Source organism: Bradyrhizobium daqingense (assembly GCF_021044685.1).
Lineage (GTDB): Bacteria > Pseudomonadota > Alphaproteobacteria > Rhizobiales > Xanthobacteraceae > Bradyrhizobium > Bradyrhizobium daqingense.
Genome location: NZ_CP088014.1, coordinates 4,954,790 through 5,065,826, shown reverse-complemented (window position 1 = coordinate 5,065,826; position 111,037 = coordinate 4,954,790). Strand labels below are relative to the sequence as shown.

Here is a 111,037-nt window from a genome sequence, read left to right as displayed (position 1 = left end):
GGCCGCGCCAATTCGGTCAACGTGCAGAAGGTGCTGTGGTGCCTCACCGAGCTCGGGCTCGCTTACGAGCGCATCGATGCCGGCATGCAATACGGCAAGACCCGCGAGGCCGAGTATCTCGCGATGAATCCCAATGCGCGGATCCCGACGCTGGTCGAGGGCGACTTCGTGCTGTGGGAGTCCAACTCGATCATGCGCTATCTCTGCCTCGCGCATGGAAGCGGCACGCCGATCTATCCGGAGACGCCGAAGCAGCGCGCCAGCGTCGACCGCTGGCTCGACTGGACGCTGTCGGCGGTGCAGCCGGTCGATCGTCCGGTGTTCTGGGGCATCGTGCGCACCGCGCCCGCCGAGCGCGACATGCTTCAGGTGCAGCGCGATGCCGATGCCGCCGCCGAGGTCTGGGCCATCGCCGACCGCCTGCTCTCCTCGCGCCGCTTCATCGATGGCGATGCGTTCACGCTTGCCGACATCGCGATCGGCTCCTATGCGCGGCGCTGGCTCGGCGTCGAAGGCATCAGCCGGCCGGCGCAGCCGCACCTCACGCGCTGGCTCGCCGAGCTCGGCAAACGGCCAGGATTTGCAGAGTTCGTCGCACCGCCGATGTCGTGACCGGCCATCAGGGGGACCACTCGGCGGCCTCTTTCGACGATGCCATCATACCCCTGTTTTGCCCGACGCCTCAAGTTTTGCTTCGCCGAATCCTAAGCAGGTAAATCCTCAGCATTTGCCGTGACTTGGCTACTGTGCATGGGGTTGTTTTCGCGGTCTTGTTCTGGTTGGCAGGATCTTTTCGGAAATCCGCTTGCACGAAGCTCGGCCCTGCGGATCCGCCTCCCGCCTAGCGCCAGCCGCGCTCGACCAGCAGCACCACCATGATCAGCACCAGCGTCACCGCGGCCGTGGCGAGCCGGGCAGGCCAGCTCAGGCTGCGGCCAATCCACCACAGCAGCGCGCAGTACATCAGCACGGGAACGAGGATGTCGAGCCGCAAGAGGTCCTGCGTCATGATCCCTCAACGCCGGATGGCGGTGTCGATGCTGATCGAGCCGCCGACCTTCACGCAGGTCCCGGTGCCCTCGACCATGACGAAGCGTGCGCCATAGGAGGCACAGGACCCTGCCCCGGCCTTGCCGACCGTCCCCTTCAGCGGCAGCGCCTTTCCGATCTCCTTGCCTGTCTGCGGCCGTTCGGCCGGCGGCAGCCGCAGGCTCTCGGCCGCGGTCGCGGACGTCGTTAGTATCGAGAGCAGGATCAGGAGCGGCATACGCATCGCCGCCTTGTAACCCGGACGCGCCTCACGCGCCATCCGCGCCGCTGCGGCGCGACGTCAGAGGAACTTGATGCCGGCGGACTTGCCGCGGCGCCAGACCACCTGGCAGCTCCGCCCGGTGCGCGCATCGCGGGCGAAGGCCAGGCGGATCACGCCGGGAAGCTGGCTCGCATCCTCGTCCATGGTGATCTTGGCGCCCGAATCCGAGATGTCCTGGACCAGGCAATGCCGCGCCGCGAATCCGCCGTCGAGCGTGATCCAGGCGTGCTGCGACAGCAGCTTGCGCGCTGCGCGCTTCTTTGGCGGTGGCATTGGAAAATCTCCTCCCCCAGCGCTACTCAGGGAACCCTAACAAACCGTTGAATTCGCCGCCCGATCGTCCCCGGGGCCGGCGCTATCCACCGGAGCCAAAAGACCGTTCCCGAACGGCTTGCCGGGAAGCGCAAAGGCCACTATACGTTCGCCCGCTGCAAGCCGCCGGGCCCTGTTCGGCCGGCCAGCGGCCGTGCCGCGGAGAGCGGTTTGGCCCTGCGTTTGCTCCCTTCGTCTATCGGTTAGGACGCCACCCTTTCACGGTGGAGAGAGCGGTTCGATTCCGCTAGGGAGCGCCAGCCGTTCGAAACAGTTCCCCGCCGATGACCCCGAGCACCAGCCTTGCGCCACCTTGCGACAGGTGGATCGTATCGGTGGCAATCACCTCCCGCTCCGGCGTACGCACCAAACATTCTTGCCTGATGTCGCAGAGAACCTTGCGCAGCGAGACGTAGCCGATCCCGGCCGATCTAGCGAAGCCGGCCATCAGCTCGTCCTCTGCGGGACCGGAGACGCCGGAGCCGAGTCGGTCCGGGAGTTCATGCGAGAAGCGGTAGTGGTTGATGATCGCGTGCGGCAGCGTGCGCTTCCAGACCGGCGGCGGCCCGACGATCACCACGCGCAAGACGCCGGCGTTTCGCAGCGCGGTGACGGTGCCGCCGAGTTTCTTCAGGTCGTTGTCGAAGCCCCACATCGCATGCAGCACGACGATATCGGGCCGGGCCGCTGCGATCAGGCCAAAGGCCTTGCCGTTGCTGGCGGTGCAGCCGGCGTTCGGCCCGGCATCGAGAATCGGCGCACAGCCGGGCGCGGTGAAGCGGCCGACACGGAACGAGGCGTGTTCTGCGGCTTGCGCGAGCGCCGGATAGAGCGCTGCCGAATTCGAATCGCCCCACAGCACCAGCAGTGGCCCGTCGCCGGGCCCGATGCAGCCCGCGTCGAAACCGCTGCCGGGCGCTTCGAGAAAGCAGCGATCCCGGAAGGCGGGATTGTCGTCCGTGCTCACGCTCGCGACCGCCTGCAGCTCTTGCGGGAAGCGCCACGGGACGCCCGCCGAGAGGACGATGGCCGCGCCGATCACGCCGACCGAGCAGAGCGCAATCGACAGGGACTGCACCAAATTGCCACGATTGCGCATCGGCAATTCGATGAAGCGGAAGGTCAGGATCGACAGCACGGTTGCAGTGAGGATCGCGCCCCAGATCTCGAGGAAATTCGGCACCCCGTGCCTGATGATCCCGAGATAGGTCAGGAGCGGCCAGTGCCAGAGATAGAGCGGATAGCTGATCAGACCGAGCAGCACGGCGGGCCGGCTCGACAGCAGCAGACGGTTCGTCACGGCGTTCGGCGATACGATCACGAGCGCGGCGCCGACGACCGGTAGGAGAGCCAGCAACCCCGGAAAAGGCATCGCGCGATCGAACAGCAGCGCGGACGCTGCGATGGCGCCAAGGCCGATTCCGCCGAGCAGATGGCCGCCGCTCTTCCTGACCAGATTGGCCTCCGCCAGCAGCCCGCCGATCAACAGCTCCCAGGCCCGCGGCACCGGCGCATAGAAGGCCCAGTCCGGGTACCTCACCACCAGCACCGCACTGGCGGCGAGCGACAGCACGATCGCGCCGAGAATGTACAGCCGGCGGCGGGGCGAGCGCGTCATGAGGCCGAGCGCCAACGGCCAGAAAATGTAGAACTGCTCCTCGACGCCCAGCGACCAGAGATGCAGCAGCGGATTTTCCGCGGCCAGCGGCGCGAAATAGCCGAGCTGCCCGAGCTGGAACAGGTTGGAGGCGAACAGCACGCTGGCGACGACGTTCTCGCCCAGCAGGCGAAACTGCGGCGGCAGCAGGATGACCCAGCCGATCGCAGCGGTGACCAGCAAGACCACGATCAGGGCCGGAAAGATGCGCCTGATCCGGCGGGCATAGAATGTCGAGATCGGCATCCCGCCAGGGCTCAGCAGGATGCGGGTGATCAGGAAGCCGGAGATGACGAAGAAGACGTCGACGCCGACGAACCCGCCGGGAAGCATCCAGGGGTGCGCGTGATACAAGACCACCAGCAGGATCGAGACGGCCCGGAGTCCATCGATGTCCGGCCGGTAATTCTCGGAGGGCGTCATTGGACGTGACGTAGCGGCATTCGCCCTGCGACACAATCGGATGCAAACTAGCAACGCCTCGAAATGTTGAGGTCAGGACCGGCCGATTTCGCTGGGCCGCATGAACCTCCCCGCCCCCGGGCGCCGACCAATGCTCGATCGGAACCGGTGCAGGTCGATGGAGCAGCGCGAGACCATTTCGGAAGAGCAGTCCGGCGTTGCCTTGCCGACGCTACCGCCATGGATGCGCCCGGCGGCGCCCTACGCGCCGGACCGGCGTGCGAGGATGCTGGAGCATATGGCGCGCACCAGAACGCAGCCCCAAGCCATCGCGGCACAGCCGCCGGCCCAGTCGTCACGCGCTGCCGTCATGGCCATTCTCGGTGACGCCTTCGGCTACGCTGTCCTGTTCGCCATCATCGCGCTGCTCTTCCAGTCCCGCGTTCCCCTCTATGTCGGCGCGTTTGTTTTCTTGGCCGACGGCCCTCGCATCGAAAGCGCGCTCGGCGCAATCGGCATCAGGTTCGAGCCCGATACGATCGGACCCGATATCATCAAGAGCTCCGTGTTCTGGTTCGGCTGGATCGCGCTGCTCGTGTCGATCAGAGACGCCGTCCCTGCCTGGCTCGCCATGGATGCCCCCGATCTTGTCATGGTCGGCCATCGGCGGCATCGCCGTCGCGCTCGGCATTTTCGATGCACTTGCAGCCTTGGCGCTCCGGCGCACAAGACCGTGGTTCGGATTGACGATCAGCCCGGACGGCCTGATCTGGACGACGGTCAAGTTCGCCATCGTCGTCGGCGTCCTGGCGCTGCTGGTGCTGCTCGGGGCGGCCTGAAAGCAGCGGTCCGGCTCGCGATGACGACGTTGTGACCCCGCGCCACGGGTTGTTTCGTCACACCTCGTCCGCACATTTACCGGAAATTTACCCCTGCTCATCGGCGACGGTATCATTTGCTTAGAGTTTCACCGCTACCGTGGAATTACGGAATCACCCGAAACCTCCGATTGGCGTTCATGTCTGTTGCAGAGTTCCTCAGGCAGCGTGCAGTGGAGGTAACCGTGAGCGGCAGCTACTCGCTGCCGCGCTGGTACGATTGTGAGGGCAAGCTCCGCAACTTCGCCTGCCGCACCAAGCGCGTCTCGCCCTTCCGCATGATCGTGGACGTGCCCGTCGTCGGCACGGTCGGCGAGCGCCTCACCTCTTACTTCCAGGATTTCGGCGAATTCCAATGCACGATCAGCGCGACGCTGAAATCGGGCTTCCTGATGGAGCTGGACATGACGCGGGCGCGGCGCGCCTGGATGTCGGAAAAGCTGACCTGGCTCGAGAAGAAGCAGAAGGACGCTAGCGTCCAGGAATTGCGGCATGACGCGCGCTTCGTACCGCAGGTCTCGCACACATTCCTGACGCTCGCCGACGGCAGCACCCACCCGTGCTTCATCATCGACGTCTCCACGGCCGGCGTTGCGATCTCCTGCGAATACGATCCGCCGGTCGGAACCCCGCTTGCGGTCGGCGCCTGCGTCGGTCGCGTGATCCGCAAGTTCGACCATGGTTTCGCGGTCAAGTTCGCCGAAAAGCAGTCGCGGGACGATCTCGTCCGCCTGGTCGTCCGGCCGCCCATGCTTCAGTCGGCCTGACCCTTCCGCATCGCTGCCCTATAGCGGCCCCATTGCCGGGTCAGCTTTTGCCCCTGCAGACTTGCGATCGGGGGACCGAATGGCAGTCGACAAGACCACAGTTGATAAGATCACCTGGGACAGGGTCGGCCGGGTCACCGAGCCCGGACGCTACATCTACACCTTCGGTTGGCTCACCATTACCGCCGACGACCTCGAGATCTGGAAGCAATATCCGCAGGCCGCGTTCACGCTCCTGCAGGATCCCGAACCGCACGAGGCCGTCGGCGAGGAATTCCATCTCGGAGCCTTCGATATCGCCCCCGGCGGACCATCGCCGTTCACCACCCACTGAGCGCACGGCCGCAGGGAACGTGTGGCATGGGCTGTGCTTTATCACCGCCATGATGCACATCCCCGCCGTCGACCAAGCCGTACTGCTCCTGCTCATAGTGCTGTGCCTGGGGACGTGTCTCGTACGCGTCTTCTGGCAGATCGAGCAGGCGCGGACCCGCCGGACCGCATCCACTCGCACACGGTCCACAATGAAGCGTGATTAGGCCGTTCGAGATGGCTGCTGGCCGTCCGGACCGTAAGTCCCGGTTTCTGGCCCCATCTGAGCCAGCCGACTGCACCGGGACTGAAGAATCTCCGTACATTCTATTGATGCGGCTTATGAAACGCGCTTCCAACGAAGCGGGGGATGACTCTTGCCATCGAAGGCGAATTGGTGATGGCATGCAATTGATTGCGCTCTTGTTCTACATTTGGCAGCCCTGATGAATGCCAGCTGTTGCGCTCATTAAGCGAGGCGACAGCATCCGCATGACACATGGTCGCATCGGTAGACGTAGATTAGCGGATCAAGGGAACCTATTTTCGGCGCCGATGTACCTGATTGAAGCGTTACCCACCGTCATCGGAACTGCCGCCATCGCCCCGGCGCTGCTGATATTGTGGCTCGTCATCGCTGCCGAGGAGCGCCCTGGCCCGCCCGCGCAGGTTTGGACCGCCTTCCTGCTTGGAGCTGCCAGCATTTCGCTCTTGGGCATCGCCCGCGCCCCCTTCGCCAAGATGGTTGCAGCGCCCGACGACCCCTGGGCGGCGCTCGCCATGCATTCGGTCTTCGGCGTCGCCCTGCCGGAGGAAGCCGTCAAGGTGATCGCCATCGTCCTGATCTCCTCGACCAAGCGGCGGACCTTTGCCAATCCGATGGACACCGTGGTCTATGGCGCGGCCGTCGGCCTCGGCTTCGCCGCCTACGAAAACCTCGCTTACCTCGTGCATCATGCCGACATGTGGCGCTCGCTAGCGGCCCTGCGCAGCGTGCTGACGGTGCCGTTCCACGGCGCGCTCGGCATCATCGCCGGCGCCTACCTCACCATTGCCCGGGCCGGCACCGCGCTGGGCGCCAACCGCCACAATCGCGATTGGGCCCGCCTGTCCAGCCGCCTGCTGATCTTCGCGGGCCCGCTCGCCCTACATTCGGCGTTCGACTTCCCGCTGCTGACGCTTCAGCGCATGCCGGATCTCGACCCGACGCTCCGGATGTGGCTGGGCGCGGCGAGCCTGTTGATCGGCTTCAGCTCGATCGCCTTCGCCATTCGCCTCGTCCGGCGCGTCGCGCGCCATCACGCGCCCCGGACCGACGTCGCCCGCGAGCGACTCAGTCAGTTGCGCAGGATGTGGGCGCTGCTGCTCGCCGGCGGCGGCGTCAGCTTTCTCGGCCTCGCCTTCGTGCTGACCTCGATCCATCACTGGCTGATCAATCCCGAGCGCAACCTCACGCTGGCGCTGATCCCGATCGGCTTCGTCTCTATCCTGCTCGGCCTTGCGCTTCTTATTGTCACGACGGCGATCTATATTCTGGGCCGCAACCGCATCCGCACCAGTGCCGAAGGTTTTTCGTCGGCGCCCGGCAGCAGTTGATCCTCCGCATGGCAAGCGCGCCATGGGCCGACCAGATTGGACGTAGTCTTCTCGATCCGGAGCCAGACCATGACATCGCCCGAGGAATTTTCCCGCCTGCAATCCAAGATGAGCCAGGCGGTCAAGGCGCATTGGAAGGCCTTTCTGTTCGAAGGCATCCTGCTCGCCGTCCTCGGCATTGCCGCGCTGATCCTGCCGCCGCTCGCCAGTCTTGCAACGGCGATCTTCCTCGGCTGGATGTTCCTGATCAGCGGCATCGGCGGACTGATCGTGACCTATTGGGCGCGCAGCACGCCGGGCTTCTGGTGGTCGCTGATCTCCGCTGCGCTCGCGGTGCTCGCCGGCGGAATTCTGCTGGCCCGACCGATACAGGCGGTCCTGACGCTGACCATCGTGCTCGCCGCCTATTTCCTTGCCGAAGGCATCGCCACCATCATGTACGCGCTGGAGCATCGCCGCCAGCTGAGCAGCCGGTGGTCGTGGCTTCTGATCTCGGGCCTCGTCGATATCGCGATCTCGTTCCTGGTGATCGCGGGCCTGCCGAGCTCCGCGGAATGGGCAATCGGCGTCCTCGTCGGTATCAACCTGCTGTTCGGCGGCGCGACCCTGATCGGCATGGCTTTGGCGGCGCGCAAAAGCAACACCTGAGACCGCTCGTCGCCTCTCAAGCGGTTTGGGGGGTGACAAGGCGTCAACGGCACGCTATATGCGCTACCATGATCACCGTCGCCACCAGCTATTTTTGGTACTTTAGCTACGACAGCTTGCTGGCGGCAGGAGGATCGCGCTCAATCTGAAAATTGAAGCAGACGTCCAAACAAGCCGCCAGACCTGGCGGCTTTTTTGTTGCCGGCAGGTTCGAAACAAACAGGAGCCCGCCGTGCTGAGCACGACAGACGATCTTCGTATCCGCGAACTGAAAGAGCTGAGCACGCCGGAAGAGGTGATGCGCGAAGTCCCGCGTACGCTTACCGCGACACGCGTGGTGATGGCGGCGCGCAACGCCATCCACGCCATCCTCACCGGCCAGGACGACCGCCTGCTGGTCGTGGTGGGCCCGTGCTCGGTGCACGATCCCAAGGCCGCGCTCGACTACGCCGAGCGCCTGGCAAAACTGCGCGAGGACCTGGCCGACCAGCTCGAGATCGTGATGCGGGTCTATTTCGAGAAGCCGCGTACCACGGTCGGCTGGAAGGGCCTGATCAACGATCCCCATCTCGACGGCAGCTTCGACATCAACAAGGGCTTGCGGCTCGCGCGCAATGTGCTCTCGGCCGTGAACAATCTCGGCCTGCCGGCCGGCACCGAATTCCTTGATATGACCACGCCGCAATACATCGCGGACCTCGTGTCATGGGCCGCGATCGGCGCGCGCACGACCGAGAGCCAGATCCATCGCGAGCTGGCGTCGGGCCTGTCCTGCCCGGTCGGCTTCAAGAACGGCACCGACGGCAATGTGCGGATCGCGGCGGACGCCGTGAAGTCGGCCTCGCATCCGCATCATTTCATGGCGGTGACCAAGCTTGGCCGTTCGGCGATTGCCTCCACCGCTGGCAACGAGGACTGCCACATCATCCTGCGCGGCGGCAGCAAGCCGAACTACGACGCAGCGAGCGTTGCGGCGGCGTGCAACGAGCTGACCAAGTCTGGCGTCGCGCCGCTCGTGATGGTCGATGCAAGCCATGCCAATTCGAGCAAGAAGCCGGAGAACCAGCCGAAGGTGATGACCGACATTTCCGGTCAGATCGCCGGAGGCGAGAGCCGCATCATGGGCGTGATGATCGAGAGCAATCTCATCGCCGGCAGGCAGGACGTGGTGCCGGGCAAGCTTCTCACCTATGGGCAGAGCATCACCGACGGCTGCATCGACTGGGCAACGACGGCGACAACGCTCGAGCAGCTCGCCGACGCGGTCGAGATCCGCCGCAACAGCCAGCGCGCAGGGCTGCACGAGCGATCGGCCTAGCTGAAGTCATTGCGGGCGGGGCGACGCTGTCGCGCCCGTCCGCATTGTCACCGCCTAGCAGCCGCGGCAGATGCTCTTGATCTTGCGATCGAGCTCGGCATCTTCCTTGTTCGCAGGCGTGTTCGGATTGCTCAAATTCTTCTCGCTCGGCACGTCGGCCGCACGCGGCTGGCGGTGACCGACGGGCGCCGGCCACGCCGTTCCGGAGCTCGCGCCGCCGGACGTCGATCCCTTGGAGCCGCCGGTCTGCGCAATCGCCGCGCCGCCGAGCAAGATCACGAGCGATGCAGCCACCATGATCTTTTTCATGTCCGCTTCTCCATTCTCAAACTGGCGTCCGCTCCAGCACCGCTCAGGTTTCGGGCGGATAGAGATGAACGTCGCCGCAATAGTCCACGATACGATAGCGCGTTTCGGCTCCCGCTTCACGCGTATCGGCTGCGGTATTTTGTGTCACTGACACATAATTCGGCCCGACCGGCGACTTGCCGGCGCCGCCGGGAATATCGATGACATAGTCGGGCTGACACAGCCCCGATACCCGCCCGCGCAACTGCTGCATCAAATCCTGTCCTTCGGCCAGCGTCGTTCGCAAATGCGCGGTGCCCGGCGCGAGATCGCCGTGATGGAGGTAATAAGGCTTGATCCGGCATTCGACGAAAGCTCGCATCAAATCCGACAGAGCGGCGACATTGTCATTGACGCCGCGCAAGAGCACGGACTGGCTCACCATGGGAATGCCGGCGTCGACGAGCCGCGCGCAGGCGGCACGCGCTGCTCCGGTCAGCTCCCGCGCGTGGTTGGCGTGCAGTGCGACCCAGGTGGTGGCGCCCTCGACCTTGAGCGCGGCGACCATCTCGTCGCTCACGCGGGCGGGATCGGCCACGGGAACGCGGGTGTGAAGACGAATGATCTTGACGTGATCGATTGCCGCCAAATCCGCCATGATCTCGCTCATGCGCCGGGGCGAGAGCATCAGCGGATCGCCGCCGGTGAGGATCACTTCCCATATTTCGTCGTGGGCGCGGATGTAGTCGATCGCCGCGCGATAGGCGCTGTCCGAGAGCGCGTTGTCCTTGCCGGGCCCGACCATCTCGCGGCGGAAGCAGAAACGGCAATAGACCGCGCAGACGTGAACGAGCTTGAACAGCACGCGATCGGGATAGCGATGCACGATACCTGGAACCGGCGAGTGCGGATGATCGCCGATCGGATCGGCATTTTCGCCCGGCTGCATGTCGAGCTCGGCCGCGGTCGGAACGAACTGCCGCGCGATGGGATCCTCGGGATCGGTCGCATCGATCAGCTCGATGAGATCAGGTGTGATCGCCACCGCATAGCGCGCGGCAACGCGTTCGAGCGCGGGCAGCGCAGCGGCGGGCGCCAGGCCTTCCGCCACGAGCTCGGCCGGCTCGCGCAATGTCCGTGCAAGATTGGTCTTCGTCATCTCTCACCTGCAGGCGGCGTCCACACCACCTGATCAATTCGCGCTGCGCCGCTCGCCAGCATCACCAGGCGGTCGAAGCCGAGCGCGACACCGCTCGCCTCCGGCATGGCGGCAACGGCGGCCAGAAAATCCTCGTCGAGTGGATAGGCCTCGCCGTAGCGGCGCTGCTTTTCCGCCATCGATTCCGTGAAGCGCTTGCGCTGCTCCTCGGCATCGGTGAGCTCGCCAAAGCCGTTGGCAAGCTCGACGCCACAGGCATAGACCTCGAACCGTTCCGCAACCCGCGCATCGTCCGCCTTGACCCGCGCCAGCGCCGCCTCTGGCGATGGATATTCGAACAGGATGGTCAAACGCCCCTGCCCCAGATGCGGCTCGACATGCTCGACCAGGACCTTGCTGAAGATGTCCGACCAGGTGTCGTCCTCGGCCACACGGACCTTCCCTCCGGCCGCTTGGGCAAGCGCGGCACGGTTACCCTCGCCGCCCGAGATTGTCGACAAGAGATCGATGCCGGCGAACCGCTCGAAGGCGCCCCCGACCGTGACAAGCTCGGGCTCGGCAAAGGGGTCGGCGGTCCGGCCTCGGAACGAGAAAGTTCCGATTCCGGTCGCCTGCGCAGCCTGGACGATCACCGCAACGGTGTCGTTCATGATGGCGTCATAGGGAGCGCCGGCCCGGTACCATTCCAGCATGGTGAATTCGGGCAGATGCAGGTCGCCCCGCTCACGGTCCCGAAACACCCGGGCGAACTCGAAAATCCGCGCCTCACCCGCCGCCAGCAGCTTCTTGCAGGCGAATTCGGGCGAGGTTCGCAAATATCGGCTGGCGCGGCTGCCGTCCGGCCGCATGATGTCGGTCCTGGGGGCATGCAGATGGGTCTCATTGCCCGGGGAGATCTGGAGGATTGAGGTTTCGACCTCGACGAAGCCCCGTTCGACGAAAAAGCCCCGCAAGGCCGCGGTAATGGCCCCCCTCGCCTGGAGGAAGGGCCGCCGATCGAGGTGCCGCTCGGGCGACCAGAACGGCGACATCGGCTTGTCCCCAACCATTACCCGACCGCCCCTTGGGACAGCAAAATGCTGGCATCCAACGGCAAAATCAGTATGTTGCGGCCCGAAACGGGCGCCGAGGTCCGATTTGAGGCCCCAAGTCCCCCATCGATTTGACCACGTCCTGGCCGGTGCCGGGCCAAGCAAGCAGGAAATACAGCTTTGAGAGTCATCGCCAGTTCTATTCGCAAGGGCAACGTGATCGAGCAAGACGGCAAGCTTTATGTCGTCGTGAGCGCCGAGAACATCCATCCCGGCAAGGGCACCCCGGTCAGCCAGATCGAAATGCGCCGAATCTCGGACGGGGTAAAGATCTCCGAGCGCTACAAGACCACCGACCAGGTCGAAAAGGCCACGATCGAAGAGCGCAACTACACCTTCCTGTATGAAGATGGCGACGGCTACCACTTCATGAACCCCGAGACCTATGACCAGGTCCAGGTTCCCAAGGACGTCGTCGGCGACGCGGCCGCGTATCTTCAGCCGGACATGACGGTCAAACTGTCGATGCACGACACCAACCCGGTGTCGATCGCACTGCCGCAGCGCGTGACGCTGGAAGTGGTCGAGACCGAGCCCGTGACCAAGGGCCAGACCGCCTCCTCCTCCTACAAGCCCGCGGTGCTCTCCAACGGCGTGCGCACCACGGTGCCGCCGCACATCTCGGTCGGCACCCGCATCGTGGTGATGACCGAAGACGGTTCCTACTCCGAGCGCGCCAAGGACTGACGGGGAACAGAGCGATCGCAACAGGTGCCGCCGGGGGGCGAGACAGTGGTTGGGAAACATTTCCGCTTCGTCTCGCATCTTCTGGCGTTGCTTTCGTTCATCGCTACACCGCTTGCTGCGGATGAATTTCGCAGCCCATCGCTTACGGCCCTGCGCGTCGATTGGCGCGCAGCGCTCGACCAGCTCCGCACTGAGATCAATAGCCGTCCCCGGATCGCAGGCGACTTCATCTTTGTGCCCCGCCGTTCGGTATCGCGTTACGATCCGCGCGCAATGCCTGCGCTGGTGCAGCTCAACGCAGTCTCCTCGCAATTCTTCAGCGGCATCGCACGCAGCCCCGTGCCCGTGCTGCTGCCGTTCGACGCCGCCGCGTATCTCGAGGCGCAACGCAATGGCGCACCAGCGCCCCCCGCGCTGTCGCGCTACCAAGCCGACTTTAATCCCGTCGACATGTTCGATGCCGGCCCGGCCGGTTACAGCGCGACTTTCTCGCTCGAGCCTGGTGCCGGCGACGGCATGCCGAGCCGCGTATTCACAAGGCCCGTCGAGGTGCAGATCACGGGCTCGGCGCTCGTCTATGACATCGCCGATCCCTTGGGCGGCAAGGGCGAGCCGGTCAAGCCTCTCGCAACAACCTATCCGGACCTGCGCAAGTTCATCCGCGAAGGCTATGTGCGCTATGCCTTCACCCGTTTCGGCGTGGTCTATGTGGTGTCGGTCCAGTGCCTCGATAGCGTCGCAAAGCCGCGGCGGCTCGCCTGCAAAGAAGCCTATCCGGTGGTTGAGCGCTTCCTGAAGGCGCTACGCGTCGCCGGCGGGCAACGGATGCGGCCGCTGATGGATATCGCCTCCAACGTCATCGATCGCCCCACGGCGCGTTCGCCGGATTTCAGCTATCGCCCGAGCGGCGACATCATCCCGAACACCGGCTATCGCAAGCAGGGCGGCCATCCCGACGCGATGGCCTATGCGCAGATCCGCTTTCCGCTCGAGAAGGCGCCGGCCTTCGTGCGCTCGCAATCCTACGGCAAGCGCGACAAGAGCGACGGCCCGACGTCATATCCCTGGCGCGACAATTTCTGCGAATCCCGCAGCTTCGAGGTGTGGCAGTGCGCCGGCGGCTACGGCCACCAGGGCGAGGACATCCGTGCCGCCGCTTGCCCGCCGCCCGGCGAGGGCCGCGAGCCCTGCGATCCCAAACAGCGCGGCGTCGTTGCCGTGCGCGACGCAATCGTGATCCGCGCGACCAAGGACCAAGCCGCGACACTACAAGTCAACAGCCGCACCGAGCACATCCGTTTCCGCTACATGCACATGAACCCGCACGCGATGAACGCCGATGGCCTCGTCAACGGCCGCCTCGTCACCGAAGGCGAGAAGATCGGCGTCGTCTCGAATTATCTCGACCGTCCCGCCGGAACGTCGCTGCACCTGCATTTCGACGTGCAGGTGTTCACCCGCGACGGCTGGATCTGGGTCAACCCCTACGTCACGCTGGTCTCGTCCTATGAGCGTCTGATCCGCGCCCGCGGCCGTGAGGTCGGTCCGGAGATTGCCGTCACGGCGCAGCCTGTGGCACACGCGCTGCCGGACGACGTTATCAAGCCGGACCTGCGCGAAGGATCGAGCGGCGAGGACAATTGACGGCGTGCTCGTTCCAGTGCCGGGCAGCAATGTGTCGTCGCGCACACCGCCGGCTTCGAACGAAAAAGGAATAAGGTTGATGAGTGTCGGACTGATCGGTCTTCTCGACGACATCGCGGCGATTGCAAAGGTGGCGGCAGCCTCGCTCGACGATGTGGCAAGCCAAGCGGCGAAGGCGGGTGCAAAGGCGGCTGGCGTCGTCATCGATGACGCAGCCGTCACTCCGAACTACGTCATCGGATTTGCCTCCAAACGCGAACTGCCGATCGTCGGCAAGATTGCGCTCGGATCGCTCCGCAATAAATTGCTGGTCCTGCTTCCGGCTGCCCTGTTGCTTGGTTATTTCCTGCCTGCCGCAGTCACGCCGCTGCTGATGCTGGGCGGAGCCTTTCTCTGCTACGAGGGTGCCGAGAAGGTGCTCGAAGCGGTGCTGCCGCATCATGCGCATCAGCACGAAGCGCAGCTGCAACCGATTGCGTTGAATGCCCGCTCCGTCGAGGACGAGAAGGTCGCGAGCGCGATCAAGACGGATTTCATCCTGTCGGCGGAGATCATGGCGATCACGCTGGCGGCCTTGCCGCCGGGCAGCATCTGGACCCAGGCTTTCGTCCTGGCCCTGGTCGGCCTCTGCATCACTGTCGGGGTCTACGGCGTGGTGGCCCTGATCGTGAAGGCGGACGATATGGGCTTGGCCCTTGCGCGCTATGACGGAACTTCGGTCATTGGCGGTGCGATACGCGCGCTCGGACGCGCGGTTGTCCGCGGCATGCCCATCTTCCTGGCGGTGCTGAGCACGATCGGCACTGCCGCCATGATCTGGGTCGGCGGCGGCATCATCCTGCACGGCATCGAAAAATACGGCCCGCCCGCGATCGGCCACACGGTCCATGCTGCAACCGAGGCTGCCGCACAGCTCCTTCCCTCAGTTGGCGGCATCATCGAATGGTCGGTCGAGGCGGCCATCTCGGGCGTGCTTGGGCTGCTTGTCGGCGCGATCGCCATTCCGGTGGTCGAATACGGTCTCTCACCGGCATGGAAACTGTTGCGGCGATCGCAGCCGACCTGACCAGCGATCGCGAACGAGTGCAACCTACTCCAGGAACGTCGTGAGCTGCGCGCCCTCATCGGCGACGAAAACGGCGATCAATTCCGCCGGCTCCGTCATGCTGGCATTGGCGGAAACCAGATGCGTCGAGCCGGGCGGCTCGAAGAACGACTGGCCGACGCCGAACGTCTCGACCGGGCCGCCGCCGAGCTGCGAGCGGATCTCGCCCTTGGTGATGTAGGCCGTCACCGAGCCTGCATGACGATGCGGCCGCGAAAACCCGCCCGGACCGTAGGACACGCGCACGATGGTGACGCGCTTGCCTGGCACGTTCGGCAGCGCGTAGGAGCCGATCGGCTCGACCTTGTCGAGCGGCGAGCCCTCCGCAGCCGTGGCGCACAGCGGCGCCAGTACACCTGACACAGTGTCTAACGTGACAGGCAGCACCTTGCCGATCACGAACGCGCAGGCGAGCCCTCCGATGGCTGCCATTGCAAATGCGCGCGAGGGCACCGGGCGCTGGCTTGCGGCCAAATTCATTGCTGTCATGCTGACCTCCCCTTCGTGCGATTACAATGCCGCAGCATTCGCCGTGACCGGCCGCTGGGCCGGTGTCCAGCGATAGGCCGCACCAAACCTGTTCCAGACGTTGATCGATGCGATCGCCGAGGTCAGGTAGGTCAGCTCGCTCTCGGAGAACTCGCGGCTTGCTTCCGAATAGACCTCGTCGCTGACACCATCTGGTAGCAGCGTCAAAGCTTCCGCCCAGGCCAGCGCAGCGCGCTCGCGCGCCGAGAAGATCGGCGCCTCGCGCCAGACCGCGACCAGATGGAGCTTGTCGACGGGGACGCCGATCCGTTCCGACAGCAGGACGTGGTGCTGCACGCAGAAGGCACAGCCGTTGATCTGCGAGGCGCGCAGCTTGACGAGCTCGATGAGCTGCTTGTCGAGACCGGCCTTGGTTGCAAGCTGACCGAGCGCCAGCACCACATCGAAAACGTCCGGCGCGATCTTCTTGAAATCCTCGTATTCGCTGCGGGCGTGGGACATTGCGGCTCACCTCGTCTTATTGTAAGTGTGCTTACACCTTATAAGAGCTCTTACATGTCACGCAAGACCGCAGCCGTCACGAGATCGAAAATTCCCCACCACGCCCCCGACGCCGGCCCTGTGCACGTACCCGCCGCCGGCGAAGGCAAGCGTGGCGAGCAAGGCTATCTCGGCTATCTGCTGCGCCAGGCGCATGCCGCCGTCCGGCTGAAGATGGAGCGCACCCTCACCGATCTCGCGGTGACGTCGCCGCAATTCGCGGTGCTGACCATGCTCAATGCCTATCCGGGTCTGTCGGGAGCCGATGTCGCGCGCCTTACCTTCCTCACGCCCCAGACCGTCGGCGTCATCATTCGCAATCTCGCGCGTGACGGTGCCATCACGATGACGCCTCATCCAGTCCACGGCCGCATCCAGCAATGGACGTTGACGCCGCGTGGCGCCACGCTTTTGAAGGCGTGCCGACAGCGCGTGCTCGAATTGGAGAAGCGCCTGGCCCGGGGCCTGGATGACAAGACGGAGGCTGCGATCCGGCGCTGGCTCACCGGTATCGCGACCGAGTTATAGGAAGATTAGGCGCACGGCCGCTCACACTGATGTGTGCTACCCGCCCCTCAGCAATTCCTTGACCTCGCCGTCCGGCCAGGCTTCACCTGCGGCGATCACCCGCACGCGGGTTCCATCCGCGGCATTGACCAGCAGATGCGAACTCACCTGGTCGCGGCTCGGCTCCAGGTGCAGATCGGTTTCAGGTTTCCAGCTCAGCGTGGTCGCGAGATCGCCGGGAAAGATCTGCCATTGCGATCCGTCGTCGAGCTCGACGACATGACTTTCCGCATGCGCGTGTATCTTCATTCGACCCCGATTCGATTTGTCCAGCGCTCGACAGGAAGGCCCCGGCATCGCGCCGGGGCCTTGGTCCGTCAGTCGTTGTCGTGATGAATCACGGTCTTCTCGCGATTGCCGAATTCATCTTCCTTCTTGATCACCGTGGTCCGGTCGGCGGGCTCGCGCTCCTTGATCACAGTAGTGCGGTCACGATCGCGATCTCGCTCGCGATACTCATGGGATTGACCAACCGTCACGCCGGCGCCGACCGGGCCGACGTGAACGCCGACTTCGTCAGCGAATGCAGGCGTCGCGATGGCGGTGACCATGGCGGCGGCAAACAGATACTTCCTCATCTCGTCCTCCTCGTGTGATGCGAGGGGAATGCTAGACTGCGACAGTTTGTTCCGATCAAAATGGCGGGCGCGGGCGTGCAGGTTACAACGCTTCCTGTTCCAGGAACCGGCACACACGCGCCATGTTTCAGGCTAGAATGTGCCCATGAAACATTTTGATTCCTCATTGCGTCCGACGCGCCGCGCCCTGCTCCAGTCGACGCTCGGCACAGCTGCCTTGCTCACACTTCCGACACGCGCCTTCGCCGCGCCTCCAGGCTTCGACGAATGGCGCGAATCTTTCCGCGCGCGCGCGATGGCGAAGGGCATTTCTGCCGCGACCTGGCAACGCGCGATGGCGCGGGTCGAGCCTGATATGAGCGTGTTCAAGCAGATGCGCAATCAGCCGGAGTTCAACGAACAGGTGTGGCAGTACATCAACCGCCGCGTTTCCGACTGGCGCATCATCAACGGCAAGATCGCGCTGAAGAACAACGAGGCGCTGCTCGCGCGCGTCGAACGCGATTTCGGCGTCGAGCGCGGCACGCTGCTGGCGCTGTGGGGCGTCGAGTCCGCCTATGGCGATCCGCTGGTGCAGCAGAACCACATGCGGCCGGTATTTCCCTCGCTCGCTGCGCTCGCCTGGAACGAGCCGCGCCGCAAGACCTATTGGGAGACCGAGCTGATCAACGCACTCCGCATCGTCGACAAGGGCTGGAGCACGCCGGAGCAGATGCAGGGGTCCTGGGCCGGTGCCATGGGGCATTCGCAATGGATGCCGGAAGTCTGGCTCAATGTCGGCATCGACTATGACGGCGATGGCAAGGTCTCGCCCTTCGGCAAACCCGACGATGCGCTGGGCTCGACCGCCAAGTATCTCGTCAATCGCGGCAAGTGGCATCGCGGCGAGCATTGGGGCTACGAGGTGCGCGCGCCCGGCAACATGAGTGGCAGCCGCACCTATGCCGCCTGGGCCTCGGCCGGCGTCACCCGCGCCGACGGCCAGCCATTCCCGCAGCCGAACGCATCCGCGCAACTATGGACGCCGGTTGCGGGCGGACCGACCTTCCTGCTGGGACCGAATTTCTATTCGGTGAAGAGCTACAACCCGTCGATGAACTATGCGCTGGCGATCTGCCATCTCGGCGACCGCTGCCTTGGCGCGCCGCCCTTCATCCAGCCCTTCCCGGGCTCCGAGCGCGCGCTGACGCTCGCCGAGGTGCAGGAGATGCAGACCCGCCTCACCAAGGCCGGCTTCGACACCGGCGGCACCGACGGCCGCGTCGGCAACGACACGATGAAGGCGGTGAAGGATTTCCAGCAGCGCGTCGGGATTGCGCCGGCCGATGGCTACGGCGGGCTGAAGGTGCTGGCGAAGCTGCGGCAGGGTTCGTAGTCGTCCGTTAAGAAGCCGGATTGATCGAGGCTGGCCGGGCGAGCGTGCGCCATAGCTGGGCCAGGAACAGGCACAAGAGATATCTCAGCCAGGCGAGGATGCGGCGGAAGTTGTGTCCGACGGCTGAGAGGACGACGTTGGCGGCATCGCCGGCGCGGCCTTTGAGGTAGCAGCGCCCGAGGTGGCCTTCCGCCTTCAGGTGTCCGATGATGGGCTCGATGGCGGAGCGGCGGCGCAGCTCGCGCTTGATGACACCGAAAACGCCGCGCTTCTGGCCGGAGATGAAGACGCGACGGGGATTTTGTGCGTCGTGGCCGCGGTATCCCTTGTCGACATAGGCCCGCTCGATCGGACAGCCGGTGAGTGTCTCGGTGCGGTCAATGACGTCCCGCAAGGTGTGACCGTCGTAGGGGTTGTCGGGCAGTGCGCTGGCGTGCAGCACGAACAGGCCACCGGGAGCCCGGCGGTTGTTGGTGACGATGGAGGCCTTCACGCCGAACTCGTAAGGCGCGCTGGCCTTGCCCTTGCCGATGCACTCCACTTCCGGGGCATGGAAGGAATAGAGCTTCCAGCCGCGCTGGCGCTGCTGCTGCGAGCGGATCTGCGTGGCCCGGCCGAGCGGGAGGGCGAACGCCTGCTCCAGTGCTGGCTGGCCTTCGATCTTGCGGCGGATGTCGCGGATGATCCGGCCCAGCCGGCTACGCAGGATACGCAACTGCCGCTGATGCCGCCTGAACTGTTTGGCATGGGCGTAGCGGCCGGCCATCATCGCGGCGGCCTTGGCGATGCGAGCATAGGATTGCCGCAGCCTGACGCCGTGCCTGATCGCCAGGCGGTTGAGCCCCTTGATGGCCGCATGCAGCAGCTTGGCATCGGTCGGAAAGGTGATGGCCTTCGGCTGCACCGTGGTGTCGACCGTAACCCGCTTGAGGTCCTGGCTGCGTAATGCACCGGCCTCGTGCGCTACCCGCAAGCTCTCGGCCAGCAGCAACTCCAGCTTGTCGCCAAGCCGCTTGCGCCAATGGCTCAGGTCCGAGCGCTCGTGCGGGAACGTGTGCTGAAAGAACTCTTCCCCGGTGAAGAACTGGAAGTATGGGTCATGGACCCAGCGCTCGCACACCTCCTCATCGGACAGCCCGTAAATGTGCTTGAGCAACAGCAGACCGATCATGAAGCGCGTCTCGATCCCGGGCCTGCCGTTCTCGCTGTAGAGCGGCGCGATCTCGCCGTCGATCCAGTCCCAATCGACCTTGCCGGCGAGCAGAACCAGCTCGTGCTTCATATTGATGATCTGGTCGAGCCGAGCCCGGAACAGATCGTTCGATCCCGTCGTCTTGTGCTTCTTCGGCCGCATCGTTCCCTCCGATGCAGACAAGGAATCATGCTTCCCGCTTCGAGGGAATCCACGAAAACCAAATCGCAAGGTTCTGACGCCCAAAGCATCAAAACCTTGCAATCTGGAAATGCCCCTTAGCCCAAATCGAGATTCCCGATCAGTGGCTTAGTCCTTCTTCACGGACGACTTCGTAGGGCTTGCTTTGGCCCGTAGCCCGGATGGAGCAGCGTAATCCGGGGCGTCAATCGCGATCCAATCCCGGATTGCGCTGCTACGACGGCCGTCGCAAGACTAGTGCCGGTACTGCGGCTCTTCCGCATCCAGCTGCCTGCGGATCGCGGCCAGATGCAGCCGCGCGGATTCGGAATCGCCTTCGCGCATCTGCCGGTAGGTTTCGGCCGCAACAGCGGGATCGACAGGCAGGACCTTCCGCCCCGTCGACATCGCGAGCACCTGCACCTCGGCGGCGCGCTCGAGATAATAGAGATCGTCCCAGGCTTCCGCGATGGTCGGCGCCAACACCATCACGCCGTGATGCTTCATGAAGACGATGTCGGCATCGCCGACGGCGGACGCAATGCGCGCGCCTTCGCGGTTGTCGAGTGCGAGGCCGTTATAGTCGCGGTCGACGGCCGTGCGGCCGTAGAATTTCAGCGCGGTCTGGCCGGCCCAGATCAGTGGCTCGCCCTCCGTCATCGACAGCGCCGTGGCGTAGGGCATATGGGTGTGAAAAGCGACCTTGGCCCGCGGCAGGCGCTTGTGCATCTCGGCATGGATGTAGAAGGCGGTCGCTTCGGGCACGCCCTCGCCGTCGAGCACGTTGCCGTGGAAATCGCAGATCAAGAGCTTCGAGGCGGTCAGCTCGCGGAACGCGTAGCCGTAGGGGTTGACCAGGAAGAGATCGTCATGCCCGGGTACCACGGCCGAAAAGTGATTGCAGATGCCTTCCTCGAAACCGTTGCGCGCGGCCATGCGGAAACAGGCGGCAAGATCCTCGCGCGCGGTACGGATCGCGTCTGTGGCGAGATCCGGCCGGTTCGAACGATGCGGCGCGGGCGAGGACGCGTGAAGGCTGTGCGCCATGGCGAAGGACCTCTGTCGGAAGGAAGCTGCCCGTGTTGTACAGGGCTGGCGCCTGCGCGTCAGCCCCTGTGGTCGCCACCCTGCCCTGCGCAGCTCATGCGCGCCGCGGCACGCCCCCGGCGTTCATGCCGCCGTCGATGACGAGCTCGCTGCCGGTGACGTAACGCGAGGCATCGGAGGCCAGATACAGCACGCCGGAGGCGATCTCCGCAGCCTGGCCAGCGCGGCCGAGCGGCGTGGCGATCTTGGCACGCTCCTCGGGATCGATCGGCGCGTTCTGGCCCGCACCGGTCGCGCCGGTCGGAATCTTGCCCCAGATCGGCGTGTCGATGATGCCGGGATGCACGGAGTTGACGCGGATGCCGTCGCCGGCGGCCGCGCATTCCATCGCGATCGATTTGGCGAACAGCCGCACGCCACCCTTGGTCGCCGAGTAGGCGGACAGCCCGGGGGCGCCGCGCAAGCCCGCCAGCGAGGACATCATCACGATCGAGCCGCCGCCGGTCTTGCGCATCAGGGGCAGGCAATGCTTGACCGAGAGGAACACGCCGTCGAGGTTGATCGCATTCTGCTTGCGCCAATCACCCAGCGTCATATCGACGATCGAGGGCACGGCGATACCAATGCCGGCGTTGGAGACCATGATGTCGAGTCGGCCGTAGCGCTTGGCGATCTCGGCGACGATCTCGATCCAGCGCTCCTCGCTGGTGACGTCCTGCTTCAGGAAGATCGCCTTGCCGCCGGCCTTGGTAATGCGCTGGGCCAATTCTGGGCCGCGCAACTCGTCGATGTCGGTGGCAATGACGGTAGCGCCCTCGCGCGCGAACAGCTCGACGATGGCCTCGCCAATGCCCGAAGCGCCGCCCGTCACCAATGCGACCTTGCCCTCAACCTGCCCTGCCATGTTCACTCCCCTTCTTATTGTTTGAACCCGCCGCTATCTAATCACGGATGGCCCCTGGTCCGGTAACGCGATGTCGACGACACGGAATTGCACGCGCTCGACGCCCTGGTAGCGATCGACCGACAATGATCCCGCGACGTGCAATTGCTGACCACGATTGGCCAGCAGCGCATTGCCGAGCTTCTGCCCGACGGAGCGGAACGCGATGCCGTTGACGATGGCGCCATCGCCCGACTTGAACCGCAGGCGCAGATGCGCCTGCCCGACCTCGTCAGCATGGACGAGCTGATGCGCCGGCAAGGCCAGCACCGGCTCGGGATTGCCGCTCCCGAACGGACCGGCGCGGTTGAGGGTGGCCGCAAGCTCTGGCGTCACCGCGCGTGCAGAAACCGCGCCGTCGACATAGAGCTCGTTGACGTGGCGGGCTTCAGCAACGTCGCGCGCCAGAGCCTGCTCGATATAGGCACGGAATTCGGCAAGCTTCTCTTTCCGCAACGTCACGCCCGCGGCCATCGCATGGCCGCCGCCCTTGAGCAGAATGCCGTCAGCGACCGCCTGGCGTACGGCCTTGCCGAGATCGACGCCGGCGATCGAGCGGCCCGATCCGGTGCCGATGCCGCCGGGCTCCAGTGCGATGGCAAAAGCCGGCCGCGAAAACTTCTCCTTCAAGCGGGAGGCAACGAGGCCGACCACGCCGGGATGCCATCCCTCTGACGCCGTCACGATCACGCCGAGCTTGTCCTCCAGCCCGATCGAGGCGAGCGCCTCGGCTTCGGCTTGCGCTTCCGCCGCCTGCTCGATGACGCGGCGCTCGTTGTTGAGGCGGTCGAGCTCGGCGGCGATCCGCGCTGCCTCGACGCTGTCGCCTTCGAGCAGCAGCCGCACGCCGAGATCGGCCCGGCCGATACGGCCGCCGGCATTGACGCGCGGCCCCAGCATGAAGCCGAGATGCCAGGCCTCCGGCGGGCCGTTGAGCCGCGCCACGTCCATCAGTGCGGTATGCCCGACATGGTCGCGTCGCCGCATCGCGATCAGCCCTTTTGCGACGAATGCGCGGTTGAGACCGATCAGCGGGGCGACGTCGGCGACGGTGCCGAGCGCGACGTGATGCAGCATGCCGAGCAGATCGGGCTCGGGCATCTCGCTGCTCCAGAAACCGCGCTGGCGCAGCTCGCGGTTGACGGCAACCAGCGTCACGAGCACGAGACCGACCGCCGCAAGATGGCCGAGGCCCGAGAGATCGTCGGGCCGGTTCGGATTGACCAGCGCATCGACCTCGGGGAGATCGAGGCCGCATTGGTGATGGTCGATCACGACCACGGACATGCCGAGGCGCTTGGCCTCGGCCAGTGGCTCGATGCTGGTGGTGCCGCAATCGACGGTGATCAGCAGCGTGGCGCCCTTTGCAGCCAGCGCGCGCACCGCTTCCGTGTTGGGGCCGTAGCCCTCGAAGATGCGATCGGGAATGTGGATCAGGGGATCGAGCCCGCAATGGCGCAGGTGCCAGGCGAGCAGCGCAGCCGAGGTCGCGCCGTCGACGTCGTAATCGCCGAAGATCGCAACCTTCTCGCCCCGGGTCGCGGCATCGGCGATCCGCTGGGCGGCAGCTTCCATCTCCGTCACCGTGAACGGGTCCGGCAACAGCTTCCGGATGGTCGGATCAAGGAAGTCCGGCACGGTGTCGATGTCGACGCCGCGGCCCGCCAGCACCCGCGCCAGCAGCTCCGGCAATTGGTGCCGCTGCACGATGGCGAGCGCCTTCGCCGCCCCGCGGGCATCGAGCCGGTCGCGCCACAGCTTGTCGGTGAGCGAGCGCGTCACCCCCAGGAACGCCTGGGGCGCTTCGACGGGCAAGGCAGTGGCGGGCGGCGTCATGAATGGTGATTGGCTGGAGGAACCCGGAAGCGCGGCGGCAAGTCGGCCGACGGAGCGATTGACCCGGAATCCCCAGAGATAAGCAATGTCTCCGCTGCATAAAGTGGTGGATTGCCGCTTTGCTGCGCCGAGTGACTATCATTTAGGCACTCCGCAAAACAGCAAATTAAGCGGGCGTTAGGCGGAATCTTCGAAAAAGATTCTTATTCGATCTGTAATTTGTTGTTCCGGGTTCGTTGCAGATCAGACCTCATTGCCAAGGGAAATCCCCGATGTCTGCTGCGCTGGGTCTGAAAGCTAAGCCGATCGCTACCGAACCCGCCGACGATGATTCCGACATCTCCGCGCTGATCAACCGCCTTACTGCGGAGGTCAATCAGATCGCAGTCGACAAGACCAAGGCGATCCAGCAGATCACCAACCAGATGAAGATGTTGGCGCTGAATGCGCTGATCGAGAGCTCGCGCGCCGGCGCGCAGGGCGCGGGCTTCGCGGTGGTGGCGCAGGAGGTCCGCGGCGTCGGCCAGCAGGTCGAGACCATCGCACGCGAGCTCGAGACTCAGCTGACGAAGCGCACCGGCGATCTCGTCGCCTCGATCGACCGCATGAGCCAGCGCTCGCGTGGCGAGCGCATGGTCGATCTGTCGCTCAACGCCATCGAACTGATCGACCGCAACCTCTATGAGCGCACCTGCGACGTGCGCTGGTGGGCGACCGATTCCGCCGTGGTCGATTGTGCGGCTTCGCCCACCGCGGCGGCCGTCAACCATGCCTCGCAGCGCCTCGGCGTGATTTTGGGGGCCTACACCGTCTATCTCGACCTCTGGCTCTGCGACCTCGACGGCAACGTCATCGCCAACGGCCGGGGCGACCGCTTCCGCGTCGTCGGCCAGAACGTCGCGCACACCAAATGGTTTCGCGAGGCGCATTCCTTGCGCTCCGGCGACGACTATGTCGCCGGTGACGTCGAGAACCAGCCCCTGCTCGGCAACGCACAGGTCGCGACCTATTGCGCCAGCGTCCGTGCCGGCGGCCAGGCCAACGGCGCGCCGATCGGCGTGCTCGCGATCCATTTCGACTGGGAGCCGCAGGCCCGCGCCATCGTGCAGGGCGTGCGCGTCGGCGACGGCGACAAGGCCCGCGTCCTGCTGGTCGATTCGAATTTTCGTGTCATCGCGGCATCCGACGGCCAGGGCATTCTCAGCGAGCGCATTTCGCTGTCGCTGAACGGGCAGCGCTCCGGCTTCTATCACGAGCGCAATGGTTCGCTGATCGCCTTCCATGCCACGCCAGGCTACGAGACCTATCGCGGGCTCGGATGGTATGGCGTGATCGTCTGCGGGGCGTGACGCGACATCGCCTCCTTACGCAAGATAGCCACACACTCCGTCCCACAGTAACTTCAGCGCGGTGACAACGAGTAACCCATAGCAGGCCCGATAGATTTGCTGCTGGTCAAGCCGTCCGTGCAGCCGCCATCCGAGCCAGACGCCCGAGGGAATGGCCAGGAGGCATATCGCCATCACAATCCAGACGTTGCCTGCCGGTCGCACCAGCAGCAGCCATGGCAGCGCCTTGGTCGCATTGCCGACCGTGAAGAACAGGCTCGTCGTTCCCGCATAGACTTCCTTGCTGAGGCCGAGCGGCAACAGATACATCGCTAGCGGCGGTCCGCCTGAATGAGCGACCATGGTCGTGACACCCGAGGCAAGGCCCGCAGCGATCGCCTTGGGCTTTGAGCGCGGACGGATGATCACCTTCGGATCGCTCACAAGCCACAGACCGACGAAGATCAGGGTGACGAGCGCCATCACAATCGCGACGGCACGATGGTCGAGCACCCGGAACAGGACATAGCCAAGCCCGATTCCGACCAGGAGCCCAGGCAGCAGCAGCGCCAGATCCGGCTTCGACCATGTCGACGGCTTCCAATAGCGGAGCGCGAACAGGTCCATTGCGATGAACAATGGCGCGAGCAGGCCCCCGGCGGTGACCGGGTCCATCACGAAAGACAGCAGCGGAATCCCCACGATGGAAAATCCGCCGCCGAAGGCGCCCTTCATGAAGCAGATCAAGAACACGCCCAAGAAGGCGATGAGGACTGTCGTGACCGTCAAATCCATGGTTCGTCTCCACGACCATCACGCCGGTCGCAGCGCAAGACTCGATTCCTGTCACATAGATCCGAGAGCTGCAGCGGTTCACTCGAAACATTGACCTCGGTGCAATTTAGCTCCCCGGCAAGCCTCAGCCGCACAGGGATGATGCCCCCACTGTGATCCGCACAGCCCGGCATGCAAGCCCCTGCGCGATGCTGCTCGTCTGCGCGTCGGCCGGCCCGGTCATCGGCTTCGACCCGAGCACCTCGACCGTTGCGGTGGCTCCAGCCACGAGTTCGTTGCGCTCTGGACCGTCGAGCGCGACACGAACCGGAATACGCTGCGCCAGCCGCACCCAGTTGAATGTCGGATTGACGTTGGCAAGCAGCGTCGCGCCGGAGCTGCGGTCGCGATCTTCAATGCCGGCGGCAATGCCCTCCACTCGTCCTCGCAACATATGGTCGCTGCCGAGCAGCCGCACGTTGACGGCATCGTCGAGGTGAATGCGCGGCAGTTTGGTTTCCTCGAAATAGCCCTCAACGCGAAGCGTGTCTGAATCGAGCAATGCCATCACGCCTCTGCCTGCCGCGAGATAGGTGCCGGGACGCAGCTCCATGTTGGTGACGGCACCGTTGACTGAGGCCCGCACCTCGCTGCGCTCGAGATTGAGTCTGGCGAGGCTGAGGTCCGCGACGGCCCCGTCGTAGGCGGCCTGCGCCGAGCCCTGAGTCGCGACGACCTGATCAATCCTCTGCTTAGAGACCGTTACATCCGGCGTGAGCGCGCTGTAGCGCTTGAGATCGGCATTGGCCTCGTCAAGCGCAGCGCGCTTGCCGAGCACCGCCGCCTCGGCCTGCTTCTGCGCAATGTCATACCGGGCGCGATCGATCCGGAACAGCACATCCCCACGGCGGACCTGCTGGTTGTCCCTGACGAGCACCTCGGTAACGAAGCCCGAGACATCGGGGGCAACGGGGACGACGTCGGCCCGCACGTGGCCGTCCCGCGTCCACGGTTCCTGCATATAATAGTCCCACAACTTGTAGCCGGACCAAAGTGCGACGAGAACCATGGCGGCGGTGAGCGAGAACCGACGCAACCAATTGAGAGCAGCTTTCATGATACAAGCTCCTTCGAAACGAGCACGAACCCAGCCACCAGAGAGACGTAGAGCGAAAAGTCGAACAGCGCGGCATGCCAGACGTGGCGATACAGGCCGGCCCACGCCAATGCCTTGCTGATGATGCGCGCCAGCACATAGGCCACGACGCACCACAGCAGCAGGCTCGGAACGATCACACCAAACAGATCCAGTTCGTACTTCATGCGGCAACCCTCCCTTGCCCCGGCTCATCTGGCCGATACGGCGCGGCTCCGGGAAACAGCCCGGTGCGGATACCGGCGAGGCTGTAAAGCGTCTCGTTCCAGCCTTCACTCACTCGCTCCCGCAACGCCGATGTAATCGTGTTGTCGAGCTGCGCGAGCAGCTGATCTGGAAGACGTGCTCCGATGTGAACCCGGCAAGCCATGGCAAGGCGCACCAGCAACTCGTTGACCGCAGCGGCCGCTGGACGCCCCAGGCTCGCCTTGCGCAGCTCGTTGACGCTCAGGGCGGCTCGCAATTGGCGAAGATTGGCGATGTCCCTTCGGGCCGCGGCAGGGACCACGGCAATGCGGGAGGCAAGAAGAGCGAGGCGATGCTGCATGAGGCTCGCAATCGCAACACGATCCAGCGGCCTCCTGCTCTCGGCGATTTCGGCAAGCGTCGACCAATTGCTGCGGAGCAACCGATTTGCGATCCATTCCGCACCGAATGGGCGCACAATGCTCAAGACGACACCGGTCAGCCCGACGCCAACCATCAGCGCCACATTCGCGTTGGCAAAAGAAGCGAAGTCGGCGGCATAAGAGGATTCCAACGCTAATTGCACCGCAGTGAAGGTAACCAGCAGCGAACCTATGCCTGCCGTAGCGCGCCGTGCCGCCATCCAGCCGAACAGCACAAAAGTTGGCATCAACGCGGCGACCACCAGTTCGAGTGTTGTGATCCGCGGCAGGAGGCCAAATGTGTAGATCCCGTTGACCGCAATCACGACGAGGAATGCCCGATAAAGCTTCCGGAAGGTCGGAAGAGGCTCATCGACGCCCGCGAAAAGCGAGCCGACCACGGCTGCATAAATTGGCGCGGAGGCGCCGTCGGTCCAGCCCGTGGCGATCCAGACCGCGCAGCAGGCGAGGACCGACAATGCCGTTGCCGCGGCAGTCCACAGCGCCAGCCCGTGATCGCGGTGAAGCATAGCCGGGCTCATGGCGTCCGCCGTGAAGGCAAGCAGAAGCGCGTCCGGATCGCGCCCCTCGGCGATCGCCGCGCTCAACACCCGGCAATCCTGCGCGACGTCAATGAGCTGGCGAATGTGAATCACAAAGCCGGCGGTCATGATTTCGGTCCAGCCGGCGGCCGCGTCAATCGGCGGCTGGACGCCGTCCAGCATAAACCGCAAGGCATCGGCTTCCCGATCATCGTCGCCTTCGGCGGCGAGCCAGCGTGCGGCTTTCGCACTGATTTCGGCGATGTGCCGGGTCAATGCCTGGTGAGCGTCGAGGTCATGTCTCTGGTCCTCAATCGATGCAAGCAGCGGGAGCAGCGCCAGCATGTGTTGTCGCAGGCGCTGAAGGCCCCGCGTGATGGTGGTTGATGTGTTGGTCTCGTAATCGAGATGCCGGCAAAGCTGGTCGATTTCGCTGGCGACGGCGGCCAGCCGGATGCGCTCGTCATCTCGCTTATCGTCGCTGCCCCGCCCGGTCAGGACATCCGCCCCGAGCTGACGCGCTTCGCCAAGCCAGGCGTCCGCCTGTTTCGCAATCGCGGAGGCGACGCTCCGCGGCAGCACCAGCATCGAGACGGTGCTCGCGCAGACAATGCCGAGCATGATCTCCTGGACGCGGGCCGACACCAGATCGAAGGTGAGTTCTGGGGTGGAGAGCACGGGAAAGCCCAAGAGCGCCACAGTGTAGCCCGCCAGCATGAACATGTAGCTTCGCGGCGTTCCGTCGATCAGCGACAGGTAGAGGCAGAACCCAACCCAGAGCGCGATGGCGAGGCTGAGGAGCTCAGGGGCATTCACGAGATTGGGGATCAGCGCGATTGTGCCTGCCGCACCGATCAGTGTTCCCAGCATGCGGTAGGCCGCTTTCGACCAAGTCGCCCCGCTGAGCCGGTTCGACGTGATGTAGACAGTGGCCATCGCCCAATAGGGTCGCGGCATCCCAAGCCACAGCGCGATCGAAAATGCCAGCATGGCCGCCGCAAACGTCCTGATCGAAAAGACGAGTGCGGCATGCCGATCCAAGAATGACGAAGGATGGCTCATGGCAATCAGTTCCGGATTATTAAGACGCTGCCCGACGCCCGCATAGTCACGTTGACAGTGGTGTGCGGTCTGCCCCGCGCCAACCGAGACATTGCATTCGGTGCAATTCGGTCGGGCTTTTTGACTAAACAGCAACCCTTTCGAACTCATCGGAAACCGGATTCCGGCTCTCGATCGCCTGAACGGAGTTCTCAAACGCTCTTTCCAGCACGCTTCGGCCCATGGTCCCGAGCACAAGGCTGAGGATCCAGCCCTTCAGGTTCTTGCCTTCGCGCACGACGACGACATCGATATCGGTCGCCCCGTCGCGCCTCCGCCGGAACGTGTAGGTATGGCCCGACGCGCCTCCCCACACATTGGAATCCGTCGTCGTCAGCACGACGCGGTTGGGGTTGGACCAGTCGTAGTGCAGTCGCTCCCAGACGCCGCGCGAGCCTTCCGTCACGTCGGCACGCGTCGGGCCAAGATGGTGCAATTGGAGATATTCGTCGGCGCTGTTGCCAAACACATTAGAGCGGCCGGGCCTAAAGTCGGTGAGCCCGGCAATATACTGCTGGGGAGTCAAGGCGGTGGTTCGATGCAGATGGATCGTGGACATCGTTGGCTCCCGGAATTCAGTTGACGACTGGTTTCGCGGTGTGGATGAGCAAGTTGTCGCCGGTCCGACTGATTTCCAGCGCCGTTGCCTCCATCGGGGTGGAAAGAACCACGCGCTGACCGGGCGCCAGAACCGAAACAAAGCGGACCGGCACCCCTGCTTCGCCCTGCGCGAGGGTGGTGACGACTCGGAATCCAGCGGGCTCGACGGTGTAATAGGCGACGCCTGAGATATCGCCGAGACGAATGCTCCGCCCCTCGATCGGCTTCAGGCCGCCGGCGTGAGCGGCTCCCAAAGTCATGATGGTGCAGGCGGTTGCGAGCAGTGTGCTGCGGATCGACATAGGATGCTCCGTTGGCTTGGACAGCGAGCGCGGTGCCCGCCGACTCTCTTGCCGCAGGACATGGGCAGGCTATGATCATTGATCAAACAGATGGGGTCGATGATGCATATCGATGCTGTCAATCTTGGTCGTATCGACCTGAATCTCCTCGTACATCTCGGTGCGCTGCTCAGTGAGCGGAGCGTCACGCGAGCCGCCGCCCGCGTCGGCATCGGCCAATCCGCGATGAGCCACAATCTGGCGCGCTTGCGAGAGCTGTTCGGCGATGAGTTGCTGACGCGTGGGGCTGAAGGCATGCGTCTCACGCCGCGCGCGGTGACGTTGCTCGAGCCGGTCCAATCCATGCTGGCTCAGATCGAAGCGCTGGTGCTGCGCGAGCAAGCCTTCGATCCGGCGACGGCGGTGCGAACGTTCAGGTTCGGATTGCCGGACAGCATGGAGGTCCTGATCATGCCGGCCCTCCTGGCGCGCATGCGCAATGTCGCGCCCGGCATTCACCTGCGGCTCTACAATTTCGACGCCTCGCGCCTGCTCGATGAGCTCGATGCCGACGAGATGGACCTCGCAATCGGCTACGACGCCTTCCAGCACGGGCAGCTCCACCACAAGCGTCGCAAGTTGTTCACCGAGAGCTATCAGTGCATGTTCAATGCCGAGAAGACCGGCATTACGCCTCCGATCTCGCTCGACGACTATGTGCGGCTGCCCCATGTGCTGACCAGCCTGAGGCCCGCGCGCAACCCGCGCGGCATTGTCGATGATGCGCTGGAGAAGCTTGGATTGCGCCGTTCCGTCGCCCTGACCACGCCGCGCTTCCTCACAGTGCCGTCACTGGTCGCGCAGGCGCCCGTCATCGTCACGATACAGTCGCGGCTTGCTCGCCGCTTCGCCGCCGAGCTGGGACTGAGCCTCAGCCCCCTCCCCGTAGAGCTACGTGAGGTCACGGTGTCTTTGCTCTGGCACGCATCCTACGATCACGATCCGGCTCACACCTGGTTGCGCGAACAGGTGGCGCAGCTGACCTCCGAACTGTGAGCGGGCGCGGTCAGCAGCTCCGGATTGAGATTTGACGAGAAGATTTGCGCTGCAACGCCGGCTCTTGAGCAGATTTGTGCAAGTCTGGCCCGTTCTGGGCAAGAGCTCCGACCATATCTGGCCTAGGATGCCCCTCGCGTCACGCCCTCCGACGTGAGAGCGTCAGGCCGGTCATCCTGATCATCTCGCGCTCGGCAATACCAAGGAGACCTGCCATGAAGATCGTCGTGATTGGTGGAACCGGGCTGATCGGATCCAAGCTCGTGGCGAAGCTCAAGCAGCAGGGCCACGAGGCCGTGGCGGCCTCGCCAAGATCAGGCGTGAACGCGGTGACTGGCGAAGGCCTCGCAGCGGTCCTGACCGGCGCGGAGGTGGTCGTTGACGTCGCCAATGCGCCGTCCTGGGAGCCGGCCGCCGTGTTCGATTTCTTCCAGCGTTCGAGCAAGAATCTCGTCACGGCAGAGGCCGCTGCGGCCGTGAAGCATCATGTGGCGCTCTCGATCGTCGGCACCGACCGCTCGCCAGACAACGGCTATTTCCGTGCCAAACTTGCCCAGGAGGCCGTCATCAAGTCCGCCTCAATCCCCTATTCGATCGTGCGCGCCACTCAGTTCTTCGAATTCCTCGGCGCCATCGCCGAGACCGGAGCGCGCGAGGGGAAGATTGTCGTTCCCTCCGCATTGTTTCAGCCGATCGCGGCGGACGACGTCGTCGAGCGCCTCGCGGAGGTCGCAACGGGGCAGCCGATCAACGGCACGATCGACATCGCCGGCCCCGAGAAGGCTCCCTTCAACGAATTCATCGCGCGGCGCCTGAAGGCGTCCGGCGACGCACGGCCTGTGATCGGAGACCCGCAGGCACCCTATTACGGCGCTCTCATCGACGACCAATCGCTGAATCCGCTCGGCGAGGCGCGGCTCGGGGCCACGCCACTCGCAAAATGGCTCGCGACAGCCTGAAGGTCTCCCATTCCGTGTTCAGCCTCGCGGAAAAAGAACTCCCGTGCGCACGTTGATCGTCGCGAAGTAACGCCGAACGAGCCGGCCTGCCGTCAGGCCGCCCTGCGCGCGGCCATCTCCGCAGCCAGCAGCAGCGCGGCGCGGCTGGCACCGATCGATGCGATGCCCTGCCCCGCGATGTCGTAGGCCGTGCCGTGCGCGGGCGTGCAGATCGGAAATGGGAAGCCGCCGAGCAAGGTCACGCCGCGATCGAAGCCCATCAGCTTCATAGCGATCTGGCCCTGGTCGTGATACATCGTCAGCACCGCATCGAAGGCGCCGGCCTTGGCACGCAGGAACACGGTGTCGGCGGGGAATGGTCCCTCCGCGGCGATGCCCTCGCGCTGGCCGGCCGCGACCACGGGCGCGATGATGTCGATCTCCTCGCGGCCGAAATTGCCGCCGTCGCCGGCGTGCGGATTGAGTCCCGCGACCGCGATGCGGGGGCGCGCGAAACCGGCATTGCGCATGCAGGCATCGGTCAGCTTGAGCGCACGGTGGATGCGTTCGGCGGACAGCTTTGCGGCGACGTCCCTGAGCGGGATATGCGAGGTCACCCGCGCGTTCCAGAGCCGGTCCAGCACGTTGAACTCGCTCGCCGCGGTCTTGAGACCGACAATTTCGGCCGAAAACGCGATCTCGTCGTCGTACTCGGCGCGGGCAAGCCGCATCGCCTGCTTGTTGAACGGCGTGAAGCAGACGGCATGGACGTGCCCGTCGCGGCCGAGCTCGAGCGCATGCCTGTAGTTTGCCAGTGCGAACTTGCCGCCGGCGAGCGTCGCGGTCTTCGGCTCGACTTCTTTCAGATCGAGATGGCCGAGGTCGAGGAACAACGCGTCGCCCTGACTTGCGCGGAGGTCGGTCCCCTGCTCCACCATCGTCAAGTCCGGCTTGACGCCGGCGACGCGCGCGCCCTCGTCGAAGATGCGGCGGTCACCGATGACGACCAGCCGACAACTCGCGCGGATGTCGTCTTGCACTGCGAGCTTCGCCGCCAGCTCCGGACTGATGCCGGCAGGATCTCCCATCGCCAATGCGATGAGCGGCTTTGCGGTCATAGGATCACCTTTTCATGGGCTGGCGTGTCAGTCGCGGTGGATGCGGGCTTGCGCCAGAGCCGCGCGAGCTGCAGCACGAGCGGAAGCAGCAACAGCGCGATGCCGGCCACGATCAGGCAGGACACCAGCTTGTTGGCAAAGAAGATCCCCAGTGAGCCCTTCGAGATCAGCATCGACTGCCGGAACGCGTCTTCGGCCTTGTCACCGATGACGATCGCGAGGACGAGCGGCGCCAGCGGATAGAACAGCTTCTTGAAGAGATAGCCCACGACGCCGAAGCCGAGCATCATGACCACGTCGAGATAGGAGTTGGAGACCGAATAGGCGCCGACGACGCAGATGATCACGATCAGCGGCGCGATCACCACGAAGGGAATTCGCATCAGGGCGGCGAAGACCGGCACGGTGAGCAGCACCAGCACCACGGCGACGATGTTGCCGACATACATCGAGGCGATCAGGCCCCAGACGAAATCCTTTTGGTCGACGAACAGCATCGGTCCGGGATTGAGACCCCAGATCATCAGCCCGCCCATCATGACCGCAGCGGTGGCCGATCCGGGAATGCCGAGCGACAGCATCGGCAACAGCGCGCTGGTGCCGGCGGCATGATCGGCCGTCTCCGGCGAGACGATGCCCTCGACCTCGCCGGTGCCGAAATATCGGCCGCGGCGCGAGAAGCGGCGCGCGATGCCGTAGCTCATGAAGGAGGCCGCGGTCGGGCCTCCCGGCGTGATCCCCATCCAGCATCCAATCGCGGCACTGCGCAGCAAAGCCACGCCGTGCCGGGGCAGCTGCCCGACGGCGCGGAACACCTCGCGCCAATCGATCTTCGAGGAAACCGCGCGGGCATGAAACTCCTCTTCGACCGCAACCAGCAGCTCGCCGATGCCGAACAGGCCCATGACGGCGACGACGAAGCTCACGCCCTTCACCAGCTCATCGACGCCCATGGTGAGGCGGACGCTGCCGGACACCGTGTCGATGCCGATCGCAGCGATCGCAAAGCCGATGGCCAGCGCCACGATGGTCTTGATCGGCGCCGAACCGCCCATGCCGACGAAGCTGGCAAAGGCGAGGAAATAGACTGCAAAGTACTCTGCCGGTCCAAAGGCGAGCGCGACCTGGGCCACCCAGGACGCAAGGAAAGTGATCAGGATGACGCCGATCAGCGCCCCGATCGCCGCCGAGCCGAACGCGGTCGCGAGCGCCGTGGTCGGCCGGCCGTCGCGCGCCATCGGATAACCGTCGAATGTGGTAGCGACCGACGACGGCTCGCCGGGAATGTTGAACAGGATCGAGGTGACGGAGCCGCCGAATAGCGCACCCCAATACATGCTGGAGAGCAGGATGATCGCCGACACCGGCTGCATGCCGAAGGTCAGCGGCAGGAGCAGCGACACCCCGTTCGGCGCGCCCAGCCCCGGCAGCACGCCGACGAGAATGCCGAGCAGCACGCCAACCACCATCAGGGCCAGATGCGGCATGGTGACCGCGATGGTGACGCCGTGCAGGAGCTCCGAGAGATTATCCATCGGCCTCTCCGTCAGAACCCGAACGCGGCGTCGAGAGCGCCGTGCGGCAAGCTGACCTGGAACATGCGCTCGAACACGACGTAGAGCGCAAGCGCCGTCGCGCCCGCCATGGCCAGCGCGCGGGGGACCGATTGATGCCGCGGGATGACGAGCACTGCAAAGACGTAGAGCGCTGATGCCACGTACATCCCGACCAGCGGGATCGCCGCCACGAAGAGCGCAGCCGGCACGAACAGACCCGCAAGCCGGCGCAGCTCGATCGACGTGATGGCGATCGGGACGTTGGCCAATGTCGCCGCCGGCATCGCGCCGCGCACCAGATTGTAGAGGCTCCCGACCACGACGATGATCCCGGTCAGAAACGGAAACGTGCCGGCTTCCACGCCCGCGCTCGACCAGCCGATACCGTTGTCGAGGCTGGAGACGATGACGGCCGCACCGAAGCTGCCGGTGAGCACGGCGGTGGCGAGTTCGAGGGCGCGACGGGAGATCATGGAAGGCTCCAGCGAAACAGTCCTCGTCCTGAGGAGCGCGCTTTGGCGCGCGTCTCGAAGGACGGTTCCAGGCGACATCGCATCCGCGGCCATCCTTCGAGACGCCCGCCTCCGGCGGGCTCCTCAGGATGAGGACCAGGGCTGCAGTCGGCTGCGCGATCGAAGGCCATTCTCGGCCTCACTTGACAAGCCAGCCCTGCTCACCCGCGACCTGCCTGATGTGCTCGAGGTCCTCCTTGATGAACTTGTCGAGCTCGGCGCCGGTCAGGAAGGTGTCGACCTGGGAGGTCCTCTCGATGTAGTCCTTCCACTCGGGCGTGGCCTGCACCTTCTTCATCAGGTCGACATAAAACGCGGCTTGATCCGGCGTGACCTTGCCGGGCAGCCACACGGTACGCGGCTGCTCATATTGCTTGATGTCGAGGCCCTGCTCGACGCAGGTCGGAACGTCGCTCCAGCCTTCGCTTGCGGTGACCTTCGGGCCTTGCGGCAGACGCTTCGGACTGAAGACACAGAGCGGGCGCTGCGTGCCGCCGCGCCATTGCCCGAGGCTCTCGCTGGGATTGTTGACGTGGGAATCGAGGTGTCCGCCTGCAAGCTGGACGGCAGTCTCCGCGCCGCTCTTGAACGGGATATAGGTCAGCTTGATCTTGCCGGCCTTCTCGATCATGCGCGTCAGGACCTCATCGGTGTCCTTCGACTGCGCGCCGCCCATCTTGAACTCGCCTGCGGCGGCAGCTTTCAGATAGTCGCCCGCCGTCTTGTAGGGCGCGTCCTGCTTGACCCACAGCAAAAACTCGTCCTGCGCCATCGCCGCGATCGGAGTGAGATCGGTGTAGTTGAAGGCGACCTTGGAGACGAGCGGCTGCTGCCAGGCGTTCGAAGTGCCGAAGATCACCTTGTAGGGATCGCCGGCGGAAGCCTTGCCATAAACGTAACCTTCCGCGCCGCTGCCGCCGCCCTTGTTGACGACGACGATGGGCTGCTCGGTCAGCTTGTGCTTGGTGATGATGTTCTGCACCGCGCGGGCGAGGTTGTCGGTGCCGCCGCCGGGCCCCGCCGTGGCCACGAACTCGATCGGCTTTTGCGGCTGCCAGGCGCAAAGCGCCGGAACCGTGCCGGCGAGCACGGTTGCGGCTGCGGAAAGCAGAAGTGTTGACGTCCGACCCATGATTTCCTCCAGCTGATTTTGTCTTTTATCGTTGTCGTGTCGAAATCCATTCAGGCGACGCGTTCCTCGCCCCTGCCTGATGCCCGCACGATCGCGCCTTCTTTCTCGAGCGCTTCAATTCGCGATGGCTCGAACCCGTGCTCGGCCAGCACCTCGTCGGTGTGCTCACCATAAACCGGAGCGCCCGATCGCACTTTGCCCGGGGTCTCCGAAAACTTGATGGGAAGGCCGATCGTCTTGACGGGACCGAGCGTGGAGTGCTCGACCTCGACCACCATCTCGCGCGCCAGCGTCTGGGGATCGCCGAGGGCCTCCAGCATGTCGTGCACGGGTCCGCACGGCACGCCCTTCTCATCCAATGCCGCGAGCCAGTGCGCGCGGGATTTGGTGCGGAAGCGTTCGCTCAGGATCACTTCGAGCTCCTTCAAATTCGCCATGCGATCGGCCCCCGTGACGAACCGCGGATCGGCGGCGAGCTCGCTGGCGCCGAGCGCTTCCAGCATCAACAGCCAGTGCTTCTTGTTGGCGCCACCGACGACGAGCCAGCCGTCCGAAGCCTCGAAGGCCTGGTACGGCGCGTTGAGGGGATGCGCCGACCCCATCGCGCGGGGCGCGGTGCCGGCCGCGAGCGCGATGGTCGACTGCCAATAGGTCTGCACCAGTGCGGCCTCATAGAGCGAGGTCTCGACCCACTGCCCTTCGCCGGTCTTGAGGCGATGGGTATAGGCGGCGAGGATGCCCATGCTGGCGAGCAGGCCGGCGGTGATGTCGGACAGCGGGGGACCGCATTTGACGGGCGGACCGTCGGGACGTTCGCCGGTGAAGCTCATGATACCGCTCATGGCCTGCGCGACCAGATCGAAGCCACGGCGATGCTTGTAGGGGCCGGTGCGACCAAAGCCGGACAGCGAGCAGTAGATCAGCGCCGGGAATTCGGCGTGCAGCGCCTCGTAGCCGAAACCAAGACGTTCCATCGCGCCGGGCGCAAAGTTCTCGACCAGCACGTCAGCGCTCGCGATCAGGCGCCGCAGCACCTCTTTGCCGCCGTCGGTCTTCAGATCGAGCACGATGCCGCGCTTGTTGCGGTTCATCATCAGGAAGGAGGCCGCTTCATCGCCGATCTTCGGCGGCACCGAATGGCGGGTGTCGTCGCCGTTCGGCCATTTCTCGATCTTGATGACGTCGGCGCCCATGTCGGCGAGCATCAGAGTGCAGGTCGGCCCGGCCATGACATGGGTGAGATCGATGACCTTGAGGCCGGCGAGCGGTCCGGAACGGCGGGAGGTGGATTGCGAACTTTGCATCGGCCCGTCCTATTGGCCGCGCCATTGCGGCGCGCGCTTGTTGAGGAAAGCATCGAGCCCTTCGCGAAAATCCTGGCTCGTGTAGCACATCAGGATGAGGTCTTCGCCCTCGTCGCCCGTGAGCCGTCGTTGCAGGCGGGCAACCGCCTGCTTGGTCGCATTCAGAGTCAGCGGCGCGTGGCCCGCGAGCAGCCGGGCGACCTCGTCGGCCCGCTTGTCCAGCGCGGCGATGTCCTCGACGACCTCGCCGAGCAGCCCGACGCTCGCCGCTTCCGTGGCATCGACGAGACGCGCGGTGAAGATCAGATCCTTCACACGCGCAGCGCCAATGAGCGCCGTGAGACGGCCGACATTGGACATCGACAGGCAATTGCCGAGCGTCCTGGCGATGGGAAAGCCAATCTTCGCAGTGCGCGTGCCGATGCGGAGATCGCAGGCCGCGGCGATGCCGGCCCCGCCTCCGGTGCAGAACCCGTTGATCGCCGCGATCGTCGGCACCCGGCACTGCTCCAGCGTGGTCAGCACCCGATCGATGCGGTTCTCGTAGTCGATCGCGTCCTGTGGCGTCCTAAATTCGCGGAACTGGTTGATGTCGGTGCCCGAGGCGAACGCCTTGTCGCCTGCCCCGCGCAGCACCAGCACCTTGATCGACTGGTCGCGGTTAGCCGCCTCGCAGATCGCGGCAAGCCGTTCGTACATGGCGAAGGTGAAGGCGTTGCGCGCCTGCGGGCGGTTGAAGGTGATCCGTCCGATGCCATCAGTGCATTCAAAAACGAGGTCTTCTGCCTCGACTTGAAGGTCCATTTCCTCGCGCCTTTCTGTTTTTTACATTTTTGAATGCAAATTGTCGGATTTTCAAGCTGGAACTTGCAATTTTTCCGTCCAGAGCGCATTTTTGAATGCAAATTGAGTTCAGACCCATGCTTCATGAAGAAGTCGTCGGGCGCATCCGCGCCATCCTGCTCGACGGCGAGATCCCGCCGGGCGCGCGAATTCCCGAGCGCGAGCTGTGCGAACGGCTCGAGATCTCGCGCACGCCGCTGCGCGAGGCGCTGAAGGTGCTGGCTGCCGAAGGCCTCGTGCAGCTGCTGCCGCACCGTGGCTCGCGCGCGGCGAAGCTGACCGACAAGGACATGCGTGACCTGTTCGAGGTCTGCCAGGGCTTGGAGGCCCTGGCCGGCGAGCTCGCCTGCGAGCGCATCACCGATGCCGAGATCGATGCGATCGCCGCCGCGCATGGGGAGATGGTGCAGCATTATCACGACGGCGATCTGATTCAGTACTATCGCGGCAACCGCGCCATTCACGAAGCCATCGTCAACGCCGCCGGAAACCCTGTGCTCGCAGCGTTGTACACATCCGTCACTGCGCGCATCCGGCGCGCGCGTTATGTCACGCCGATGACGACGCAGCGCTGGGCGCTCGCCGTCAGGGAGCACGAAGCAATCCTCAATGCGCTCCAGCGCCGCGACGGCGCCGGCCTCTCCCACATCCTGCGCGCACATCTGCGCCATAAGCGCGAAGAGGTCTTGCAGGCAGGCTTTGCCGAGACGGAAGGCAATGACCTCACGCTGAGAATTGCGTAAAGCGCAATTCCGCGGTCGCACATCTGCGAACCAATTCTACTTGCTAGCTAGTCGTAACCAGCGCAGCATGGAATCTGCCGACCTCCGGCCACATGGCCGACGGCCGGCCGCGATGCGCGAACCAGCGCAAGATAAAAGACAAAAGCGAGGAAACGCATGACAATCGATGTCTCTCGTCGGTCCCTGCTCGCACTCGGGGCGGGCCTTGGTGCCAGCGCCATGCTCGGCAGCAGCGCAATGGCTCGGGCTCCCAAGCTCGGCACGCAGACGCCCTATTGGCACCGCTTCATTCTCGGCGATGCCGAGGTAACCGTCGTCTCCGACGGACCGCTGCCGCTTGGCGATCCCTCCGGAACGTTCACCGGCGTTCCCAAGGAAGAGGTCAAGAAAATGCTGGCGGACAATTTCCTGTCGCCGGACAACGTCGTGCTCGAACAGAATTCTCCGATCGTGAACACCGGCGACAAGCTCATCCTGTTCGATACCGGCATGGGCAGCTCGAAGATGTTCGGCGCCAGCACCGGGCGGCAACAGAAGAGCATGACGGAGGCCGGCATCAAGCCGGAGCAGATCGACGCCGTGGTCTGCTCGCATGCCCATATCGACCATATCGGCGGCATCGTGGACGAAGGCGGCAAGCCGCTGTTTCCGAACGCACAGGTCTACATCTCCCAGACCGATTTCGACTTCTGGACCGACGAAGGCAAGCTCGGCAGCGCCGCGAAGGACTTCGTCGTGCACGCCCGCAAGAACCTGCTGCCGGTCCGCGACCGCATCGTGTTCTTCAAGGACGGCCAGGAGTTCCTGCCGGGCGTGCAGGCGATCGCCGCGCCCGGCCACACCGTCGGTCACACCATCTTCACGGTCTCGTCGGCGGGCAAATCCTTCGCCTTCCTCGGCGACCTCTCGCACCATTCGGTGCTGCTGCTGGAGCGGCCACGGATGGAGTTCTCCTACGACACCGATCCGAAGCAGGCGGCCGAGTCGCGCGTCAAGCTCCTGACCATGCTCGCGGCGAACAAGACCCCAGTGATGTCCTATCACTTCGCCTGGCCGGGCTACGGCCACATCGCCAAGACGGGCGAAGGCTTCCGCTACTATCCTGAACCGATGCAGATGACGTTGTAGTTTCGAAACCAGGTCCGGGCGCCACGCGCTGCCCGGACCTGGTTGATGGCCGTCATTCCGCAGGCTCCGCAACCGCGAATGGCTTCGAGCCGGCCGCGTCGGGACGGACGCCGGGGAAGATCCGCCGGACCAGCACGAACAGCGCGGGGACGAATAAGACGCCGAGGACGGTCGCCGCGATCATGCCGCCGGCAACGCCGATGCCGACGGCATTCTGGCTGGCAGAGCCCGCGCCGGTCGCGACCGCCAGCGGCAGCACGCCGAGAATGAAGGCAAGCGACGTCATCAGGATCGGACGCAGGCGCTGCCGCGCCGCGTGCAGCGTGGCCTCGACGAGGCTGCGGCCCGATGCGATCTGCTCCAGCGCGAACTCGACGATCAGGATCGCGTTCTTGGCGGAGAGGCCGATCGTGGTGAGCAGGCCGACCTGGAAATAGACGTCGTTGGCCTGGCCGAACAGCGTCGCAGCGAGCAGCGCACCGAGCACGCCGATCGGCACCGTCAGCATCACCGCGAACGGAACCGACCAGCTCTCGTAGAGCGCCGCGAGGCTGAGGAAGACGATCAGCAGCGAGATCGAATAGAGGTACAGCGTCTGGCTGCCGGTGAGCCGCTCCTGGAACGACAATCCGGTCCATTCGTGGCCGTAACCCTTCGGCAGCCTCGCCATCTGCTCCTCCACCGCCTGCATGGCGACGCCCGAGCTGATGCCCGGCGCCGCCTGGCCCTGAAGCTCGACGGCGGCAACGCCGTTGTAGCGCTCCAGACGCGGCGAGCCGAAGCTCCAGCGATTGGTGGCGAGCGCCGAGAACGGCACCATCGAGCCCGTGGTGTTGCGGACGTACCAGCGGCCGATGTCGCTGGTGTCCATCCGGAACGGCGCATCGCTCTGCACATAGACCTGCTTGACGCGGCCGCGGTCGATGAAGTCGTTGACATAGGCGCCGCCCCAGGCCGCCGACAGCGTGGTGTTGAGATCGCTGAGGTTGACGCCGAGCGCCGTGGCCTTGGCCTGGTCGACGTCGAGATTGAATTGCGGCGTATCGTCCTGGCCGTTCGGTCGCGCCTGCGCCACGCGCCTGTCGGCTGCGAGCTGGCCGAGCAGCTGGTTGCGCGCCTTGATCAGCGCCTCGTGACCGTTGCCGCCGGTGTCCTGGAGATAAAGATCGAAGCCGCCGGCATTGCCGAATCCGGGAATCGACGGAGGCAGCACCGGGAACACCATGGCGTCGCGGATCTTCGTGAACGCACCCATGGCGCGGCCGGCCACGGCCTGCGCGGACGTTCCCCCATGCTTGCGCTCGTCGAACGGTTTCAGGCTGACGAAGGCGAGGCCGACGTTCTGCCCCTGCCCTGCGAAGCTGAAGCCGTTGACTGCGAACACGCCTTCAACCGCGTCCTTCTCGTTGTCCAGGTACTGATGCTCGACCTGCTTGATGACGTCGAGCGTGCGCGCCGAGGTGGCGCCGACTGGAAGCTGGATCAGGGTCATGATCGTGCCCTGGTCCTCCTCGGGCAGGAACGAGCTCGGCAGCCGCTGGAACAGGACGACCATGCCGGCGACGATCGCCACGAAGGCGATCATCATTCCCCCGACGCGCCTGATCGCGCCGCCGGCGGTGCGCTGATAACCATCGGCCATGCGGTCGAAGCCGCGGTTGAACAGGCCGAAGAAGCCGCGCCGCGCGCCGTAGTGTTGCGGCGGCTTCAGGATCGTGACGCACAGCGCCGGCGTCAGCACCAGCGCCACCAGCACGGACAGCAGCATCGCCGTGACGATGGTCAGGGCGAACTGGCGGTAGATGATGCCGACCGAGCCGTTGAAGAACGCCATGGGGATGAACACGGCCGAGAGCACGACGCCGATCCCGACCAGCGCGCCGGTGATCTCGCGCATGGACTTCTCGGTCGCCTCGCGTGGGGACAGCTTCTCCTCGGCCATCACGCGCTCGACGTTCTCGACCACTACGATGGCGTCGTCGACCAACAGGCCGATCGCCAGCACCATCGCGAACATCGTCAGCGTGTTGATGGAATAGCCCGCCAGCGAGAGCACGCCGAACGTGCCGAGCAGCACCACGGGCACGGCGATGGTCGGAATGATGGTGGCGCGCCAGCTCTGCAGGAACACGAACATCACCACGAAGACGAGCACGATCGCCTCGAACAGCGTGTGCACCACCTTCTCGATCGATAGCTTGACGAAGGGCGTGGTGTCGTAGGGGTAGACGACGCGAAGCCCCTCCGGCATGCTGGCACCGAGCTGGGCAACGCGCGCCTTCACCGCATCCGAGGTCGCGACCGCGTTGGCGCCGGTTGCGAGGCTGATGCCCATGCCGGCGGCAGGCTTGCCGTTGTAGCGCGCCGCCGAATCGTAGGACTTCGAGCCGAGTTCGACGCGTGCGACGTCGCCGATGCGGACCACCTGGCCGGACGACGCCGTGCGCAGGATGATGTCCTTGAACTGCTCGGCGGTCTGGAGACGGCTCTGGGAGGTGATGGTGGCATTGAGCTGCTGACCGCGGATCGACGCAAGACCGCCGAGCTGACCGGCCGTGACCTGCGTGTTCTGGGTCTGGACCGCCGCGATCACGTCGCCGGGCATCAGATTGTACTTGGCGAGCTTGTCGGGATCGAGCCAGATGCGCATGGCGAATTCGGCGCCGAACAACGTGACCTGGCCGACGCCGGCGACGCGGCTGATGGGATCGTTGATCGAGGACGCCACGTAATCGGCGATGTCGCTGGCGGCGAGCCGGCCATCCTCGGAGACGAAGCCGAGCACCATCAGGAAGCTCGCCGAAGACTTCACCACCTTGATGCCCTGCTGCTGCACGACCTGCGGCAGCAAGGGGGTTGCGAGCTGGAGCTTGTTCTGCACCTGCACCTGGGCAATGTCGGCATCGGCCTCGTTGGTGAAGGTCAGCGAGATCTGCACCTGGCCGGTCGAGGTGCTCGACGACGACATGTACTGGAGATAGTCGAGACCGGTCATGTTCTGCTCGATGACCTTGGTCACCGAGTTTTCCGCGGTCTCGGCGTTGGCGCCGGGATAGGTCGCGGTGATCGTGACCACGGTCGGCGCGATCTGCGGATATTGCGCGATCGGCAGGCGCATGATCGCCAACACGCCGCCCAGCATGATCAGGGTGGCGATGACCCAGGCGAAGATCGGCCGCTTGATGAAGAAATGCGACATGACGCCTACTGCTCCGTGGTGGCGGCCGCGGGCCGCGCATCGGCCTGACGCGTCGGGTTCGTCGTGAGGCCGGTTGCCGGATCGACCGCGACTTCGACGGTCTTGACGGCCGCGCCGGGACGCGCCTTCTGCGTGCCATCGACGACGAGGCGATCGCCGGCCTTGGCGCCCGATCGCACCAGCCAGTTGCCGTCGATGTCCTCGCCCAGATCCAGCGTCCGCTGCTCCGCCTTGCCGTCCTTGTCGACGAACATCGCCACCGCCTGCCCCAGCGGATTGCGCGAGACCGCGCGCTGCGGCACCAGGATCGCGTTGGGATCGACGCCGGCGACGACGCGTGCACGCACATACATCCCGGGCAGCAGCGCGCGCTCGGGATTGGCGAAGACCGCGCGCGAGGAGACCGAGCCGGTGCTCTCGTTGACGCTGGCATCGGTGAAACCGTACTTGCCCTTGTGGCCGTAGGCCTTGCCGCTTTCCATCAGCAGTTCGACCTGCACGCCCTCGGCCGGGCGTTTGAGCTTTCCGCTCGCGATCTGATTGCGCAGGCGCTCCATCTCGGAGGTCGACTGGTCGAGATCGACATAAACAGGATCGAGCTGCTGGATCGTCGTCATCGCGGTGGCCTGGCTCGCCGTGACGAGCGCGCCGGGCGTGATGGTCGACTTGCCGATCCGGCCCGAGATCGATGCGGTGACCTTGGTGCGATCCAGCGAGATCGCAGCCGTGTCGCGGTTGGCCTGGGCCGCCTTCAAATCGGCCTCGCCCTGCTTGTAGGCGGCGACCGCATCGTCGACGTCCTGCTGGCTAGCGGCGTTGGTCTGGAGCAGCTGGGTCTTGCGCGCGGCCTTCAGGCGCACGCTGACCAGCGTCGCCTCGGACCGCTGCACCGCGGCCTCTGCGCTTGCCAGCGCCGCGTTGTATTGCACCGGATCGATCTCATAGAGCAGATCGCCTTCCTTGACCTCGGCACCTTCCACGAAGTCGCGCTTGAGCAGGATGCCGGTGACCTGCGGCCGCACCTCCGAGGTCTGGTAGGCGACGACCCGGCCCGGCAGGATCGTCGAAACCTTCGTCTCCTGCGGCTTCAGGGTCACGACGCCGACCTCCGGCACCATCTGTGGCGGTCCGGCCTGCTGGCTCTGGTCCCCGCAAGCTGCAAGCAGCAGGGCAATCAACGGAACGGCCGGGGCGAACGGAGGACGCATGATGACGATCCATGGGTGAATGGCGGGCCCTCGAAAGGGGGCGCGCGGAAACATTTGGAAACTCTTCGGTTTCCATCCGGAAACTTGGTGGTTTCCTTCTCCGAAGTCAAGTGCTAGGCTGCGGGCGAAAATGCGTTCAAGCAGTCGTGAAGCAGCTCCAGGCGGAAGTTCCCATGGCGAAAGAATCCGGCAGTCAAAGGCGCATCGCCCCGCCTTCCGAGCGCTCCAGGCCTGCCATCGAGCTTCCCGCCCCGGACGCGCGCATGACGCAATTGCTGGCGGCGGCGAAGGACACCTTCACCAGCAAAGGCTTCGCCGCGACGACCATGGACGACATCGCCGGCGCCGCCGGCATGTCGAAGAAGACGCTCTACAAATTGTTCGAGAGCAAGACCGATCTGTTCCGTGCCATGCTGCTGGGCAGCCTGCCCAAAGACCAGTTCACGGACACGCCTTCGGACGGATCACCGGTGACCCGGCTTCGCAACATGCTTCGGGAGGCTGCAGACGTGGCGCTGTCGCCGGGTGAGATCGCGCTGCAACGGTTGATCATCGGTGAACGCCAGGCCTCGCCGGCGCTGGGGCGCATGTTTGCCGAGGTCATCATGGAGAGCGGCACCGAGCATATCGTCGGCTTGCTCGAGAAGGTTCGCCTGGAGCCGCGTTTCGAAGGCGTGCCGCTCCGCCTCGTCGCCGAAATGCTGTTCGGCATGGTGTTCGGCCACGATCATTTCAGGCTGCTGACCGATACCGGCTTCAAGCTCAATCGCCGCGCATTGGACCGGCGGATCGACTTTGCGATTAAGACGTTCTGCCTGCCGGACAATTGAGCTGAACCTATGACCCCTCACCAGGTCCATCGCTGAAAACCTCGATCAGGCGAAAACGCTCGCACATCAGCATCATGTCCTCGCTATATCGCCCAAGCCTGCCGAAATAGGATTGATGGGCGCATCGCCAATGGGCCAGGCTGCGGTCGCCTTCTCCCTCGTCATACGCGAAGGCGGCGTCGACCTCATTGAAGCGCCGATACGTCACCCCTGTGGTTTCGATGACGCAGCGCGGCTCTGCCCCCCCGTCGAGCACGACCCAGCGTTCACCGGGCGTGGAGATGTTCGGCTCGTCTTCGGTGCTGCACGTCGCGGTCTTGATGCCCCTGATGACGAGCTCAACCAGTTCGTCCGCAAGCGCAGGGCTGTCGCCGAACGCGAAGCTTCGCAGATGTCGATAGCGCTCGGGCACCGGCTTGCTCATCGCTTCCATCCCTCGCGAAGTGCGGCCTAGCAGCCGAGCTTGTCGGCGATACCACCAAAATCCTTCGCGACGATGTCCCAATTGCCGGTCGCTTCGAAATCGATCTTCTGAAGCGGCCCGTACTCGGTCGGTCGCGCCACGAACGCGGTCTTGAGCCCGTTCTTCTGCGCGGCGGCAAGATCGCCATTGTGAGCCGCGACCATCATCACCTCTTGCGGCCTCAGGCAGAGCAGGCGCGCGGCGCCGAGATAGGTCTCCGGATCGGGCTTGTAGTGCTCGAACAGCTCGGCCGACATGATCAGGTCCCACGGCAGGCCGGCGAACTTGGCCATGTTGGTGAGCAGCGCGACGTTGCCGTTCGAGAGCGGCGAGATCACGAATTTCGATTTCAGCCGCGTGAGGCCGGCGACGCTGTCGGGCCAGGGATGCAGGCGGTGCCAGCCCTTGGTGAGATAATCGAGATCGGCCTCGGTGAGGCCCTTGATCGCGAATTGATCGACCAGCTTTTCCAGCGAGCGGCGATGCAGGTCGTCGAGCATGACATAGCCGCGCTCGGGATGTTCGCGCACGTCGTCCATCGAGGCCATGTACATCCCGCGCCAGCCGTCGACGAGCGCGGTCCAATCAGCGGTGATGCCGCGCTGCTTGCTCCACCACATGAAGTCGGTGATGAGACTCGTGCGCCAGTCCACGACCGTGCCGAACACGTCGAAAACCAGGGCTTTCAAGGCGGAGAGATCGGATGTTGGTGTCATGTTTCGCTCCGCGGATTTTCCTGCGCCCGGTTGGCTCCGGTTGAGATCGAGGGCTTTAAAGCATGATCCTTTCCATGCAACAATATCTCTAGTTCGTCCGCGACGAGCAATGTCACCGCCTCAACCAGTCAGGGTGCGCACGCATCTGCCATGACAACCATTCCTGTCGCATACATTTTGCTCGAGGATGCCCGCCTCCCGGACGAAGACGCGTTGATCCGGGCATTGCGCGCTCGTCATCGCGACTTGCGTTGGAGCCGCAGCACCCTCGCGCGAAGCGACAGCGCTGACAGCGCGATGTTCATCCACGCAGGCGATCAGCTCATGACGATCCTGCTGATGTCGGCGCCGATACCTTTCGATCAGCAACTGTGGGAACGGGCCTCTTGGCTGTGGCCGGAGGCGTTTCGCGCCGCCGGCCGCCATCGTGCGCACCTGATCGTCGCGCCGATGGGCTCTGCCGAAAGCAAAACTGAACGGAAGCCGCTGGGATTTGTCGAGAATGCGCAACTTGCCACGGCCATTGTGGGTGCTGTGGTCGCGGCAATGCCCGGCGTCGTCGCTGTGGTCTGGCAGGGAAACGTTGCCCGCTCGCCCGAGATGTGGATAGATCAGTCGCGCAGCGCGTTCGCCTCATATCCAGATCAACCGTTCGCCTTGTGGATGGAGATCGTTCCCTACCTTTCGGGCAAGACCATAGGGGCGCTCACGATCGGGTTGTCTGCGTTTGCGGGGCGAGAGATCGAGTTCGAAGTGGATGGGCTCGATCAACGGACCGCCACCGGCCGGGTTGCCCAGCTTTCATCCTACTTTATCGCCCGCGGCCTGGACGACGGACCCAAGAGCGGCGCGGTGTTCGAGGCCGACTCCGAAATTGATCACCGCGTCGCGGTGCTTCACCGCAACTCCCGTTTCAAGATCGGGCCGGTCATCTCGTTCTCATCGCTTGATGATCGATCCGGGAGAACCAAGACCTTTCCAATCATTCCCGTAGCCATCGCCCGGGATCATCCGTTGCTGGTCATGCTGAGCAAGGTCGGGCTTTTCGATCCGGGCCAAGCCGAAAACCAAATCAGGCTCAGGCCCGATCACTATCAATCGGAGGTCCGACTCGAGAGCTTTGATAAAGGCCTCTCGCGGGCCTTGTCCGGCATGATCGCAACCGACGACTATGCCGAGGCCGAGACGAACGCGCGCCGTGCACTCACGAATGGAGATATCCCACCCGCGGAGGCCATTCTCCAGCCTTGGGCCGATGAAGTCCGCCAGCTTCAGCTGGCCATCAGGCTCGGCCTGACGTTGTGCGACATGTCCATGTTCTTGCCTGCACCGCTCCACAGCCCATAACAGACGGACGATGCATCAAGTCCGCGGCGCGCGACCGACCGAAGCAGTCGATCGCGCGGATGATCACGACCTCAGTCCAGATGGAACTTGGCCAGCTCGCGGTGCTCCGCCTTGATGTAGCGCACCGTACCGGTCACCGAACGCATCACGACCGTCTCGGTCTCGATCACGCCGTCCTTGCGGAACTTGACGCCCGACAGCAGCGAGCCGGTGGTGACGCCGGTAGCGGCAAACAGGCAGTCGCCGCGCGCCATGTCCTCGATCCCGTAGATCATCTTGGGGTCGTTGACGCCCATCTTGGCGGCACGCTCGACCTTCTCGGCTGAATCGAGGATGAGGCGGCACTGCATCTGGCCGCCGATGCATCGCAGCGCCACGGCGGCGAGCACGCCTTCGGGTGCACCGCCGGTGCCGAGATACATGTCGACGCCGGTGTTGTCGGGGTCGGCGCAGTGGATGACGCCCGCGACGTCGCCGTCGGTGATCAGGCGCACGGCGGCGCCGGTCGAGCGCACGCTCTCGATGATGCTGGCGTGGCGCGGACGGTCGAGCACCAGCACAGTGATGCCCTCCGGCTTGACGCCCTTGGCCTTGGCGAGGCGGCGGACATTATCGGCCGGCGAGGCATCGAGATCGACCACGCCCTTGTCGTAGCCGGGGCCGATCGCGAGCTTTTGCATGTAGACGTCAGGCGCGTGCAGCAGCGTGCCGCCGTCGGCCATCGCCATCGTGGCGATCGAGCCCGGCATGTTCTTGGCGCACAGCGTGGTGCCCTCGAGCGGGTCGACCGCGATGTCGACCTCGGGGCCGGCCTTGAGGCCGACCTGCTCGCCGATATAGAGCATCGGTGCTTCGTCGCGCTCGCCCTCGCCGATCACGATGGTGCCCTGGATCGGCAGCTTGTTGAGCTCGCGCCGCATGGCGTCCACGGCGGCCTGGTCAGCGGCCTTCTCGTTGCCGTGACCGCGCAGCCGCGCCGACGACACCGCCGCCCGCTCCGTCACCCGCACGATCTCCAGCGTCAGAATGCGCTCGAGCAAGGCGTGCGGGGGGACTTCAATATGGGTCGACATCGGGGCTTACTCCTTCGAAACGTTTGGGACGGAAATCTCCGTCCGCATCAACTCACAACGCCCATGGTTCGTTCGAACGAACGACCGCCTTATGGCTTGAGCATGACCTTTCCGGAAAACCGCTCAACACTTTTCCGCGGTCATGCTCTAGTTCTTCTCGATCCGGATCACCTGCGGCCGTCCGCTGATCACCTTGTCCTTCTGCACGGCCGCGAGCGCACGGCGCACGGCGTCTTCGTGAGTGGCGTAGGTGATCAGGATGACGGGCACCGGGACCGCCTTACCATTGTCAGGCGCAGCACCGCCATTGGGATGACGCTGTACGATCGACTCGATAGAAATCTTCTGCTCGGCGAGCCGCGTTGCGATCGCGGCTGCCGTGCCGGGGAAGTCGCGCGCGAGCAGGCGAATATAGTATCCGCCCTCATGCCGCTCCATCGGCGCCTTCTGGGTGTCGCGCAGTTGCGAGATCGGCCGGCCGAACGGATTGGCACGGATGCCGCGCGCGACGTCTGCGATATCAGCGACCACCGCGGATGCGGTCGCCGCTCCTCCCGCACCGGGGCCGACCAGCGTGATCGGCGGAATCCCCTCGCCGTCGATCGTGACCGCATTGGTGACACCCATCACCTGCGCGATCGAGGAGGATTTCGGCACCATGGTCGGGTGCACGCGCTGCTCGATGCCCTTGGCGGTGCGAACCGCAACGCCGAGCAACTTGAGCCTGTAACCGAGATCGTCGGCGGCGCGCAGATCTTCCGGGGCGATGGATGAGATGCCTTCCACATACACCGCGCTTTGAGCAACTTTCGTGCCGAAAGCGAGGCTGGCGAGAATGGCGAGTTTCTGCGCGGTGTCGTGGCCGTCGACGTCGAAGGACGGATTGGCCTCGGCATAGCCGAGCCGCTGCGCATCCTTCAGGCATTCGGCGAAGGACAGCCCCTCCTGCTCCATCCGGGTCAGAATGTAATTGCAGGTGCCGTTGAGGATGCCGTAAACGCGATTGATGCCGGTTCCGGCAAGACCCTCGCGCAACGTCTTGATGACGGGGATCGCGGCCCCGACAGCTGCCTCGAAATTCAGCGCGCCGCCGTTCTTCTCAGCTGCCTTGGCGAGCTTGAGGCCGTGCTTGGCGAGCAGCGCCTTGTTGGCGGTGACGACCGACTTGCCGGCGCCCAGCGCGGCCTCCACCGCCGACAGCGCGGGATCACCGGCGCCGCCCATCAGCTCGACGAAGCAATCGACCTCTGGATGGGTGGCAAGCGAGATGGGATCCTTCGCCCAGTCGACGCCGCGTAGGTCGACGCCGCGCTTCTTCGCCTTCGAGCGTGCCGTGACGGCGACGACGCGGATGCCCCGGCCGCTGCGGCCCGCGAGCACGCGCGCCTGCGTTTCGATCAAACGGACGACTTCGGCACCCACGGTGCCGAGCCCCGCTATGCCCACTTTCAGGGGTGCGACCATGATGCTTTTCGAAAACCCGTCGAAGAGAATTAGCGCCGATTGGCGAGCGGAACGACGTTGTGCAACGTTTCGATGCCGCTTTCAAGGAAGCGGCGCACGCCGCGCGCGGCCTGCCTGATCCGTTGCTCGTTTTCCACCATGGCGATCCGGACATATCCTTCACCATGCTCGCCAAAGCCGACGCCCGGCGAGACCGCGACGCCGGACTTCTCCACCATCAGGGTCGCAAACTGCATGCTGCCGACGCTGCGGAAGGCCTCCGGCAGCGGCACCCAGGCGAACATCGAGGCTTCCGGCGGCGGGATCTCCCAGCCGGCACGACCGAACGATTCCACCAGCGCGTCGCGGCGCTTGCGGTAGGTGTCGCGCATCTCCTTGATGCAATCATCCGGGCCGTTCAGCGCCGCGGTCGCGGCGACCTGGACCGGAGTGAAGGCACCGTAGTCGAGATAGGATTTGACGCGGGCGAGGGCCGCGATCACACGCTCATTGCCGACCGCGAAGCCCATGCGCCAGCCCGCCATCGAATAGGTCTTCGACATCGAGGTGAACTCGACGGCGACGTCCATCGCGCCCGGCACCTGGAGCACCGAGGGCGGCGGGTTGCTCTCGTCGAAATAGACCTCGGCATAGGCGAGATCGGACAGGATCAGGATCTCGTGCTTCTTCGCGAACGCGACCAGGTCCTTGTAGAAGTCGAGGCTCGCGACATAGGCGGTCGGGTTCGAGGGATAGCAGACGACGAGCGCCAGCGGCTTGGGGATCGAATGAACAATCGCCCGCTCCGCCGCCTCGAAGAATTGCGGCGTCGGCTCGGAGGGCACGGAGCGGATCACGCCGCCCGCCATCAGGAAGCCAAAGGCGTGAATCGGATAGCTCGGGTTCGGACAGAGAATGACATCGCCCGGCGCAGTGATGGCCTGCGCCACATTGGCAAAGCCCTCCTTGGAGCCGAGCGTCGCCACGACCTCGGTGTCGGGGTTCAGCTTCACACCGAAGCGACGGGCATAATAGGCGGCCTGGGCCCTGCGCAGCCCCGGGATGCCCCGGGAGGCCGAGTAGCGATCGGTGCGCGGCTTGCCGAGTGTCTCCTTCAGCTTGTCGAGCACATGCGGCGGGGCCGGCAGGTCCGGATTGCCCATGCCGAGGTCGATGATGTCGGCGCCGGCATTCCGCGCGGCCGCCTTGGCCCGGTTGACCTGTTCGAACACGTAAGGCGGCAGGCGGCGGATGCGGTAAAAATCTTCCATGGCTCTCTGGGCTCCGGGCAACCGGTCAGGACAGAATCGACAGGCCACGACGGCCGTCGGTAAAGGCACCCGTCCCGTCGTGAAAATTACTCAAAATCAAATGCTTAGAGCAACATTCAACGGCAAGGACTGAAGTCGTTCGCCCTGACGCTCGGCTGAACTGAGGTCTTTTAGCACGGCAAGACGGGGGCGCCAGCGATTACCTTGCACCGTCACACGTACTCGCGCTCTCTCGACCTACGCTCACTCGCCTTACGCTCATTTGGCGTCCTTGGCGGCGACGGCCTGGCGATCGCGCGCAGCGGCGAGCTCGGCCTCGATCTTGGCCCGCTGGTCCGGCGGGATAACCGCCTGATCGCGATCCGGCGGCAGATCATGCACGGGCAGGTAGCTGCCCGGCTCCCTGGGATGCGCCTGCGCATCCGCAGGCATCATGTCTGCAAGCTGGCTCGAGCAGCCGCCCAGAACAAGCGCCGTGATCAACAGCGCGCCGCGGATCGGCAGCGCCTTTTGCAGGTCCCATAACGCCAACACTTGGGAAATCCCCTACTCGTCCCAAAGCACGGCCCCGGGCAACCTTACCCAAGACCGCGCTCGAGCTCAAACCATTGCTGCCCAAATGGCGTGAGCGACAAAATAGCCCGGCACCACCAAGCCGAGCGGTGCGGCCCGATTGTGACGGAACCAGGAATTTTTGTCGCACTGCAACACATCTTCGAGAGTGTTTAACGCCAAACATGCGAGCTTCGCGGTGACGAATACGGAATGAATCGTTACTGTTCTGCGCATGAGTACTGTCACAACCGACACGCCCAAATCCGGCAGCAAGTTCGAGACGAAGTTCGATGCCGAAGCCTTCGCGATGAATGTCGCGCGGGCGATGGAGAGCGGAGGCAAGGCGCTAGCCGCCTACCTCAAGCCGCGCGAGAGCGGCGAGGTGCAGGATCGCCCGCCGGCCGAGCTTGCCGAGGTCGTCAAGACCTTCACCTCGGTCGCCGAATACTGGCTGTCGGACACGTCCCGCTCCTCCGATCTGCAGACCAAGCTCGCCAAGGACTATCTCGACCTCTGGGGCTCGGCGGTGCGCCGCATGGCCGGCCAGGACGTGGAGCCCGCGATCGCGCCCTCGCCGCGCGACAAGCGCTTTGCCGATCCGGAATGGAAGTCGAACCAGTTCTTCGATTTCGTGATGCAGCTCTATTTGCTCACGACCAAATGGGCGCAGGAGCTGGTGCGCGACGCCGAAGGCCTCGATCCGCACACGCGCCGCAAGGCCGAGTTCTACGTGCAGCAGGTCACCAATGCGCTCTCGCCGTCGAACTTCGTGCTGACCAATCCAGAGGTGCTGCGCGAGACGATGGCGTCCAGCGGCGAGAACCTCGCGCGCGGCCTGACAATGCTGGCCGAGGACATCGCGGCCGGCAAAGGCATGCTGAAGATCCGCCAGTCCAATCCGGATAATCTCGTCGTCGGCGTCAACATGGCGACGACACCGGGCAAGGTGATCTATCAGAACGAGATGATGCAGCTGATCCAGTATTCGCCGACCACGGAGACGGTGCTGCGCACCCCGCTCCTGATCCTGCCGCCCTGGATCAACAAGTTCTACATTCTCGATCTCAAGCCGGAGAAATCCTACATCAAGTGGTGCGTCGACCAGGGCATCACCGTGTTCGTGATCTCATGGGTCAATCCCGACAAGCGGCTCGGCAACAAGAGCTGGGAAGACTACATGAAGCAGGGCCCGCTCACGGCGATGGACGTGATCGAGAAGATCACCGGCGAGATGAAGGTGCACACCGCTGGCTATTGCGTCGGCGGCACGATGCTCGCGACCACGCTGGCGTGGCTCGCCGAGAAGCGCCGCCAGCGCGTGGCGTCTGCGACGTTCTTCGCGGCGCAGGTCGACTTCACCCATGCCGGCGATCTCCTGGTGTTCGTCGACGAGGACCAGATCGCAGCGCTTGAGCAGGACATGAAGACGGCCGGCGTGCTCGAAGGCTCGAAGATGGCGATGGCCTTCAACATGCTGCGCTCCAACGATCTGATCTGGTCCTATGTCGTCAGCAACTATCTGAAGGGCCAGCAGCCGAGCGCCTTCGACCTGTTGCACTGGAATTCCGATGCGACGCGGATGACCCACGCGAACCATTCCTATTACCTGCGCAACTGCTATCTGGAGAACCGGCTGTCCACGGGCACGATGGTGCTGGACAACACGCTGCTCGATCTCTCCCAGGTGAAGGTGCCCGTCTACAATCTCGCCACCCGCGAGGACCACATCGCGCCGGCGGAATCGGTGCTGTACGGCTCGCAATTCTTCGGCGGTCCGGTGAAATACGTGCTGTCGGGTTCGGGCCACATCGCCGGCGTCGTCAATCCGCCGGCCTCCAACAAGTATCAGTACTGGACCAACGACAACATCAAGGACGCCAACGTCGCGCAGTGGATGAAGGGCGCCGTGGAGCACAAGGGCTCGTGGTGGCCGGACTGGCGCCAATGGCTGAGCGAGCTCGACCCTGAAGAGGTTCCCGCGCGCGCCGTCGGCAGCGACGCCTTTCCGCCGATCGAGGACGCGCCGGGCAGCTATGTCAGGGTTCGCGCATAGCGCACTCTCGTGCGCTCTTGTATAGACTCGCTCTCAACGCAGCTGCGACGACAGAGGGGACCGGACTATGACGCGCGAATTGTTCTGGCTGACACTGACGGTGATCCTGACCGGAATCCTCTGGATTCCCTACATCATCAACCGCTGCCAGGTTCGCGGCCTCACCGGCGCCATGGCCAACCCCTCGCGTGGCGACAAGCCGCAGGCGGAGTGGGCCAACCGCTTGATGTTCGCGCACGACAATGCGGTCGAGAATCTCGTGATCTTCGCGCCGCTGGTGCTGATCCTGAATGCGATCGACTATTCCACGAAATGGACCGTGCTCGCCTGCGCCGTCTATTTCTGGTCCCGCGTCGCGCACCTGATCGTCTACGCGATCGGCATCCCGGTGTTCCGCACCCTCGCCTTCACCGTCGGCTTCCTCGCCCAGGCCGTGCTGGCGCTGGCGATCTTCAGGGTGTTTTGATTTCGTGTCCCGGACGCGCAAAGCGCGAGCCGGGACCCAGAAAGCCGCATACGATGCAGCAGCCTTGGGCCCCGGCTCTGCAGCGCATCACTGAAGAAGTGCTGCGCTGCGTCCGGGGCACAAACCTGCCCTACTCCTCCGGCAGGCCCAGCATCAGCCGCATGTTCTGCACGGCCGCACCCGAGGCGCCCTTGCCGAGATTGTCGAGGCGCGCGACCAGCAGGGCCTGGTGATATTTGTCGCTGGCGAAGACGTAGAGCTCGAGCATGTTGGTCTCGTTCAGCGCCTCCGGCTCAAGCCGGCCGGCCTTGGCCGCCTCGTTCTGGAGCGACATCACCTTGACGTATTTCGAGCCGGCGTAGCGCTTTGCGAGCGCGGATTGGAGATCGGCTCCGCCGGGCTTGCCCGGCAGCGTGTCGAGCTGGAGCGGCACCGAGACCAGCATGCCCTGCCGGTAGTTGCCGACCGAGGGAATGAAGATCGGCCGCCGCGTCAGGTTCGAATAGAGCTGCATCTCCGGCAGATGCTTGTGCTCGAAGCCGAGGCCGTAGAGCTCGAAGGACGGCGCGCTGCCGTCTTCGAAGCTCGCGATCATCGACTTGCCGCCACCTGAATAGCCGCTCACCGCGTTGACGGTGACGGGATGGTCAGGCGGCAACAGGCCGGCATCGACGATCGGCCGCAGCAGCGCGATCGCGCCGGTCGGATAGCATCCGGGATTGGAGACCTTCTTCGCGGCCTTGATCTTGCCGGCCTGGTCGGCCGTCAGCTCGGGAAAGCCGTAGGCCCAGTCGGGTGCGACCCGGTAGGCGGTGGAGGCGTCCAGCACCTTCGGCCCCCCAGCGCCCATGCTGTCGACCAGCGCCACGGTTTCCTTGGCGGCATCGTCGGGCAGGCAGAGGATGACGAGATCCACCTCCTCCATCACCGCCTTCTTGGCCGCGGGATCCTTGCGCTTGTCATCGGCGATCGTCTTCACGACGACGTCGTTCTGCAGCTTCAGCCGCTCGTTGATGCCGAGCCCGGTCGTGCCGGAGCCGCCGTCGACGAAGACGGTCGCGGGCTTCTTGGCCGCGCTGGTGGTCGGGGCTTTGGTGGTGTCAGCGAGGCTCATGATGCGCTCCCTTCGAGCATGTTCGTGTCGTCTGCGAAAACCTGCGGCCTTGCCTGCCGCATCAATTGTGAGATCTGCTTGGCGTCGGCATCACCGCCGCCAAGCGCGTTCGCGATCGCTGCATAGTCCGCATCCGACTTGTGCTGGTTCAGCTTGAAGCTGCCTTCGATCTCCTCGACCGTCATCACAAGTCCCACGATCCCCTTCTTCATCGCTTCCAGCCGGCCTGCCGTCATCTTGGCCGATGTCCACGGCTTTTTCGGCAAGAGCCAGTTCTCGAACTTGTCGCTGAGCGTGTCGATCTGCACCGCCAGCTCATCGTCCGACAAGAGCCGCACCGGGCCGCTGAGATGCACGGACTGGTAGAGCCAGGTCGGAACTTGGTCCGGCGAGACGTACCAGTCGGGCGATACATAGGCATCGGGGCCATTGACCGCGAGCAGCCAGGACGCATCGCCGCCCGCCAGCTTTAGCAGCGGATTGTGACGGGCGACATGAAAGGCGGCCTGCGGCGTGCCGTCAGCGGCGTAGGTCAGGTAGAACGGCAGCGGGGACGCGACCGGCTTGTGGCCGTCGAAGGCACACATGGTGCCGAAGCCGCGCTCTTCGGCGAATTTCAGGCTCGCGGCGCGGTCCTGCTTGAAAAAGGGTGGCGTGTACATCGTGGTCTCCTGCTGGGCCTCCTCGGGGGCCGCCGGATCAGATCGCGCTGACAGGAGAGAGAATGCCGCGGATCGGATCCAGCGGCAAAGACGATGATCTCAAACGCGATCGACCGCCCAAACCGCTGAGATGCGGCGGCGGCGACGGGCGAACAGGATGGTCGCGGCGTTGATCATGGCGCGCGGCTATAAGGCGGGAGGGTTCCGGGGTCAAGTGCAAATCGGTCCGGCAGAACGGCAGGTTGCCGCACCGCGCGACGGCAGTGCCGCCTGCTTGACGGCAGAGTGCCGCACGGATGTCATCGGGCTGCCGCGGAATTTCCACTAATAATGGGGGTTTCAGAGAAAGACCGACGCGCCACAACCCGCCGGTCCAAGCCTGTCATAACCAGCCCCAGGACATCGCCATGACCGAGATTACCCGTCGCGCAACGCTAGCCGGTGCCGCCGCCTCGGCGCTCCTGCCTTTCGCCAAGACTTCGCCCGCGCACGCTGCCGCGCCCCTGGCCGACAAGCAGAATGCAAGCTTTTATCGCTACAATGTCGGTACCCATCAGGTCACGGTGGTCTGCGACGGCGTTGCCACCGTCAATTTGACCGACAATTACGCAGCGGGCGCCAGCAAGGACGACATCAACAAGGTCTTCGCCGAACACCACCTGCCGACCGACAAGGTCACCCATACGTTCAACCCCGTGGTCGTCAACACCGGACCGAAGCTCGTCGTCATCGACACAGGTCTCGGGCCAGATCAGTTCACGCAGAGCAAGGGCAAGGTCGGCCAGTTCCACAATAACCTTACGGCGGCCGGGATCGACCGCGCGGCGGTCGACACCGTCGTCATCTCCCACTTCCACGGCGACCACATCAACGGCCTGCTGGCTACCGAGAACAAGCCCGCCTTCCCCAACGCCGAGATCATGGTGCCGGCGGTGGAATGGAAGTTCTGGATGGACGACGGCGAGATGAGCAAGGGGATGGGCAACCCGATCCTCGAAAACAATTTCAAGAACATCCGCCGCGTGTTCGACGCGCTGGGCCGCAAGGTCACGCAATACGAATCCGGCAAGGAGGTCGCGCCCGGCATCACGTCGGTCGCGAGCCCCGGCCACACGCCCGGCCACAATTCCTTCATCGTCGCCTCCGGCAACGAGAAGGTGCTGGTGCAGGTCGACATCACCGCCGGTGCGGCTTTCCTGTTCGTCAAGCATCCCGAATGGAACATCGCCTCCGATGTCGACAAGCCGTTGGCACAGCAGACGCGGCGCAAGCTCTACGACATGGCCATTGCCGAGAAGATGCCGATCCAGGCCTTCCACGCCGCCTTCCCGGGTCTCGTTCGCGTTGAGAAGGAAAAGGACGGCTCGGGATATCGCTGGATTCCCTCGATCTGGAACGCCTCGCTTTAGACGCGTTTGCCGCGCTGACCGGGCGGCCCTGCCGCCCGGTCACACCAGGCGCCAGATCCATTCCATCAGCTTCGCGATCACGTCGCCGAACAGCAGCAGTGCGGCCGACCACACCAGCGCCGAGACGAAATTGGCGACCTGGAAGCTCCAATAGGGCATCTCGAAGATGCCGGCCGCAAGTGGCACCGAGGCGCGCAAGGGGCCGAAGAAGCGGCCGATGAAGATGCTGGGCACGCCCCACTTCCGCACGAATCCCTCGCCCTTCGGCAGCAGGTCCGGATAGCGCGAGAGCGGCCACATCTGGGCGACCCGTTCCTTGTAGCGGAAGCCGAACCAGTAGGAGACCCAATCGCCCAGCGCCGCGCCGAGGCCGCCGGCAATCCAGACCGGATAGAAGCTGATGCCGCTCGCCCCGATCAGCGCGCCGATGCCCACCAGCGCGCCCCAGGCCGGCACCAGCAGCGAGATGAAGGCCAGCGACTCCCCGAAGGCGAGCACGAACACGATCGGCGCCGCCCAAGCCTGGTGAACGCGCACGAATTCGGCCAGGGCGTGCGCGTACTGCTCCATTCCAGATTAGCCTTCCGCCCTGTCTCAAGGTGCTGCTCGATGAAAAGGACTGGTAAGCCAAGGGCTTGTGTGACATCAAGTCACAAAGCTCGGCCGCGTGTGGCTGGGACGTCAAATTGCCGGGAATTGGCGGGCCTGCGGCGTAAAATCGCCGGGATTGGCTCTCAACCACGCCGCTCGCCGGCGCCTGCGATAACCTTTCCAAGCCAGAAGTGGCATAGTCGCCCTGACCGATTCGCCGCTAAGGCGGCCCTTGAAACGTATCAAGATAAATGTCCAAGCAGTTGAAAACCAAAGCGAAAGACGACCTGTTCGGCGCCGACGAGCCGAAGTCCCGCGCGCCTGCCGCCAAGCCGGCCGCGCGTGGAAGCGGCGGGGAAGCCGACTACACGGCCGCCGACATCGAGGTGCTCGAAGGCCTGGAACCGGTGCGCCGCCGCCCCGGCATGTATATCGGCGGCACCGACGAGAAGGCGCTGCATCATCTCTTCGCCGAGGTCATCGACAACTCCATGGACGAGGCGCTGGCCGGGCACGCGACCTTCATCGGCGTCGAGCTCAGCGCGGACGGATTCCTCACCGTAACCGACAACGGCCGCGGCATCCCGATCGATCCGCATCCGAAATTCCCGAAGAAGTCGGCACTCGAAGTCATCATGTGCACGCTGCATTCGGGCGGCAAGTTCGACAGCAAGGTCTATGAGACCTCGGGCGGTCTGCACGGCGTCGGCATCTCCGTGGTGAACGCCCTCTCCTCGCGTCTCGAGGTCGAGGTCGCGCGCGGCCAGAAGCTGCATCGGATGATCTTCGAGCGCGGCCATCCCAAGGGCAAGCTCGAGGATCTCGGCAAGGTCAACAACCGCCGCGGCACGCGCGTGCGCTTCAAGCCCGACACCGACATCTTCGGCGCCAAGGCGGCGTTCAAGCCGCAGCGCTTGTTCAAGATGACGCGCTCGAAGGCGTATCTGTTCGGCGGCGTCGAGATCCGCTGGAATTGCGCACCCGAGCTGCTCAAGGGCGTCGAGGACGTGCCGGCGGAGGCGACGTTCCACTTTCCCGGCGGTCTCAAGGACTATCTCGCCGCAGCGATCCACGCCGACACCCTGGTGCACCCGGACATCTTCTCGGGCAAGTCGGGGCGCAACGGCGCGCACGGCGCCTGCGAATGGGCGGTGGCATGGACCGCGGATGCCGACGGCTTCCTGTCGTCTTACACCAACACCGTGCCGACACCCGACGGCGGCACGCATGAATCCGGCTTGCGCAGCGCGTTGCTGCGTGGCCTGAAGGATCACGCCGAGCGCGTCGGCCAGGGCAAGCGCGCAGCTTCCGTGACCTCCGAGGACGTGATGGTCGGCGCGGCCGTGATGCTCTCGGTGTTCGTGCGCGAGCCAGAATTTCAGGGCCAGACCAAGGATCGTCTCGCGACCGCAGAAGCCCAACGCATCGTCGAGCAGGCGATGAAGGATCCGTTCGACCATTGGCTGTCGGGCAATCCGAACATGGCCAACCGGCTGCTCGATTTCGTGATCGACCGCGCCGAGGAGCGGCTGCGCCGCCGCCAGGAAAAAGAGACCGCGCGGAAAACCGCGGGCAAGAAGTTGCGCCTGCCCGGCAAGCTCGCTGATTGCACCGATGCCGGCACGGAAGGCTCCGAACTCTTCATCGTCGAGGGCGACTCGGCCGGCGGCAGCGCCAAGCAGGCGCGCGACCGCAAGACCCAGGCCGTGCTGCCGCTGCGCGGCAAGATTCTCAACGTCGCCTCCGCCGGCAAGGACAAGCTGACTGCGAATGCCCAGCTCTCCGATCTCGTACAGGCGATCGGCTGCGGCACGCTTGCGCATTATCGCGAGGAGGATCTGCGCTATCAGCGCATCATCATCATGACCGACGCCGACGTCGACGGCGCCCACATCGCCTCGCTCCTGATCACCTTCTTCTACCGGCAGATGCCGCGGCTGATCGACGAGGGCCACCTCTTCCTCGCGGTGCCCCCGCTCTACAAGCTCACGCACGGCACCAAATCAGTCTACGCGCGCGACGACAAGCACAAGGAAGAGCTGATCAAGAGCGCGTTCAATGCCAACGCCAAGGTCGAGGTGAACCGCTTCAAAGGCCTCGGCGAGATGATGCCGGCACAGCTCAAGGAAACCACCATGGATCCGAGCAAGCGGACGCTGCTCAAGGTGGTGCTGCTTGCGGACGACCGCGATACGACGGCGGATTCGGTGGAGCGCCTGATGGGCACCAAGGCCGAGGCTCGGTTCGCCTTCATCTCGGACAAGGCCGAATTTGCCAGCGAGGAGCTGCTGGACGTCTGAGCTGCCAGACCTTTGATGCGTTGCGCGCAGCCGCGCGTCATCAAGAGCCTCGGCCTTACCGCCGGGGCTCCTTACATTTGCGGGCACGACGCGACCTGGCGGTGATCCTGCCAATGCTTCGGCCCGCACGTCATGATTCCCGCCGTACGCGGCGACTCGGCCAGCGACTCACGGAGGCCAGGGAGGGTCACGGCTGAGGCAGGCTTGCCTTCATTTCGGACAAAGCCGAATTTGCTAACGAGAGGTTACCAAAATTAGCGCTCGCGATATAGCAAATAACATATTGATATATCTTAATTATTTGAGATTTCCGCGGGCACCGACCCCAATCCCCGCATACCGGCGTTTTCCGGCGACTGTGCCTGCCCTGCAACAGCATTTCGGCGAGAACCGTCTATAGTCCGGGCATCAGATCAAACGAACTTCAGTGCGCTCGCGCTGCTACGACAGACCAAGGTTGGGGATTTTGACATGAAGAAGACTTTGCTCGCTCTGACCGCCGTTGCGGCGATGACCGGTTCGGCCTCGGCCGCTGACCTTGGCGCTCGCCCCTACGTGAAGGCCCCGGCCCCCGCGCCGGTCGCCAACTGGACCGGCTTCTACATCTTCGGCGGTGGCGGCGGCGGCCTCTCGAATGCCGACCAGAGCATCGTGGATACGGCCACCGGCACGCCGCTGACGATCACGCAGCGCCAGGGTGGCTCCGGCTGGTTCGGCACTGTCGGCGCCGGTTACGACTGGCAGTTCAGCGGCACCTGGGTTGCCGGTGTGTTCGGCGACGCTCAGTTCGGCAGCATCCGTTCCACCATCCAGGATCCGACCATCGACATCACGGGCAACCAGAAGCTTGAAACCTCGTGGGCTGCTGGTATCCGCCTCGGCTGGCTCGCCGCCCCGAACGTCCTCACCTACGTCAACGGCGGTTACTCCGGCGCCCACTTCGGCCGCACCAACTTCACCGACCTGGCTGGCGTCCCCGTTGGTCTGCATCTCAATGGTTATGATCGTCACGGCTGGTTCATCGGCGGCGGCGTCGAGAACAGCCTGAACTTCTTCGGCATCAGCTCGCCTGGCTGGTTCATGAAGACCGAGTACCGTTCGGCCTTCTACAATGCCAAGTCTGAGCCCATTCGCTTCGATATCGGCGACCTCCCGACCATCAACAGCGTCCGCGCCAACAGCTGGAACCAGACGATCTCGACCTCGCTGGTCTACCGCTTCAACTGGACCGGCCCGGTCGTCGCGAAGTACTGATCTGATCTCACGATCAAGCGTCAAAGCCCCGGCATCGCCGGGGCTTTTTCGTTTTGAGGAGAGCGGTAGCTCCCGACACGCGCTCCCTGTCCGCCGGCAGTCCAAGCCGATGCCGCCATTGTGCCTGAACCGCAGCTACGGTTACTGTGCTGCCGAGTTTTCGCGGGTCCGCGGCAGTCGTTGATGCCGCTCGCGACAGAAGCCGACCGATGGGAGGAATGCATGCGCAGATTTCTGCTTGTAGCAGGCCTGCTTGCGACTGCCGTCGGGCTGCTCTGGATCGGACAGGGCACGGGCACTGTGCCCTGGCCGCGATCGAGCTTCATGGTCAACCAGCTGCAATGGGCCGGCTATGGCGCAGCCATGGCCGGCTTCGGGCTGGTGCTGATCTGGCAAAGCAACCAATAGAAGAATCCAGGGAATAGAAGCATGACATCCAGCCGGTTCGATCTTCGCGGCAAAGTCGCGATCGTCACGGGAGGCAATGGCGGCATTGGGCTCGGCATGGCCCGCGGCCTTGCCGACGCGGGGGCCGACATCGCCGTGGTCGGACGCAACGAGAGCAAGTCCGCCGCCGCCATCGCCGATCTCGAGCAGCGCGGTGTGAAGGCCGTCGCCATCACCACCGACGTCACCGACAAGGCCGCCGTCGCAGCCATGATCGACCGCGTCGTGAGGGATCTCGGCCGCATCGACATCCTCATCAACAATGCCGGCATGAGCATCCGCAAGCCCCCGCACGAGCTCGAGCTCGACGAGTGGAACAAGGTGATCGACACCAACCTCACCAGCGCCTTCGTGTGCTCCAAGCTGGCCTATCCGGCGCTGAAGGCGTCGGGCAACGGCAAGGTGATCAATATCGGCTCGATGATGTCGATCTTCGGCGCGAGCTTCGCGACAGCCTATGCGGCGAGCAAGGGCGGCATCGTGCAGTACACGCGCGCCTGCGCCAACGCGTGGGCGCCCGACAACATCCAGGTCAACGCCATCCTGCCGGGCTGGATCGACACCGACCTCACCCGCGGCGCGCGGCAGCAGGTCTCAGGGCTGCACGAGCGCGTGCTGGCGCGTACGCCTGCGGGACGCTGGGGCGACATCGACGACTTCGCCGGCGTCGCCGTGTTCCTCGCCTCGCCCGCCTCGAACTTCGTCACGGGCACCGCGATCCCCGTCGATGGCGGCTTCTCGGTGATGGCCTGAGGCCGGATCTGCACCACGAGACTGCGCGCGAGAAAAAGCCCCGGTGGAAGCCGGGGCTTTGAATTTGGCAGTAATCGTTTTTTTTAGATGTTGGTCGTTCGTTGATCGCTCAGTAGCGACCGATAGTCGGCGCGTCGAACTTGTAGCTTGCGCGCACGACGGCCCACTGGATGTCGCGCGGCTTGGTATCGAAGGTGTAGTTGCCCGAGGTGCCGCCAAGCTGATAGGTCTGGCTGGCGAAGGCCGCGTAATTGTATTCGAGGCCGACGATCCAGTTGCGGGTGATGCCGTATTCCCAGCCGGCGCCGACGGTCCAGCCGTTGTGCCAATGGGTCTGACCGCCCGAACCCGTCGACGGGTTCGCGACGTTGTCGATCACCGAGAGACGATTGTTCACGCCGGCATAGCCACCCTTGAAGTAGAACAGGTTGTTCTGCACCGCGAAGCCCGCACGGCCGACGATGGTCGCGAGCACGTTGGCGCGCCAGCTGAACTGGTCGTCGAGGCCGGTGCCGAACACGGTGTTCGTGAAGGAGCCCTTGTTGTCGAGGCCGGAGATCGTGCCTTCCACGCCGAACACGTAGTTGTTGGCCTGCCAGTTATAGCCGATCTGGGCGCCGCCCATGACACCCGAATTGCGCTGACGGAAGCCCTCGCCCGGCGAAAGGTCGCCGAACGGCGCGCCGATGCCGTTGTTGATGAACTGCTCGTTGGTCCATGCGCCACCGATATGGCCGCCGACGTAGAAACCGGTCCAGTTGAACAGCGGCTCGACATAGGCAGGCGCCTTCGTGTAGCGCGCGCCGAGATCGGCGGCGGAAGCTGCGCCGGTCGAAACCAGAGCGGTCGTGCAGGCGAAGGCGGCAATCAATTTGTTACGCATGGTACACCCCGTGTCCTCAGATGGGCGCACGGTCACAGACGGCCCTTACTAAAATTGAAATCAACACGGTTAACGTGGCGGATCGGCACGCGGCGCTTTCTGAATCCGTTTGCGCTGTTGCACGCACGCAACGCAACGCGCGTGATTTTACGCGGCGTTATCCCCGTCGATGTCCTTGGCTACGAAGACGACGCCGCCTTTGAATGCACGTGCTCGGGCCGCACGCCGAGTGCGAGCAGGCGCGCCGGAATACCCTGGAGCCACGGCAGCGCGGTGATGAGGCGCACGATCAGCGGCACCTTCAACGGCCGGTCGCCGCCCTGCAAGGCGCCGCTGATGATGTTATTCTGCACGACGACCTGCATGCGCTGCGTCATCTTCACCGGAAACTCGCGCCGGCGCCTGACGGCGTCGAGCTCGTCCTCCGAGGGGCAGCCGCGCTGCAGCTTGTCCGCCAGCAGGTTTGCGGTCGCGACCGCGTCCTGCACGGCGAGATTGACGCCGACGCCGCCGATCGGCGACATCGCGTGCGCGGCGTCGCCAATGCACAGCAGGCCCGGCCGCGTCCAGCGCGTCAGCCGATTGATCGCGACGGTGAGCAGCTTGATGTCGTCAAAGCTCTTCACCTCCGCGATGCCGGATCGAAGGACCGGTGCCATGCGCACGACATCGTCGAGCAGCGCCGATAGTCCCCTCGCCTTCACCGCATCCTGCTGTCCCTTGGCGATGACATAGGCGCATTGCCAGTAATCGCCGCGGTCGAAGGTGATCATCATCTTGCCGGGCTCGACCCGCGCGAATACATTCTCGGTCTCGTCAGGCCTGCGGCCGGCCCGGAACCAGAGCACATCCATCGGCGCGCCGATCTCCTCGACCTTGAGCCCGGCGCGCTCGCGCACCGTGGAATGCCGACCGTCACAGGCAATGGTGAGATCAGCCTCGATGTCGATGATGCCGTCAGGCGTCTTCGCACGCACGCCGGCGATTGTCTCACCGCGGCGGATCAGATCGACCGCCTCGGTGCTCATCATCACCTCGAGCGAGGCAAAGCGCCGGCCGGCCTCGCGCAGATAATTCAGGAAGTCCCACTGCGGCATGAAGGCGATGAAGGGGTATTTGGTATGGAGCCGGCGGAGATCCGCGATACGCACCGGCGTGCCGCCGAACAGGCCGTCCATCTTCTGCAGGCGCTGATGCGGCAGCTTCAGGAAGCCGTCGATCAGGCCGAGCTCGTCCATCACCTCAAGCGTAGAGGGATGCACGGTGTCGCCGCGGAAGTCGCGAAAGAAGTCCGCATGCTTCTCCAGCACCACGACCTCGACGCCGGCGCGTCCCAGGAGATAGCCGAGCATCATGCCGGCCGGCCCACCGCCGACGATGCAGCAGCGGACTTTCATGGTCCGCGCAGGTTGTTGGTCGGATGGCATTGTAGACGCGATCCGCGCTGTGAGTATCGATCGATTGATGCCCGCCGATACTAGCGCGATTCAGGTCGAAGGCAGTCTCAATTCGCAGTGCCGGTTGGGATCAGCAAACCGGCGCCAAACGGAAGGCCCGCATCACACGGGCCTTCCGTGACAATCGCATTCGGCTATTTCTGATCCTCGTTGCTGGTTCCCGAGCCCGGACTGCCGATCGGCACCCCATTGGCAGCACGCCCGACGCCCATGTTTCGCTCGGCTTGCGCAGCTGAGGGCGACTTGCCGGCGGCGGTTGGCGCTTGAACGTTCGGATTGTTCGGCCCGGTATTGGTGTTCACGTTGGCGCCTGTCGTCGTGCCATGGACCCCCATGCCCGAGGGAGCCGACGGCCCGGAATTGACGCTGCTGGACGACGTGCCCATTCCGGCCCCCGATGAGGCCGCAGATCCCCCGCTGGCGCCGCCGGTCCCCGTTCCTGCACCCGCCGCAGCACCTGCACCCGCACCGCTACCACTACCGCCTCCGGCGCCGCCGCCACCACCGCCGCCCCCTTGGGCGAAGGCAGCCGTCGAAAGAGCCGCACAAGCGATCGTCACGAGGATGGATTTGCGAAGCATGGATCGTCTCCCTGGTTTGGTGGACAATCCAAGTCAGGAGGAGTTGTTCCTTTGCCACTCCTCACGCTGCAGACGGCGACGACCCCCTCAATTATTGCTCCGGTTCGCGCTGCGGAAGCTCTTGATCTCGGAGACGCTGCCGTCGCGATAGGTCAGCTCTACCGAGACGGTCTGCGTGCTCGACGCGAGCTTCATGTAGAGCGGCATGCCGGCGCTGACTGCGCTGGGGTCGCGCATGTCGCAGGGCGGCATCTTCAGCACCTGGTTGGGAACGGCGCTGTCGATGCCGATGCGCACTTCGCGGATGGCGCAGCGGTAGGACACGAGATGGGTGTAATAGACCAACAGGCCGTTGAATTCGCGGAACGACAGCCAGCTCGTCGAGGTCATGTCGAGGATCTTGCGCTGGTCGCGGATCAGCGCGGCCTCGGGATCGAACCTGATCGGGAACGGCCCCTGCAAATCACCGGACTGGTCGACATAGCGGACCTCGATGGTGCCGGCTGACGCGTCCGGCGGCAATTCGATCGACGGGTTCGGCATCCGCTTGCGCGTGCGCGGATCGAGCGTGTCGATGAAACCGGTTTCGCGGAAATCGCCCTTGCCGGCCATGCGCCAGGAAATGCCTAGCGTCGGATCGGCGAAGGAGAACACCACGCTCCAGCCGCCATTGTGCCGCGAGAAGCTGGCGATCGGCGCGTTGGTCGCTTCCTCCTTCGGCAGCTGCGGCACCGACACCGGCGGCAGCGCCGCAAGCTTCGTGGGCGGCGGATCGTCGGAACGCGCGACGGCATCCTTGACAAGGCCGCTGAGGAACACGTCGTCGACCATCTGGTCGAAATAGACCGGCACCTGCCTGTGCCTCACGGTGTCGGCGAGCTCGCTGACGGCACGGCGGGTGCGCTGTGCCACCTGCACGAGGTTCTCGCCGGGCTTGAGCAGCTCCTTGGCGAAGGTGCGCGTGAACACCGAATTGGGATTGGCATCGTCGTTGGACAGGCGATCGAGCGCGGTCTGCCGGGGCCCCGCGGAGAACACCGAGAACACGCCTTCCGGCAGTTGCGTCATCGGCGCAAGCCCGCCAGCGCCGGCAACCGCACGGGTGCCCTTGCGCTCGAACGGATTGTTGCGGCAGGCGTCGAACACCAGGATCGAGGTCCGCGCCTTCTTGTTCTGGAGCCGCTCGACGATGCGGTCAGCCAGGATCGAGGCATCGCGCACCAGCTCTTCCTGTCCTTCGGTCGCCGCCGGTACGTCGGTCGGCAGCAGATAGTTCTGGCCCGCGATCTCGAAGCCGTGACCGGCATAGAAGAAAAACGCGGTGTCGCCGGGCTCGATCGCCTTGTCGAAAGCGAGCAGCGTCTCGGAGAATTGCTGCCGGCTCTGGTTCTCGGCGACCATCACCGAGAAGCCGAGCTGCTTCAGCGTATCGCCCATGGTGCGGGCGTCGTTGACCGCCTTGAGCAGCTTCGGCACGTTCCTGTAGTCGTTGTTGCCGACGACGAGTGCGACGCGCTTTGCGGCTTGTGCGGGCAGCGCTATTCCGCTCAGGCCCGCCGCAAGGCCAAGGGCGGCCAGAATTCTGAAAAGCCGACGCGTCATCGTCATGTTTCCCGTTGTGGAGCGGCCCATGCTGGTTCCCTTCGAACGGTCGTTCATGGAACCCCCTGCCGCTGTGTGATAGTCGGGCCAAGCGTAACGACGGTTCAAGGGCCCCGTGCCGCCGATTCCATCATTGGCCTATGGCAGATTCGGGCGGAATCTGCTTTTTCTTGGGCATTCCGTTGAAAGGGGCTGCCGTGTATCGCTGGTGCACCGACGAGGTCGAGCCGCACGACCGCTTCGACTATTGGCGCGAGGTGCGCGCCAAGGGCCTGTTCGGCGTCACCGCCGAGCTCGAGCGCGAACGCCGCGCCGATTTCTACGGCGAGTTCTCGCTGCGCCAGCTTGGCGGAGCCGGCCTCGTCGAGCTGAAGGCCTCGGCCTACACGGTCGAGCGCAGCGCATCCGACATCGCCTACGCGCCGGGCGATGCCATCTGCGTCTACCAGCAGCTCGGCAGCGGCGGCTGGTTCGGCGGGATGCGCGCAAGCGATTTTTCGATCGCCAATGGCAGCTTCGCCACCAGCCATACGGACCTGCCCTATCGCACCGTGCCGCTCGGCGCCGGCGGCTTCCACCTGCGGATCCTGAAGATTCCGGTGAGCAGCATCCCGGGGCAGGACAAGCGCATGCGCGAGCTCGCCCCGCGGACCTTCGACGATCCCGGCCTGGCGCCGCTGCTCGGCGCCTGCTTTGCCGATCTCGGCGAGGCTGCCGGGAGCGATGAAGGCGCCGCCGGGAACGCTTCGCAGGCCTCCCTTGTCGAGGCTCTGGCTCATCTGGCGCTGATCGAACGCGGTGTCCTGCGGCCCGGCAGCCGGCGCGGACAGGCCGCACTGCGGACTGCCCGCCTCTCGCAGGCCCGGCGCCTGATCGCGCGTCATCTGCAAGACCCCAATCTCGCACCGAACATGGTCGCCGATCTGCTCGGCGTGTCGGTGCGCCATCTGCACGTGCTGTTCGAGACCGCGGAGAAGAGCTTCTCGCAGAGCGTGACAGACGAGCGCCTGAAACAGAGCCGCCGCCTGATGCGCGAGGCGCCGGACCGGCTGATCGCGGACATCGCGACCTCCTGCGGCTTCGAGAGCCTGGCGACCTACTACCGGGTCTTCAACGCCGCCTATGGCATGGCCCCCGGCGATTTCCGGGCCCAGGCCCCGGAGGGGCATTAGTCCCGCTTGGCCGGCCTCCGGTCGAACCCGGAGGTGAGGCGAAAACCCCAGCCGCGCCCGTGATTTGGGCAAAAACCTCAGGTTTTTTAGGGTCTTCCCGCGCCCGCTCCATTGACTTTGGCCGATTCCCGCCTATGTTCCGGGGCGACGCGGCTCAGATCGAAGAGCGATTCTTGAGCCTTGCGCTTTGTTCGCGTGAGTCAGCACCCCCAGCTTCCTAGAGAGCGCGCCGTTTCGGGGTGGAACGCGACAGCCTTAATTACCCTCGATTCCGAACGGCGGTTTCGACCAGAGGCTCAATGTCCTTTTCAGATCTCGGACTGTCCGAAAAAGTCCTCGCCGCAGTGGCGGCCACCGGTTACACCACCCCCACCCCCATCCAGGAACAGGCGATCCCCCACGTCCTCGCACGCAAGGACGTGCTCGGCATCGCCCAGACTGGCACCGGCAAGACCGCGGCCTTCGTGCTGCCGATGCTCACCATCCTCGAAAAGGGCAGAGCCCGCGCGCGCATGCCGCGCACGCTGATCCTCGAGCCGACCCGCGAGCTCGCGGCCCAGGTCAAGGAAAACTTCGACCGCTACGGCGCCGGCCAGAAACTCAACGTCGCTCTCCTGATCGGCGGCGTCTCCTTCGGCGACCAGGACGCCAAGCTGATGCGCGGCGTCGACGTGCTGATCGCAACGCCGGGCCGCTTGCTCGACCACACCGAGCGCGGCGGCCTCCTGCTCACCGGCGTCGAGTTGCTCGTCATCGACGAAGCCGACCGCATGCTGGACATGGGCTTCATCCCCGACATCGAGCGCATCTGCAAGCTCGTTCCGTTCACGCGGCAGACCCTGTTCTTCACCGCGACCATGCCGCCGGAGATCCGGCGCATTACCGAGACCTTCCTGCACAATCCGCAGAAGGTCGAAGTCTCCCGCCCCGCCACCACCGCCGTGACCGTCACGCAGGCCCAGGTGCCCGCCGGACGCGAGGCGCATGAGAAGCGCGAGCTGCTTCGCCGGCTGCTGCGTGAGGCCAAGGACCTCAAGAACGCGATCATCTTCTGCAATCGCAAGCGCGAAGTCGCCATTGTTCACAAGTCGCTCCAGAAGCACGGCTTCAGCGTCGGTGCACTGCATGGCGACATGGACCAGCCGGCCCGCATGGCGGCGCTGGATCAGTTCCGCAAGGGCGAGCTGCCGTTGCTGGTCGCCTCCGACGTCGCGGCGCGCGGCCTCGACATTCCCGAGGTCAGCCACGTCTTCAATTTCGACGTCCCCCATCACGCCGACGACTACGTGCACCGCATCGGCCGTACCGGCCGCGCCGGCCGCACCGGCACCGCGATCTCGATCGTGACGCCGCTCGACCAGAAGTCGATGGCGGCGATCGAGAAGCTGATCGGACAAAGCATTCCGCGCGCCGAGGGCGATTACGAGATCAACGCCGAGACTGCCGACGGGGACGAGCGTCCCCGCGAGCAGCGCGGCCGTGAGCGTTCGCGCGGCGGACGCGGCAAAACGCAGCGCGGCGAGCGACGCGGTCACGACCGCGAGCGGAGCCACGAGCCGCGCGAAGCAAGGCATTCGCCAGAGGCGAGGCAACTCGCTGAGCCGAGACAAGCTCAGGAATCGAAGCGCCCGTCCGAGCCGCGTCGCGGCGCCCGCCAGCAGGCCAATGCCTCGCATGTGCCGTCGATCGGCCGCCCCGAGCCGCGCCGGCAACGTGAGGCCGATGCCGAGCCGGGCGATCATTCGCACCTGCCCGCATTCCTGCTGCGGCCGGTCCGCTCCCCCGCCGGGGCTTGATGCGCGAGGCGCGCCGGGTTTCGGTTGAGCAAACCCGCAGCGCAACTTTTTAGAAGTAATCGAAAACGTATATTTACGGGGTCTTCACGATCGTCCGTTAGCCTACGAACATAATTTAAGCATTGCTGCGGTCGAGGGCGCGCCGACCGCTGTGGGGTATGTTCCGTGGTCAAGGTTCTCGACGAGCACGAACGCACGATGGCGTTCGCCGAGGTAGCGCTCGGACAAATCCGATCGCTTCGGCAAACGGCAATTCCCCGCAATTACGAGATCTGGTACGTCTACGCGACGGGCTACAATGCCCCGCTCAACAAGATCATCAACGAGACGCTGGCGCGCAACGGCAGGCTGACCGAGGCCGATCTCGAGCAGATCTACGAGACCTATCTCTCCCATATCAAGACCACCGACCGCATCGACAAGGTCGGCGCGCGCGTCATCGGCGAGATCGACGACGTGATGAAGGTTCTCGGCGATGCGCTCGGGATCAGCGGCTCCTACGACGCCAGCCTGTCGGGCGCGACCGCGAAGCTGTCGTCGGCCAAGAGCCGCGACCAGGTCAAGGCGATCGTGGAAACGCTGTTGCGTTCGACCAGCGAGATGCGCGAGGCCAACAAGGCCTTGGAAGACCGCCTCACGCTGTCCAAGAACGAGATCAGCAATCTGCAGCAGAGCCTGGAGGCGATCCGCGCCGAGAGCCTGACCGATCCCCTCACCGGCCTCGGCAACCGCAAATATTTCGACCGCATGATCGGCATGGCCGTGCAGAACGCGCTCGCCTCCGGCGAGCCGCTGTCGCTGCTGCTGTTCGACATCGATCATTTCAAGTCGTTCAACGATTCCTACGGCCACCTCACCGGCGACCAGGTGCTGCGGCTCGTCGGCCTCTCCCTGAAGCAGACCATCAAGGGCCAGGACATCACCGCGCGCTATGGCGGCGAGGAGTTCGCCGTCGTGCTGCCCAACACCGCGCTGCGCCAGGCGCTCACGGTCGCCGATCACATCCGCCGCGCCGTGATGGCGAAGGAGTTGAAGAAGAAATCCACCGGCGAAATCCTCGGCCGGGTCACCATCTCTGTCGGCGTCTCCATGCTCAAGCCGGGCGACGACCCCGACGCGCTGATCGAGCGTGCAGACGCCTGCCTCTACGCCGCCAAGCGCAACGGCCGCAACCGTGTGATCTGCGAAGTCGATCCGGAATTCGCGGTCGAGACACATAATCGGGTGGCGTAAGGTTTTCACGAACTGCTGTAGGGTGGGCAAAGGCGCGCAGCGCCGTGCCCACCAGCACTCTCTGCGACTGAACTATGCCTATTGGTGGGCACGCTTCGCTTTGCCCACCCTACCGCACCCGTCTCTTGGTTACTTTCTTGGTCACGACCTTTTTCGCCAACGTCTTCTTCACCGGCTTCTTCGCCTTCGGCCCCTTCTTCACCTTGGCGCGCTGCGCGGCGGCGAGCGCGGCTCTGGCCCATCGTGCCAACTCCTCGGAATCGTCGAACAGTCGCGCGGGCAGTTGCCAGTAGGAGTTCACCGTGACGGTTTTGGCGCGGGTCGAGTACTGGAACGGCTTGGAGCCTTCCGCTTCAAAATCCGGAATGGTCGCCTCGTCGGCGCGGAAGAACAGGCCGGCGCGCAAGGACAGCGCGAAATTGACGCCGTCGGCGGAGATGCCGTAGCCGGAGAACATCTTACGGATGGTAACGGGGCCAAAATCGGCGAACAGGTCGATCAGGAATTCGCGGTCCATGAAGAGCGTCCCTGGCGAGAAGGCCAGCTTTCATAGCACCGGCGTCATTGCGAGCGAAGCGAAGCAATCCAGGCTGCCTCGGCAGAGGCGGTCGGGATTGCTTCGTCGCAAGGGCTCCTCGCGATGACGGAGAGAGAACTACACCTCGTCCTTCGCCGGCCGCAGCTCGACCGACTCGCCGCAGCCGCAGGCGGAGATCTGGTTGGGGTTGTTGAAGACGAACTGGGCCTGCATCTTGTCGGCCTTGTAGTCCATCTCGGTGCCGAGCAGGAACAGCACGGCCTTGGGATCGACCAGGATCTTGACGCCCTTGTCCTCGACGACCTCGTCGGTCGGGCGGACATCATGGGCGTATTCGACCGTGTAGGACTGGCCGGCGCAGCCGCCGTTCTTCACACCGACGCGCAGGCCCACGATCTCGGAATCGGCGCGCTGGGTCAGCTCGGTGATGCGCTGAGCAGCAGCATCCGTCAGCCGCATCACCTGCGGGCGGGGCCGCCGCGGCTTCGGGGTGGATGCTGGTGTCGCCTGGGTCATCTTATCTATCTGGTCCGTTGCGAGGCGAATTCAATGCCGGGGATACGCGTCACCACATGTTGAGCACGAGGCGGGCCTCGTCGCTCATACGCTCGGGCGACCACGGCGGCTCCCAGACGACCTTGACGTCGACCACGCCGACACCGGGAACGCTGGCAACCGCGTTCTCGACCATGGTCGGCAGCTCGCCGGCGGCCGGGCAGTTCGGCGTCGTCAGCGTCATCTGGACGTCGACGGAGCGGTCGTCCTTGATCTCTACCTTGTAGATCAGGCCGAGCTCGTAGATGTCAGCCGGAATTTCCGGGTCGAACACGGTCTTGAGGCCGGCGATGATTTCGGTGGTCAGACGCTCGGTCTCCTCCGGCGGCAGCGCCGATTGAGTCTCCATCGGATTGGCTTTGATTTCGGCCGTGTCACTCATGCGAACAAATCCCGCGCCTTCAGAAGCGCCTGTGCCAGATGATCGACTTCTTCCCGCGTATTATACATACCGAACGAGGCCCGGCACGTCGCGGTCACGTTGAACCGCTCTAAAAGCGGCATCACGCAATGGGTGCCCGCGCGCACCGCGATGCCCTGGCGGTCGATCACGGTGGCGACGTCATGGGCGTGCGCGCCCTTGAGCTCGAAGGAGATCACCGGCCCCTTGCCCCGCGCCGTGCCGATCAGCCGCAGCGAGTTGATCTCGCGGAGCCGATCCTGCGCATAGGTGGTGAGGTCGTGCTCGTAGGCGGCGATGCGCTCCTTGCCGATCGAATTGACGTAATCGATGGCAGCGCCCAGCCCGACCGCCTCGACGATCGCGGGCGTGCCTGCCTCGAACTTGTGCGGAGGATCGCCGTAACTGATGAAATCGCGCGAGACCTCGCGGATCATCTCGCCGCCGCCGTTGAAAGGGCGCATCGCGACGAGGTGGTCGTATTTGGCCCAGAGCACGCCGATGCCGGTCGGCCCGTACACCTTGTGGCCGGTGAAGACGTAGAAATCGCAGCCCAGGTCCTGGACGTCGACGGGCAGATGCACCGCGCCCTGGCTGCCGTCGACCAGCACCGGAATGCCGCGGGCATGGGCGATTTTGACGACCTCCTTGATCGGCACGATGGTGCCGAGCGCGTTCGACATCTGCGTGATCGCGACCAGCTTGGTCTTGGCGGTCAGCAGCTTCTCGAACTCGTCGATGAGGAAATTGCCCTCGTCATCGACCGGCGCCCATTTGATCACCGCTCCCTGACGCTCCCTGAGGAAATGCCAGGGGACGATGTTGGAGTGGTGCTCCATGATCGAGATGACGATCTCGTCGCCCTCTTTGACGTTCGGCCCACCCCACGAAGACGCGACCAGATTGATGGCCTCCGTCGCGTTGCGGGTGAAGATCACTTCTTCGGTGCGGGCCGCATTGATGAACTGCGCCACCTTGGTGCGGCCGCCCTCATAGGCTTCGGTCGCGGCATTGGCGAGGTAATGCAGGCCGCGATGCACGTTGGCGTATTCGCTAGTGTACGCCTGCGTCATGCGGTCGAGCACGGCGCTCGGCTTCTGTGCCGATGCAGCGTTGTCGAGATAGACCAGGTTCTTGCCGTAGACCTGCATCGCCAGCGCGGGAAAATCCTGGCGCACGCGCGCGACGTCATAGGCGCCGTTCTTGACTGCAGGATGTGTGCTCATTGGCGCCGCTCCAGCCAGCGCTCGGCGATGCCGATCACGTGCTCGCGCAAGCCGTCATCGGCGATCTGCTCGATCGCCTCGCCGACGAAGGCCTGGATCAGCAGCGCCTGGGCTTGTTTCTCCGGCAGGCCGCGCGCCTTCAGATAGAACAAGAGGCTATCGTCCAGCGCGCCGGCGGTGGCGCCGTGGCCGCAGGAGACGTCGTCGGCGAATATCTCCAGCTCCGGCTTGTTGTCGGCCTCGGCTTCGTCCGAGAGCAGCAGCGCCCGGGTCATCATCTTGCCATCGGTCTTCTGCGCGTCGGGACGGACGATGATGCGGCCTTGGAACACCGAATGGGCGCGGTCGTCGATCACGGCGCGGAACGTCTCGCGGCTGACGCAGTTCGGCACGGCGTGGTCGACCACCAGCGTGGTGTCGCCATGCTCGGTCTTCTGCAGCAGGTTGACGCCGTTGGCCGAGAGCTCGCTGCCCTCGCCCGCGAGCGTGATGAAGCCCTGCAGGCGGCTGACCGCGGCACCGGTCGTCATGTTGAAGAAATTGAGCTTCACGCTGGCGCCGACGGTGACGAAGTGCGACGAGATGTTCACTGCGTCGGGCGCATCGTCCATCAAGCGGATATGCGCAACATCGGCGTTGTCGCCGACCGTCATGAGCACGGCGTCGTTGACCTGGTAGGCCGCAGCGCCGGCAGCAACGAAGCTCTCGACGATGGTGGCGCGAGCGCCCTTCCCGACCGCGACCTGCGAACGGGTGAAAGCCGATGCCGAGGCGGCGGTCGCGATGTGGATGATCTGGATCGGCGCGGACAGCTGCACACCATCAGCGATCGACAGCACGACGCCGTCGGTTGCCATCGCAGCATTCAGCGCAATCACGGCATCGGTTGCCATGGTCTTCAGCAGGCCTGCGTCCTTCTGCAGCGTTTCACGCAGGCTCTTGAAGCCTGCCTCGGCGGCCAGCGCCTTCACGTCGGACAGGTCGGCCGCGAACACGCCGTCGACCAGCACCAGCTTGCGGGCGCCCGCAATCCCATGCGCCTTCACCGCCTCCGCGGCGCGCTTCAGCGCCGCCGCATCGGGCGCGGCTGCCAGCGGCAGCACCTCGCCGACCAGCGCGCGCAAATCGGTGTATTTCCATTCCTCGATCCGGCGGTGCGGCAGGCCGAGACGCTCATACGTCTCGAATGCCTCGCGACGAGTCGCGATCACTTCGGGCGAACCCGGCAGCCGGCCTTCGGCACTGGCGAAGCGATCGCTCACCGCGCGGCCGTTCCCGGTCTTTGCCACAGCAACGTTCATTGCAACCAATCCTTACGCGGCCTCGAATTGCGCGTAGCCGGACGCTTCCAGCTCCAGCGCCAATTCCTTGCCGCCGCTCTTCACGACGCGGCCCCTCGACATCACATGCACGACGTCGGGCACGATATAGTTCAGCAGCCGCTGATAATGGGTGATGACGACCATCGCGCGGCCCGGCGAGCGCAGCGCGTTGACGCCGTCGGCCGCGATACGCAGCGCGTCGATGTCGAGGCCGGAATCCATCTCGTCTAGGATGCACAGGCTGGGCTCGAACAGCGCCATCTGCAGCACCTCGTTGCGCTTCTTCTCGCCGCCGGAAAAGCCGACATTGACGCCGCGCTTGAGCATGTCCTGCGGGATGTTCAGCGACTTCGAGACCTCGCGGACCTTCCTGAGGAAGTCCGGCGTCGAATATTCATCCTCGCCGCGCGCCTTGCGCTGCGCGTTCAGCGCGGTGCGCAGGAAGTTCATGGTGGCGACGCCGGGAATCTCGACCGGATATTGGAACGCCAGGAACACGCCTTTGGCGGCGCGCTCGTCCGGGCTCATCTCCAGCAGGTCCTCGCCCTTGAACAGGATCTGGCCGTCGGTGACCTCATAGCCGGGCTTGCCGGCGATGACGTGCGAGAGCGTCGACTTGCCGGAGCCATTCGGCCCCATGATCGCGTGCACCTCGCCTTCGTTCACGGTCAAGGTCAGCCCGTGGAGGATTTCACGCTCCTCGACACGAACCTTGAGGTCTTTCACTTCAAGCAAAGCAGTCATCATTCTTCCTTTTGATCGGGCGGCAGCCAAGACGGCCGCGGCGGGATCCTTATTTCGGAGAAGATCAGGCCAAGGCCGAGCAGTTCGCTCGCTTGGCCGATCCCCCACAGAGCTGCCCCGAGAGTACCGACGACGCCCCCCACGACCGCGCTGATATATCCAATCGAAAGTCCCGATATGTGCTCGAGCAGTACGGCCAGTCCCCATCCGGTTCCAGCGCCACACGGCAGTAGAACCAAGATGAACAGTCCAACCAGCACGCGCCTCGGGACATTTTCGAACATCGAGCTAGCCTACGCTGCCCTCCAGCGAGATCGAGATCAGCTTCTGCGCTTCCACCGCGAACTCCATCGGCAGTTGCTGCAGCACGTCCTTAACGAAGCCGTTGACGACGAGGCCGACGGCCTCTTCCTGGCTGAGGCCACGCTGGATGCAGTAGAACAGCACGTCCTCGGAGATCTTCGAGGTCGTCGCCTCGTGCTCGAAGGTCGCCGACGAGTTCTTGGCCTCGATGTACGGCACGGTGTGCGCGCCGCATTTGTCGCCGATCAGTAGCGAGTCGCAGGCGGTGAAGTTGCGTGCGCCCGTCGCTTTCCGGTGCGCGGTGACCAGACCACGATACGTGTTCTGCGACTTGCCGGCCGCGATGCCCTTCGAGATGATCCGGCTCGACGTGTTCTTGCCGAGGTGGATCATCTTGGTGCCCGAGTCGACCTGCTGGAAACCGTTCGAGATCGCGATCGAGTAGAACTCGCCGCGGGAGTTGTCGCCGCGCAGGATGCAGCTCGGATATTTCCAGGTGATCGCCGATCCCGTCTCGACCTGGGTCCAGGAGATCTTGGAGTTGGCGCCGCGGCAATCGCCACGCTTGGTGACGAAATTGTAGATGCCGCCCTTTCCTTCCGAATTGCCGGGATACCAGTTCTGCACCGTCGAATATTTGATCTCGGCATCATCGAGCGCGACGAGCTCGACCACGGCCGCATGCAGCTGGTTCTCGTCGCGCTGCGGCGCGGTGCAGCCTTCGAGATAGGAGACGTACGAGCCCTTGTCGGCGATGATCAGCGTGCGCTCGAACTGGCCGGTGTTGCGCTCGTTGATGCGGAAATAGGTCGACAGCTCCATCGGGCAGCGCACGCACGGCGGCACGTAGACGAACGAGCCGTCGGAGAACACCGCCGAGTTCAGCGTCGCATAGAAATTGTCCGAGGTCGGGACCACCGAGCCGAGATATTTCTGCACCAGCTCGGGATGCTCGCGGATCGCCTCCGAGATCGGCATGAAGATCACGCCGGCCTTCTTCAGCTCGGCCTTGAAGGTGGTCGCAACCGAGACCGAATCGAAGACCGCATCGACCGCGATCTTGCGGCGGGCCGGATCTTCCTCGCCCACCTTGGGCTCGACGCCTTCGAGCATGGCGACTTCGCGCAGGGGGATGCCGAGCTTCTCGTAGGTCTTGAGGATCTCCGGATCGATCTCGTCGAGCGAGGAGACCGTCTTCTTCGGCTTCGGCGCCGCGTAATAATAGAGGTCCTGGAAGTCGATCTTGGGATAGTCGACGCGCGCCCAGGTCGGCTCGGTCATGGTCAGCCAGCGCCGATAGGCCTCGAGCCGCCACTGGAGCATCCAGGCGGGTTCGTTCTTTTTCTGCGAGATGAACTTTACGATCTCTTCCGACAGCCCCTTGGGAGCCTTCTCGGTGTCGATCAGGGTCTCAAACCCATAACGATACTGGTCGACGTCGATGCGCTTCACGCGCTCGACCGTCTCTTGTACGGCTGGCATTCCATCCTCCGCTCGCGGTTTCAAGGACCGCGGTGGATCAAACTCGGACGAGTATTACGATGTTTTTGCGCGGAAAGCACGGGCTTAGAACCGTTCAAGCCCTGTTTCATCGCTTAGTGCTTAAGTAGGCTATTACCGAGCTTTCGCCAAGCCTCTAACGCCGTATTGATGTCATCTGGTCCCGTGGACCAGCCCAGACTGAGACGCACCGCTCCCTGGGCCACGGCGGGGTCGTAGCCCATCGCCGAGAGCACGTGGGACGGCTGGACTTTTCCCGAGGAACAGGCCGAACCTGACGATACGGCGACCCCAGCAAGGTCGAAGCCGATCACCGCCGTCTCGGCCTTCAGACCCGGCGCGGTGAAAAGGACGGTATTAGGCAACCGCTCCACGTCCTCTGCAAAGATCGTTGCTCCCGCCACGGCACGAAGGCCATTTTCCAAGTGATCTCTGAGGGTTGCCATCCGCTTCATATCTTCCGGAAGAGTCTGAAGCGCCACTTTGACCGCCGCGCCAAAGCCGGCGATTCCTGCAACATTTTCGGTCCCCGCCCGCCGGTTGAGCTCCTGCCCGCCGCCTCGCAGAACGGGTTCCAAGCCGGCGACTCCTTCCGCTACCGCCAGCGCACCAACGCCCTTGGGACCGCCGATCTTGTGCGCAGAAAAGGTCGTAAGGTCTGCGCCTATAGCATTGATGCTGAACGGAATTTTTCCGAGTGCCTGGATCGCATCGACATGCAGGAGGCCACCGGCCTCATGAACGATCCGCGCGGCCTCCCCGACCGGCTGGAGCGCCCCCGTCTCGTTATTGGCCGCCATGATCGACACCAGCGCCGGTGGGCCGCCGTGGAGTTCAGCCCTCAGACGTTCAAGATCGACCACACCGGAAGGCGTGACGGGAATCAGCGTGATCCTGTCTGCGGGGAACCGTCCACCCGCCAGCACCGAGGCATGCTCGACCGCGGAGACCAGGAGTCGCTCGACCGGCCCTCCGGACGGACGGCGCAGCCCAGGCGCCAGCGCCAGCGCATTGGCTTCGGTTCCGGCGGAAGTGAAGACGACGTTCCGCGGCAGCGCGCCAACCGCCGTGGCCAGCGCGGTCCGGGCATCCTCGACCAGCCTCCGCGCCTGGCGCCCCTCGGCATGGACCGAGGACGGATTACCGACCAGATCGAACGCCGCAACCATCGCCGCCCGCGCTTCAGCGCGCAGCGGCGTGGTCGCATTCCAGTCGAGATAGACGCGGCTCGGCATGCGCCCTCTTAGCACCTTTTATCGTCCGGCCAATCGGGCGGCGGGCGCTCGTCAGGCCGGCTGATGCTGCTCCGTCCTCGCAAGCCTTCGCGGCACCGTCCGCAATCCGAACATAGGCCGCAGCCAAGAAATCCGTCGAACCGCTTCGTAGGTCGCCACACATGTGAGTGCGGTCCCCAAGATGACAATGCACGCCTCGATTCCAGCCGGCAGGCCGCTGTCGCGCAATTGATGCGCGATCACGATGATCGCGGTCTGATGCACGATGTAATACGGGAAGATCGCGTCGGTCAGGTAGCGCCGCGCGGGGCTGTCGGCGGTGAGATGGAGTAGCGCAAAGCCCAGCACGGCGGCGATCGCGAGCCATTGATAGCAACCATAGGCCGAGGCCGCGGCCCACTTCAGCGCGGGCGACGGCGCGAAAAGGCCGGCGCGAACCAGGATGAAGGCAGAGAAGCAGGCGGCTGCGGCCAGCAGGGCCACCCAGCGCCGGCGCTTGAGTTCGCGCCAGATCCCGTGCTGCCTGGCCAGCAGGAAACCGATGAGGAAAGCCGTCGCGTGGTCCGCGTGGTTGTACCAGTCGCCGAACAGCGCGTGCGTCGACGGAAAAGCCGGAAACAGCACCAGGCGCCAGGCCGCAAACAGCAGACACGGCACGATCAGAAGCCATGGCCCGGCGAGCATTCCAGCCAGCTTCCGTCCGAACCAGTCGGCCCCGGCCGGCCAAAGCGCGAGCAGGCCGATCAAAGCCATCGTGTAGACCCACAGATAGACCACGAACCAGAGATGGTTCCAGGTCGGCAGCACGATGCACGGGTTCGGGCAGAACTGCGCGCCGAAGGCGAAGTAGTGCTTTACGTAGAAATCGAAGAAGCCGGCGGGATAGCCGAGGCTTTCGACGATCTGGAGATAGGACTGCGGCGGCACGATCACGAGCATGCCGAAGATCAGCGGGATCAAGAGCCGTGCGGACCGGGCCCCGGCGAGCGAGGCCAGGCTGGACTTGCCGAGCATGAAGCGCGTGGCAACCCCCGACACCAGGAACAGCAGCGAAAGGCGCCAGGGGTTGAGGAACAGCATCACAGGTTCCAGCCAGGTCAGCCGATGCTCGCTCTTGATGTGAAATCCCCAGGACACGTAGAGCATGCCGACGTGGTAGAAGATCAGCAACCCGAAGGCTAAAATCCGCACCCAGTCGAGGTCGATACGCCTGTCCGAGCTCTGGAATTGCTGTGGTGTTGTCATGGTTTTCTGCTCCTTGACGGGACGACGAACGCGGTTTCGGGGCCATGGCTGACACCGAAAATGCTCCGCCTGCGGCGCGCGTCGAGCCGGTTTGGGATCAGACTGGGACGCGAGGGGACGAGCCGCCGTCCGCTGGGACGAGTCGTGGATCTGTTGGGATCGGCGGCAGCGACTGGATGATGTTCGCTGCGATTGCGGCCGTCGCGCTCGCGATCGGAATCGTCAATGCGTTTTCCGGCGCTCAGGACGCGGCCTGGCGCGGCGGCAGCTACGACATCGGGCGGCGGCTGTTTTGGGAGATGTCGAGCATCGCCGTCATCCTGCTGTTGCTGCCGATCCTGGTCTTGGCCGTCCGCCGCATGCGCCGGACACCCGGCCTCGCCTTGCAGGCGGCAATCGCGGCGATCGCCCTGCTCGGCTTCTCCACCCTTCACATCACCGGCATGGTCTGGGTGCGCAAGCTCGTGCTCTGGCTCGCCGGCGGCGCCTACGACTTCCGTTTCTCGCTCGCGACCGTGCTGTACGAATTCCGGAAAGACGCCGTGGCCGTTGTCCTGATCGCCGCCACGATCTGGCTGCTCGAAAGCCGGCGTGAGCTGAAGCGCGCCGCAGCCGCTCGGTCGGCGCCGCCGACCCCGCCCCAGCCGTCGTCACTCGATCTGATCTGGCTGCGCGACGGCACGAGCCGCATTCGCGTGGTCCCGCGCGAGATCCTTTGGGTCGCGTCCGCCGGCAACTACATCGAATACAGCCTCGCCGACGGCACCCGGCATCTGATCCGAGGCACGCTGGCGGCGGCGGAAAGCGAGCTGGCGCGCTTTTCCATCGTTCGCGTCCACCGGACCAAGCTTGCCAATCTCAATCGGGTGCGCGGCGTCGACCTCAAGCCATCAGGAGATTTCGAGCTCGCCTTCGATAACGGCCAGGCGCTCGGCGGCAGCCGGCGTTACCGGCCGACGGTCGCCTCGCTCGGAAGCCGAAATTCCCCAGCGGGAATCGCTACGGTCGATCAACCAGCCATGCCTAAACCGTCGTGATTCCAATCGGTTGAGCGCTATCTTCCGACGCAGCGGCCGGCTCTCGCCGTTCTCCGGTCGATTCAGGCAAGTCCTGGTCTTAGAGGCACGGCAGAGATGACACTGCATTGACCGGCTAAGCTCTTGAGCTGATTGAGAGATGTCGAAGAAGCTTGCTTTTCGACCCTGGCCTCGTGTTAGAAGCGCGCGTCAGTTCACCTGCGCCACTCGCGCATCATCCGAGGGCGCGCCTCGCCACCCTTCATCCGTGCTCTTGTCGGCGGCGACGCTGGGAGAGCCACAATCGGACGATTGTGCAGCGATCACCTCAAGGGACTCAATCAGAGATCATCGATGCCTGAAGTCATTTTCACCGGCCCTGCTGGCCGTCTCGAAGGCCGCTACCATCCGGCCAAGCAGAAGAACGCGCCGATCGCGATGATCCTGCATCCGCATCCGCAGTTCCATGGCACGATGAACCATCAGATCGTGTACCAGTGCTACTACGCCTTCGCGCATCGCGGCTTCTCCGTGCTGCGCTTCAATTTCCGGGGTGTCGGCCGCAGCCAGGGCTCGTTCGACCACGGCACCGGCGAATTGTCGGATGCGGCGGCCGCGCTCGACTGGGCCCAGACCATCAATCCCGAGGCGCGCGCCTGCTGGGTCGCCGGGTTCTCCTTCGGCGCCTGGATCGGCATGCAGCTCCTGATGCGCCGCCCCGAGGTCGAGGGCTTCATCTCGATCGCGCCGCCGGCCAATCTCTACGACTTCTCCTTCCTCGCGCCCTGCCCGTCCTCCGGCCTGATCGTCCACGGCGAGAAGGACGCGGTGGTGCCGCCAAAGGACGTCAACACCCTGGTCGAGAAGCTGAAGACGCAGAAGGGCATCGTGATCGACCAGCAGGTCATCCCCGGCGCAAACCACTTCTTCGACGCCAAGCTCGAGCCGCTAATGGAGACCATCACGGCGTATCTCGACATGCGCCTCGCCAACGTGCGTTGAGGCTGCCGCTCAAGCCAGCTTGAGCGCGACGATCCCCATCAAGACGAGCGCGATGCCGGCAAGCTTCATCGCGCTCAAGCTCTCGCCGAACAGCACCACGCCCATGATGAAGGTGCCGGCCGCGCCGATCCCGGTCCATACCGAATAGGCGACGCCGACCTCGAGCACCTTCAAGGCGCGCCCCAGCAGGAAGACGAAAGCGGCGAGCAACACCAGCGAAACGATGCTCCAGCCGACGCGCGTGTAACCTTCCGCATATTTCATCGCGATGGCCCAGCCGACATCGAGCAGGCCTGCGATCACCAGCATGAGCCAAGCCACGGACTGCGACATCGACGGCCTCAGGCCGCGAGCTTCAAGAGATGCGCGTCGTGGCGGACGAGGAAGGCACGCAGCAATTGCGGATAGTCCTCGCCGACCGCGGTACGAACGCTCGCACGCTTCGCTAAAGCCGCGCGCCACGCACGCACCTTTGGCAGATCGCTGAAGATCCCGAGCTCGGTCAGCTCGTCGAACAGATCGAAGTAGCGGAAGACCGGCGCGAACACCGCGTCGACGAGGCTGAAGGTTTCGCCGGCAAAATAAGGCCCTGCGCCAAGCGCTGCTTCCACGCGCGCGAATTTCTCGGCGACCGCCTGACGCTTGCTCTCGAACGTTGCCGCATCCGTCGTGGTCTCCAAACCCCAGAGTTCGCCGAGGATGGCCGAGCCAAACTCCATCCAGGCGCGATGCTCGGCGCGCTTCAACGCATCTGCCGGATGCAGCTTGGCGCCGACTTGGGTTTCCTCGATGTATTCGCAGATGACGTTGCTCTCGAACAACGCGACCTCGCCGCGGTCGGTCGTCACCACCAGCACCGGTACCTTGCCGAGCGGCGACAGCTTCAAGAACCAGTCGGGCTTGTCGGCGAGATCGATATCGATCCGCTCGAACGGCACGCCCTTCTCCTTCAGCGCGATCACGGCGCGCTGCACATAGGGGCAAAGCTTGTGGCTGATCAGTTTGAGGGTGGCAGTCATGGCGGCGATCCCGGCGGGTTGATGCGATTGCATCTGAATAGATGCATTTGCATCCATTCGTCAAGATCAATGCATCTGCATTAACCGCCTGTGATCCTCACGGCCGCGCGATCATCCCGCCGGTCATCGGCATCGGCACCCCCGTCGTCGCCGGATAGGACAGCGGCAAGCCCTTCAAGCCGCGCGCTGCGAGGAAGCCGAAAGCCTGCGCCTCGATGGCGTCGGAAGCCCAGCCCAACGTCTCGGCAGCCTCGACGGTGGCGGAGCCCACGCGCTCGCGCAGCATCCGCAGCATGGTGAGGTTGCGGGCGCCGCCGCCGCAGACGATCCAGCTGCGCGGCCGCCGCGGCAACAGCGGAATGATGCGGGCGATCGCAGCGGCGGTGAAGGCGGTGAGCGTCGCGGCGCCGTCGGCTGGCTGGACGTCGCCGAGCTTCAAGCCAGCAAAATCGTTGCGGTCGAGCGACTTCGGCGGAGGGCTTGCAAAGAACGGCAGCTCCAGCGCCCGCGCGATCCAGGCCTCGTCCACCTTGCCAAGCGCCGCGAACTTTCCTTCCGCATCGAACGCTTGGTTCATGGTGCGGTACATGAAATCGTCGAGCAGCGCGTTGCCGGGCCCGGTATCGCAGGCGATCAGCGTGTCGAGGCCGTCGATATAGGTGATGTTGGAGACGCCGCCGATATTGACCACGGCGATGGGCCCTTCGCGCTCCAGCGACTGGGCCAGCGCGCGATGATAGACCGGCACTAGTGGCGCGCCCTGCCCGCCGGCTTCGACGTCGGCCGCGCGGAAATCATACATGACCGGGATGTGGATCGCCTTGGCCAGTGCCGGCCCATCGCCGATCTGCACCGTCAGCCGCTTCTCGGGGCGGTGCAGCACGGTCTGGCCGTGGAAGCCGACGATGTCGATGTCCTCCGGCCTCATGCGGTTCTGGGCGACGAAAGCGGCGACCGCCTCGGCATGGGCCTGCGTCACCGCGCGCTCGGCCTCGGCCAGAACGCCCGGTCGGACGTCGCGTTGCGGCAGGTGCACGGCTTCGCTCAGGGCTTGGCGCAGCAGGTTGCGCTCGGCCGGGCCATAGGGCCGGTAGCCGGACGGTCCGAACGCCTTCACCTGCTTTCCGTCGGTTTCGATGAGCGCGACATCCACCCCGTCCAGCGAGGTGCCGCTCATCAAACCGAGTGCCGTCAACATCATGGACCAGCGTCCTCGAAAGTCCCCCTCCGGCATGCCGATCTTGTGCCAGAGGGACACATCTTATAATGCCACAGCGCCAAGTGGCGGGCGGCCAGCGGGTTCCCACGCAAGACCCTTAAATTGCCCCCAAAACAGTAAACCAAGAATTGTCAGGCTCGCCGACAGATGACTGCATTTAAATCGGATTTCCTCAATACCCTGCAGGAACGTGGTTTCATCCACCAGTGCTCCGATTTCGAGGGGCTGGACGCGCTCGCCGCCAAGGGCGAAGCGACCGCCTATGTCGGCTACGATTGCACCGCCCGCTCGCTGCACATCGGCAATTACCTGACCATGATGATGCTGTACTGGCTCCAGCAGTCCGGCAACAAGCCGATCACGCTGATGGGCGGCGGCACCACCATGGTGGGTGATCCCTCCGGTAAGGACGAGACGCGTGCGATGCGCACCGTCGCCGAGATCGAGGCCAACAAGGACTCGATCCGCGGCGTGTTCGCGAAGGTGCTGCGCTACGGCGATGGCAAGAGCGACGCCGTCATGCTCGACAATGCGGAATGGCTGACCAAGCTGAACTGGATCGAGATGCTGCGCGACGTCGGCCGGCATTTCTCGGTCAATCGCATGCTGACCATGGACTCCGTGCGGCTGCGCCTGGAGCGCGAGCAGGAGATGAGCTTCATCGAGTTCAATTACATGGTCTGTCAGGCCTACGACTTCGTCGAGCTCGCCAAGCGCACCGGCTGCCGTCTCCAGATGGGCGGCTCGGACCAATGGGGCAACATCGTCATGGGCGTGGATCTCGGCCGCCGCATGGGCACGCACCAGCTGTTCGCGCTGACGACGCCGCTGCTGACGACCGCGTCCGGCGCCAAGATGGGCAAGACCGCACAGGGCGCGGTGTGGCTCAATGCCGATCAGTTCTCGCCCTATGATTTCTGGCAGTACTGGCGCAACACCGAGGATGCCGACGTCGGCAAGTTCCTGAAGCTGTTCACGACGCTGCCGATGGCTGAGATCAGGAAGCTCGAAGCCCTCGGCGGCTCCGAGATCAACGAGGCCAAGAAGGTGCTCGCGACCGAGGCGACCGCGCTGCTGCACGGCCGCGATGCCGCGAACGAAGCCGCGGAGACCGCGCGGCGCACCTTCGAGGAAGGCGCGCTCGCCGAAAGCCTGCCGACGGTGGAAATTCCGCGTGGCGAGCTCGACGCAGGCCTCGGCGTGCTCAACGCCTTCGTTAGGGCGGGCCTGGTTGCCTCCAATGGCGAAGCCCGGCGCCAGATCAAGGGCGGTGGCCTGCGCGTCAACGACGCGTCCGTCACCGACGAGAAGATGGCGCTCTCCGCGGCGAACCTGACGCCGGAAGGCGTGATCAAGCTGTCCTTCGGCAAGAAGAAGCACGTCCTGATCAAGCCTGCATAGGCGTATGAGGTTTTGATGCTTGTCAGGGCGCGCCGATGCGCGCTCCCTGACGGGGCAATGGATCAGAACACGCCCAGGGAAGCGAGCAAGGAACAGGGAAGCATTAAGCATGACGCGGTGCGAACCGCGCTCGTGATCCTCTGCCTGTGCTTCACGCTGGCCGTGCTTGGCCGCGGCCTCAGCGAGAGCTTCACCGTCTTCCTCAAGCCGATCTCCGAAAGCTTCGGCTGGGATCGCGCGGACGTCGTGTCGATCTATTCCCTCACCTGGCTCATGAGCGGCCTGACCGCACCGCTGGTCGGCCGCCTGTTCGATCATTCCGGTCCGCGCATCGTCTACGCGCTGGGGCTGTTCCTGCTCGGCGCGGCCTTCCTGATCGCAAGCCGGGCGCAGGCGCTCTGGCAATTCCAGCTCTCGATCGGATTGTGCGTCGGCATCGGCGTCGCCTTCATCGGCAACGTACCGAACTCGATCCTGCTCGGCCGTTGGTTCGGGCCGCGGCTGCCGACCGCAATGGCGGTGGTCTATTCGGCGATGGGCGGCGGCGTGCTGGCGCTGCTTCCGGCCTCGCAGCTCCTGATCGATCATCTCGGCTGGCGCGAGACGTATCAGCTGTTCGGCCTCGCCGCGCTCGGCTTGCTCGTGCCGCTGCTGCTCCTGCCCTGGCGCATGTTCGCAGCCGGCTCGCCGCACGTCGCCAAGAAAAGCGATCCGGATTTTGTCGATAACGGCTGGACGCTTGTCAGCGCGATGCGCCACCATGCTTTCTGGGCACTGTTCTCGACCTTCTTTTTCACCGCCGTCGGCATGTATGCGATCGCCGCGCAGATCGTGGCCTATCTGATCGATGCCGGTTTTCCGCCACTCCAGGCCGCAACCGCCTGGGGCTTCTCCGGCGTGGTGCTAGTGTTCGGCATGCTCGGGGTCTCGGCACTCGACGGGCTGATCGGGCGCCGGCCCTCGGTGCTGCTGAGCTACGCGATCTCGATCCTCGGCATCGTCCTGCTGTGGCTCTTGCAGTATTACCCGAACATCATCCTGCTCACCGGTTTCGTCGTTTGCTTCGGCAGCATGATGGGCTCGCGCGGCCCGCTGATCAGCGCCACCGCGATGAAGATCTTCCGCGGCAAACGCGTCGGCACCATCTTCGGCACCATCTCGATCGGCAGCGGATTGGGGTCGGCCTTCGGCTCATGGAGCGGCGGCCTCATCCACGACTTCACCCACGGCTATGCTTTCCTGCTTCTCTTCGCACTTGCGAGCGTGATCCTCGGAATGATTCCCTTCCTGATCGTCCCCGCCTTGCGGGAGTAGGTCTCCCAGAAGTAACTTGAGCGCATTGGGATCACCGGGAAATTACGGATGGGCACTGCATGAAGGATGCACGAAACCCGCTTCGCAACCGGCTGAACTATGGGACGTGCGGTGTTTTGTCCTACATGACGAAAATGTCAGAACGCAGTTGATCCCTGATGGCTTGCGGGACAGAACTGAATGCGATCCAAGTCGCTCATTGGATGGAGGGCACAAACCAATGAACTTTCCTTATCTCACTCGCTTTCAGCCGGTTCTCTTGAGCCTGTTTCGCTTCATCACCGGCCTGCTGCTGTTCCAGTACGGCGTCGCCAAGCTGTTCAAGTTTCCGGCCGTTCCGATGTTCGCAAAAGTCGAACTGATGTCGCTGTACGGCGCGGCCGGCACGCTCGAGCTGGTGCTCGGCGGGCTGTTGATGATCGGCCTGTTCTCGCGCCTCTCAGCCTTCATCCTGTCCGGTGAGATGGCATTCGCCTATTTCCTCGGCCACATGTTCCGGGGCGAATCTCCGGTCTTCCTGCCGCTGCTCAACGGCGGCACCTCGGCCATCCTGTTCTGCTTCGCCTGCCTCTATCTGGCTGCGGCCGGCGCCGGCCCGATCAGCGTCGACGCGGCGTTGGGCAACGAACGCGAATCGACCGGCGGCGCATTCGCGCGGCGCTGACGCGCGAATGTGACGCGCAAATAAAGGATGGCACCGGCGGCTTTCGCCGGTGTCGTCTACCGGGTGCCCAGCACGTTCCAGATCAGGACGAGGGCAGCCACGAGCAGCACGAACATGATGATGCGGTGAACGAATCGGTTCATCGCCATCCCGATCGGTTCATCGCCGCGCCGGCTCGGCCACAAGCAAAATCCAGCATCATTCTTCTCCGTGGCCTGGCGCGCCATCTGCGCGCAAGGCGCGCTCTGCCTGCACATTTGCGCATGCGGCTGCGAACGCTGCGCGCGTGGCAGCGGGCCGCACACGTCCGTTCATGAATGGTAAGAACTTCATGCTACCCACGCGAGCAACGACAACCATTTCGCAAGGGGCTGCGATGAAGCTGCTGAGTCATTTCAAGATCCGCACCAAGCTCGCCAGCATGGTCTGTCTCGCCGCGCTCACGGTTACGGCCATCATCGGCGTATCGGCCGTGCTCAGCAAGAGCCGCATGATGGAAGATCGCGTCCAGCAGATGCGGACCGCGGTGGAGCTGCTCTACAATTACGCTCAATCGCTCCAAGACGAGGTGACCGCCGGCAAGCTCACACAGGCCGAAGCCAAGAGCCTGTTCCACCAGCGCGGCCGCCGCATGAACTTCAACGGTAGCCAGGGCTATCCGGTGGTCTACAATCAGGACAGCTCCCTGGTCGTGAACGGCGCCAATCAGCAGCTCGAAGGCAAGATCACCGGCGCCAAGGATTCCAACGGCGTGCTGATCGCCGACGCCATCATCAAGGCCGGTGCTGAAACTCCGCAGGGCGGCGTGACCTCCTATCTCTATCCCCGCCCCGGCCAGACCGAACCGGTCCGCAAGACCGTCTTCGCACGCAAATTCGCGCCCTGGAACGTGACGATCAGCTACGGCCTCTATGTCGACGATATCGATGCCGACGTGCGCGCGCTGACGCTGGAGCTGGCTGCGATCGGTTTCGGCCTTATGCTGCTGATGGCGGCGTTGTCCTGGCTGATCGCCCGCGATGTGCTCGGTGCGCTCGACCGCCAGAAGAACCGCATGCAGGCGATCGCCGAGGGCGCCATTGACAAGCCAGTCGAGGAGACCGGCCGCGGCGACGAGATCGGCCGCATGGCCGAGACGCTGGAAGTGCTCCGGCAAACCGCACAGACGGCGCGCGCGCTGGAAGCCGAGCAGGCTGCCACCAAGACGCGCACCGAGCAGGAGAAGCGCGACGCCCTGATCGCGCTTGCGGACCGCTTCGACGCCTCCGTCGGCCAGCTCGTCGGCCAGATGGCCTCCGGCTCCGGCGAACTCGAGAGCACCGCCCAGTCGATGTCGTCAACCGCCGAGGGCACCAACCGCCGCGCTGCCGTGGTCGGCTCGGCTGCCACCGAGGCCAGCCAGCGCGTCCAGACGGTCGCCGCGGCCGCCGAAGAGCTGTCCTCCTCCATCACCGAGATCAGCCGTCAGGTCGCACAGTCCGCCGAAGTCACGGGACGCGCGGTGGACAGTGCCCGCCGCACCGACACCATCGTGCGGGCGCTGTCCGACGGCGCCCAGCAGATCGAGCATGTCGCCGAGCTGATCTCCAGCATCGCGGCGCAGACCAATCTGCTCGCGCTCAACGCCACCATCGAGGCCGCACGCGCGGGGGAAGCCGGTCGCGGCTTTGCCGTCGTCGCCTCCGAGGTGAAGTCGCTGGCGAGCCAGACCGCAGAAGCCACCCGCGAGATCGGCGACAAGATCGCCCAGATCCAGGGCGCGACCAAGGAGGCCGTGGATGCGATCGGCGGCATCACCGCCACCATCGAGGAGGTCAGCCGCATCGCCACTTCGATCGGCGCCGCGATCGAGGAGCAAGGCGCCGCCACCGCCGAGATCGCCCGCAGCGTGTCGCAGACCGCGGAGGCGACCAAGGAGGTCACGACCAATATCGGCGCTGTCGGCACCGCTGCGAACGAGACCGGCAATGCCGCCGGCATGGTGCTCGCCGCAGCCTCGAGTCTCTCCAAGCAGGCCGAGCAGCTCTCCGGCGAGGTCGGCACGTTCCTCGCCGGCGTCCGCGCGGCGTAGGCTGCGCTAGTCCTTCCAAAGGATCGTCATGCCCGGGCTTGTCCCGGGCATCCACGTTCTTGGTGGTACGGGCCCACTCGTGGATGGCCGGACAAGCCCGGCCATGACGACGGTGAGAAGAAAGTCGCCTCTACCGCCGTGCGAGCGTACAGCCGCTCGAGAGCTGGCGCGTCGATCCGGTGGAGCCGTCGTTCGACTGCGAGGGGAACTCCTCCCAGGGCGAATTCTGCTTGCCGGTGTTGAATTCGAAGATCTTGCGGAACAGGCCCGGCGCCATCGCCGAGATCGGATTGACGCGCATCACGGGCGCAGCTGGCGTCCCGACGACCTCGTAGGTCACGCCGATCAATCCCTCATTGTTGCCGCCGCCGAGAAAGATGCCGAACAACGGGATCTGACCGAAGATGTTGTTGACACCATACATCGGCACGAAGGTGCCGCTCATGCAGACCTGGTTGCCGGGATAGTCGATCGAGCCTTCGATGGTGGCACCGATCATGGGGCCCTTGACCACGCCGTCGCGGATCGTGAGCGCGCCGTTCTGCCGGGTGAACTCGGCCCGCAGCGCGCTGAAGGAGACGCCGTTGCCGGTGCCGTTGGGCGCGCCGGCGGCGACGCGGTCGAGCTGCGCCTCACCCTTGACCGTGAAGTCGCGCACGTTGATGAGGCCTTCGCGCGCCGTGTTCGGTTCTGAAGTCGGCGGCTCCATCGCCACCACCATCTGGCCGCCGACCGCCTTGGTGTAGGTGTCGGTGAAACGCAGCAGCGCGCCGGCATCGTTGGTCTGGAGGTAGATCACTTCGCGGTTGCCCTGCGCGCGGCCGCCGCGCAGATCGGCAGCAATCGGCGTGTCGCGGCCGATCTTTCCGCTCAGCGTCAAGGCTTTGATCGCGCCGTTGCGCTTCGACATCTTGGCATCGAGGCTGCGCATCGCCTCGCCATTGGCGCCCATGACGGTGCCGAGCTTCACGTCGATGTCGAAATCGACGTTCTTCATCTTGTTCCTGTCATCCTTGGAGTTTCCTGAGATCGCCGACTTCAGGAAGCCGCGCCCGTCGAAGACGTCGCCGCGCATCGTGCCTTTGAGCATGCCGTCCTGGCCGCGCTCGACCTTCAGCGACGTCTTGTCGCCGTCAGACGGTGAATAGACCGGGAAACTCGCATTCATCAGGTCGCCGTTCGCATCGATTTCCAGCGAGCCCTTGATCGAGGCGCCGCCGCCCTCGACGACGATATCCTCGAAGCGCGTCGATTGCGCTGTCGGCACCACCTTGAAGGTGGCTTTGCCGGACCGGCCCGGCAGCTTGACCCATCCGGGCAGGATGTTGTCGAGCCTGACCGAGGTCAGGTCGGCCTCGACGCCGAGCTTGGTCGTCTGCTCCGCGCCGCTCGCGATCTTGCCAGAGAGCTTGATCGGCAGCGATCCGCTGACGGCGGGGCTGAGATCGAAGCCGAGGCGCGCGCGGCTGGCGTCGTCCAGCGTCGCCTGCAATCTGACGTCGGCATCGCCCTCGGCCGGCTTGCGATAGTCGAGCGAGGCCGCCTGCCCGTTGATCTTGACGTCGCCCTTGACCTGATAGCCCTGATTGCTCGCGGCGATCTTGAGGTTGTTGGCCTCCAGCTTCTGGTTCATCACCAGCTTGTCGGCTGAGAAACCGTTGAGGTCGGCGCTGACGGAATAGACGGTGTCGGCCTTGGTCAGCTCGCCCTTGACCGGCATGGCGAGCTGGATGTTCGCCGAGAACGTCCCCTTGCTGGTGTTGGGGTCGACGACGGTCGACGACAGGTCGCTCAGCCGATCATTGGCGAGCATTTCGGCCGCCGCGGGCACCGGTCCCTCGACGCGAAATCGCGTCCGCGACGGCGACGGCTTCGGCGCCATGTCGGGCACCTCGAAGGTGAAGTCGGAGATCGTGATCTTGCGCCCGGCGGGTGTATCGGCGATGCCTTGCGCGATGTTCACCGTCGCGGTGCGGCCGGTCACGCGCGCCTTCAGGTCGGCATCGTGCACCACAGGCATGCCGTCCACGGGCCGGACCGCGACGCCGCTCGCCACGATGTTGACCGACAGGCCGTCGTCGGGAATCGGCGGCCCCTTGCGCGGCAGGTTCTTGGTCGGCGAGTTGACGCCGATCTCGATGCGCTGAAGCGTACCGCGTTCGATCCGCTCGATCACCCATTCGCGCAGTTCGGGCACCACCAGCGTCGGCCACATCCGCTTCAGCGCCGAGGCCGACATCGGCGTACCCGCAAAGCCCAGCGTCAGCCGCGGCTCGCCCGAATAGTCGATGGCACCGGTCCCGGCGACGCCGATCTCGCCATTGCTGATATCGGCCTGCGTCAGCAGCAGGCGCTTGTGGTCGGTGTCGAAGCGGAAGCCGATCGCAATGCGGTTGAAGACGAGCGGCGGCTCGTTGTCGATGCCGCCGAGCAGGATCGAGCCGCCGCTGAAGCCGAGCTGCCAATCGTTGATGTTGCCGTTCGGCGGTTCGAGATGTGCCAGCAGCGTCAGCCGGTTCGCGCCGGAGATGATCTTGAAGGGTGCGACCAGCACGCGCCGGTTGGCGTCCCACTCGACGTTGATCTCGGCCTGGTCGATCGCCATCGGATAATCAGGCGTGTCGGTATCGATGATGTTGCCCGCACCGACCGCGATCTTGCCGCGGAAGAAGGTCGGCACGCCGTCGCGGCCGAGCTCGCCCTTGAGCTCGCCCGTCAGCGGCAGGTCGGCGGTATAGGTGAGATCCTTGACCCGCAGCGCCAGCAGGAGGTTGGAGGTCGAGACCTTGTCGGCCTTGATGTCGACCGAGCGCACGCCGTTCTCGGCCGGCCCGATCGTGGCGCGCAGCATCCAGGGACGCGCGCCCTCCTCGCCGAGGCTGAGCGCGACGCCGCCACGGCTCGGCCGGCGCAGGCTGAGCGTGATGTTCTCGAACGACCATTTGCTGCCGCGCTGTTGATCGTCGACGATCAGATTGCCGTTCTTCAGACCGATCTCGTTGAGATTCTGGCCATCGAGGCCGGTCATGCTCAGGCTGTCGAGCCAGTCGAGGCCCTGAAGAATGCCGCTCTGCGCGGTCGCCTGAGGCGCCGCCTGCGACGCGTCCGGGCTCGCGGGCTGCTGCGTGACGAAGGGCGGCGGCGGAACGCCGGCGCGCGGGAATGTCGGCGGCAGGCCGGCCTCTTTCTTGGAGGCCACGCCCGTTGCCAGCGGCTTTGCGGTGTCGCCGGCCGAGACGGTAACGGTGCCGTCGGGTGCGATGCGGATCGCAAGCTCGGCATCGACGAGGTTGAGGCTTTCGGCACGCAGGTGCCCCATCAGCAGACCCGCGCCCGACAGCTTCACTTCAGCCTTCGGCGCACTGGCGACGACGGCGTGATCGCGGTCGCGGACGATGATGTCGCGGATACGGACCGCGATACGGATCCGCCCGGCCCGCTCGATCTGGGTGCCGCCGATCTCCACGGTGTTACCATGGCCAATATTGTCCTCGATGGCGGCCGCCAGCCATGGCGTTGCGATGTCGAGATTGATGGGACCGGCGCCGAGCCGCCACCACAGCGCAGCGAAACAACCGACGAAGATGACGACCACGGCCCCGACCACCATGGTGAAGCGCTTCAGCCAGCGATCGGCGGCCAGCCAGCGGTGCAGCGCCCGAAACCCGTCACCGAAGCGATGGAAGCCCGAATTGGAACGCGACAGCAGCCGGCGCGCGCGATAGCCCGCCGCCTCCTCCTGATCCGGATCCCAATCGGCGTTGTCCCATTCCTGCGGCTCTGGTTGACCGCCGCGCCGATCGAAGTCCCGCGTGTAATCCTGGGGCGACTTATTCCTTGCCATTGCCTCTCGATACAGGCGCCCATCGTGGGATTGAGCGCCGCCGGGACCGCAGCCGACGATGGGGAGCGAAGCCCCCTGCGCCGGCATTGCCGCCATACCTCGAATATTCCTGCTGTTCGTCATTTCGCCCCGGGAGCGCGTTCAACGAGCAGTTGGGTGGTGCGTGGAATTCCTTGTAACCATACTCCGGCGTCGTCAGACTTGCCCAGCCGAGGGCGCGAGTCCGTCACACCGGACGAGAGCTGCAATACCGCTTTGGTTGACCTGCCGAAAGCGACGAAAGGAAGGCGTATGTCCAAGAAATCCCGAAAGAAATCGTCCAAAACGCCCTCCGGCAGTCCGACGGCTAAGAAGAAGGCCGGGAAAACCCGGGCAGCGACTCAAACACGGTCCGCGAAAACACAGCGGACGCCGGCAAGCAAATCAACCGCGACCATAGCAAAAGCAGCATCACATAAGGCCGCATCGAAACAGTTAAATCCTTCCAAATCGCCTGCGGCGGCGGCGCCGACCCTGACGGAGGGCCAGAAGGCTCCCGCCTTCCGCCTGTCCCGTGACGGCGGCGAATTGGTCACGCTGGCCGACCATGCCGGACGAAAGCTGGTCCTGTTCTTCTATCCCCGCGCCGACACGCCCGGCTGCACCCGGGAAGCCATCGACTTCACCCGCCTGGCGGACGCCTTCGCCTCCGCCGGCACCGCCGTGCTCGGCATCTCCGCCGATCCGTTAAAGGCCCAGGAGAAATTCCGCGACAAGCACAAGCTCGGCATTCCCCTCGCCTCGGACGAGACCCACGCGATGCTGGAAGCCTATGGCGCCTGGGGCGAAAAGTCCATGTACGGCAAGACCTTCCTCGGGATTCTTCGCACCACGGTGCTGGTTGGAGGCGATGGCAAGATTGCCAGGATCTGGCGCAACGTGAAGGTCGATGGTCACGCCGACGAGGTGCTGGAAGCGGCAAGAAGTCTTTAACCAGTCCCTCGAATTCGGCTGCTCCCGTTTCCGGAAAATTAACCATGACCGGCCCAGATTGCCGCGGCAATTAGGCCGTCCGGACTCATCCGACCGGCGCGGGAGTGCCGATGTCGAAAAGTTCTGCCCAATATTCGCAGTACCCCCAACATCATCCTCACGACCACGGACGGGCCTTCCAGCGCCGCGCAGCTGCTCCGGCGGCGGCAGTCGCTATACCCCTTCCTGCGACGGACGACGCCTACACCATCGTCCATGCCGGCAAGCAGGTCCGCTTCGGGCCCGTGGTGTTCTGGATCGTGGTCGGCACGGTCGTGCTGCTCGGCCTGTGGTCGATCGCGACCGCCACCTATTTCGCCTTCCGCGACGACGTCCTGACCCGCCTGGTCGCCCGTCAGGCCGAGATGCAATACGCCTATGAAGACCGCATCGCCGAGCTGCGCGCCAGGGTCGACCGCGCCACCAGCCGGCAGCTGCTCGACCAGGAACAGTTCGACCAGAAGCTCGATCAGATCATGAAGCGCCAGACGGCGCTGGAGTCCCGGGCGACGGCGCTCGGCGCCATGCCTGACGTGACCGGCTCGATCCCGCGCCCGGCACAGCAGCGCAGCGACGCCAACCAGACGCAGGGCACGCCGAAGCCGTCACCCATCAGCGACACCGTGATCTTCGTGGCGCCCCCCGACCGCGAAGCGCGGCTCGAATCGCGCGCGCCGACCGTCGCAGCGCCTCCGACCAGCCAATTCGCCAAGAACCAGGGCTTCGACAATGTCCTGGTGCGGCTCACGACCTCGCTCGACCAGGTCGAGCGGCGCCAGATGGCGACGCTCAACGCGGTCGAGGAAGGCATGGATTCGCGCATGCGCCGGATGCGCGGCGTCGTCAGCGATCTCGGCCTCAACCTCGCCCATCTCGAATCCGCCGTCCCGCGCAGCGCGATGGGCGGGCCGTTCGTTCCCGTCAAGCTGACGGCCAATGCCGGCCCCTTCGAGAAGCAGCTCAACCGCATCAACGTCACCCGCGCCGAGCTCGACCGTCTCAATCGCACGCTGGCGCTGGTGCCCTATCGCAAGCCCGTCATCGGCGAGGTCGAGTTCACCTCCGGCTTCGGCGTGCGCAGCGATCCCTTCCTCGGCAGGCCCGCGATGCATACCGGGCTCGACTTCCGCGCCGCCACCGGCGATCCCGTCCGCGTCACGGCCTACGGCAAGGTGGTCTCGGCCGGCTGGTCCGGCGGCTACGGCCGCTTGGTCGAGGTCGATCACGGCAACGGGCTTTCGACCCGCTATGGCCATCTCTCCGAGATCAACGTCAAAGTCGGCGAGGTCGTGAAGATCGGCCAGGTGATCGGTCTTGTCGGTTCGACCGGCCGCTCCACGGGCCCGCATCTGCACTACGAGACCCGCATCGAGGGCGAAGCCGTCGATCCGCAGAAATTCCTGCGCGCCGGCGTGCGGCTCAGCGCGGGCTAGCGCCAGCGCAACTCCGCCAGCGAAAAACGCGCGGGCTCGAATTTACGTGCCGCGTCGCAGCGGATTCAGAAGGCGCCCATCGATCACCAATAGCGCGCTGCCGATGACGATCGCGCCCACGATCTCACGCATGGAGATCGGTTCGCCCAACACCAGCCATCCCAGAAGGATGGCAGTGACGGGAATGAGCAGCGTCACCAGCATGACATTGCTCGCGCCCGAGCGCCGCACGATCTGAAAGAAAACGATGTAGGCGAGCGCGGTCGAGAGCGCGGCGAGGCCAAGCACGGCGAGCCAGGTCTCAGGGCCTGGCATCGATAGCCGCCATGGCTGCTCCACCACGCCGGCGACGGCCACCATGACCACGGACGACACCATCAATTGAAACGTCGCCGTGCCCAGCGGCGCGGCGTCCTTCAACCGCCGCGCCGCCAACGCAGCAAAGCCATAGCTCAATGCGCCGCCAAGGCAGAGCAGGATGCCGAGCCCCTGCCCGGGCCTCGTCTCGAAACCCCATCCGCGCAGAAGGATCACGCCGGCAAGGCCCAGCGCCACCCCGGCCATGCGGCGGACCTGTACGGGCTCCTCACCCGCTGCGATCATCACCACCACCGTGAACATTGGCGTGGTCGCGTTCAGGATCGACGCCAGCCCGCTCGGAATGAACGTCTGGCCGATCGCGATGAGCGAGAACGGGATGACGTTGTTAAGCAGACCGATCGCGACGAACGGCGTCCAACCTGCCATGCCCTTGGGAAAGCCGATCCTCTGCAAGCGAAGCAACGGCACGAGAATGGCCGCGCCCAGCGCGACGCGCAGGAACACCAGCGTCAGCGGCGGCAATTCCCGCAGAGCTGCACCATTGAAAAAGAACGAGCCGCCCCAGAGGATCGAGAGCACCGCGAGCAGCGACCAGTCGCGCGCATCGATCCGGTTGTCGTTCGGGGCCATGGCGTCTCACCTCGACCCATCGTTTAGGATGGTGCTGAGCACCCTGCCACCCGATTTCCGAGAGCGCGGCATGTCAGGACGACGCGGGCTCGGTCCCCTCGCGTTTTCGCGCGTCGCCGATGATATCGGCAACAACAGCCCCGATCACCAATGCGCCGCCGATGAGCGCGTGGACGGCGGGCACCTCCCGAAACGCAACCCAGACCCAGAACGGCATCAACGGCGTTTCCAGCGTCGCGATCAGGGACGCCTGCCCCGACGGCAGCAGACGCGAGCCGAGCATGTAGAACGTCAGGCCGAGCGCAACTTGGAGGCAGCCGAACATGGCAAGGATCACAAGGCCGTTGCCACCGACTTGAGCGATGTCGTGAGCGAACGGAAGACTGACGAGGCTTCCTATGAAATTTGACAATGCCGCCGCCGCGACCATCGAGGTCTGCCGGTGGCGCCGGACCACGACCGTCATGGAGGAGATGGCGAGCACCATCACGCAGCTCAGCGCCACACCGCCGAGATCGGCACCGGCGGCCACACCGCCAACGGTGATGACCACACCGGCAAAGGCGATGAGGCTCGCAACCAGCGTGCGCCACGTCGCAGCCTCGCCGAGCCACAGCCACCAGGGCGGCCGCGACGAAGGGCTGCGCCGCAATCAGCACCGCCACGTTCATCACGCTCGTCATCTGCAGCGCCGGAATGAACGTAACCATTCCCACCGCGGACAAGGATGCGACCAGTAAGCCGTCGCGGCTCGGCATGACCACTTGCCACAATGCGGCACGGCCCTGCATCACGACAAGAATGAGGGTGATCAGGCTGCCGGCGAACAGTCCGCGCCAGAACAGGATGGTCCAGGGATCGAACGGCAGTAGCCGGGTGAAGAACGGCGCGGTGCTCCAGGCAATCGCGGCAGCGACGACGAGGGCAATGCCGAGACCGCGTTCCGAACGAGGCTGCCCCATGTCAATGCGCCTACAAGGACGGCTTCTTCGGCTGCGACACCAGCTCGATCATCCTGCCCTCGTCCTCGTCAGGCATCGCCGCCTTCGCCTGAGCGTAGGCCTCGACCGCTGCGCGCGCGACCAGCGGCTTGTCGGCGAGCAGGCTCTCGGCAAGCCTCACCGCATAGGCGGCATCCTTGTGCCGGAGCGCCGCCGTGAAGGTCGCGCCGCTGAAATCGCGCGCGACCATGCGCTTGGAGTGGCGCGCTACTTGCGGACTCGCGGCCACGCCCGCCTGGATCGACTCCAGCACCAGCTTCATATCGAGCCCGGCCTGCTCGGCGATCGCGAGGCCCTCGGCAAGGCCCGCGATCTGGATCGCACCCAGGAGATTGTTGATGAGCTTGTAGACGGTGCCGGCGCCGACCGGGCCGAAATGGCGGATGGTCGAGCCGATCGGTTCGAGAAAAGGCCGCGCGCGTTCGAGATCAGCGGCATCGGCGCCGGCAAGCAGCGTCAACTTCCCGGCCGCTGCCGCGTCAGGCAATCCGGTCACGGGGCAGTCGATGTAGATCAGCCCGCGCGCATTGAGCTCGCGGCCCATCTCGCGGGCGTGGTCATAGGAGACGGTGGAGCATTCGATCGCGATGGTGCCAGCCTTGGCGGTCTTGGCCGCGCCGGTCGGCCCGAGCCATACCGCGCGCGAGGCCTCGTCGTCGGCAACCATGGTCACGACCGCGTCGGCATCGATCGCGGCATCCTCCGGCGAGGTCGTCCAAAGCGCGCCGCGTGCGATCAGATCTTCCGCCTTGGCCTTGCTACGATTCCAGACCGTCACCGTGAAGCCGGCATCGAGGTAGCGGCCGGCCATCCCGTGGCCCATCCGCCCAAGCCCGATGAAGGCGATGCGCGGCATGATCAGTCCACGTCCTCGATATCGCCGGTCGTGGTGCCGAAGGCGCGCTGCGCCAGCGTCGCGGCCATGAACTCGTCGAGATCGCCGCCGAGCACGCCCGAGGTGTCGGAGGTCTGCACGCCAGTGCGCAGATCCTTCACCATCTGATAGGGTTGGAGAACGTAGGAGCGGATTTGGTGACCCCAGCCGATATCGGTCTTGGCGGCCTGGTCGGCGGCCGCCTTCTCCTCGCGCTTCTTCAGCTCGATCTCGTAGAGCCGCGCACGCAACATGTCCCAGGCCTGCGCCCGGTTCTTGTGCTGGGAGCGGCCGGCCTGGCAGACCACGGCAACGCCGGTCGGAATGTGCGTCAGGCGCACAGCGGATTCGGTCTTGTTGACGTGCTGACCGCCGGCGCCGCCCGAGCGCATGGTGTCGACGCGGACGTCGGATTCCTTGATATCGATCTTGATGCTGTCGTCGATGACGGGGAACACCTGCACGCTCGAGAACGAGGTGTGCCGCCGCGCGTTGGAATCGAACGGCGAGATGCGCACGAGGCGATGCACGCCGGCTTCGGTCTTCAGCCAGCCATAGGCGTTATGGCCGGAGACCTGGATCGTCGCCGACTTGATGCCGGCTTCTTCGCCCTCGGACTCTTCGAGGTACTCGACCTTGAAACCATGCGTCTCGGCCCAGCGCGTGTACATGCGCAGCAGCATCTGCGCCCAGTCCTGGCTCTCGGTGCCGCCGGCGCCGGCATGGACTTCGAGATAGGAATCGAAGCGATCGGCCTCGCCCGACAGCAGCGCCTCGAGCTCGCGCCGCGCCACCTCTTTCTTGAGGTTCTTCAGCGCGACTTCGGCCTCGGCGACGACACCTTCATCGCCCTCGGCCTCGCCGAGCTCGATCATGCCAATGTCGTCTTCGAGCTCCTGCTCGACCTTGCCGATGCCCGACAGCGAATCCTCGAGCGAGGTGCGCTCCTGCATCAGCTTCTGGGCTTTCTGGGGATCGTTCCAGAGGTTGGGATCTTCTGCGAGCTTGTTCAGCTCAGCGAGGCGCGCCGTCGATTTCTCGACGTCAAAGATGCCTCCTCAGCAGCCCGACTGACTGCTTGATCTCTTCTACCAACCGTTCGATTTCGGCGCGCATGTCGTTCTCTGATCTCGCGGAATCCCGCGTGCAATTCGAGATGGGATGTAGCGGCGACGGCTCGAAAGCGCAACCGGCCCCCCCTCCCCGTATCAGGCGTTATCCATTACCACAGCCCGCCGGTGCCCGGCCGCATGAGGAAGCCGGAATCCGGCTGCTGCTGCGCCGACATTCCGCCGCGTGCGTCGGCGTCGGCAACGCCGATCACCGAATAATTATCCGGCGGCGCCGTGCCCGGCTTGAAGGCTTCGAGGATGGTTCCGCCGGTCTCGCCGGGGCCGGCACGCATGCCGGTCTTGGCGGCGACGCGCACGAGCTTGATGCCGGCCGGCACTTTGAACGGAACCGCCGGCTTGTCGGCGAGCGCGAGCTTGAGGAAGTCACGCACGATCGGCGCAGCGAGATGGCCGCCGGTCGCAGCATTGCCCTTTCCGAGCGGGCGCGGCTTGTCATAGCCCATGTAGACCGCGACCGCGATATCAGGGGAGAAGCCGACGAACCAGGCGTCCTTGGCCTCGTTAGTGGTGCCGGTCTTGCCGGCGACCGGCTTGCCGACCTCCTTGATCACCGTGGCCGTACCGGACTGCACCACGCCTTCCATCAGCTCGGTGATCTGATAGGCAGTCATGGGATCGAGCACCTGCTCGCGGCGGTCGATCAGCTGCGGCTCGGGCTGGTTCTTCCAGCCGCCCGGGGCGTCGCAGCCGCGGCATTCGCGCTGGTCGTGCTTGAAGATGGTGTGGCCGTAGCGGTCCTGGATGCGGTCGATCAAGGTCGGCTTCACCCGGCGGCCGCCATTGGCGAGCATCGAATAGGCCGTGACCATGCGCATCGCCGTCGTCTCGCCGGCGCCGAGCGCGTAGGAGAGATAATTCGGCAGCTCATCATAGACGCCGAACCGGCGTGAATATTCGCCGATCAGCGGCATGCCGATGTCCTGCGCCAGGCGCACCGTCACGGTATTCAGCGATTGCCGCAGCGCGTTGCGCAGTGTCACCGGTCCCTGGAACTTGCCCGAGGAGAAGTTTTCAGGCCGCCACACGCCGGCGCCCTGGCCCTGGTCGATTTCGATCGGCGCGTCGAGCACGACGGTCGACGGCGTATAGCCGTTGTCGAGCGCGGCCGAATAGACGATCGGCTTGAACGACGAACCCGGCTGCCGATAGGCCTGCGTGGCGCGATTGAACTGGCTCTGGTCGAAGGAGAAACCGCCGACCATCGCGAGCACGCGGCCGGTCCAGGGATCCATCGCCACCATCGCTCCGGAGACTTCCGGGATCTGGCGGAGGCGGTACTGGCCTTCGACGGGATGACCGTCCTTGTAGAGTGGGTCGGCATAGATGACATCGCCGGGCTGAAGCACCTGCGACACCGCCGTCGGCGTCTTGCCCCTTGTGCCGCCCTGCAGGGCCCGCGCCCAACGCACGCCGTCGACCGTGACGATGCCGGTCTCGCGCTGCTTGCTCACCGCGCCGCCGAGCTCGCGGCCCGGCTGGAAGCCGATGCGCGCCGACTGATCACTGGTTTCCAGCACCACGGCCATGCGCCATGGCGAGATGTCGGAGAGCGACTTGATCTCGGCGAGCTTCACGCCCCAATCGCCCGAAATGTCGAGCTTGCTCATGGCGCCGCGATAGCCCTGCTGCTCGTCATAATTCACGAGGCCGGCCACCATCGCCTTTCGCGCCATGACCTGGATCTTCGGATCGAGTGTGGTGCGGACGGACAGGCCGCCTTCATACAGCTTCTTCTCGCCATAGCGTTCGAAGATGTCGCGGCGGACTTCCTCGGCGAAATATTCGCCGGCGAAGGTGTGGGCGCCGTTGGACCGGCTGGTGACGGCGAGCGGCTCCTTGCGCGCCTTGTCGGCATCGGCCTGCTTGACCCAGCCGTTCTCCACCAGACGATCGATCACGTAATTGCGGCGCTCGATGGCGCGGTCGCGGTTGCGCACCGGATGCAGGGTCGCGGGCATCTTCGGCAGGGCGGCCAGATAGGACGCTTCCGCCACCGTCAGCTCGTTCACCGACTTGTCGAAATAGACCAGCGACGCCGCCGCAATGCCGTAGGCGCCGAGGCCGAGATAGATCTCGTTCAGATACAGCTCGAGGATCTTGTCCTTCGAGTAGGTCTTCTCGATGCGCATCGCCAGCAAGGCTTCCTTGATCTTGCGCGCGAAGGAGACCTCGTTGGTCAGAAGGAAGTTCTTGGCGACCTGCTGGGTAATGGTCGAGGCGCCCTGCGGACGCCGGTTCGAGCCGTAGTTCTGGATGTAGACCAGACCTGCGCGCGCCATGCCGGTGTAGTCGATGCCGCCATGCTCGTAGAAATTCTTGTCCTCGGCCGCGAGAAACGCGTTGATCACGAGCTTGGGCACGGCCTGGATCGGCAGATACAGCCGCCGCTCCTTGGCGTATTCGCCGACTAGCGATCCGTCCACCGCATGGACGCGCGTCATCACCGGCGGCTCGTAATCCTGAAGCTGAGAGTAGTCCGGCAAGTCCTTGGAGAAATGCCAGATCAGGCCTGCCACGGCCCCGACACCGACAAGGAACACCACTGTTCCCGCGGCGAACAGGAAGCCCATGAACCGCACCAGCAAGCGCATTATGTGTTTATCCGTTCAAACTCTGGATCAGCCCAGTATCAGCCCAGTATCGGCTCCTTGGCACCCAAAGGGAGCCAACCTTCGTCGTGAACGCCCAAGCCTACGCAATCACATCAGGGCCGGAGTTTAGACGTTTGCCGCGCGGGATTCTCGATCGATTCCGGAAGCCCCTGCGACATTTTTATAGAGCGCCCGCTGTGGCCAAACTAGGGCTTTTGCGGCAGCACGGAAAAACCCTTTTAGTTCGAAGATCCCCGGGGCGCCCACGCCCAATTAGACGGTCCCGGATCGTCAAATCGACGATCCCCGGGTCGTCAATTTGACGATCCAGCCGTGGCCATCCGCTTGGTCAGAAACGCGTCGATGGCCTGGGCCATCGAGCCGACGGCGCGGGACCGCCACCCCTCGGAAACCAGATGCTCGAGATCCGCCTTGTTGGAGACGTAGCCGATCTCGACCAGGACCGAAGGCACGTCGGGCGCCTTCAGCACCCGGAAGCCGGCCGATTTCAGGGGATGCTTGTGCATCCGCACCGTCGCCTTCATTTCCCCCATCAAAAGGCGGGCGAAACGGTTTGAAAAGGTGCGGGTTTCCCGCTGCGTGAGGTCGATCAGGATGTCGGCGACGTCGGTCGGCTCCTCCGCGAGGTTGAAGCCCGCGATCGCGTCCGCCCGGTTTTCGGCGTCCGCCAGCCGCTGGGCCTCGGCATCCGACGCCTTGTCGGAGAGCGTATAGATGGTGGCGCCCTGCGCGTCGCCCTCGGCCCGCGGCAGCGCATCGGCATGAATCGAGACGAGCAAGGCGGCCTTGAGATTGCGCGCGATCTTGGTGCGGTCGTTGAGAGGGATGAAGGTGTCGTCATCCCGCGTCATGACCACCCGGAACTTGCCGCCCTTCTCCAGCCTGTCGCGGAGCGCCAGGCCAAAGGCCAGCACGAGGTTCTTCTCGCTCTCGCCGCTCGACTGCGTGCCGTTGTCGATACCGCCATGGCCGGGATCGATCACAACCACCGGGCGGCCATCGGCCTTCTGCTGCGGGGTGTCAGGGGGTGCGGTAGAGGGAACCGTGGCAGGCGCCTCGGCGATCGCGGGCCGCAACTCGGGACGGTTCTCGGCGGCGAGCGATGGCGCGAAGGCGGTGCGGTCGACCTCTTCCAGCTCGAGCACGAGCCGGGCCGGCTGGCCATTGGCAGCCTCGACCACGTAGGACTTGGCGATCTTGGCCGGCCCGGTCAGGTCAAACACGATTCGCGAGCCGCCGGGCATGACCAGACCGTAGCGGAAGGCCTTGACCAGGCCCCGCCCCGCGCTCCCCGTCCCGGTGGGCAGCTGAAAATTGACCTGCGGCACGTCCACGACCACGCGATAAGGGTCGGCGAGCGTGATCGCGCGGAAGGTGACGGCCTGATCGATGTCGAGGATGAAGCGGGTCTGCTTGCCGTCGCCGGCCAGCCGGGCTGCCGAGGCGATTGGAAAATTCGCTGCCGCAACAGTGGGTTGCGGCTGGCTTTCCGCCGCACTCAGGCGGGACGAGTCGGCGCATGCCAATGCTGCAGCGCACAGCAGCACGCATCCCAGCAAGACCCTTTGATTTGTGCGGCTCGCCACCGATTCCGTGCCTCCGAGCGGCCCTTTTTAACGCAATAGAACTACAGGGTTAAACGATCCTTAATGGCAGATGCGCGAAACTCGCTGACTGTGACCGCCGTGCGACGCTCCCTTGCACGGTTGGCTCATTCCTCGTATGTACGGATTGCTGACGGCCGATATTCCCGGTTGTGTCGCATTCAGCCTTCCGGTGCATCGCCGGAGCTCCCAAGGTTTGGGAATTCCAGCGTTTTCCGTTCCTCTCCAAGACCAGCGCGGTGCGCGGCAACGAGATGGAGCGGGTCAAGCTCCGGCGGCGGACGGTCCTGGGTTACCAATCACGTCACCCGGGCGGTTCTGACAGCGACGTAACCCAATACCCGGCCCCTTGATCCCAAGGGGGCGGTTCGTGACCCCCAAGGCGAGCGCGCTCGCGCCATGCCTGGCCAGCAGCAACTGATTGAGGGGCGGCCTCGCCGCCCAATGTTTCATACGGGCCGACGCTTGATGCGCCAGACTGTGCCGACGAATTCTGAAGGACCATTCGCGACGCTGCGGAGTGAAAATCCCGCGCGCCGCCATGGTCCTGAAGCTTCCGGTTCGGCAAGGCGCGAGAGATGGCGTTTCGGCCTTCCCCTCACCCCCGAATCAGGTGGACCGTCGCGTCACCCGGCGGCGCGATACGCGCCCACGGTGAATCGCGCCCGCCGCCGCCAAGAGTTAAGACATGCCCAACAAGATGTTGATCGATGCCACCCACCCGGAAGAGACCCGGGTCGTCGTGGTCCGTGGCAATCGCGTCGAAGAGTTTGATTTCGAGACCGCGCAACGCAAGCAACTGCGCGGGAATATCTACCTCGCCAAGGTCACGAGGGTCGAACCCTCGCTCCAGGCCGCCTTCGTCGAATATGGCGGCAACCGCCACGGCTTCCTCGCCTTCAGCGAAATCCATCCCGACTACTACCAGATCCCCGTCGCCGACCGGCAGGCGCTGATCGAGGCCGAGGAACAGGCCCATCGCGAGGCCGAGGAAGAGAGCGAGAACCGCTCCCACGGCCGCCGCCGTTCGCGCCACCGCAACGCCCGCCGCCGCGGCCATGGCGAGCGCGTGCGCAGCGACATCGTCGAGGGCCTCGACGCGGGTGCCGATCCCGCGGCTCAGCCGGTCGAGGGCGGGGCCCTGGCGGCACAGGCCGAGGGCGCTTTGCACGAAGGCGAGCACTTGCACGCCGATGCCGAGCATCACGGCGAGCATGAGGGCCACGATCACCACGACCATGGTGATCATGATCACGGCGATCGTCAGCCCCATGATGAGGTTCACGATCACGCCCACGATCACCATGATGATCACGATCACCATGGCGAGCACGATCATCACGACCATGATCGTGCCGATGAGACGCCCGCGCCTGTCGCGGCCGTCGGCGCCGAGCCCGTGGTCGCGACCGAGTCCGCTTCAGAGCCGCAGCAGGCTGTCGCCTCCGAAGAGCATGCGGAGCCTTTGGCCGAAGCCGTGACCTCCGCGGCCGAGCCGGCCGATGCCGTTTACGCAGAGGCCGTGTACGGCGCCGAAGCGCCGCTCGCCGAAACCGCGGAAGCGGCGGGCGAAGACGAGGAAGAGGATGACGAGGACGGCGAGGACGCCGAAGAGGAGCTCGTCGAATCCGTCGGTGGCGACGACGTGCTGGAGGAAGTGCCCGAGCGCACCTTCCGCCCCCGCCGCCAGTACAAGATCCAGGAAGTCATCAAGCGCCGCCAGGTGATGCTGGTGCAGGTCGTCAAGGAAGAGCGCGGCAACAAGGGCGCCGCGCTGACGACCTATCTGTCGCTCGCCGGCCGCTACGCCGTCCTGATGCCCAACACCGCCCGCGGCGGCGGCATCAGCCGCAAGATCACCAGCGCCCAGGATCGTTCGCGCCTGAAGGAAGTGGTGCAGGATCTCGACGTGCCCGAGGGCATGGGCATCATCCTGCGCACCGCCGGCGCCTCCCGCACCAAGCCCGAGATCAAGCGCGACTTCGAATATCTGATCCGGATGTGGGAGACGGTGCGCGACCTCACACTGAAGTCGCAGGCTCCGACCCTCGTCTACGAGGAAGGCTCGCTGATCAAGCGCTCGCTGCGCGACCTCTACAACAAGGAGATCGACGAGATCCAGGTGGCCGGCGAAGCCGGCTACCGCGAAGCGCGTGACTTCATGAAGATGCTGATGCCCGCCAATGTCAGCGCGGTGAAGCAATATCGCGACGGCCAGCCGCTGTTCTCACGCATGGGCGTCGAGAGCCAGCTGGACGCGATGTTCTCGCCGACGGTGCAGCTGCGCTCAGGCGGCTATGTCGTGATCAACCAGACCGAGGCGCTGGTCTCGATCGACGTCAACTCGGGACGATCGACCCGCGAGCACCACATCGAGGACACCGCGCTCAAGACCAATCTGGAAGCGGCCGAAGAGGTCGCCCGCCAGCTTCGCTTGCGCGACCTCGCCGGCCTGATCGTCATCGACTTCATCGACATGGACGAGAAGCGCAACAACCGCGCGGTCGAGCGCAAGCTGTCCGATTGCCTGAGGCAGGATCGCGCGCGCATCCAGGTCGGCCGCATCTCGCATTTCGGCCTGCTCGAGATGTCGCGCCAGCGCATCCGCGCCAGCGTGCTGGAGTCCTCGACCGATCCCTGCCCGCATTGCGGGGGCACCGGCCACGTCCGTTCGGTCTCCTCGGTTGCACTCCAGCTGCTGCGCGGCCTCGAAGAGATCCTGATGAAGGGCGCGACCCATAATCTCGTGGTCCGCACCCGCACCGACGTCGCTCTGTACGTGCTGAACCACAAGCGCGGTCATCTGCGCGACCTCGAGAACAGCTTCAAGGTCACGCTGTCGGTCATCGCCGATGCCAGCGTCAGCGGCCCGCAGGCCTATGTGATCGACCGCGGCGAGCAGGTGCATACGCTGGAAGCTGCCAAGGCGTTGCTCGTGGCGCAGGCGGCCGCGAGCCCGCCGCCGATCGTCGAAGAAGCTTACGAGGACGAGGAATTCGATTCCGAGCTCGAATCGGAGGTCGAGACGGAGGAGACCGAAGGTCTCGCCGAAGATCAGGCCGCTGGCGATGCCGGTGCCGAGCAGGACGGTCAGCGCCGCAAGCGTCGCCGCCGCCGGCGCGGCCGCGGTGGCCAACGCGACGGCGAGTTGCGCGAGGACAGTTCGCCGACGCTGCCCGAGGTCGCCGTCGCCGCCAGCGAAAGCGACGAGGAAGCAGAGGCCGAGCAGGACGGCGAGGAAGGCGAGGACCAGGCCGCCCGTGGCGAGCAGCAGGGCAGCGGTGACCGCCGCCGCCGGCGTGGTCGCCGCGGCGGACGCCGTCGGCGCGGTGGCGCCGAGGAAGGTCTTGCCGGCTCCATCGGCGACGAGCTCGGCGTCAATCAGCCCTCGGAAGCTGCCGAGGCGGTTGCCGATTTCGACAGCCCCGGCAACGAGGCAGCGCCCTCGATTGCGCAGGCCGAGCGCACCCCCGAGCCGCAGGCCGCACAGCCTGAACCGCGCGCCGATTCGCCGGCCGAGGTGCTGGCCCAGCCGGAGCCGGCTCCTGTCGCTACGACCGTGGCGCCGGAAGAGGAGCCCGCCGACGACAAGGCCGCACGCCGCCGCTCCACGGTCCGCGAAAAGGTGAGCTTCCTGCTCAACAGCCAGCCCGAGCCCGTGACGCCGGTTGCGCAGGCGACCGAACCGGTTGCGGCTCCCGTGCCGGCAGCTGAACCCGCACCGGAAGCGGCCGACGAAACGCCGCCCGCCCCGCGCCGTGCCGGTTGGTGGTCGCGCCGCTTCGGCGGCGGCGAATAACGCCGAACATCCAACGCAGAACGCCCGGCACAGCCGGGCGTTTTTGATTCGGCGCGATCCCTGCTCGCACGACGGCTGCATCAGTGCGCTGTCGAGACAGATGCCGTCGATGTGCTAAGTCGTTTTCACGATTTGAAAGGGGACCGGCAGTGTCAGAGCTTTGCGATTCCAGCGCCGTTGAATTGCGCCGCCTGCTCGCCAGCCGGGCGATCTCGCCTGTCGAGCTGCTCGACGCCTGCCTGTCCCGCATCGCCACCATCAATCCCGCCGTCAACGCCGTCGTGACGCTGGACGAGCCGGGCGCGCACGCCGCCGCCAAGGAAGCCGAGGCGGCGATCCTGCGCGGCGAGGATCGCGGCGCCCTGCATGGGCTCCCGGTTCTCATCAAGGACACCCAGGACACCGCGGGGATGCGCTCCACCTATGGCAGCCCGCTGCTCAAGGATAACGTGCCGGCCGCCGACCAGGGCTCGGTGGCGCGGCTCCGGGCGGCCGGCGCCATCATCTTCGGCAAGACCAACACGCCGGAATGGGCGGCGGGCGGCAACACCCGCAACCCCGTGTTCGGCGCGACCGGCAATCCCTTCGATCCCATGCGCTCGGCGGCCGGCTCCTCCGGTGGTTCGGCCGTGGCGCTCGCCTGCGGCATGGCTCCGCTCGCCTCCGGCTCGGACACCGGCGGCTCCCTGCGCAATCCGGCAGGCTTCGCCGGTATCGTCGGCATGCGCCCGTCCTATGGCCTGGTACCGAGCGAAAAGCGCATCTTCGGCTGGTCGAACCTGTCGACCGACGGACCGATGGCGCGCAACGTCGCCGACACCGCGCTGATGCTGTCGGTGATGGCGAGCGACGATACGCGCGATCCGCTCGCCTATACGTTGCCGGGTGAGGCCTTGCGCGGCCGCGCCGAGCGCTGGGCCGCGCCGCGACCCGCCGAGCTCGGCAAGCTGCGCCTCGCCTTCACCGAGGATTTCGGCTTCGCGCCGACCGAGCAGGCCATTCGCCGCGTGTTCCGCGATCGCGTCGCGCGGCTTGCGCCGCTGTTCGCCGCATCCCGCGAGGCGACGCCGGACTGCTCCGGCGCCGACGATGCGTTCGCCGTGCTGCGTGCGGGCATGTTCCTCGCGACGCACGGCAAGAACTATAAAGAACGTCCCGAGCTGCTCGGTCCCAATGTCCGCGCCAATGTCGAGGAAGGGCTCGGCTACACGCTCGAGGACCATGCCCGCGCCGCAACGATACAGACGCGGATCTATCGCGCCTGGCAGGGCTTCTTCGACACCTGCGAGGTGCTGATCAGCCCGACCATCACGCTGAGCCCGCGCCCCTGGTCGGAGCTCTATCCCGCCGAGATCGACGGCGTGCCGACAAAGTCGTACTTCCACTGGCTCGCGCTCGCTTATGCGGTCACCCTGCCCGGCCATCCCGCCATCAGCATTCCGCTCGGCCTCGACGAAGCCGGCCTGCCCTTCGGCCTCCA

General features: G+C 64.8%; 101 protein-coding genes, 1 tRNA gene and 2 pseudogenes (2 of these 104 cut by a window edge). 40 read left to right on the top strand and 64 right to left on the bottom strand.

The genetic code is table 11. The features are described from left to right. Nucleotides 1–612: the 3' portion of a glutathione S-transferase family protein gene (locus LPJ38_RS23925; RefSeq protein WP_145633367.1), read on the top strand. It extends 27 nt beyond the left edge of the window; only the last 612 of its 639 coding nucleotides appear in the window; its start codon lies beyond the left edge, outside the window; its stop codon occupies nt 610–612. A gap of 229 nt (nt 613–841) precedes the next feature. Here the strand turns inward: LPJ38_RS23925 and LPJ38_RS23920 are convergent, their stop codons facing one another. From LPJ38_RS23920 to LPJ38_RS23910, 3 genes are read right to left on the bottom strand one after another with little or no spacing between them, the layout of a single operon-like run. Then, nucleotides 842–1,009, bottom strand: a complete 168-nt coding sequence (locus tag LPJ38_RS23920; RefSeq protein ID WP_008558837.1) for a hypothetical protein — start codon at nt 1,007–1,009, stop codon at nt 842–844. A 6-nt stretch (nt 1,010–1,015) separates the two neighbouring features. After that, nucleotides 1,016–1,273 carry a hypothetical protein gene (locus tag LPJ38_RS23915; protein WP_145633365.1) on the bottom strand — a complete coding sequence of 86 codons (258 nt, stop codon included), beginning with the start codon at nt 1,271–1,273 and terminating at the stop codon, nt 1,016–1,018. Between the two features lie 57 nt (nt 1,274–1,330). Beyond that, the gene (locus LPJ38_RS23910) at nt 1,331–1,585 is read right to left on the bottom strand and encodes a PilZ domain-containing protein (protein WP_008558833.1); all 255 of its coding nucleotides are present in this window, start codon (nt 1,583–1,585) and stop codon (nt 1,331–1,333) included. A gap of 224 nt (nt 1,586–1,809) precedes the next feature. Here LPJ38_RS23910 and LPJ38_RS23905 point away from each other — a divergent pair. After that, a tRNA-Glu gene (locus LPJ38_RS23905) sits at nt 1,810–1,884 on the top strand. On the opposite strand, the gene LPJ38_RS23900 is transcribed toward LPJ38_RS23905, so the two are convergent. Continuing rightward, nucleotides 1,872–3,704 (bottom strand): acyltransferase family protein, encoded by a 1,833-nt coding sequence (locus tag LPJ38_RS23900; RefSeq protein ID WP_145633362.1) that lies wholly within the window; start codon nt 3,702–3,704, stop codon nt 1,872–1,874. The genes LPJ38_RS23905 and LPJ38_RS23900 overlap by 13 nt on opposite strands. Nucleotides 3,705–3,861: 157 nt before the next feature. On the opposite strand from LPJ38_RS23900, the gene LPJ38_RS23895 reads away from it, so the two are divergent. From LPJ38_RS23895 to LPJ38_RS23870, 6 genes are all read left to right on the top strand, one after another. Continuing rightward, nucleotides 3,862–4,557, top strand: a complete 696-nt coding sequence (locus tag LPJ38_RS23895) for a hypothetical protein (protein ID WP_231088386.1) — start codon at nt 3,862–3,864, stop codon at nt 4,555–4,557. 144 nt (nt 4,558–4,701) lie between these two features. After that, nucleotides 4,702–5,328: a PilZ domain-containing protein gene (locus LPJ38_RS23890; protein WP_145633359.1), complete on the top strand. Its 627-nt coding sequence runs from the start codon at nt 4,702–4,704 to the stop codon at nt 5,326–5,328. Nucleotides 5,329–5,407: 79 nt separating this feature from the next. Next, complete coding sequence (locus LPJ38_RS23885) at nt 5,408–5,662, top strand: hypothetical protein (RefSeq protein WP_008558775.1); 255 nt, start codon at nt 5,408–5,410, stop codon at nt 5,660–5,662. A 533-nt stretch (nt 5,663–6,195) separates the two neighbouring features. Further along, nucleotides 6,196–7,236: a PrsW family glutamic-type intramembrane protease gene (locus tag LPJ38_RS23880; RefSeq protein WP_145633356.1), complete on the top strand. Its 1,041-nt coding sequence runs from the start codon at nt 6,196–6,198 to the stop codon at nt 7,234–7,236. Nucleotides 7,237–7,305: 69 nt separating this feature from the next. Next, a complete protein-coding gene (locus LPJ38_RS23875; RefSeq protein WP_145633353.1) occupies nt 7,306–7,884 on the top strand; it encodes an HdeD family acid-resistance protein in 579 nt (192 codons plus the stop codon). Nucleotides 7,885–8,116: 232 nt separating this feature from the next. Then, on the top strand, nt 8,117–9,202 hold the full coding sequence (locus LPJ38_RS23870) for a 3-deoxy-7-phosphoheptulonate synthase (RefSeq protein ID WP_145633350.1): 1,086 nt from the start codon (nt 8,117–8,119) through the stop codon (nt 9,200–9,202). Nucleotides 9,203–9,256: 54 nt separating this feature from the next. On the opposite strand, the gene LPJ38_RS23865 is transcribed toward LPJ38_RS23870, so the two are convergent. Genes LPJ38_RS23865 through epmA form a run of 3 tightly spaced genes read right to left on the bottom strand, consistent with a single transcriptional unit; the run spans nt 9,257 to nt 11,698 of the window. After that, nucleotides 9,257–9,511: a hypothetical protein gene (locus tag LPJ38_RS23865; RefSeq protein WP_145633348.1), complete on the bottom strand. Its 255-nt coding sequence runs from the start codon at nt 9,509–9,511 to the stop codon at nt 9,257–9,259. 43 nt (nt 9,512–9,554) lie between these two features. Beyond that, nucleotides 9,555–10,649: a lysine-2,3-aminomutase-like protein gene (locus LPJ38_RS23860; protein ID WP_145633345.1), complete on the bottom strand. Its 1,095-nt coding sequence runs from the start codon at nt 10,647–10,649 to the stop codon at nt 9,555–9,557. Next, nucleotides 10,646–11,698: an EF-P lysine aminoacylase EpmA gene (epmA, locus tag LPJ38_RS23855; RefSeq protein WP_145633342.1), complete on the bottom strand. Its 1,053-nt coding sequence runs from the start codon at nt 11,696–11,698 to the stop codon at nt 10,646–10,648. Before epmA ends, LPJ38_RS23860 begins: the two co-directional genes overlap by 4 nt. Before the next feature lie 162 nt (nt 11,699–11,860). On the opposite strand from epmA, the gene efp reads away from it, so the two are divergent. From efp to LPJ38_RS23840, 3 genes are all read left to right on the top strand, one after another. Further along, complete coding sequence (efp, locus tag LPJ38_RS23850; protein WP_008558737.1) at nt 11,861–12,427, top strand: elongation factor P; 567 nt, start codon at nt 11,861–11,863, stop codon at nt 12,425–12,427. A 24-nt stretch (nt 12,428–12,451) separates the two neighbouring features. Then, a complete protein-coding gene (locus tag LPJ38_RS23845; protein WP_145633339.1) occupies nt 12,452–14,071 on the top strand; it encodes a DUF4397 domain-containing protein in 1,620 nt (539 codons plus the stop codon). 79 nt (nt 14,072–14,150) lie between these two features. Continuing rightward, complete coding sequence (locus LPJ38_RS23840) at nt 14,151–15,137, top strand: DUF808 domain-containing protein (protein ID WP_145633336.1); 987 nt, start codon at nt 14,151–14,153, stop codon at nt 15,135–15,137. A 24-nt stretch (nt 15,138–15,161) separates the two neighbouring features. On the opposite strand, the gene LPJ38_RS23835 is transcribed toward LPJ38_RS23840, so the two are convergent. Both LPJ38_RS23835 and LPJ38_RS23830 read right to left on the bottom strand, forming a co-directional pair. Continuing rightward, entirely contained in the window at nt 15,162–15,665 is a 504-nt protein-coding gene (locus LPJ38_RS23835; protein ID WP_145633333.1) for a cupin domain-containing protein, read from the bottom strand. Nucleotides 15,666–15,686: 21 nt separating this feature from the next. Continuing rightward, nucleotides 15,687–16,166, bottom strand: a complete 480-nt coding sequence (locus LPJ38_RS23830) for a carboxymuconolactone decarboxylase family protein (protein ID WP_145633330.1) — start codon at nt 16,164–16,166, stop codon at nt 15,687–15,689. A 54-nt stretch (nt 16,167–16,220) separates the two neighbouring features. Here LPJ38_RS23830 and LPJ38_RS23825 point away from each other — a divergent pair, with 54 nt between their 5' ends. Further along, nucleotides 16,221–16,733 carry a MarR family winged helix-turn-helix transcriptional regulator gene (locus tag LPJ38_RS23825; protein WP_145633328.1) on the top strand — a complete coding sequence of 171 codons (513 nt, stop codon included), beginning with the start codon at nt 16,221–16,223 and terminating at the stop codon, nt 16,731–16,733. Between the two features lie 36 nt (nt 16,734–16,769). Here the strand turns inward: LPJ38_RS23825 and LPJ38_RS23820 are convergent, their stop codons facing one another. Together LPJ38_RS23820 and LPJ38_RS23815 are read right to left on the bottom strand one after the other, a co-directional pair. Then, the gene (locus tag LPJ38_RS23820; RefSeq protein ID WP_145633325.1) at nt 16,770–17,021 is read right to left on the bottom strand and encodes a hypothetical protein; all 252 of its coding nucleotides are present in this window, start codon (nt 17,019–17,021) and stop codon (nt 16,770–16,772) included. Nucleotides 17,022–17,089: 68 nt separating this feature from the next. Next, nucleotides 17,090–17,350: a hypothetical protein gene (locus LPJ38_RS23815; RefSeq protein ID WP_060735990.1), complete on the bottom strand. Its 261-nt coding sequence runs from the start codon at nt 17,348–17,350 to the stop codon at nt 17,090–17,092. Nucleotides 17,351–17,495: 145 nt separating this feature from the next. Here LPJ38_RS23815 and LPJ38_RS23810 point away from each other — a divergent pair, with 145 nt between their 5' ends. Further along, on the top strand, nt 17,496–18,725 hold the full coding sequence (locus LPJ38_RS23810) for a lytic murein transglycosylase (protein WP_145633322.1): 1,230 nt from the start codon (nt 17,496–17,498) through the stop codon (nt 18,723–18,725). A gap of 7 nt (nt 18,726–18,732) precedes the next feature. On the opposite strand, the gene LPJ38_RS23805 is transcribed toward LPJ38_RS23810, so the two are convergent. The 4 genes from LPJ38_RS23805 to recJ form a co-directional block, all read right to left on the bottom strand. Further along, on the bottom strand, nt 18,733–20,079 hold the full coding sequence (locus LPJ38_RS23805) for an IS5-like element ISBj5_B family transposase (RefSeq protein ID WP_011084757.1): 1,347 nt from the start codon (nt 20,077–20,079) through the stop codon (nt 18,733–18,735). A 273-nt stretch (nt 20,080–20,352) separates the two neighbouring features. Next, a complete protein-coding gene (locus LPJ38_RS23800) occupies nt 20,353–21,144 on the bottom strand; it encodes an aldolase (protein ID WP_145630936.1) in 792 nt (263 codons plus the stop codon). Between the two features lie 94 nt (nt 21,145–21,238). Next, a complete protein-coding gene (locus LPJ38_RS23795; protein WP_167520409.1) occupies nt 21,239–22,048 on the bottom strand; it encodes an SDR family NAD(P)-dependent oxidoreductase in 810 nt (269 codons plus the stop codon). A 33-nt stretch (nt 22,049–22,081) separates the two neighbouring features. After that, nucleotides 22,082–23,923 carry a single-stranded-DNA-specific exonuclease RecJ gene (gene recJ, locus LPJ38_RS23790; RefSeq protein WP_145630938.1) on the bottom strand — a complete coding sequence of 614 codons (1,842 nt, stop codon included), beginning with the start codon at nt 23,921–23,923 and terminating at the stop codon, nt 22,082–22,084. A gap of 272 nt (nt 23,924–24,195) precedes the next feature. On the opposite strand from recJ, the gene LPJ38_RS23785 reads away from it, so the two are divergent. After that, nucleotides 24,196–25,272: a methyl-accepting chemotaxis protein gene (locus LPJ38_RS23785; protein ID WP_145630939.1), complete on the top strand. Its 1,077-nt coding sequence runs from the start codon at nt 24,196–24,198 to the stop codon at nt 25,270–25,272. 15 nt (nt 25,273–25,287) lie between these two features. On the opposite strand, the gene LPJ38_RS23780 is transcribed toward LPJ38_RS23785, so the two are convergent. From LPJ38_RS23780 to LPJ38_RS23755, 6 genes are all read right to left on the bottom strand, one after another. Next, nucleotides 25,288–26,046 carry a sulfite exporter TauE/SafE family protein gene (locus LPJ38_RS23780; RefSeq protein ID WP_145630940.1) on the bottom strand — a complete coding sequence of 253 codons (759 nt, stop codon included), beginning with the start codon at nt 26,044–26,046 and terminating at the stop codon, nt 25,288–25,290. A gap of 124 nt (nt 26,047–26,170) precedes the next feature. Next, entirely contained in the window at nt 26,171–27,142 is a 972-nt protein-coding gene (locus LPJ38_RS23775; protein WP_145630941.1) for an efflux RND transporter periplasmic adaptor subunit, read from the bottom strand. Then, the gene (locus LPJ38_RS23770) at nt 27,139–27,348 is read right to left on the bottom strand and encodes a DUF1656 domain-containing protein (RefSeq protein WP_145630942.1); all 210 of its coding nucleotides are present in this window, start codon (nt 27,346–27,348) and stop codon (nt 27,139–27,141) included. Before LPJ38_RS23770 ends, LPJ38_RS23775 begins: the two co-directional genes overlap by 4 nt. Continuing rightward, nucleotides 27,345–29,543: an FUSC family protein gene (locus LPJ38_RS23765; RefSeq protein ID WP_231088385.1), complete on the bottom strand. Its 2,199-nt coding sequence runs from the start codon at nt 29,541–29,543 to the stop codon at nt 27,345–27,347. The genes LPJ38_RS23770 and LPJ38_RS23765 overlap by 4 nt, the downstream gene beginning before the upstream one ends. Then, nucleotides 29,518–29,991 carry a hypothetical protein gene (locus LPJ38_RS23760; protein ID WP_145630943.1) on the bottom strand — a complete coding sequence of 158 codons (474 nt, stop codon included), beginning with the start codon at nt 29,989–29,991 and terminating at the stop codon, nt 29,518–29,520. Before LPJ38_RS23760 ends, LPJ38_RS23765 begins: the two co-directional genes overlap by 26 nt. Before the next feature lie 16 nt (nt 29,992–30,007). After that, on the bottom strand, nt 30,008–30,334 hold the full coding sequence (locus LPJ38_RS23755) for a hypothetical protein (protein WP_145630944.1): 327 nt from the start codon (nt 30,332–30,334) through the stop codon (nt 30,008–30,010). Nucleotides 30,335–30,436: 102 nt separating this feature from the next. Here LPJ38_RS23755 and LPJ38_RS23750 point away from each other — a divergent pair, with 102 nt between their 5' ends. Continuing rightward, nucleotides 30,437–31,369, top strand: a complete 933-nt coding sequence (locus tag LPJ38_RS23750; RefSeq protein ID WP_145632479.1) for a LysR family transcriptional regulator — start codon at nt 30,437–30,439, stop codon at nt 31,367–31,369. Between the two features lie 215 nt (nt 31,370–31,584). Beyond that, the gene (locus LPJ38_RS23745) at nt 31,585–32,328 is read left to right on the top strand and encodes an SDR family oxidoreductase (RefSeq protein WP_145630945.1); all 744 of its coding nucleotides are present in this window, start codon (nt 31,585–31,587) and stop codon (nt 32,326–32,328) included. Nucleotides 32,329–32,420: 92 nt separating this feature from the next. On the opposite strand, the gene LPJ38_RS23740 is transcribed toward LPJ38_RS23745, so the two are convergent. The 6 genes from LPJ38_RS23740 to LPJ38_RS23715 all read right to left on the bottom strand — a co-directional run bounded on the left by LPJ38_RS23740 (nt 32,421) and on the right by LPJ38_RS23715 (nt 38,733). Continuing rightward, nucleotides 32,421–33,425 (bottom strand): 4-hydroxythreonine-4-phosphate dehydrogenase PdxA, encoded by a 1,005-nt coding sequence (locus LPJ38_RS23740; RefSeq protein WP_145630946.1) that lies wholly within the window; start codon nt 33,423–33,425, stop codon nt 32,421–32,423. Next, nucleotides 33,422–34,960 carry a tripartite tricarboxylate transporter permease gene (locus LPJ38_RS23735; protein ID WP_145630948.1) on the bottom strand — a complete coding sequence of 513 codons (1,539 nt, stop codon included), beginning with the start codon at nt 34,958–34,960 and terminating at the stop codon, nt 33,422–33,424. Before LPJ38_RS23735 ends, LPJ38_RS23740 begins: the two co-directional genes overlap by 4 nt. 11 nt (nt 34,961–34,971) lie before the next feature. Continuing rightward, nucleotides 34,972–35,454, bottom strand: coding sequence for a tripartite tricarboxylate transporter TctB family protein (locus tag LPJ38_RS23730; protein WP_145630950.1), 483 nt, complete (start codon nt 35,452–35,454; stop codon nt 34,972–34,974). A 178-nt stretch (nt 35,455–35,632) separates the two neighbouring features. Beyond that, nucleotides 35,633–36,625 (bottom strand): Bug family tripartite tricarboxylate transporter substrate binding protein, encoded by a 993-nt coding sequence (locus LPJ38_RS23725; RefSeq protein ID WP_145630952.1) that lies wholly within the window; start codon nt 36,623–36,625, stop codon nt 35,633–35,635. A 50-nt stretch (nt 36,626–36,675) separates the two neighbouring features. Continuing rightward, nucleotides 36,676–37,929, bottom strand: a complete 1,254-nt coding sequence (locus LPJ38_RS23720; protein WP_145630954.1) for a CaiB/BaiF CoA transferase family protein — start codon at nt 37,927–37,929, stop codon at nt 36,676–36,678. Nucleotides 37,930–37,938: 9 nt separating this feature from the next. Beyond that, complete coding sequence (locus tag LPJ38_RS23715; protein ID WP_145630961.1) at nt 37,939–38,733, bottom strand: enoyl-CoA hydratase/isomerase family protein; 795 nt, start codon at nt 38,731–38,733, stop codon at nt 37,939–37,941. Between the two features lie 116 nt (nt 38,734–38,849). On the opposite strand from LPJ38_RS23715, the gene LPJ38_RS23710 reads away from it, so the two are divergent. Together LPJ38_RS23710 and LPJ38_RS23705 are read left to right on the top strand one after the other, a co-directional pair. Further along, nucleotides 38,850–39,515 carry a GntR family transcriptional regulator gene (locus tag LPJ38_RS23710; RefSeq protein ID WP_145630968.1) on the top strand — a complete coding sequence of 222 codons (666 nt, stop codon included), beginning with the start codon at nt 38,850–38,852 and terminating at the stop codon, nt 39,513–39,515. A gap of 156 nt (nt 39,516–39,671) precedes the next feature. Then, nucleotides 39,672–40,643 (top strand): MBL fold metallo-hydrolase, encoded by a 972-nt coding sequence (locus LPJ38_RS23705; protein ID WP_145630975.1) that lies wholly within the window; start codon nt 39,672–39,674, stop codon nt 40,641–40,643. Nucleotides 40,644–40,695: 52 nt separating this feature from the next. Here the strand turns inward: LPJ38_RS23705 and LPJ38_RS23700 are convergent, their stop codons facing one another. Together LPJ38_RS23700 and LPJ38_RS23695 are read right to left on the bottom strand one after the other, a co-directional pair. Next, complete coding sequence (locus LPJ38_RS23700; RefSeq protein WP_145630983.1) at nt 40,696–43,842, bottom strand: efflux RND transporter permease subunit; 3,147 nt, start codon at nt 43,840–43,842, stop codon at nt 40,696–40,698. A 5-nt stretch (nt 43,843–43,847) separates the two neighbouring features. After that, nucleotides 43,848–45,050: an efflux RND transporter periplasmic adaptor subunit gene (locus tag LPJ38_RS23695; RefSeq protein WP_145630989.1), complete on the bottom strand. Its 1,203-nt coding sequence runs from the start codon at nt 45,048–45,050 to the stop codon at nt 43,848–43,850. 173 nt (nt 45,051–45,223) lie between these two features. On the opposite strand from LPJ38_RS23695, the gene LPJ38_RS23690 reads away from it, so the two are divergent. Then, nucleotides 45,224–45,880: a TetR/AcrR family transcriptional regulator gene (locus tag LPJ38_RS23690; RefSeq protein ID WP_231088384.1), complete on the top strand. Its 657-nt coding sequence runs from the start codon at nt 45,224–45,226 to the stop codon at nt 45,878–45,880. Between the two features lie 7 nt (nt 45,881–45,887). On the opposite strand, the gene LPJ38_RS23685 is transcribed toward LPJ38_RS23690, so the two are convergent. Both LPJ38_RS23685 and LPJ38_RS23680 read right to left on the bottom strand, forming a co-directional pair. After that, entirely contained in the window at nt 45,888–46,304 is a 417-nt protein-coding gene (locus tag LPJ38_RS23685; protein WP_145630996.1) for an ASCH domain-containing protein, read from the bottom strand. 26 nt (nt 46,305–46,330) lie between these two features. Beyond that, nucleotides 46,331–47,059 (bottom strand): haloacid dehalogenase type II, encoded by a 729-nt coding sequence (locus LPJ38_RS23680; protein WP_145631003.1) that lies wholly within the window; start codon nt 47,057–47,059, stop codon nt 46,331–46,333. Between the two features lie 150 nt (nt 47,060–47,209). Here LPJ38_RS23680 and LPJ38_RS23675 point away from each other — a divergent pair, with 150 nt between their 5' ends. Then, nucleotides 47,210–48,406: a hypothetical protein gene (locus LPJ38_RS23675; RefSeq protein ID WP_145631011.1), complete on the top strand. Its 1,197-nt coding sequence runs from the start codon at nt 47,210–47,212 to the stop codon at nt 48,404–48,406. 71 nt (nt 48,407–48,477) lie between these two features. Here LPJ38_RS23675 and glpX read toward each other — a convergent pair whose 3' ends face one another. From glpX to LPJ38_RS23655, 4 genes are all read right to left on the bottom strand, one after another. Further along, on the bottom strand, nt 48,478–49,479 hold the full coding sequence (gene glpX / locus LPJ38_RS23670) for a class II fructose-bisphosphatase (protein ID WP_145631018.1): 1,002 nt from the start codon (nt 49,477–49,479) through the stop codon (nt 48,478–48,480). A 147-nt stretch (nt 49,480–49,626) separates the two neighbouring features. After that, nucleotides 49,627–50,943, bottom strand: coding sequence for a homoserine dehydrogenase (locus LPJ38_RS23665; protein ID WP_145631025.1), 1,317 nt, complete (start codon nt 50,941–50,943; stop codon nt 49,627–49,629). Between the two features lie 29 nt (nt 50,944–50,972). Beyond that, complete coding sequence (locus tag LPJ38_RS23660) at nt 50,973–52,193, bottom strand: LL-diaminopimelate aminotransferase (protein ID WP_145631032.1); 1,221 nt, start codon at nt 52,191–52,193, stop codon at nt 50,973–50,975. Nucleotides 52,194–52,451: 258 nt separating this feature from the next. Further along, on the bottom strand, nt 52,452–52,727 hold the full coding sequence (locus LPJ38_RS23655; RefSeq protein ID WP_145631055.1) for a hypothetical protein: 276 nt from the start codon (nt 52,725–52,727) through the stop codon (nt 52,452–52,454). Between the two features lie 253 nt (nt 52,728–52,980). On the opposite strand from LPJ38_RS23655, the gene LPJ38_RS23650 reads away from it, so the two are divergent. Beyond that, on the top strand, nt 52,981–54,801 hold the full coding sequence (locus LPJ38_RS23650; RefSeq protein WP_145631068.1) for a PHA/PHB synthase family protein: 1,821 nt from the start codon (nt 52,981–52,983) through the stop codon (nt 54,799–54,801). 67 nt (nt 54,802–54,868) lie between these two features. Next, nucleotides 54,869–55,267 (top strand): MAPEG family protein, encoded by a 399-nt coding sequence (locus LPJ38_RS23645; RefSeq protein WP_008558658.1) that lies wholly within the window; start codon nt 54,869–54,871, stop codon nt 55,265–55,267. A 130-nt stretch (nt 55,268–55,397) separates the two neighbouring features. Here the strand turns inward: LPJ38_RS23645 and argC are convergent, their stop codons facing one another. Further along, nucleotides 55,398–56,381, bottom strand: coding sequence for an N-acetyl-gamma-glutamyl-phosphate reductase (argC, locus tag LPJ38_RS23640; protein ID WP_145631082.1), 984 nt, complete (start codon nt 56,379–56,381; stop codon nt 55,398–55,400). Beyond that, the gene (locus LPJ38_RS23635; RefSeq protein ID WP_145631095.1) at nt 56,378–57,043 is read right to left on the bottom strand and encodes an FMN-binding negative transcriptional regulator; all 666 of its coding nucleotides are present in this window, start codon (nt 57,041–57,043) and stop codon (nt 56,378–56,380) included. Before LPJ38_RS23635 ends, argC begins: the two co-directional genes overlap by 4 nt. A 407-nt stretch (nt 57,044–57,450) precedes the next feature. Between LPJ38_RS23635 and LPJ38_RS23630 the strand changes: the two genes are divergently transcribed. Next, nucleotides 57,451–58,452 (top strand): MBL fold metallo-hydrolase, encoded by a 1,002-nt coding sequence (locus tag LPJ38_RS23630; RefSeq protein ID WP_145631106.1) that lies wholly within the window; start codon nt 57,451–57,453, stop codon nt 58,450–58,452. Nucleotides 58,453–58,491: 39 nt separating this feature from the next. Here LPJ38_RS23630 and LPJ38_RS23625 read toward each other — a convergent pair whose 3' ends face one another. Next, a complete protein-coding gene (locus LPJ38_RS23625) occupies nt 58,492–59,022 on the bottom strand; it encodes a DedA family protein (protein ID WP_145631119.1) in 531 nt (176 codons plus the stop codon). Between the two features lie 272 nt (nt 59,023–59,294). Between LPJ38_RS23625 and parE the strand changes: the two genes are divergently transcribed. The 4 genes from parE to LPJ38_RS23605 all read left to right on the top strand — a co-directional run bounded on the left by parE (nt 59,295) and on the right by LPJ38_RS23605 (nt 63,797). Then, nucleotides 59,295–61,343 carry a DNA topoisomerase IV subunit B gene (gene parE, locus LPJ38_RS23620; protein ID WP_145631133.1) on the top strand — a complete coding sequence of 683 codons (2,049 nt, stop codon included), beginning with the start codon at nt 59,295–59,297 and terminating at the stop codon, nt 61,341–61,343. A 471-nt stretch (nt 61,344–61,814) separates the two neighbouring features. Next, nucleotides 61,815–62,597: an outer membrane protein gene (locus tag LPJ38_RS23615; RefSeq protein WP_061848229.1), complete on the top strand. Its 783-nt coding sequence runs from the start codon at nt 61,815–61,817 to the stop codon at nt 62,595–62,597. A 222-nt stretch (nt 62,598–62,819) separates the two neighbouring features. Next, nucleotides 62,820–63,005 carry a hypothetical protein gene (locus LPJ38_RS23610; RefSeq protein ID WP_008558617.1) on the top strand — a complete coding sequence of 62 codons (186 nt, stop codon included), beginning with the start codon at nt 62,820–62,822 and terminating at the stop codon, nt 63,003–63,005. A gap of 21 nt (nt 63,006–63,026) precedes the next feature. Then, nucleotides 63,027–63,797 carry an SDR family NAD(P)-dependent oxidoreductase gene (locus LPJ38_RS23605; RefSeq protein WP_145631147.1) on the top strand — a complete coding sequence of 257 codons (771 nt, stop codon included), beginning with the start codon at nt 63,027–63,029 and terminating at the stop codon, nt 63,795–63,797. A 109-nt stretch (nt 63,798–63,906) separates the two neighbouring features. On the opposite strand, the gene LPJ38_RS23600 is transcribed toward LPJ38_RS23605, so the two are convergent. The 4 genes from LPJ38_RS23600 to LPJ38_RS23585 all read right to left on the bottom strand — a co-directional run bounded on the left by LPJ38_RS23600 (nt 63,907) and on the right by LPJ38_RS23585 (nt 68,320). Further along, nucleotides 63,907–64,680 (bottom strand): outer membrane protein, encoded by a 774-nt coding sequence (locus LPJ38_RS23600; RefSeq protein WP_145631156.1) that lies wholly within the window; start codon nt 64,678–64,680, stop codon nt 63,907–63,909. Nucleotides 64,681–64,859: 179 nt separating this feature from the next. Further along, nucleotides 64,860–66,107, bottom strand: coding sequence for an FAD-dependent oxidoreductase (locus LPJ38_RS23595; protein WP_208750530.1), 1,248 nt, complete (start codon nt 66,105–66,107; stop codon nt 64,860–64,862). A gap of 164 nt (nt 66,108–66,271) precedes the next feature. Next, nucleotides 66,272–66,718: a hypothetical protein gene (locus LPJ38_RS23590; RefSeq protein WP_158644753.1), complete on the bottom strand. Its 447-nt coding sequence runs from the start codon at nt 66,716–66,718 to the stop codon at nt 66,272–66,274. Between the two features lie 87 nt (nt 66,719–66,805). Continuing rightward, on the bottom strand, nt 66,806–68,320 hold the full coding sequence (locus LPJ38_RS23585) for a caspase family protein (protein WP_145631196.1): 1,515 nt from the start codon (nt 68,318–68,320) through the stop codon (nt 66,806–66,808). A gap of 197 nt (nt 68,321–68,517) precedes the next feature. Here LPJ38_RS23585 and LPJ38_RS23580 point away from each other — a divergent pair, with 197 nt between their 5' ends. The 3 genes from LPJ38_RS23580 (at nt 68,518) to LPJ38_RS23570 (ending at nt 72,521) form a co-directional block, all read left to right on the top strand. Then, nucleotides 68,518–69,492 (top strand): helix-turn-helix domain-containing protein, encoded by a 975-nt coding sequence (locus LPJ38_RS23580; protein WP_145632484.1) that lies wholly within the window; start codon nt 68,518–68,520, stop codon nt 69,490–69,492. Between the two features lie 299 nt (nt 69,493–69,791). Further along, complete coding sequence (locus LPJ38_RS23575; protein ID WP_145631209.1) at nt 69,792–71,288, top strand: DEAD/DEAH box helicase; 1,497 nt, start codon at nt 69,792–69,794, stop codon at nt 71,286–71,288. 165 nt (nt 71,289–71,453) lie between these two features. Next, nucleotides 71,454–72,521, top strand: a complete 1,068-nt coding sequence (locus tag LPJ38_RS23570; RefSeq protein ID WP_145631222.1) for a GGDEF domain-containing protein — start codon at nt 71,454–71,456, stop codon at nt 72,519–72,521. Between the two features lie 78 nt (nt 72,522–72,599). Here LPJ38_RS23570 and LPJ38_RS23565 read toward each other — a convergent pair. From LPJ38_RS23565 to LPJ38_RS23520, 10 genes and pseudogenes are all read right to left on the bottom strand, one after another. Further along, a pseudogene (locus LPJ38_RS23565) lies at nt 72,600–73,038 on the bottom strand (TfoX/Sxy family protein). A gap of 138 nt (nt 73,039–73,176) precedes the next feature. Beyond that, a complete protein-coding gene (locus LPJ38_RS23560; protein WP_145631246.1) occupies nt 73,177–73,575 on the bottom strand; it encodes a HesB/IscA family protein in 399 nt (132 codons plus the stop codon). A gap of 49 nt (nt 73,576–73,624) precedes the next feature. Further along, nucleotides 73,625–73,996 (bottom strand): SUF system Fe-S cluster assembly protein, encoded by a 372-nt coding sequence (locus tag LPJ38_RS23555; protein ID WP_008558582.1) that lies wholly within the window; start codon nt 73,994–73,996, stop codon nt 73,625–73,627. Continuing rightward, nucleotides 73,993–75,240 (bottom strand): cysteine desulfurase, encoded by a 1,248-nt coding sequence (locus LPJ38_RS23550; protein WP_145631258.1) that lies wholly within the window; start codon nt 75,238–75,240, stop codon nt 73,993–73,995. The genes LPJ38_RS23555 and LPJ38_RS23550 overlap by 4 nt, the downstream gene beginning before the upstream one ends. Beyond that, the gene (gene sufD / locus LPJ38_RS23545; RefSeq protein WP_145631271.1) at nt 75,237–76,541 is read right to left on the bottom strand and encodes a Fe-S cluster assembly protein SufD; all 1,305 of its coding nucleotides are present in this window, start codon (nt 76,539–76,541) and stop codon (nt 75,237–75,239) included. Before sufD ends, LPJ38_RS23550 begins: the two co-directional genes overlap by 4 nt. A gap of 12 nt (nt 76,542–76,553) precedes the next feature. Next, the gene (gene sufC / locus LPJ38_RS23540; RefSeq protein WP_145631285.1) at nt 76,554–77,306 is read right to left on the bottom strand and encodes a Fe-S cluster assembly ATPase SufC; all 753 of its coding nucleotides are present in this window, start codon (nt 77,304–77,306) and stop codon (nt 76,554–76,556) included. Then, a complete protein-coding gene (locus tag LPJ38_RS23535) occupies nt 77,306–77,590 on the bottom strand; it encodes a hypothetical protein (protein ID WP_145631300.1) in 285 nt (94 codons plus the stop codon). Before LPJ38_RS23535 ends, sufC begins: the two co-directional genes overlap by 1 nt. A 4-nt stretch (nt 77,591–77,594) precedes the next feature. Next, entirely contained in the window at nt 77,595–79,091 is a 1,497-nt protein-coding gene (sufB, locus tag LPJ38_RS23530; protein ID WP_145631315.1) for a Fe-S cluster assembly protein SufB, read from the bottom strand. A gap of 113 nt (nt 79,092–79,204) precedes the next feature. After that, on the bottom strand, nt 79,205–80,344 hold the full coding sequence (locus tag LPJ38_RS23525) for a cysteine desulfurase family protein (RefSeq protein WP_145631324.1): 1,140 nt from the start codon (nt 80,342–80,344) through the stop codon (nt 79,205–79,207). A 51-nt stretch (nt 80,345–80,395) separates the two neighbouring features. Then, complete coding sequence (locus tag LPJ38_RS23520; protein ID WP_145631327.1) at nt 80,396–81,589, bottom strand: acyltransferase family protein; 1,194 nt, start codon at nt 81,587–81,589, stop codon at nt 80,396–80,398. Between the two features lie 176 nt (nt 81,590–81,765). Between LPJ38_RS23520 and LPJ38_RS23515 the strand changes: the two genes are divergently transcribed. Together LPJ38_RS23515 and LPJ38_RS23510 are read left to right on the top strand one after the other, a co-directional pair. Next, nucleotides 81,766–82,626, top strand: coding sequence for a LytTR family DNA-binding domain-containing protein (locus LPJ38_RS23515; protein ID WP_231088383.1), 861 nt, complete (start codon nt 81,766–81,768; stop codon nt 82,624–82,626). Nucleotides 82,627–82,959: 333 nt separating this feature from the next. Continuing rightward, a complete protein-coding gene (locus LPJ38_RS23510; protein WP_014495555.1) occupies nt 82,960–83,607 on the top strand; it encodes an alpha/beta hydrolase in 648 nt (215 codons plus the stop codon). A 9-nt stretch (nt 83,608–83,616) separates the two neighbouring features. On the opposite strand, the gene LPJ38_RS23505 is transcribed toward LPJ38_RS23510, so the two are convergent. The 3 genes from LPJ38_RS23505 to LPJ38_RS23495 all read right to left on the bottom strand — a co-directional run bounded on the left by LPJ38_RS23505 (nt 83,617) and on the right by LPJ38_RS23495 (nt 85,827). Further along, entirely contained in the window at nt 83,617–83,940 is a 324-nt protein-coding gene (locus LPJ38_RS23505) for a DMT family transporter (protein ID WP_145631335.1), read from the bottom strand. 8 nt (nt 83,941–83,948) lie between these two features. After that, entirely contained in the window at nt 83,949–84,626 is a 678-nt protein-coding gene (locus LPJ38_RS23500) for a glutathione S-transferase family protein (protein ID WP_145631338.1), read from the bottom strand. A 97-nt stretch (nt 84,627–84,723) separates the two neighbouring features. Then, nucleotides 84,724–85,827 (bottom strand): anhydro-N-acetylmuramic acid kinase, encoded by a 1,104-nt coding sequence (locus tag LPJ38_RS23495; protein WP_145631341.1) that lies wholly within the window; start codon nt 85,825–85,827, stop codon nt 84,724–84,726. A 165-nt stretch (nt 85,828–85,992) separates the two neighbouring features. On the opposite strand from LPJ38_RS23495, the gene tyrS reads away from it, so the two are divergent. The 4 genes from tyrS to LPJ38_RS23475 all read left to right on the top strand — a co-directional run bounded on the left by tyrS (nt 85,993) and on the right by LPJ38_RS23475 (nt 91,295). Next, nucleotides 85,993–87,246 carry a tyrosine--tRNA ligase gene (gene tyrS / locus LPJ38_RS23490; RefSeq protein WP_145631344.1) on the top strand — a complete coding sequence of 418 codons (1,254 nt, stop codon included), beginning with the start codon at nt 85,993–85,995 and terminating at the stop codon, nt 87,244–87,246. A 57-nt stretch (nt 87,247–87,303) separates the two neighbouring features. Then, nucleotides 87,304–88,560 carry an MFS transporter gene (locus tag LPJ38_RS23485; protein ID WP_145631347.1) on the top strand — a complete coding sequence of 419 codons (1,257 nt, stop codon included), beginning with the start codon at nt 87,304–87,306 and terminating at the stop codon, nt 88,558–88,560. A gap of 220 nt (nt 88,561–88,780) precedes the next feature. After that, the gene (locus LPJ38_RS23480) at nt 88,781–89,224 is read left to right on the top strand and encodes a DoxX family protein (RefSeq protein ID WP_145631350.1); all 444 of its coding nucleotides are present in this window, start codon (nt 88,781–88,783) and stop codon (nt 89,222–89,224) included. A 376-nt stretch (nt 89,225–89,600) separates the two neighbouring features. After that, nucleotides 89,601–91,295 (top strand): methyl-accepting chemotaxis protein, encoded by a 1,695-nt coding sequence (locus LPJ38_RS23475; RefSeq protein WP_145631353.1) that lies wholly within the window; start codon nt 89,601–89,603, stop codon nt 91,293–91,295. A gap of 130 nt (nt 91,296–91,425) precedes the next feature. On the opposite strand, the gene LPJ38_RS23470 is transcribed toward LPJ38_RS23475, so the two are convergent. Then, entirely contained in the window at nt 91,426–95,226 is a 3,801-nt protein-coding gene (locus tag LPJ38_RS23470; protein ID WP_167520433.1) for a DUF3971 domain-containing protein, read from the bottom strand. Nucleotides 95,227–95,430: 204 nt separating this feature from the next. Here LPJ38_RS23470 and LPJ38_RS23465 point away from each other — a divergent pair, with 204 nt between their 5' ends. Together LPJ38_RS23465 and LPJ38_RS23460 are read left to right on the top strand one after the other, a co-directional pair. Continuing rightward, nucleotides 95,431–96,111: a peroxiredoxin gene (locus LPJ38_RS23465; protein WP_145631359.1), complete on the top strand. Its 681-nt coding sequence runs from the start codon at nt 95,431–95,433 to the stop codon at nt 96,109–96,111. Between the two features lie 110 nt (nt 96,112–96,221). After that, nucleotides 96,222–97,583: a M23 family metallopeptidase gene (locus tag LPJ38_RS23460; RefSeq protein WP_208750532.1), complete on the top strand. Its 1,362-nt coding sequence runs from the start codon at nt 96,222–96,224 to the stop codon at nt 97,581–97,583. 42 nt (nt 97,584–97,625) lie between these two features. On the opposite strand, the gene LPJ38_RS23455 is transcribed toward LPJ38_RS23460, so the two are convergent. The 8 genes and pseudogenes from LPJ38_RS23455 to LPJ38_RS37985 form a co-directional block, all read right to left on the bottom strand. After that, nucleotides 97,626–98,534, bottom strand: coding sequence for a DMT family transporter (locus tag LPJ38_RS23455; protein WP_145631365.1), 909 nt, complete (start codon nt 98,532–98,534; stop codon nt 97,626–97,628). Between the two features lie 73 nt (nt 98,535–98,607). Further along, nucleotides 98,608–99,186: a DMT family transporter gene (locus tag LPJ38_RS23450; protein WP_231088382.1), complete on the bottom strand. Its 579-nt coding sequence runs from the start codon at nt 99,184–99,186 to the stop codon at nt 98,608–98,610. A 28-nt stretch (nt 99,187–99,214) separates the two neighbouring features. Beyond that, nucleotides 99,215–99,496, bottom strand: a pseudogene (locus LPJ38_RS23445) (DMT family transporter); the annotation flags it as partial. Between the two features lie 10 nt (nt 99,497–99,506). Continuing rightward, nucleotides 99,507–100,391 carry an NAD(P)-dependent oxidoreductase gene (locus LPJ38_RS23440; protein ID WP_145631368.1) on the bottom strand — a complete coding sequence of 295 codons (885 nt, stop codon included), beginning with the start codon at nt 100,389–100,391 and terminating at the stop codon, nt 99,507–99,509. A gap of 2 nt (nt 100,392–100,393) precedes the next feature. Further along, a protein-coding gene (prfB, locus tag LPJ38_RS23435) for a peptide chain release factor 2 (RefSeq protein WP_145631370.1) occupies nt 100,394–101,525 on the bottom strand; the annotation gives its coding sequence in 2 pieces (ribosomal slippage) (nt 100,394–101,455 and nt 101,457–101,525; 1,131 coding nt in all). A gap of 106 nt (nt 101,526–101,631) precedes the next feature. Beyond that, the gene (locus LPJ38_RS23430) at nt 101,632–104,133 is read right to left on the bottom strand and encodes a penicillin-binding protein 1A (protein WP_145631374.1); all 2,502 of its coding nucleotides are present in this window, start codon (nt 104,131–104,133) and stop codon (nt 101,632–101,634) included. 314 nt (nt 104,134–104,447) lie between these two features. Next, nucleotides 104,448–105,740, bottom strand: a complete 1,293-nt coding sequence (locus LPJ38_RS23425; RefSeq protein ID WP_145631377.1) for an N-acetylmuramoyl-L-alanine amidase — start codon at nt 105,738–105,740, stop codon at nt 104,448–104,450. A 616-nt stretch (nt 105,741–106,356) separates the two neighbouring features. After that, nucleotides 106,357–107,106 carry a hypothetical protein gene (locus LPJ38_RS37985; RefSeq protein WP_283811463.1) on the bottom strand — a complete coding sequence of 250 codons (750 nt, stop codon included), beginning with the start codon at nt 107,104–107,106 and terminating at the stop codon, nt 106,357–106,359. A gap of 51 nt (nt 107,107–107,157) precedes the next feature. On the opposite strand from LPJ38_RS37985, the gene LPJ38_RS23420 reads away from it, so the two are divergent. Together LPJ38_RS23420 and LPJ38_RS23415 are read left to right on the top strand one after the other, a co-directional pair. After that, nucleotides 107,158–109,557, top strand: a complete 2,400-nt coding sequence (locus LPJ38_RS23420) for an Rne/Rng family ribonuclease (RefSeq protein ID WP_283811464.1) — start codon at nt 107,158–107,160, stop codon at nt 109,555–109,557. Nucleotides 109,558–109,706: 149 nt separating this feature from the next. Continuing rightward, on the top strand, nt 109,707–111,037 hold the 5' portion of the coding sequence (locus LPJ38_RS23415; protein ID WP_145631383.1) for an amidase. 166 nt of this gene lie beyond the right edge of the window; the window shows 1,331 of its 1,497 coding nt (coding positions 1–1,331); its start codon is at nt 109,707–109,709; its stop codon lies off the right edge, out of view.

What these genes read in the sequence shown, in the direction of transcription:
- LPJ38_RS23520 (WP_145631327.1), bottom strand. Translation starts at nt 81,589, where the DNA reads ATGACAACACCACAGCAATTCCAGAGCTCGGACAGGCGTATCGACCTC.
- LPJ38_RS23835 (WP_145633333.1), bottom strand. Translation starts at nt 15,665, where the DNA reads ATGACAGCAATGAATTTGGCCGCAAGCCAGCGCCCGGTGCCCTCGCGC.
- LPJ38_RS23675 (WP_145631011.1), top strand. Translation starts at nt 47,210, where the DNA reads ATGACAACCATTCCTGTCGCATACATTTTGCTCGAGGATGCCCGCCTC.
- LPJ38_RS23440 (WP_145631368.1), bottom strand. Translation starts at nt 100,391, where the DNA reads ATGCCGCGCATCGCCTTCATCGGGCTTGGGCGGATGGGCCACGGGATG.
- LPJ38_RS23555 (WP_008558582.1), bottom strand. Translation starts at nt 73,996, where the DNA reads ATGAGTGACACGGCCGAAATCAAAGCCAATCCGATGGAGACTCAATCG.
- sufC (WP_145631285.1), bottom strand. Translation starts at nt 77,306, where the DNA reads ATGACTGCTTTGCTTGAAGTGAAAGACCTCAAGGTTCGTGTCGAGGAG.
- LPJ38_RS23815 (WP_060735990.1), bottom strand. Translation starts at nt 17,350, where the DNA reads ATGAGGAAGTATCTGTTTGCCGCCGCCATGGTCACCGCCATCGCGACG.
- LPJ38_RS23695 (WP_145630989.1), bottom strand. Translation starts at nt 45,050, where the DNA reads ATGCGTCCTCCGTTCGCCCCGGCCGTTCCGTTGATTGCCCTGCTGCTT.
- LPJ38_RS23590 (WP_158644753.1), bottom strand. Translation starts at nt 66,718, where the DNA reads ATGCTTCGCAAATCCATCCTCGTGACGATCGCTTGTGCGGCTCTTTCG.
- parE (WP_145631133.1), top strand. Translation starts at nt 59,295, where the DNA reads ATGTCCAAGCAGTTGAAAACCAAAGCGAAAGACGACCTGTTCGGCGCC.
- LPJ38_RS23880 (WP_145633356.1), top strand. Translation starts at nt 6,196, where the DNA reads ATGTACCTGATTGAAGCGTTACCCACCGTCATCGGAACTGCCGCCATC.
- LPJ38_RS23810 (WP_145633322.1), top strand. Translation starts at nt 17,496, where the DNA reads ATGAAACATTTTGATTCCTCATTGCGTCCGACGCGCCGCGCCCTGCTC.
- LPJ38_RS23775 (WP_145630941.1), bottom strand. Translation starts at nt 27,142, where the DNA reads ATGAAAGCTGCTCTCAATTGGTTGCGTCGGTTCTCGCTCACCGCCGCC.
- LPJ38_RS23605 (WP_145631147.1), top strand. Translation starts at nt 63,027, where the DNA reads ATGACATCCAGCCGGTTCGATCTTCGCGGCAAAGTCGCGATCGTCACG.
- LPJ38_RS23890 (WP_145633359.1), top strand. Translation starts at nt 4,702, where the DNA reads ATGTCTGTTGCAGAGTTCCTCAGGCAGCGTGCAGTGGAGGTAACCGTG.
- LPJ38_RS23740 (WP_145630946.1), bottom strand. Translation starts at nt 33,425, where the DNA reads ATGACCGCAAAGCCGCTCATCGCATTGGCGATGGGAGATCCTGCCGGC.
- LPJ38_RS23660 (WP_145631032.1), bottom strand. Translation starts at nt 52,193, where the DNA reads ATGGAAGATTTTTACCGCATCCGCCGCCTGCCGCCTTACGTGTTCGAA.
- LPJ38_RS23760 (WP_145630943.1), bottom strand. Translation starts at nt 29,991, where the DNA reads ATGTCCACGATCCATCTGCATCGAACCACCGCCTTGACTCCCCAGCAG.
- tyrS (WP_145631344.1), top strand. Translation starts at nt 85,993, where the DNA reads ATGACTGCATTTAAATCGGATTTCCTCAATACCCTGCAGGAACGTGGT.
- LPJ38_RS23550 (WP_145631258.1), bottom strand. Translation starts at nt 75,240, where the DNA reads ATGAGCACACATCCTGCAGTCAAGAACGGCGCCTATGACGTCGCGCGC.
- LPJ38_RS23665 (WP_145631025.1), bottom strand. Translation starts at nt 50,943, where the DNA reads ATGGTCGCACCCCTGAAAGTGGGCATAGCGGGGCTCGGCACCGTGGGT.
- LPJ38_RS23585 (WP_145631196.1), bottom strand. Translation starts at nt 68,320, where the DNA reads ATGACGCGTCGGCTTTTCAGAATTCTGGCCGCCCTTGGCCTTGCGGCG.
- LPJ38_RS23900 (WP_145633362.1), bottom strand. Translation starts at nt 3,704, where the DNA reads ATGACGCCCTCCGAGAATTACCGGCCGGACATCGATGGACTCCGGGCC.
- LPJ38_RS23635 (WP_145631095.1), bottom strand. Translation starts at nt 57,043, where the DNA reads ATGTACACGCCACCCTTTTTCAAGCAGGACCGCGCCGCGAGCCTGAAA.
- sufB (WP_145631315.1), bottom strand. Translation starts at nt 79,091, where the DNA reads ATGCCAGCCGTACAAGAGACGGTCGAGCGCGTGAAGCGCATCGACGTC.
- glpX (WP_145631018.1), bottom strand. Translation starts at nt 49,479, where the DNA reads ATGTCGACCCATATTGAAGTCCCCCCGCACGCCTTGCTCGAGCGCATT.
- LPJ38_RS23800 (WP_145630936.1), bottom strand. Translation starts at nt 21,144, where the DNA reads ATGGCGCACAGCCTTCACGCGTCCTCGCCCGCGCCGCATCGTTCGAAC.
- LPJ38_RS23525 (WP_145631324.1), bottom strand. Translation starts at nt 80,344, where the DNA reads ATGCCGAGCCGCGTCTATCTCGACTGGAATGCGACCACGCCGCTGCGC.
- LPJ38_RS23600 (WP_145631156.1), bottom strand. Translation starts at nt 64,680, where the DNA reads ATGCGTAACAAATTGATTGCCGCCTTCGCCTGCACGACCGCTCTGGTT.
- epmA (WP_145633342.1), bottom strand. Translation starts at nt 11,698, where the DNA reads ATGGTTGGGGACAAGCCGATGTCGCCGTTCTGGTCGCCCGAGCGGCAC.
- LPJ38_RS23465 (WP_145631359.1), top strand. Translation starts at nt 95,431, where the DNA reads ATGTCCAAGAAATCCCGAAAGAAATCGTCCAAAACGCCCTCCGGCAGT.
- LPJ38_RS23765 (WP_231088385.1), bottom strand. Translation starts at nt 29,543, where the DNA reads ATGAGTTCGAAAGGGTTGCTGTTTAGTCAAAAAGCCCGACCGAATTGC.
- LPJ38_RS23505 (WP_145631335.1), bottom strand. Translation starts at nt 83,940, where the DNA reads ATGTCGCAGTCCGTGGCTTGGCTCATGCTGGTGATCGCAGGCCTGCTC.
- LPJ38_RS23920 (WP_008558837.1), bottom strand. Translation starts at nt 1,009, where the DNA reads ATGACGCAGGACCTCTTGCGGCTCGACATCCTCGTTCCCGTGCTGATG.
- LPJ38_RS23630 (WP_145631106.1), top strand. Translation starts at nt 57,451, where the DNA reads ATGACCGAGATTACCCGTCGCGCAACGCTAGCCGGTGCCGCCGCCTCG.
- LPJ38_RS23885 (WP_008558775.1), top strand. Translation starts at nt 5,408, where the DNA reads ATGGCAGTCGACAAGACCACAGTTGATAAGATCACCTGGGACAGGGTC.
- LPJ38_RS23725 (WP_145630952.1), bottom strand. Translation starts at nt 36,625, where the DNA reads ATGGGTCGGACGTCAACACTTCTGCTTTCCGCAGCCGCAACCGTGCTC.
- LPJ38_RS23795 (WP_167520409.1), bottom strand. Translation starts at nt 22,048, where the DNA reads ATGGCAGGGCAGGTTGAGGGCAAGGTCGCATTGGTGACGGGCGGCGCT.
- LPJ38_RS23510 (WP_014495555.1), top strand. Translation starts at nt 82,960, where the DNA reads ATGCCTGAAGTCATTTTCACCGGCCCTGCTGGCCGTCTCGAAGGCCGC.
- LPJ38_RS23735 (WP_145630948.1), bottom strand. Translation starts at nt 34,960, where the DNA reads ATGGATAATCTCTCGGAGCTCCTGCACGGCGTCACCATCGCGGTCACC.
- LPJ38_RS23780 (WP_145630940.1), bottom strand. Translation starts at nt 26,046, where the DNA reads ATGGATTTGACGGTCACGACAGTCCTCATCGCCTTCTTGGGCGTGTTC.
- LPJ38_RS23715 (WP_145630961.1), bottom strand. Translation starts at nt 38,733, where the DNA reads ATGGACCTTCAAGTCGAGGCAGAAGACCTCGTTTTTGAATGCACTGAT.
- LPJ38_RS23865 (WP_145633348.1), bottom strand. Translation starts at nt 9,511, where the DNA reads ATGAAAAAGATCATGGTGGCTGCATCGCTCGTGATCTTGCTCGGCGGC.
- sufD (WP_145631271.1), bottom strand. Translation starts at nt 76,541, where the DNA reads ATGAACGTTGCTGTGGCAAAGACCGGGAACGGCCGCGCGGTGAGCGAT.
- LPJ38_RS37985 (WP_283811463.1), bottom strand. Translation starts at nt 107,106, where the DNA reads ATGGTCGTGATGATCGTGCTCGCCATGGTGATCGTGATCATCATGGTG.
- LPJ38_RS23480 (WP_145631350.1), top strand. Translation starts at nt 88,781, where the DNA reads ATGAACTTTCCTTATCTCACTCGCTTTCAGCCGGTTCTCTTGAGCCTG.
- LPJ38_RS23830 (WP_145633330.1), bottom strand. Translation starts at nt 16,166, where the DNA reads ATGTCCCACGCCCGCAGCGAATACGAGGATTTCAAGAAGATCGCGCCG.
- LPJ38_RS23750 (WP_145632479.1), top strand. Translation starts at nt 30,437, where the DNA reads ATGCATATCGATGCTGTCAATCTTGGTCGTATCGACCTGAATCTCCTC.
- LPJ38_RS23755 (WP_145630944.1), bottom strand. Translation starts at nt 30,334, where the DNA reads ATGTCGATCCGCAGCACACTGCTCGCAACCGCCTGCACCATCATGACT.
- LPJ38_RS23745 (WP_145630945.1), top strand. Translation starts at nt 31,585, where the DNA reads ATGAAGATCGTCGTGATTGGTGGAACCGGGCTGATCGGATCCAAGCTC.
- LPJ38_RS23575 (WP_145631209.1), top strand. Translation starts at nt 69,792, where the DNA reads ATGTCCTTTTCAGATCTCGGACTGTCCGAAAAAGTCCTCGCCGCAGTG.
- LPJ38_RS23700 (WP_145630983.1), bottom strand. Translation starts at nt 43,842, where the DNA reads ATGTCGCATTTCTTCATCAAGCGGCCGATCTTCGCCTGGGTCATCGCC.
- LPJ38_RS23650 (WP_145631068.1), top strand. Translation starts at nt 52,981, where the DNA reads ATGAGTACTGTCACAACCGACACGCCCAAATCCGGCAGCAAGTTCGAG.
- LPJ38_RS23710 (WP_145630968.1), top strand. Translation starts at nt 38,850, where the DNA reads ATGCTTCATGAAGAAGTCGTCGGGCGCATCCGCGCCATCCTGCTCGAC.
- LPJ38_RS23820 (WP_145633325.1), bottom strand. Translation starts at nt 17,021, where the DNA reads ATGAAGATACACGCGCATGCGGAAAGTCATGTCGTCGAGCTCGACGAC.
- argC (WP_145631082.1), bottom strand. Translation starts at nt 56,381, where the DNA reads ATGAGCCTCGCTGACACCACCAAAGCCCCGACCACCAGCGCGGCCAAG.
- LPJ38_RS23610 (WP_008558617.1), top strand. Translation starts at nt 62,820, where the DNA reads ATGCGCAGATTTCTGCTTGTAGCAGGCCTGCTTGCGACTGCCGTCGGG.
- LPJ38_RS23680 (WP_145631003.1), bottom strand. Translation starts at nt 47,059, where the DNA reads ATGACACCAACATCCGATCTCTCCGCCTTGAAAGCCCTGGTTTTCGAC.
- LPJ38_RS23560 (WP_145631246.1), bottom strand. Translation starts at nt 73,575, where the DNA reads ATGACCCAGGCGACACCAGCATCCACCCCGAAGCCGCGGCGGCCCCGC.
- LPJ38_RS23500 (WP_145631338.1), bottom strand. Translation starts at nt 84,626, where the DNA reads ATGACTGCCACCCTCAAACTGATCAGCCACAAGCTTTGCCCCTATGTG.
- LPJ38_RS23875 (WP_145633353.1), top strand. Translation starts at nt 7,306, where the DNA reads ATGACATCGCCCGAGGAATTTTCCCGCCTGCAATCCAAGATGAGCCAG.
- LPJ38_RS23430 (WP_145631374.1), bottom strand. Translation starts at nt 104,133, where the DNA reads ATGCGCTTGCTGGTGCGGTTCATGGGCTTCCTGTTCGCCGCGGGAACA.
- LPJ38_RS23535 (WP_145631300.1), bottom strand. Translation starts at nt 77,590, where the DNA reads ATGTTCGAAAATGTCCCGAGGCGCGTGCTGGTTGGACTGTTCATCTTG.
- LPJ38_RS23720 (WP_145630954.1), bottom strand. Translation starts at nt 37,929, where the DNA reads ATGCAAAGTTCGCAATCCACCTCCCGCCGTTCCGGACCGCTCGCCGGC.
- LPJ38_RS23485 (WP_145631347.1), top strand. Translation starts at nt 87,304, where the DNA reads ATGGATCAGAACACGCCCAGGGAAGCGAGCAAGGAACAGGGAAGCATT.
- LPJ38_RS23625 (WP_145631119.1), bottom strand. Translation starts at nt 59,022, where the DNA reads ATGGAGCAGTACGCGCACGCCCTGGCCGAATTCGTGCGCGTTCACCAG.
- LPJ38_RS23785 (WP_145630939.1), top strand. Translation starts at nt 24,196, where the DNA reads ATGTCTGCTGCGCTGGGTCTGAAAGCTAAGCCGATCGCTACCGAACCC.
- LPJ38_RS23495 (WP_145631341.1), bottom strand. Translation starts at nt 85,827, where the DNA reads ATGATGTTGACGGCACTCGGTTTGATGAGCGGCACCTCGCTGGACGGG.
- LPJ38_RS23470 (WP_167520433.1), bottom strand. Translation starts at nt 95,226, where the DNA reads ATGCCGGCGCAGGGGGCTTCGCTCCCCATCGTCGGCTGCGGTCCCGGC.
- LPJ38_RS23805 (WP_011084757.1), bottom strand. Translation starts at nt 20,079, where the DNA reads ATGCGGCCGAAGAAGCACAAGACGACGGGATCGAACGATCTGTTCCGG.
- LPJ38_RS23455 (WP_145631365.1), bottom strand. Translation starts at nt 98,534, where the DNA reads ATGGCCCCGAACGACAACCGGATCGATGCGCGCGACTGGTCGCTGCTC.
- LPJ38_RS23595 (WP_208750530.1), bottom strand. Translation starts at nt 66,107, where the DNA reads ATGCCATCCGACCAACAACCTGCGCGGACCATGAAAGTCCGCTGCTGC.
- LPJ38_RS23615 (WP_061848229.1), top strand. Translation starts at nt 61,815, where the DNA reads ATGAAGAAGACTTTGCTCGCTCTGACCGCCGTTGCGGCGATGACCGGT.
- LPJ38_RS23705 (WP_145630975.1), top strand. Translation starts at nt 39,672, where the DNA reads ATGACAATCGATGTCTCTCGTCGGTCCCTGCTCGCACTCGGGGCGGGC.
- LPJ38_RS23460 (WP_208750532.1), top strand. Translation starts at nt 96,222, where the DNA reads ATGTCGAAAAGTTCTGCCCAATATTCGCAGTACCCCCAACATCATCCT.
- LPJ38_RS23825 (WP_145633328.1), top strand. Translation starts at nt 16,221, where the DNA reads ATGTCACGCAAGACCGCAGCCGTCACGAGATCGAAAATTCCCCACCAC.
- LPJ38_RS23515 (WP_231088383.1), top strand. Translation starts at nt 81,766, where the DNA reads ATGATGTTCGCTGCGATTGCGGCCGTCGCGCTCGCGATCGGAATCGTC.
- LPJ38_RS23645 (WP_008558658.1), top strand. Translation starts at nt 54,869, where the DNA reads ATGACGCGCGAATTGTTCTGGCTGACACTGACGGTGATCCTGACCGGA.
- LPJ38_RS23910 (WP_008558833.1), bottom strand. Translation starts at nt 1,585, where the DNA reads ATGCCACCGCCAAAGAAGCGCGCAGCGCGCAAGCTGCTGTCGCAGCAC.
- LPJ38_RS23770 (WP_145630942.1), bottom strand. Translation starts at nt 27,348, where the DNA reads ATGAAGTACGAACTGGATCTGTTTGGTGTGATCGTTCCGAGCCTGCTG.
- LPJ38_RS23840 (WP_145633336.1), top strand. Translation starts at nt 14,151, where the DNA reads ATGAGTGTCGGACTGATCGGTCTTCTCGACGACATCGCGGCGATTGCA.
- LPJ38_RS23895 (WP_231088386.1), top strand. Translation starts at nt 3,862, where the DNA reads ATGGAGCAGCGCGAGACCATTTCGGAAGAGCAGTCCGGCGTTGCCTTG.
- LPJ38_RS23860 (WP_145633345.1), bottom strand. Translation starts at nt 10,649, where the DNA reads ATGACGAAGACCAATCTTGCACGGACATTGCGCGAGCCGGCCGAGCTC.
- LPJ38_RS23685 (WP_145630996.1), bottom strand. Translation starts at nt 46,304, where the DNA reads ATGAGCAAGCCGGTGCCCGAGCGCTATCGACATCTGCGAAGCTTCGCG.
- LPJ38_RS23915 (WP_145633365.1), bottom strand. Translation starts at nt 1,273, where the DNA reads ATGCGTATGCCGCTCCTGATCCTGCTCTCGATACTAACGACGTCCGCG.
- LPJ38_RS23730 (WP_145630950.1), bottom strand. Translation starts at nt 35,454, where the DNA reads ATGATCTCCCGTCGCGCCCTCGAACTCGCCACCGCCGTGCTCACCGGC.
- LPJ38_RS23475 (WP_145631353.1), top strand. Translation starts at nt 89,601, where the DNA reads ATGAAGCTGCTGAGTCATTTCAAGATCCGCACCAAGCTCGCCAGCATG.
- recJ (WP_145630938.1), bottom strand. Translation starts at nt 23,923, where the DNA reads ATGACGCCGCCCGCCACTGCCTTGCCCGTCGAAGCGCCCCAGGCGTTC.
- LPJ38_RS23690 (WP_231088384.1), top strand. Translation starts at nt 45,224, where the DNA reads ATGGCGAAAGAATCCGGCAGTCAAAGGCGCATCGCCCCGCCTTCCGAG.